We start from the raw sequence: 115,343 nt of genomic DNA on the forward strand, positions 1-115,343 counted from the left end.
AAGTCGGCGGGGTCGATGACGCCCTTGGCCTTGACCCAGGCGATCATGGTGTTGCGGATCTCGTCGGGACCGCGGTCGGGACCATCGGCGTTCGGCCTTCAGGAGGCCAGCGAGTCGATGCCCGAGAGGATCGCGTCGCGCAGCAGCTTGACCTCGTTGCCGAAGGCGATCAGCTCGAAGCCCTCGGCGGCGTAGGCGCGGGCCAGCTCCGGCGCGTAGGCGAAGATCCCGGCCTGCTTGCCGTGGGCTCGGGCGGCGCGAAGGACGGCGGCGCGAGCCTCGTCCATCGCGGGTCCGGTCATCACCCCGGGCTGCCCGAGCGCACAGGCCAGGTCGCCCATCCCGAGGAAGAGCGCGTCGACGCCGGGAGTGGCCGCGATCGCGTCGGCGTTCTCGACCGCCAGCGCGGACTCGATCTGCACCACGCAGGAGGTCCGCGCGTTGGCCTTCGCGAGGTAGCCCGCGACGTCGGCGAAGTAGCCCGACGCCCGCACCGGGTTGATGCCGCGCTGCCCCTCCGGCGGGAAGCGGCAGGCCGCAGCGGCCGCGGCGGCCGCCTCCGGGGTGTCCACCTTGGGGACCATGACCCCGGCGGCGCCCACGTCGAGCGCGTGCTCGATCAGATGGTGGTTCAGGTAGGGGACGCGCACGATCGGCGCGCAGGACGACCCGGTGAGCGCCTGGAGCATGTGCAGCGCGTCCTGCTTGGACATCGCCGACGCCTCCATGTCCAGCACCACCCACTGCAGGGGGAGGGTGCCGCACAGCTCGGCGAGCAGGCTGCTGCCGCTCAGCAGGAAGAGGCCGAGTGCCGGACCGGAGGACCCGTCGACCGCCTCGGCGAGGCTGGGGACCGGGCTCAGCAGGGGGTGGGACACGGTGCGATCCCTTTCGTCGGGTCGGTGGAGGCGAGGTGCCGGATCCGCTGCCACAGAGCGGTCGGCGGGGTGAGCAGGTCGGGGGCGTCCGTCCGGCGGACCGCCCGGCCGGGCAGCCGCGGCGCCCGCTCGTCGTCCACGCGCGGGCCGGCCAGCAGGTGCTGTTCGAGGGCGCCGACCGCCGCGCCGACCGAGGCGCCGGAGCGCCCCAGCGCGTCGACCCGGAAGGCGACGAACAGCCCGCCGTTGCCCGGACCCTGCGGCGCGGCCGCGTGCCCGGCGCCGGCCACCGCGCCCGCCAGCGTCTCGACCAGGGCGGCCAGCGCGTGGCCCTTGTGCCCGGCGACACCGCCCAGCGGCGCCAGTGCGGCGCGCGGCGGCTCGGTGTAGAGCAGCCGGGGGTCGGTGACGGACGCACCGTCGGTGCCGATCAGCAGGCCGGGCGGCACCTCGGTGCCCGCCAGCAGCGCCGCGCGGACGACGCCCTCGGCGGCCGCGCTGGTGCTCATGTCCACCACCAGCGGCGCGCCCGGCGGTGCGGGACAGGCCAGCAGCAGCGGGTTGGTCGCCCAGCGGCCGTCGGTGCCGCCGGCCGGCGCGACCTTGCGGCCCGCGCCGCAGAAGTTGACGAAGCCGAGCAGCACCAGCCCCTGGTCGGCGACCTCGCGGCCCAGCGGGGCCAGTCGGCCCAGGTGCCCGGAGTTGCGCAGCCCCACCACCACCGGTCCGCCGTGGGCGGCCCGGGCCAGCTCGGCGGTCAGCAGCCGGCGTACCAGGACGCCCGGTGCCCGGCCGCCGTCCACCAGCACCGCGCGCTCACCGGTGCGGTGCACCCGGGGGCGGGCGGTGGGGACGAGCTCGCCCGTCGCCACCGCGGCGACGTACTCGGGGACGCGCAACAGGCCGTGCGAGGGCTGGCCGTCGGTCTCGGCCGCGACCAGTTCGGCGGCGGCCTGTTCGGCGACGGGCGGCGGGAAGCCGGCCCCGGCCAGCGCGGCCGTGCACGCCGCCCGTGCGTCCGCGGCGCTGACCGGTGTCACGGGCCGCGGGTCCGTCGGCGTGCTGTCCGTCGCGGCAGGGGTGCCTTCGGTGACGCCCGGTGTGGTGCCGGCCGCCGCACCGGCCGGGGCGGGCGTCGTGAGGGTGCCCGGCGGCAGGTCGGCGGCCTCGGCCGCGGCGATCGCGTCGACCACCTGCGCCGCCGTCAGCGCGCCGGTCTCCACCTGCCGGACGCCGGGCACGGCGGCGACCTCCTCGTCCAGGTGGCTCCAGGACAGCCGCCCGTCCGCCTCCTGCACCTTGGTGTCGGCCAGGATCCGCTCGGCCAGCTGCTCGGGCCGCGCGCGCAGCCCGTAGAAGACCCACTCCAGGCGGGGATCGGCGAGCAGGTCGGCGAACTGGTCCAGGGTCCGGCCGGGCAGCATGACGCCGCTCAGCACCACGACCCGCGCGCCCCACTCCAGGTAGGAGTCCAGGCAGGCGCGCAGGTTGCGCCCGAGCACGGCGTAGAGCCGTTCGTCGGCCTGCCAGGGGTAGACGTCGGCGACGGCGTCGGTGTCGATCAGCGCGGCCGGGACCCGGTAGCGGCGCACCAGGCGCCGACCGGTCTCGGTCTTGCCCGCCCCCGGCGCGCCGGTGATCACCACCACCCGCACCCGGGCGGGCTCGGTCGTCACCGCCGTCACCGCCGTCACCGTCGTCACCTCGGAATCCACCTCCACCTCCAGCTCCGTGCCGACGCCGCCCGCGCTACCCCCCGGCGCGCTCATGTGCGCGGGGAGAGGTAGGCGACGGTCGTCACGGTGCGGCCGGTGACGACGCACGGCGCCGGCCGCGGAGCCCGGCGGAACCCCAGTACTTCGCCGAGCCGCCACTGCGACACCGCGTCCACCGCCTCCTCGCTCGCCTCCAACGGCGCCACGGCGACGGCGCGTTCGGTCAGGATCTGCCGCACGCTCGCGCTGTCGGCGGTCCGGCACTGGCGCTGGGCGAAGCCCCAGGCGCGCCGCAGGTATCCGTTGCCGACCTCGGCCAGCGCGCCCGGCAGCACATCGGCCAGCGCGGTCAGTTCGGCCGGCAGCAGCACGGCCTCCTCCCGGGTGTCCGCGCGCACCACCACGGCCCGGGTGCGGTCACCGGCGTCGCGGCGGGCCTGGAGGTAGACCCGCAGCGGCACGCCCTGGCGCCGCCAGCGCTTGTGCAGCCGGCCGACGGCCCGGCGGTCCGGCTCGGTCCGCAGCTCGCAGCGCACCCCGCGGGCGGTCAGCCGTGCGGCCAACTCCCGTGCGTCGGCGAGCTCCTGGGTATCGTCGCCGGCGAGGGTGAGGGCGATCTGGACCGGAGCCAGGTCGGGGTGGAGCAGCAGCTCGCCCTCGCTGTCCATGCCGAGCATCAGGTGGGTGAGCACCAGCCTGCGGGTGAGCGCGCCGGTCACGTGGTGAGTGAAGACCTGCTCGGCGCCCTCGCGGAAACCGACCCCGTAGAGCCGGGAGAACCGCTGGGCCTGGTCGTACAGGCAGCCCACCTGGAGGGTCGCGCCGTGCGGCAGTGCGACGTCGCCGCCGATGGTCCGGTCGGAGACCTGGGTGTTGTTGGTCCACGGCGGGCGGGTCGACCACAGCACCGGGACGTGCAGCCGATCGCCGACCTTCCGGGCCATCACCGTCGCCTGCTCGAAGCCTTCGAGGGCGTCGGCCCGGTCGGCGTAGCAGGCCTGGAACTCGTAGATGTCCTGGGCCTCGATCGCCCGGAACACGCTGCGCCCGGCGCGCGCGGGCCGGAAGTACCGGGCCTTGCGGTAGGCCCGGATCGGCAGGTCGCGGCGGCTGCGGACCATCTTCGCCCAGTGCGAGTAGACCGCGCCCTCGCCGGTGGGCGTCAGCACCATCCGCTTGCGTCCGGCCGCCCAGTCCTCGTCGCTGCCGGCGTAGAGCAGTGAGCCCTTCAGCGGCATGATCTCCCGGGTCGGCTCCAGCACCGAGTCGGGCACCAGCATCGGGTAGTCGAATTCCTCGAAGCCGGCCTGTTCGCAGGCGCCGGCGACGACGTCGTTGAAGCGGCGGATGATCCGCATGCCGTAGGGCAGGGTGACGGTCGCGCCGGGCAGCTCGATCGGCCCCTGGTCCAGCACGTCGGCGTCGCGCAGCCAGGTGGCGAAACGGCCGAGGTCGAAGCCCTCGCGGTGCGGTTCGGCGGCGTCCGTCAGCGCCACCACCTTGGCGCCGCCGCGCGCGGGCTCCCAGGGGAGGGTCGGCGGGACGGGCGCGGGCGGCGCGGGCAGCGCGGCGTCGTCCCAGGGCAGTACCCCGGTGGGGTCAAGCTCGGGCATGGGGACCCCCGGTGGTGGCGGCCGCGCCGAGCTCGGAGACGCAGAGCCGGAACTTGCCCGTGGAGGACTCCGGCATCCGGTCCAGCGACTCGAAGTCGATCTCGAACGGGAAGCCGGTGTGGTGGTGGATGCGCTCGGTCAGCGTCTCGGTGGTCTGCCGGCTGAGCCCCTGCGGGGTGTAGACCTTCACCGCGAGCCGGTGCGGCTCGCTCTGCACGACCTGGAACCAGTGCACCTCGGGGAAGCGCATGAACAGGTACGAGAAGAGGTACGCGTCCACGTGGTCGCCGCTCGGGGTGACGATCAGGTCCTGGAGGCGCCCGGCGACCGAGGTCATCGCGGGGTAGGGCAGGCTGGTGGCGGCGCTCGCCGGCAGCGGCGCCGCGAGGTCGCTGGTCTCGTAACGGATCAGCGGCATCGAGCTGTTGTTCAAGGTGGTGAGCACCATGCGGCCGGTCCGGCCGTCCGCGCAGGGCTCGTCGTTCTCGTCCAGGAACTCCACGAAGACGTTCTCGGCCTGGATCAGCATCGCCCCGCCGCCGGGCTGCTCGTGCGAGACGATGTTGGTCTCGCGCATGCCGTACTTGTCGTACACCTCGCACTCCAGCACCCGGGCGATGGTCTCGCGCAGTGCGGGCGGCAGCGGCTCGGAGGTGCCCTGGACGGCGCGCAGGCCCGGGATCCGCAGCGAGCGCCGTTCGGCCTCCTTGGCGATCAGGTGCATCGCGTTGGAGTAGGTGCTGACCAGCGCGGGCTGGAAGCGCACCAGTTCGTCGGTGACCGAGGTGACCAGCTGCGGGGAGAGGCGGAAGGTGTTGAACTCCCGGCGGTTGGAGAGCAGGTTCTCGGCCCGGTCGACCAGCTGCTTGAACGACCAGTAGATCTCCGAGCCCCACAGCAGTACGAAGGGGTCCCCCAGCTTCCAGCCGCTGCACCACTCGTAGGTGCGCAGCTGGTGGGCGCGCATCCACATCCGGAAGTCGGCGTCCTGCTGGAACTGCGCGCGCCGGCCGGTCGAGCCGGAGGAGTAGTTGGTCTGCAGGGTGGCGCGGTCGGCCTCCGAGGAGACCAGCTGCTCCTGCTCCCTGATCAGCACGTCGCGCGTGAGCAGCGGCAGCTTGCGCAGGTCCGCCGCCGTCTCCAGGTCCCGGATGCCGCGCTCGTCCATCACCCGGCGGTAGTACGGGACGGTGCGGTAGGCGTGCCGGACGGTGGCGCGGAGCTTGTCGAACTGCAGCTCCGCGATCTCGGCGGGCGTCCGCTCCTGGTTGGCGCGCAGCCACTGGAGGCGCTCCTTGACGCCTGCTCTGCCGCGCAGTCGCTGCTCCTGCCAGTACAGGGAGCCGGCGAGTCGTCGGGGGAGGTGCATGGCCCGCAACCTTTCAGTACTGGTGGAACCGCAGATAGCGGTCCAGGGGGAGGTCGGCGTTCAGGCAGTGCGCCGAGTCCGGGTGCAGCGCCCGCCACCGGTCCAGGCGGCCGGTGAGCTCCTCGATCCGGCCGCCGAACCAGGCGGCCAGGACGGCGGAGTGGCTGAAGGAGGTCCGGGCGTCCTCGATGTCGGTGTTGTCGTCCCAGTCGTAGAAGACGACGTCCCGGCCCCGGTCCAGGGCCGCGCGCAGCTCGTCCAGCACCGCGTCCGGCACCAGCCGGTCGAGCAGGTGCAGGTACGTGGGCAGGTAGACCGCGTACCGGGCGGTGACCAGGTCGATCTCGGTGCCCGCGTAGCTGAGCGTGGAGGCCGGGTAGTCGAACCCGGCGGCGCGCTGGTCCTCGGTGGGGCGCTTGACGGCCGGGCGGGTCAGCAGGGTGAGGTCGGTGGCGCCGTCGACCAGCTTGAGCGACTGCCAGACGCTCTCGACCGAGCAGGAGACGACGTCCAGGCCGGGGACCGGGATGCGCCAGTGCGGGTCGAAGTGGAACGGGTTCATCGTGACGAAGCGGCGCATGCCGTCCGGCGCCGCGAGGGCGGTGTCGACCAGCAGTGCGTCCCGGTCGGTCAGCGCGAGCCCCTCGGCCCGGCTGACCGCCCGGGTGGTGCCGGTCATCGCGGCGTCAGGACGGCGTCGAGCGCACCGGGGGCCGGGGCCAGCTCGAACCAGCCGTCGCCGGTGCGGGTCAGGGTGCCGTAGCGGGCGGGCTCGCGCTCGATGTCGGCGCGCACCGCCCGGTGGGCCGCGGTGGAGTCGGAGGAGTCGGTGGCGACCAGGCGGAGGTGCCCCTCGCGGCCGTAGACGTCCAGGCCGGGCAGCCGGTGCTCCAGGCGCCACTGCGGCCGGGGCGCGCGGTAGGCGTTGCGGCGTTCCCAGTCGACCAGCCGCAGACCGGCGGCGGCGGCCGCCTCGCGCAGCGGCTCGGGCAGGTCGGCGAAGGGCACCACGACGGCGGCGGCGCCCAGGCCCGCGTACACCGCGAGGTCGTCCGCGCGGGGCAGGTCGGTGAGGTAGACCACCGGGGTGCCGGCCGGGGCCGACCCCGGGGCGGCGGCCGCCAGGCGCCGGGCGAGGTCCCAGTCGGTGCTGTCGACCTGGGCCAGCGGGGTCCCGGCGTTGCCGCCGCCGGGCACCGCCAGGCAGGCCACCGAGCGCTCGGGCTCGCCGGCGACCGCGTCCTGGAGCGGCTGCAGCCAGTCGGCGTGCGTCTCGAAGGACCAGCGGTAGCCCAGGTCCTCCTTCTCCAGCATCAGGGTGCTCATGTTGTGGATGTCCAGCGGGGCTTCCAGAGCGGCGAGTTCGACCTCGAAGCCGGCCTCGCGCAGGAACGCCTCGCGGCGCGGGTTGTTGCTGAGCAACTGCACCGAGGGGACGCCGAGATGACGCAGGATCGCCACCACGGGCTCGTAGCTGCGGGCGTCCACGGGGGCGTCCAGGCGCGCGTACACGGCGTCGGTGTCGAGGTTCTCCTGCTGGCGCATCGCGTAGATCGCGAAGTGCGCGGCGATGCCCAGGCCGCGGGCGTCCTGGTCGACGCCGTAGAGCAGCAGGCCGCGCCCGCTGCGGGCGAAGCTGTCCATGGCCTGCTCCAGCTGGTAGCCGCAGTCGCACTGGGCCGAGCGCAGCACGTGGCCGAAGATGCAGGCGGACTCGATGCGCAGCGGCATCGGTTCGTCGCTGTGCAGCTCGCCGGTGTAGGCCGCCACCCAACGGTTGCCGTCGCCGAAGTCGAAGTGCCACAGGACGAACGGGGTTTCGCCGCCGTCCCAGCGCAGGGGCAGGTGGGCCGGGCCGTCGGGGACGGGCAGGGGGAGGGTGCTCACTTGGACAGCACCTCCATGACCGCCTCTTCCTCGCGCACGATGGTCATGCGGGTGTGCGAGTCGATCGGGTGGTGCGGGACGCCGAACGCGAGGAACTCCAGCTCCTCGTCGTTGACCGGTCCCTGGACGCCGTGCGGGTAGTCGGCCGGCACGTAGATCGAGTCCCCGGTGCGCAGCACGTAGTCCTTGCCGTCGATGTGCAGCGCGCCCAGGCCGTTCAGGACGTACAGCAGGTGGGCGCCCTCGTGGACGTGCAGCGGGAAGGCGGTGCCGGGCTGCATGATGATCCGGTCGACGCCGATCGGCAGTCCGGCGGCGGTGCGGCCGCTGGCACCGGGCACGCCGGTGATGTCCTCCAGGCGCAGCCCGGAGTCGTCGAACATGGTGCGGCGCACGCCCTCCAGGACGTTCTCGATGTGCTCTTCGGGACGGAACAGCTGACTCACGGCGGGACTCCTCGGGTTGCGGGACAGGGGCTGAACAGGCACGTGGGACCGGTCGGTCTCAGGTGAGTTCACTGAGAATCGGGCGGCTCTGCGTGCGGCGGGGCATCGCGATGACGTCCGCGCCCAGGTCGGACCAGCGCGGGCGCAGGCCCTGCTCGACGGCGGTCAGCTGCTCGAAGAGCAGTCGGCGCAGCAGGGTGATGCCCCGGTCGGCGCCGCCGAGCCGCTCGCGGGTGCGGTCGGCGATCGCGCCCTGGGTGACCCAGGCCATCACGTCCTGCCCGTCGATGGTGTCGAGGTTGAACGAGCCGTCGGCGTGCTTGATCTCGGCCTCGGAGAGGTGGTAGCGGGTGCCGGTGGCAGTGTCGTCGTCCGAGCCGCGCCCGGCACCCGGCCGCCCCGGGAAGCGGATCTCGGCGCCGGGGGCCGGCGCCGCCGCGCCCCGGCCGCGCACCTCGTACCAGATGTGCCAGGTGCGGACGTCGTCCAGCGGGACCCGGAACTGCAGCGAGCGGAAGTTGCGGTTGCTGACGTACATCGCGGCGGGGAAGAGCACCAGCTGTCCGACCGCCCAGTCCTCCTCGGCCCGGTCCTGCTCGGTCAGCAGGCGGCGCTTGACGATGCCCAGGTCGTCGGTGTCGAAGCCGAGTTCCTCGTGGTGGGCGACCTCGTACAGGTCCTCGTTGCCGGACTGCCGGTTCTGGTGGTTGGCGAAGTGGCCGTGCAGCCACTCCAGGTGGACGGGGTCCAGGCCGTTCTCGACGATCTGCAGCCAGTTGCAGTCGATCACGGCGGTGCGGATGGAGACGTCGACGTCGGTCTCCACCATGAGGTCGAACCTGGGCAGCTCGGGCGGCGTCCCCGGGGCCAGGTAGGCGAACACCAGGCCGCCCAGCTCGCGCACGGGGTAGGCGGGCTGGGTGACCCGGTCCTTGAAGCCCAGCGACGGGTCCTCGTTCGGCTGGTCGAGGCAGGCGCCCTGGCCGCTGAAGAGCCAGCCGTGGTACGGGCAGCGCAGGCCGCGCTCCTCGACCATGCCGAACGCCAGCGAGGTGCCGCGGTGCGGGCAGCGCTCGTCGAGCATCGACCAGCTGCCGTCCGTCCGGCGGAAGAGCGCGAAGCGCCGGCCGAGCAGTTCGACCGGGCGGACCTGGCCGGGCTCCCACCCGACCGAGACGGCCACCGGCATCCAGTAGTGGCTCAGCAGGTCGCCCATCGGCGTGCCCGGGCCTACCTCGGTGAGCCGGCGGTTTTCGTCGATGCTGAGCGTCATGCGAGCCCTTTCGGGAGTGGTGTGGATTCCGGTGGACGTCACGGAAGAGGAAAGACCGCTAAGGCCTAGTCATATTCTGAGTTTATGGTTGTCATATTTCCTTGTCAAGAATCATTCGCGGCGCCCGGAAGGCAGTGGAACGGCGGGCTGCGGGCCGCCGGACTCCGGGGCGTCCGGGCCGGCCGCCAGCCCCGCCCGGGCCGCGTCCAGCAGGCCGCGCCGCTCCAGCTCCCGCAGCACCGGGCCGCTGAGGTCCCCGCGCAGGTGGCCGGAGACCACCTCGCGCAGCGCGCCGCCCTCCTCGGCGTGCCTGGCCCTGATCTCGTCCGGGACCAGTACGCCGAGGTGCTCGGCCTCCCGCCGCACCAGCGTGTCCAGCAGCGCGGCCGAGGCCACCTCCGGCTGCTGCTCGGCCAGTCGGGCCAGCGCGGCGGCGGCCGGGACGCCCAGCGCCTGCTCCATCGCCCGCTCGCCGCGCTGCTGGCGGACCGTGCGCAGCAACTTCTCCCAGTAGTACGTGGGCTCGAAGTCGAATTCGCAGACCGGCGGTTGGACGCCCTCGGCGACCAGGTCGCGGATCCGGGCCAGCAGTGCGAGCGCGTCGTCCCGCTTGGCGTCCGGCCGGGTGCTGCGCACGTGGTCCCGCAGGGCGTCGAGTTCGGCCTGCGGCAAGCCCGCCTTGCGGCCGTCCACGTACACCTGGCCCCACGAGCGGTCGGGGTAGAAGGTGCGCTTGGCCGCCGCCAGCAGGGTGTCGTGCGTGGCCGCTCCGATCGCCCCCGCCCGCAGGGCGCCGGCCAGGCCCGCCCGCAGGTTGACCATCGCTTCCGACAGCGGACGGTAGCCGTCCTCGCCCGGCGCGTGGACGATGGTCACCTCGTCGTCGTCGGTGAGCCGGCCGTCCCGGAAGTCCTCGAAGACGCTGCCGACGCCGTCCATGCCGAAGGCGTGCAGCTCGGCGGCGCGCAGCGCACCCATGCTGGACGCGCCCACCACCCGGACCCCTCGGCTCATCGCGAAGAGGATCTCCTTGTGCCACACCGCCGGGACCTGCTCGAACAGCCCGTCGACGATGCCGATCACGGTGGGCGGTTCGCGGTCCAGGACCAGCTCGGTCACGTCCCCGCAGCTGACCGGCGGCAGGTAGTGGGCGTCCAGCACCTCACGGGCCCGCTCGACGGGCAGGCTCGGGCCGAGGAAGACGTAGACGCTCATGCGGATTCCTTCCGAGCGCGGGCCAGGCGCGCGGTGGCGCGCGGACCGGGGGTGTAGCCGATGAACAGGGAGTAGTGCTCCAGGCCCGGCACGACGACCTTGACGGTGGGGATGCCGACCTCCGGCTTGCTGAGGTCGACCGCGACCACCTGCTCCACGCCGACCTTGCGCAGCCGTTCGAGCACCGCGTCCAGGTCCTCGTTGAGGGTCGGGTTGTCGATCCCGGTGGTCGGGTCGAACGGCCGGGTACCGGGGCGGGCGAAGAACACCTCGCGGGTGCGGGCCAGCGTCTTGGCGCTGTTCTGCGCGTTGTACATGGTGCGGAAGTTCTCGTCCCGGCTGGCCGCGATGACGGTGACCCGGCTCTGCGCGACCTCGGTCAGCGCACGGGAGAGCGCCACGGTGGGGGAGGTGTGGGCGCCGTAGCCCCAGCAGGCGCCGAAGGAGCGCCAGGCCACCCGGTCGGCCCGCTCCACCGCGCAGGCCTGGAAGGCCGGGATGCCGGTGTCGCAGGTGACGTCCCAGACGGCGACCTCCAGGCCGCCCTCGGCGAAGGCGTCCAGCAGGCCCCGGCAGCCGGGGTCGTCGATGGTGGCCGGATCAAGCTTGGCGGCCTCGACGTCGGAGCGTTCGCGCAGGCTCTGCCACCACATGGTCAGCGCGTCGCGCTCGGCCAGCTCGCAGATGCCGTGGATGGTGGCCTCGACCAGGTTGTTGCCCGAGGCCAGGCCGTTGGAGCTGACCCGGAAGGTGGTCGAGGCGTAGTCCAGGCCGACCTTGTTCAGCATGACGCTCTCGTGCGGCAGCCAGATCGGCTCGCCGCCCATCAGCTCGTGGCCCTCGGTCCACAGCAGCGGCAGGTCGGTGCGCAGCGTCGAGCGGGCGGGCGTCTCGCGCGAACCCGTGCCGGTGGTGTCCAGGCCGCCGCGCAGCGGCAGTTGGTGGATGTCCAGGACGGGCAGCCGGCGGCGCAGGTTCTGGTACGAGTCATGGCGCAGCGGTCCGTCGAAGAACTCGGCGTGCCAGCACTCGATCGACTCCATCAGGGCCGAGACGGCGGCCGCGGCGTGGTCCACGCCCTTGCCCTGGGAGACCGACAGCGAACGGGAGTTGGGGCGGATGGCGTTGTAGACCGGGATGCCGAGCCAGTCCAGGCCGGTCATGTTGGCCAGCCGGGTGATGCCGAACTGCCCCATCCGGGAGCCGAAGTCGGCCAGCGTCTCGGCCGGCGGCCGGGCGCGGTGGGTGCCGTCCCGGTGTTCCTTGGGATGGCGTTGCTTCAGTTCTTCCATGGCGTCGGCGCCACCCTTCATATCGTGTCCGGTACTTGGAAGATCGCGTAGTCGCCGTCGACGACCAGGGCGGCGGCGAAGCGGCGCAGGCCCGGGCCGGCGGCGGTGGGGATCCGGACCTCCAGCGCCTCGGCGCCGGGCGCCAGCGCGCGGGGGAGCAGGGGGTGCTCGGGGTGGCCGCCGATCGGCTGGCGACTGGCGGCAAACCAACTGCGCTGCGCCAGAGGGGCGTTGAACTCCACCCGGAGCGCGGTCGGGCCGACCAGCAGCCGGCTGGGCGGGGCGAAGCCGTGCGGGAGGCTGTAGGCCGGGCCGCAGCGCTCGCAGATGTACAGCTCGCGTGGCCGGGACGGGGCCCAGTGCGGCACCAGTTCGATCCCCAGCAGCTCCCGGCCGCAGTGGTGCCGCAGTCCGGTGGCGCGCTCGGGGCGGTAGCCGAAGGCGCCGGTGAGGTAGTCGTGCACGTCGGGGCCGCGGCGGCTGAGGATCGTGGCGAGGAAGGCGCACAGCGCGCGGTCACCGGCGTCGGCCCGCTCGACCGGGTTACCGGCGGCCTCCGCCCTTGCCCGCAGGTCGAGTTGGCCGGCGAGTCGGCGTCCGGTCATCGCCGGGTAGTCGCCGCCGGCGACGGCGGCCCGGACCATGACGGCCTGGAGCACGTGCCGGGCGGCCCGGTCCAGGCTCTGCTCAGTCATGCTGTCCGTCCTGTCCTGGAGCGCCGGTGAAGACCCGGACGCGTGAGAAGGCACCGGCCGCGGCGTGGCAGAGCGTCACGCCCTCCCCGGTCGGCTCCGGCAGGTGCTGGCTGCCCGTTCCGGCCGGAACCGGCGCCGGGGACCGGCCCGCGCCCCCGCCCCGGCCCACCGTGGTGCACCACCCGGACAGCTGCCCGGGGTCCCAGCGGACCAGCCCGTCGGCGTGGTGGTGACGGGCGTCGAGCGGGACGTCCGCCGGGCCGGCGGGGGTGTCACTGAGCAGGCCGTGCACCGCGCAGCGGCGCACCGTGCGCCGGTAGGCGGGGTGCAGCACGGCGGCGTACTCGGTCTCGGTGGCCGGGCCGCCGCACGCGGGGCAATGGCCGTCGGGCCGCGAGCCGGTGGGCCGGCAGAGCTGCTGCCAGGCGTCCTCCGGCGCGGCGGCCAGGAGCCGCAGCAGCGCGGTGTCCAGTTCGGTCGCGTTCACGGGGGCCCGCATCGAGGCCACGGCCGCCTCGGCGAACCGACCGCTCAGCAGCGCCGAGTCGGTCGCGGCGGCGAACTCGGCCGCGAACAGCAGGTCGACGGTGGACTGCCACGGGCGGGCCGCGGCGCGTGCGGGGGCGGTGGCGGCGCGCGCAGGGGCGGTGGCCGGCCGGTTGGTGGCCGTGGTCGGGCGCGCCGGGGCGGCGGCCGCGGCCGGGGCCCGGTCGGGCCGCTCGGCGGCGTCGGCCGGCGGCAGTACGAGGTCCGGGTCGCCCAGGCAGACGTACGAGGCCGGCCCCTGTGCGGACAGCCGGTTCACGCGCAGCGCGACCTCGCCCAGCGAGGCCCCTTCCTGCAGCAACTGGGCCACGGCCACGCCCAGTTGCGGGGTTCCGTGGTTGATCCGCGTGGAGGCGACGACGCCCGCCACATGCGCACCGCGCAGCAGTCGCTGGGAGAGCTGGAACCGCGCACCGAGCAGACCGTCGTGCGGCTGGTAGGCGGAGCAGGAGAGCAGGACGAGCAGCCGGGCGCGTACGGCCTGCGCGCCGTGGAAGGCCCGGAAGCCGCTCTTGTGGTCCAGCCGGCACGGCCCGCCGCCCTGGCAGGGCAGGAATCGCTCCCCGGCCTGCGCGGGTGCGGGCTTGAGCCGGTCGACCTGGAGGCAGAGCACGTGCTCGCCGACCCGGAAGTCGGCGCCGTTCCCGTGGCTGTGCAGCACCACGGCCTCGGCGCCGGAACGGAGTTGTTCGATGAACTCACCGGACTGCGCGGAGCCGTAGACGCCCGGCCGATCGGCGGGCGGGGTGCGGCGGAAGTCGGTGTAGTAGAGCGACCGGTGGCGGTGACGGGGGGTGGGGGCGTGCAGGGCCGCCGCCCGGACCACCAGTTCGGCGGCCTCGGTCCGGTCGGCGGGCAGCGGCAGCACGCCGACCGGGAGGTTGAGCTCGCGGCCGCGCCCCATCAGCGCGTTGACCTCGTGGAAGCCGAGCTCCTCCTCCGCCGGCAGCACGAAGGCCGAGTCGCCCCGTTCCGCCGCCAGGTCGAGGGCCCGCAGCGCCTGATCCGTGTCCGCCACGGCGAGGAAGGGCCGCTTGAGTGCTTCGGCGTAGCGGCGGGCGAGCTCCCCGGTGCCACCCTGCCCGATGACCAGTCCGCCCGTGCGCCCGGGAGTGGCACGGACCTTCAGCGCATTCATGACTGAGTTGATATCACGTGCAGTCAAGCTTGTCACTATTCGAGTCATAAGATAGCTTCGCCAGGCCGCGCACCCGCGCTGGCCCCTGTCCGGCGTGTACAAGGAGTAGCGAATGACGCACGACGAAAATCTGCCAACCGGGTCCGTGGAAGGCGCCGAAGCGGCCCCGGAGGAGTCCCCCCTGGCCGCCGGGGAGCGCGACGAGCAGGAGTATTTCGAGAACCTCGCCGCCGTCAAGGACAGCATCCTCGAAGGTGTCATCACCCACTGGTGACAACTCGTTCGTCCACGTAGGAGGAGGAATTTTGACAATTCACCAGCCGCTGGACGCCCAGCAGCGGGATCTGTTCCGCGACCAGGGATTCCTCGGTCCGCTCACCCTGATGACCCCGGAAGAGATGGCCGGGCTGCGCGCCGAACTCGACGCGGTGCTGGAGACCCCGGGCCGGGCCCCCGCGCCCGACGCCGAGCAGTCGCGCGGCCGGCTCGCCGACCTGATGGCCCGCCGGCGGGGCGGCTCCCCGGTCCCGTACGTCGAGTCGCGCCACCTGGACGCCCCGGCCGTGCACCGCCTGTGCACCCACCCCGCGCTGTTGGCGGTGGCGCGCTCGCTGTACGGCGAGGACCTGCTGCTGTGGCGGTCAACCTTCATCGTCAAGGCCTCCGAGGGCCCGGCGTTCGGGTGGCACCAGGACTGGGGCGGGGTCTTCGCGCCGGGGGAGGCCTATGGCCTGGAGCCGCCGCTGGCCTTCACGTTCTGGATCGCGATCAGCGAGGTGCCGGAGGAGAGCGGATGCCTGCGGTTCGTGCCGGGGCCCGGAACGGTGCTGCCGGCCGCGCCCTCGGGCGCCGGGCGGCGGGCCACCCTGCTGGTGGGCGACGACGTGGTGGACACCGACAGCGCCGTGGCGGTCCCGCTGCGGCCGGGGCAGTGCGTGGTCTTCACCGACCGGGCGCTGCACGCCTCCGGACCCAATGTGTCGGGGGCGGAGCGGGTCGGCCTGGCCGTCCGCTTCACGGTGCCCGCGGTGCGGGTGCGCCCGCACTTCCCCGGGCACGCCGTGGTCCTCGCCTCCGGTCGGGACACCGCCGGCCTGAACGTCCTGGCGGCCCCGCCGGAGGCTGCCCCGGAAAACTTGCCGGAGAGAAGTTGACTCGATGCATTGACTCGAACTGACATCGAAGTCTAGAGTTCTAGTCATGGGGGCCGACCGGCTCCCCCTGATGAAAGAGGGAAAGAGATGAACATCTCCCGCGAGATCGCCGAGCTGCTCACCAACGACGAGCTCGACATCGTTCTGGGTGCGGCCATGATGGCCGAGACCATCTGACTTTCATAGTCAGGCCGGGCTGTCGGCGGGAATTCCCGCCGGCAGCCCGGCCAACAATCGGTTCCTGAATTCTCCAGCATTAAGGATTCTGATGGCATCCGGAACTGGCCAGTCCGCGCCGGTCCTCCAGGTCGCCGGGGTGTCGCGCTCCTTCCGCTCCCGGCAGGGCACCGTCCAGGCGCTCAAGGGTGTGGACCTGACGGTCGGACCGGGTGAACTCGTGGGTCTGCTGGGCCTGAACGGCGCGGGCAAGAGCACCCTGCTGAAGATCATCTCGACACTGCTGCTGCCCACCGGCGGCACCGTCCGGGTCTGCGGCCACGACGTGGCCCGCCGCCCCCGGGAGGTCCAGCGCAGGCTCTCCCTGGTGCTCGGCGGCGAGCGCGGCCTCTACCTGCGCCTGTCGGCCCGTGACAACCTGCGCTTCTTCGCGACCCTCACCGGACTGAAGGGCCCCGACCTCGCGCGCCGCTGCGAGCAGGCGGTGGAGTTCGTCGGCCTCGGCCCCGCCGCGGACCGCCCGGTCGAGACGTACTCCAAGGGCATGCGCCAGCGCCTGCACCTGGCGATCGGCATGGTCACCCGCCCCGAACTGCTGCTGCTCGACGAGCCGACGGTCGGGCTGGACCCGGCGGAGGCGGAGAACATCCGCACGGCGGTCTCCGCGATGCGCGACCAGGGCACCACCATCCTGCTCACCAGTCACTACCTCAACGACATCGAGCAACTGGCCGAGCGCGTCGTCGTCCTGCACGACGGACGAGTGCTGCACGACCTGCCGCTGCCCCGCCTGCTGGAGCGCGCCAAGACCGCCGCCGTGGTCACCCTCACCGGCCGCGGCACCGCGCCACCGCAACCGCCGGTCGCGCTGGACGGCCTCGCCTCCGTCGGCACGCTCCAACAGCACGCCAGCAGCTGGTCGTTGGAGCTGCACGTGCGCGCCTGGACCCCCGAGTCGCTGCGCCACCTCGCCGACCTCTGGCCGGACCAGCAGCTCACCGACGTCCGGGTCGCGCCCTCCGGCCTGCAGCAGGTCTTCATGGAACTCGCCGACGATGTGAAGAGTCCCGCGTGAACCACCTCGCGCCCGCGCCCTGGTGGCGGGTGGCCGCAGCCGCCTTCCGCCTCCAGTTCCGCGGCATCTCCTGGCTCAGCGTGCTGGTCGGCGCCGCCATCCAGCCCGCCACCTACGTGACCATCACCCTGGCCGCCAACCACCGGGGCGGGCTGGACCCCGACGCGGTGGTGCTCGGCAGCGCCGTGCTCTCCGCCTGGACGGCCACCCTGTGGCACGCCGGCATGGTGCTGCGCCGCGAGCTGTGGGCCGGCACGCTGCCCGCCATCTGCTCGCGACCGGGCGGTCTCGGCCCGATCCTGACCGGCAAGTCGGTCGCCTCGGCCACCCTCTCGGTCGCCGTCATCACGGTCTCGGTGAGCCTCTCCGCCGCGCTGAGCGGGCACCCGCTGACCGTCGCCCGGCCCGTGGAGTTCACCGCCGCGCTGGCACTCGGCTTCGCGGCCACCCTGCCGCTGGGCCTGCTGGTCGCCTGCCTCTTCCTGCTGACCCGGGCCGCCCTGCGGGTGGCGGAGGCGCTGGTCTACCCGGTCTTCATCGTCGGCGGCCTGCTCATCCCGCTCGCCGCGCTGCCGGGTTGGGCCCGACCGGTGTCCGGCGGGCTGAGCCTGCACTGGCTGAGCGTCCTGCTCGCTGACGCGGCGGCCGGCCGGCCGTCCGGACTGCTGCCCTGGTGCGCGCTGCCGGTCACCGGACTGCTCTACGCCCTCGCGGCCCGAATCGCCTTCGGCCGCGTCCTGCACCGTGCCCGCAAGGAGGGCAGCCTTGAGATCTTCTGACCTCCTCCCCGCGCTGGCCAGAACGGGACGCCTCGGCGTCCGCGAGTACCTGGTCGACTACCCGTCCCGGATCCTGCTCGGCGCGGTGCTGCCGCGCGCCCTGCTGCAGGTCGTCTTCCTCACCATGCTGGGACGCGCCGTCGGCGGCGCCGACGGCGCGCTCGCCGCGGGTCTGGGCGCCTCCGCCTTCAACATCGTGTCGCCGACCGTGATCAAGGCGCCCGACGTGCTGATCAACGAGCGGCTCCAGGGCACCCTGTACCGGCTGCGGATGACCGAACTCCCGCTGTCGGCCCTGGTCGCCGCCCGCTGGGTGGTCTACGCGGCCGAGGGGCTGGTCGCCGCCCTGCTCGCGGTGCCCGTCGTCGCGTTGGTCACCGGACGCACCGAGCCGCTGACCGACCTGCCCGCCACCCTGCCGCTCTACCTGCTGATGGCGCTCACCGCCAGCGGCTTCGGCCTCGCCCTCGCCGTGGTGGCGGTGGGTCGTCGTGCCGACGTCTTCCTGACCAACTTCGGCTCCTACCTGGTGCTGGCCTTCAGCGGCGTGCTCGCCGCCCTGCCCGCCGGCGGCCCGCGGGCCCTGGCGGGCGCGGTGCTGCCGATCAGCCACGGCATCGCCGCGCTGCGCGCCGTCCAGGACAACGCCGACACCGGCCAGGTGCTGCGGCTCGCGGCGGCCGAGGCCCTGGTCGGGATCGGCTGGGCGCTGGCGGCCGTGCTGGGCCTGCGGGTCCAGGCCTACCGACTGCGCCGCTCCGGCAACGACTTCCTGATCTGAGAGGCCCCCGATGACCGTGCCGCTCAGCCCGGACTCCTTCGCGCCGCTGGACGCGCAGCAGACCCTGCACCTGTTCGACGCGCTCACCTGGTTCCCCGCCGACCGGGCCGACGTGTGGCAGCGGGTGGCCGACCACGTCGGCGCCCACGCGACCCATGCGCCCTGGCCGGCGCCGCAGGACTGCCGCACGGTGGCCGCCCGGGTGCTGGCCGGTGCCGCCCCGGACGCCACCGCGCTCTACCGCGCGAAGTACGAGGTGATGACCGCGCTCTACCCGGACGACTGGTTCACCTTCATGAACCTCGGGTACTGCGACGACGCACCCGTGCCCGACCAGCCGTCCGGATACGGCGACCCGGTGTGGCGGTTCGCCGCCAGGAACTACGAGTTGACGGCGGATCAGGTCGACCTCACGGGTGCCGACGTGCTCGACGTGGGCTCGGGCCGGGGCGGCGGCACGGCGTACATCGCCCGGACGCGCCGGCCGCGTTCGATCCTCGGCGTGGACCACGCACGGACCGGCACCGCGTTCGCCCGGCGTGTGCACCGGGTGCCGGGCCTGGCCTTCGGGGATGCCGACGCCGAGCGCCTGCCGTTCCCGGACCGGAGCTTCGACGCCGTCCTCACCGTCGAGACGGTGCACTGCCTGGCGGACGCCGACCGCTTCCTCCGCGAGGCGGCCCGGGTCCTGCGTCCCGGCGGGCACCTGCTGCTCGCGGACGAGTGGCCGGCTGTGGACCTGCCGCTGTCACGGGTGGCGGCGGCGGGTCTGCGGGTGGTCGCCCACCTCGACATCACCGAGGGTGTCGTCCGCGCCCTGGACCGGCTGCCCGACCGCGCCGACGAGCTGATGTCGCGGCTGCCGGAGGGGCCGGAGCGGGAGGTCTACCGCCGCTTCTTCCATCAGCGGCTCTGCCGCGACTCGGGCCGGAACCTGCGCAGCGGACGCTTCGGCTACCTACGGCTGCACGCCGTCAAGGAGGGCTGACCGCCGCCCGCGGCTGTCCGGGGCCGGGTGAAGGGCGGCCCGGGGGAGAAGGTCGCTCCGGGTCGTCCCCGGTCGCCCGGAACCTGCCTTGACAGGTGATGTCAACTGCTAGTCTTCATGCAGAGTCAAGGAGGTGTGGCCATGGTGGATCTTCAGGGCCTCGGATCCCGCATCCGGCAACTGCGCCGGGCGGCCGGGATGTCGCAGGCGGATCTGGCGGGGGGCGATCTGTCGTCCAGTTACATCTCCCTGCTCGAAGCCGGCAAGCGCAATCCGTCCAGCGCGGTGCTGGAACAGCTGGCCGAACGGCTGTCCTGCGACCCGGCGAACCTGCTGAGTTTCGTCGAGCGCGCCCAGACCGGCGACCTTGAGCTGGAACTGCACTACGCGGAGATGACGCTCCGCACCGGCGACGCCGTCGGCGCGCTGCGGGCGTACACGGAGCTGCAGGCCAAGGCCGCCGCGTCGGGCGAGCAGGAGATCGCGGAGGCCGCCGAACTGGGCGTGGCCACGGCGCTGGAGCACAGCGGCCGGCTCGAGGAGGCCGTGGTGCGCTACGAGGCGCTGCGGACCTCGGCCCGGCAGGCGAACAGCCGCGGCTCCCAGCTCGCCGTGGTCGTGGCGCTCTGCCGCTGCTACCGCGAACTGGGCGACCTCTCGTACGCCATCGACCTGGCCGAAACCACGCTGGCCCAGGTGCAGGAGCTCAACCTGGCGCCCACCGTGGTCGGCATGGAACTGGTCTCCACCCTGGTCGGGCTGCACTGCGAGCGCGGGGACCTGCACCGCGCGGCCTACCTCGCCTCCGTCGGCATCGAGCAGGCCAAGGAGGTGAGCGACCCGAGGGCGCTCGGCGCCGTCTACTGGAACGCCAGCGTGGCCGCGCACAGCAACGGCCGCTCCGGTGACGCGCTGATGCTGATCCGACGGGCGCTGGCGATCTACTCGGAGGGCGACAACCACCGGGCGCTGGCCCGGCTGCGCAACACCTACGCGGCGGTGCTGCTGCAGACCGACGAACCGGACGTGGACACGGTGAAGGGGCTGCTGCAGCAGAGTGCCGACGTACTGGCCAGCCAGGGCAGCAGCGTCGACATCGCCTACTGCGAGACGGCGATGGCCCGCGCCGAACTGCTCTCGGGCCACCCGGGGGCTGCCGTCGGCCACGCCCGCCGGGCGCTGGACCTGCTCGGCCCCAAGCACCGGCTGGAGACGGCCCGGACACTGCTGGTGCTGGCCGCCGCCCACCTGGAGCAGGGCGACGAGGAGGCGGCCCGGCTCGCCTACGAGCGCGGCGCGCTGACCTTGGAGGCTTCCGGGGCGGGGCGCCAGGCGGCTTTCGCCTGGGCGGAGCTGGCCGAGGTGTTGGAGCGCTCGGGCCAGGAGGAGCGCGCGGTGTGGGCGTACCGGCAGGGCATGCGCTGCATGGGCCGGCGCGGGACTCTGGTCGGCGAGGTCGCGAAGTCGGCGCCCGGCCTCTCCTGAACCCGGCCGGCGTGGAGTCGGACGCGATGGGCGGCCCCGGTTGACGGGGCCGCCCATCGGCGCGTCTGGGCCCGACTCGCGGGGGTGCGTCAAGGTGCTGGGGCGGCTGCCCGTCAACAACAGAGCGGGATGTCCGCCGGCGAGATGCCCGCGGCCACGGTGCGCTGGGCGTGCCCGTTGTCGAGCGAAGCGGTTCTGTTCTGCACGGGGGACAGGGTCAGCACGGCGGCGACGAGCAGAAAGGCGGACGTGGTTATGAGCTTGGGAAGCATAAAAGGCCCCGATCGCGGATCTAAGAATGTCTTGACAGGAACTTCACTCCGAATAATGACAACGGTGACTCCGCTTGTCAATGATCTCCAATCCGGGCGATTTGCCCAGGGTGTCCGGTGTATCCCGATTCCTTCGCCGAGGTGGAGTTCGCAGCGGGGTGCGGAAGAGCTGTTAAGGTGCCAGTATTGGACAGTCAATAATCGAGTCATGAGTGATGTGATGAATGATTGCGCACACGGCTGAGCCGGCTCAGCTGTTCGTCGAGTCCCTCACCGGCGCCGGGTACCGGCGGCATCACCCGCGCAGCCTGGGCGCCGACGACGGGCCGCTGTCCGGAGACCTGCGCCGGGAGGGCGGTTCCGTCGCGCTCCAGTGGGGCGTCCACACGGGCCGGCTGGGCGCGCTGCCCGAGGCCGTGCCGCTGACCGCCCGGCGGACGCTCAGCGCGGCCTGGGTCGGCCCGCGCCTGCCCCAGGACGTCCTGGGCGACGTGTTCGAGGCGCTGTGGGCCTGCGGCCTGGACCGGGACGCCGTGGTCTGCCGGCTGGCCGACCGGGGCCGGGAGGGCGACCCGGTCCGGGCTGCGCTGGCCCGCCTCGGCATCCCGCAGGCCGGCGAGGACCCGGACGCCGGGGCGCCGCCCGACACGTCCCACCGGAGGCACGGGACACCCGGCGTCCTGCTGTCGCTGGACTGCGAACTCGGCCCGGCCTGCTCGCCGGCCTGCACGCCCGACTGCCTCTGCGGCCGCTACCTCCACCTGGGCGACGGCCGGTTCACCCGGCCGGCGCGGTCGACCGGCCTGCCGGTGTTCGAGTTCCTGGCCGCCGAGGACGCGGTGTCCTGCGGCGCCGCCGGGCTGGCCGACCCCTTCGACCTGCCGCCCCTGCGCGGCCTGCTGGAGGCGGTCGGCGCCCGGCTGCCCGAACTCCTCACCCTGCCCGCGCCCGGGCAGGCCCTGCGCCTGGTCGTCGACCACACCCGCGCGGTGGCGCTGCTGCTGGCCGCGGGCTTCGGCCCCGGCCCGCGCGGCCCGGCCCGCGCGACCCGGCGGCTGCTGCGCCGGATGGCCGGCACCATGGCGCTGGCCGGCGCTCCCGTCGCCGGGCTGGCCGACCTGGTGGCGCTGGCGGGCGGTGCCCACGGCTTCCCCGCCGTCTCGGTGGCCGCCCGCTACCTGGTGGAGCGTGAGACCGCCGCCTTCGACCGCGTGGTGGCGGCCGGCCACCGGCGCTTCCTGTGCTGCCTGGCTCGGCGCCCGACCCCCGACGAGCTGGCGGTCGAGCTGGCCCGGCTGCGTTCGGAGCGCGGCGTTCCGCTCGCACTCACCCTCAACTGGTGCCGACAGCACGGGATTTCCGTCCCGCTGTCGCTCATCGCCGCAGCCGACGCGCGGGATGTGTGAGCCCCGGCGGAATCCATGGGCGGGGGTATTTCCCGGAGTGCCGGGCGATGTGTGGTCGAACAACGGAGAAGCCCGCGGGCTTTGGATCCCGGCCGCCGCAAAAGAAATCCGGCCGGGAGCGGGCGGGTCGACGTCGGGCCGCGGCGCCTTCGGCCCCGGGTCCGTCCGTGGGCGATCTGGACGATTTGGACGACCTGGATGATCTGGACGGGCCCGGGACCGGGACCGGGAGGGTTGCGGCGGGCCGCCGGTCAGGTGCGGGTGGCGGTGACGAGGTGGTAGTCGAGGAGGCCGTGGCGCCAGGCGGGGAGGAAGTTGCGGGTCCAGTGGTCGGTGGGGACGTTGTCGGTGAGGTAGCGGTCGAGGCCGGGCCAGACGTCGGGGCCGATGGATTCGGTGGTGACGGGGGTGAAGCCGGCGTCGGTGAGGTCGGTGGTGAAGTCGTCGAGGGGGTGGGCGACGTCGAGGCCGTCGGCGAAGCTGGCGAGCAGGATCTTGAGGCGTTCGGCGACCTCGGGGCCGGGGGCGGCGAAGAAGGTGGTGACGACGAGGCGGCCGCCGGGGCGCAGGACGCGGGCGGCTTCGCGGGCGAAGCCGGTGAGTTCGCGGAAGTGCTGGGCGGCTTCGACGGAGTAGAGGCCGTCCAGGGAGGCGTCGGCGAAGGGGAGCCGGTCGGCGGAGCCGAGGGTGTAGGCGAGGCGGTCGGGATAGGTGGCCAGGGCGCGGGCGTTGACGGCGCGGGCGCGTTCGATCTGGTCGGGGTGGATGTCGACGCCGGTGACGGTGGCGAAGCGGAACTCCCGTAGCGCGAGGGCCGCGCCGAGGCCGCGGCCGCAGCCGACCTCGGCCAGGAGCAGTTGCTCGCGCGGCTCCGGGAAGGCGTTCAGCACCCGGCGGTAGAGCTGCTCCTGGCTGTGCACCCGGTCGTCGGGGCTGGGGGCGGTCAGGTCGATGCCGTGCCAGTCACCGAAGTTGATGAATCCGCCCGCGAAGGAGGGGGCGGTGCTGAGGTCGTCGGCACCGTACGTCCGGCGTACCGTCGGGGGGATGTGGTTGTGGTCCATGGGCGGTCGGGTCTCCTGCTCGGTTCGTGCCCGGCGGTCGGGCGCGCCGAGGTACGTACCCAAACCGGTGGTGGTCCGAACACGGTACGTGACGAAGCGGTTTCGGGGTTGACGGGGCGTGGAAACCCGGTGTCCGGCGGGGGCCGTGTTCGCTAGAGTCCGCCGAAGTCCGCCACAGTCCGACACCGTCCGCTCGCCGGCCGACCGGACCCGCCCCAGGGCGCGAGCACGAGGAGCACGACCCCCATGAGCACCGAGGACCGGCCCGTACCGTCGTTGACCGGCGGCGAACGGGAGATGCTGCGCGGCTTCCTGGACTTCCACCGGGCGACCCTCGCCATGAAGTGCGAGGGCCTGAGCGACGAGCAGCTGCGGCAGTGCTCCAGCCCGCCGTCCACGCTGAGCCTGCTCGGGCTGGTGCGGCACATGGCCGAGGTGGAGCGCACCTGGTTCCGCAAGGTGATCGACGGGGAGTCGATTCCGCTGGTGTGGTCCGAGGAGAACGACTACCAGGTGGCCTACGACGCCACCGGGGCCACCCGCGCCGAGGCCTTCGACGCCTGGCGGGCCGAGGTCGAGCACTCCCGCCGGATCGAGCTGGCGGCCCCCTCGCTGGACGTCACCGGCTACCAGCCGCGCTGGGAGGCCGAGGTGTCGCTGCGGCTGGTGATGCTGCACCTGATCCACGAGTACGCCCGGCACAACGGGCATGCGGACTTCCTGCGCGAGGCCATCGACGGCACGGTCGGGGTCTGACGCCCCGGCCGCTCCTACCAGCCGAGCAGGTGGGTGCGGGCGGCGAGCGCGTCGAGGACGGACTTGGCGGTGGTCTCCGGCGTGAGGGCGGAGGTGTCGAGCTCGTACGGGGTGGTGGCGGCCGTAGTGGTGAGGACCACGTGGTGGAGGGCCGCGCCGGTGGTGCGGCTCTCGCGGCGGAAGGTGTCCAGGGTGGCCGGTGCGCCGGGGCACTCGACGACGACCTGGTAGCCGCCGGTCGCGTAGGCGAAGGCGGCCTGGGCGGCGGCCGCGAGGACGGTGACGTCCTGCCGGTCGGCCCCGGGCCCGTGCGCCGGCAGCCGGCCGTTGCGGATGACCTGGAGGAAGTCGTCCGTCCGCAGATGGACGCTCGGGTGCAGCTCCCGGACGAGCAGCTCCGCGACCGGGCTGCCGCCCGCTTCTGCGCCGGCGGCCCCGGCGGCCCCGGCGGCGTCGACGAGGACGAGGACGCCCCCGGCACCCCGGCCGCCCCCGAGCTCCGGCCCACCTACGGTCGTACGGTTCACAGCTGCTGATCCCTTCACGGGCCGGGGACGGGACGCCGCTCGAAGCGACGCTGTGGACGGGCAGCCGGGGCGAGGCGGTGGGAGCACGCAGGAGCCGGTCGGCCCGGATGCGGACAGCCGACCGCCTCGTCCCTACGACTGATGCGTTTCGGGGATCAACCTAGTCCAAACGGGTGCCCCGAGTCGTCCCCCTCCCGGTCCGCGGGCAGGTGGCCGGGCCCGTTCAGTGCTCCTCGGCGCGCAGCACGATCGGGTTGGTGAGGGCTGCCATCGGGCCCCAGGGCAGCTCCTCGCCCATCGTGTTGCCCTTGCCGGGCGTCCCGTCGGCCCTCGGGTGGCGCACCTCGGCGCGGACGTAGCCGGCGAGCGAGGCGGTGGTGCGCCAGACCACCGTGCCGGAGCCGCCGGCGGGCAGCGACTCCTGGTGCATCTGGCCCTCGTCGGTGATCAGCCGGACGGTGCCGCCGGGCACGCCGGAGACGGCCAGCCGGACGTCCACCGGGGCGTCGGCCGGGACGGTCAGCTCCTCGCCGATGCCCGCCTGGCGGCCGCCGCCGGTCGCGGTGAGGTCGAGCCCGACGGCGGCGGACTCGGCCAGCCAGCTGCGCCCGGCGCGCAGCCCGTCGAGGACCGCGTCGCGGGTGAGGTCCTCGGCGAGGACGACGTTGTGCGGGAGGCCGATCACCTGGGGAGCGCTGTGGGCGTCGCTGTTGCCCATGGCGGGCCGCCAGGAGCGGCCGCCGGCTCCGTTCCCGCCGCCCCGGAGGGCCACCGCGAGCTGGGAGTCCCAGGTGTCGACGGCCGACTCGTCGTCGTACGTCCAGGGCCCGTTCCACACCTCGACGGCGTCGGCCTGCTCGTAGCCGAACTTCCACTGGCAGGCGACGTACGGGCAGTACGGGTGCGCGGGCACCACCAGGCCGCCGGAGCGGTGGACCTGGCGGACGAAGCGGGGGAACTCCTCGTCGCGGGAGCGGTAGCGCCAGTCGACGAACCGGCCGGCCTCCAGGCCCAGGGCCAGCCAGTGGCCGTTGCGGGTGGTGATCTCCTCGCCGGGGAGGATCAGCAGGTCGGGGCCGGCCAGCGGGCCCCAGACGGCGTGAGAGGAGCTGGTGTTGTGGTCGGTGGAGACGATGAAGTCCAGGCCGGCCGCGCGGGCCCCGGCGGCCACCTCCTCGGGCCGGCGGCGCCCGTCGGAGTGCACGGTGTGCAGGTGGCAGTCGCCCCGGTACCAGGCCCGGCCGCGGCCGCGGGCCCGCTCCGGCGGGTAGGCCGGGGTGAACTCCGGGCCCGGCTCGCCGAACCGGAGGGTGACCTGCACGTGGTAGTCCAGGCCCTGCGGGGCGACCTGGTACGGGCCCAGGGCGATGTGCCAGGTGCCCGGGTTGATCGGGCCGGGGAGGTAGCCGGGGGTGGCGGTGCCGCGGGCGAGGGCGAACTCGGTGCGGAAGCCGCCGGACCAGCCGCGGAAGCCGTCGCCGCCGAGGTCGGTGCCGCGCTCGTCGAAGATGCCGATGTCGCAGGAGTTGCCGGGGGTGCCGGCCGGGACCGGGGGCTTGTCGTAGCCGTAGGAGACGGCGATCTCGCGGACGCCGTCGGGGACTTCGAGCGGGAGGTAGACGAAGTCGGGGCAGCCGGCGGGGAGGTGGCCGGTGAGGGTGAGGGTGCGGTCGGGGCGGTCCGTCGTGTCCGTGTCCCGGCTCGGGGCGGCGGAGGCGGTGCCGGCGGTGGCGGCCAGGCCGAGGGCGGCGGCGGCTCCGGTGGCGAGGCCGGTGCGGAGCAGGTCGCGGCGGGCGGGGCGGGTCGGCTCTGCGGGGTCGGTCGGTGTTGCGGGGTTCGAGGGGGATGCGGGGTGCGAGGGCTGTGCCGGGGGTGTGGGGTCGGCGGGCATCGGGGCCTCCGGGCTGGGATGGGCGGGTCCGTCGGTTCGCCTACCCCGGGGGGTGAACCCGGGGTGAGGCGGGGCCCACCGGGGTGGGGCGGGTCGGTGAAAGGGGCCCGGGGGCGGGACGGGGCGAGTTGCGGGGAGTGGCGATTGGTCCGTTCATGGTCATGTGATCGGCGGTATGAGCCGATATGGGACGGTATGACGGATGGCGATGGCGGCGGGTGGCGACGGGTCGGTCGGGAGGCTGGTGTGGCACTGAGTCGGCGGGCGTTGCTGACGGCGGCGGCGGGGGGCGCGCTGGCGGGGTGCGGGAGGGGGCGGGCCCCGGAGGGGGGCGGGGCGGCCGCACCGACGGTCACCGGGCCGGCTGCGGCCACGGGCATGGCGTCGGCTACGGCTACGGCGCCCGGGACGGCGTCCGCCGCGCCCACGGCGCCCCGGGAGCCCGGCCGGGCCGAGCTGGTGCAGCGCTACGCGACCCTGGCGCCGACCGGGTGGGGACTGGACCTCCCCGGGGTGGTCACCGGGCTGCCGGACGGCCGGCAGGCCACGGCGCTCACCTTCGACGCCTGCGGGGGCCCCGGCGGGAGCCGCTACGACGCCGAGCTGATCGACTTCCTGCGCGCCCACGACGTCCCCGCCACGCTGTTCCTGAACGCCCGCTGGATCGATGCCAATCCGCACGTCTTCGAGCAGCTCGCCGCCGACCCGCTGTTCGAGATCGGCAACCACGGCACCGTCCACCGCCCGCTCTCGGTGACCGGCCGCTCGGCGGAGGGGATCGCCGGCACCGGCGGGGTCGGCGAGGTGTACGACGAGGTGGCGGGCAACGCCCACAAGCTGACCGAGCTGCTCGGGCGCCCGCCGCGGTTCTTCCGCTCCGGCACCGCGTACTACGACGACGTCGCCGTCCGGGTGGTCGCCGACCTGGGCGAACGGATCGCCGGGTTCACCGTGAACGCGGACGGCGGGGCGACCCTCCCGGCCGCCGAGGTGCGGCAGGAGGTGGCGTCGGCGCCGCCGGGGGCGATCGTCATCGGGCACATGAACCAGCCGGGCCGCGGCACCGCCCGCGGGGTGGCAGCCGCGCTGCCGGGGCTGCTGGCGGCGGGGCGGCGGTTCGTCCGGCTGTCCGACGTGCTGTGAGCCCGGGACGGCCGCCGTCGGCTACGCCAGGCGCAGGCCGCCCGGGTGCCGCTCCTCGATGATGCCGACCAGCCAGTCGAAGACCGTCGGGCCCTCGCCCGCCCGGGCGGCGGCCAGCCTGGCCGCGACGTTCTCGCGGTTGGTGGGGTGCACCCGCGGGAGCCGCAGCTCCAGCTGGCGGGCCGTCTCCTGGTAGCCGAGGCTGCGGCGGGAGGCCTCGTGGTCGCGCCACTCGATGACGTAGTCGCCGTCGTCGGGCGTGCCGAAGCCGCCGCTCAGGCAGTCGGCGAAGGCGTCCAGGTTGCGGCCGAAGTAGCCGTCGGCGCCGATCTTGCGACCGACCTCGTCCCAGAAGTCCTCCAGGGTGCCGATCTTCCCGCCGTCGATCACATAGGTCACCGTCACGGGGACGAGGATATGCCCGGGCGGCGAACCGCCGGGTGACGGCCGGTTTACGGCTGGACGGCGATCGCGGTGGCGAGCAGCCCGTCGCGCACCGCCCAGCGGCCGTCGAAGCCGTCCAGCCGGCGACCGCCGACCACCGGGCCGGGCACCAGCAGCCGGGCGGTGAAGGTGCCGTCGGGGGAGAGGCCGAGCTCGGCCTCGTGGAAGTCCAGCCACAGCCGGGTGAGCGGGAACCAGGCCTTGTAGACCGACTCCTTGGCGCTGAACAGGATGCGGTCCCACGGCGTGTCCGGGTGGTCGGCGGCGAGCTTCGCCAGCCGCTGCTGCTCGACGGGCAGGGCGACGGACTCCAGGACGCGCTCGGGGAGCGGCAGCGCGGGCTCGGCGTCGATGCCGACCGAGGCCAGGGTGCCGACCCGGGTCACGGCGGCGGCGCGGAAGCCGTCGCAGTGGGTGAGGCTGCCGATCACGCCGTCCGGCCAGCTCGGCGCCCCGCGCAGGCCCGGGACGAGCGGGCGGTACGGGACGCCGAGGCGGGCCAGCGCGGTGCGGGCGCAGTGGCGGACGGTGGTGAACTCGCGGCGGCGCTTGTCCACGGCGCGGGCGACGACGGCCTCCTCGGCGGGCTCCAGCCGCGCCTCGGGCGGGTCGTCGTAGGCCACCTCGGTCACCACGACGTCCGGCAGCAGGTCCCCGATCACGCGTTCCCCCCTGGGTCGACAGCGCGGGCCGACGCCGCGCGGATCGAGCCTAGCCGGGACGGGCGACCCCGGTCCGTGATCTTCGGCAAATGGGGACCGGGCGGCCCGGCTCACTTGAACGCGGCGGCCGCCTGGTGCGGGGCCCGGGCGATCGTGTCCGGGTGGCAGGGCGCGGGGGCGTGTTCAAGTGAGTCGGGGCGGAGCCTGTCCGGGGGCGGGTCGGTGGCTGCCGCCCGTCACTGCCCGAGCAGGTGGGCGAAGTCCAGGCCGAGGCTGCCGAGTACGGGGAGCGCGCCGAGGTCGGTCACGCCGCCGACCGGGATGCTGTAGCCCTGGTTCACCTCTCGGTTCGCCGGGCTTGCCGCCGCGGTGGCCGCGGTGGCGGCGAGGGCCGGGGTCAGGACGGCGCCGAGGAGCAGGGCGGCGAGTGCGGTGCGCATGGGGCGGGCCTCCGGGGCGGGCGGGGGTGACGGCCTGTCAACACCCCGCGTGGCGCTGCGGTCACGCATCTTCGCCCCTTCGGCCGCATTGGTAAAGATCCTTGCCTTGTGTTGATGGCAACAGCGGGGAGGTCTGGACCACGCCGAGGAGGAACGCATACGTTCCTTTCACCGGGTGGGCATCGAGCGGTCGCCGAACTGCGGTGCGGCGCTGTCGAGTTGCTCATGTCATGCCCATGACCAATGCCCGGGACCGTCGAACCGGAGGGACCGAACCATGCGCGTCATCGGCAAGAACCTCAGGATCCTCGCGGGCGCCCCGCTCGCGGCCGCCGCCCTCATCGCCCTCTCGGCGGGCTCCGCCGGCGCCGCGATACCGGTCAACAAGCCGATGACCGGCAAGGCCACCTACTACACCGACGCGGGCTACGGCGCCTGCGGCACCCCGATCGACGCCTCCAGCCAGCTGCTGGTCGCCGTCTCGCACACCTGGTGGACCACCGCCAACCCCAACAACGACCCGGTGTGCAAGGGCATTTCGGTCAAGGTGACCTATCAGGGCAAGACCATCACCGTCCCGGTGAAGGACCAGTGTCCGTCCTGCGACTCCACCCACATCGACCTCAGCCGGCCCGCCTTCGCCACGCTGGCCCCGCTCGACAAGGGCGTGATCAACGACCTCACCTGGCAGTTCGTCAAGGCCGGGGCGAACGGCAAGACCGTCGCGCTGTCCGAGCCCGTCACCGGCTCGACCCTCGGCTGAGCACGCCGCCGACGGCCGCCGGACCGGACCGCCCCCGTGGGCCCGGCGGCCGTCAACTCCCCTCTGCGGGCGCGTCCGTGGCGCCGAGCTGCGGGGCCATGGCGAGCAGCAGCTGGACCGCCGGGGAGGCCGTCCGAGGGTTGTGCGCCAGGCCCAGTGTGACCGTCGGCACCGGGCGCGCCATGCGGCGCAGGCTGACGCCGGGTATCCGGAACACCCGCGCCCGGCCCTCCGGGATGGGCGCGATACCGTGGCCCGCCGCCACCGCCAGCAGCAGTTGCTCGTCGTCCGGCTCCTCGCGGACGATCCGGGGCGGCCGGTCGGGCCAGAGCTGCCCGGTGATCGACGCGTGCATCCCGGGGCCGTTCCCGCGCGGCCACAGCACCACCGGTTCGTCCCGGATGCTGCCCCGGTCGAGCCGGCCGCGGCCCCGGGCGAGTGGATGGCCGCTCGGCACCGCGAGCAGCAGCTCCTCCTCCGCGATGACCCGGCAGGCCAGCTCGGGGAGGTCCAGCGGCGGGCGGACGAAGGCCGCGTCCAGCCGCCCGGCGAGCAGTTCCTCCACGTTGTGGGCCGTCCAGCCGGTCTGCAGGGCGACCTCCACCCGGGGGTAGCGGCCGCGGAACTCGCCCATCAGGGTGTCCGAGACGCCGCCGCGCGCCGAGCGGGTGTACGCCACCCGCAGGCTGCCCTGCCGCCCCCGGGCCACCGCCGTGATCCGCCGGTCCGCCTCGGCCACCTGGCGCAGCAGCTGCCGGGCCTCCTCGGCGACCGCGCCGCCGATCGGGGTCAAGGTGCAGCCCCTGCTGGTGCGTTCCACCAGCTGCACGCCGAGCTGCCGCTCCAGCGCCTTGATCTGCTGGCTCAGCGCGGGCTGCGCCACCCGCAGTCGGCGGGCGGCCCGGGTGAAGTTCAACTCCTCGGCCAGGACGGAGAAGTAGCGCATGCGACGGAGGTCCATCGGCCGATGATAGGCCCGCCCCGCAGGGCCGGCTCCCAGCCTTCGGGCCGTCCACCGGCGGTGATAAGAGCGCCTTATCGCCGGGGGATGCAACCGGTCTTGGACGCCTCCCGGCGTGCCCCGCTTACCTGGAATCCGGCCGCCGCGGCCAGATCGGTCGGCGCGCCGGGAGGAGGGGATCACGGTGGACGGGAACGTGGGCGTGGGCGTGGGCGGGAACGCGGACGTAGGCGGGGGCGGGAACGCGGACGTGGTGGTGATCGGCAGCGGGATCATCGGGCTCAGCACGGCCCTGCGCCTCCAGGAGCAGGGACTGCGGGTCGTGGTGGTGACGGCGGACGGCCTGCTGTCGACGGTCTCGGCCGTGGCGGCCGCCGTCTGGTACCCGGTGGGCGTGGCGGCAGGCGAGCGGGTGGCGGCCTGGTCCGCGGCCACCTACGCCGAACTCGCCCGGCAGGCCCGGGCCGGCGCCCCCGGCGTCGTCCTGCGCGACACCTGGATGCCCGCGCACCGGCGGCAGGAGGACGGCACCCCCTGGTGGGGCGCCGGCGTCCCCGACCTGCGCCGACTGGAGCCGGCCGACCTCGCCCCGGCGTACGCGGACGGCTGGCGGTTCACCGCCCCGACGGTCGAGATGCCGCGCTACCTGCCCTGGCTGCTCGGCCGCTTCCTCGACGGCGGCGGCGAGGTCGTCCACCGGCGGCTCGACACCCTCCACCAGGCCCGCGCCTGGGCGCCCGTGGTCGTCAACGCCTCCGGCCTGGGCGCCCGCGGTCTATGCGGGGACGACGCGGTGCGACCGGTGCGCGGACAGCTCGTCCTGGTGCCCAACCCCGGCCTGCGGGCCTCGCTGCGGATCCAGGACGACCCGGCCGGGTACACCTACGTCCATCCGCGCAGCCGCGACGTCGTCCTCGGCGGAACCTTCGAGGAGGGCAGCTGGGACCTCGGCGGCGACCGGGCGACGGCCGAGGCGATCCTCGCCCGGTGCGCGGCGCACGTCCCCGAACTGCGCGGCGCCGAGATCACCGGCTGCCCGGTCGGCCTGCGGCCGGACCGCCGCGGCGGGGTGCGGCTGGAGGCCGAGGAGACGGCGGACGGGCTGCGGATCGTGCACAACTACGGGCACGGCGGGGCGGGCGTGACGCTGAGCTGGGGGTGCGCGGACGCGGTGGCGCGGCTGGTGGGGGCCGGTCGGGGGAACTGAGGAATCACCCTGCGGGGGTGGTCGGCCATGACTGGACTCCCGGACCGTCGTGCGGTCGTTCCGTACCGAAATCCATTCCCGCGGAGGAGTCTTGGCCTCGATCACCCTCGACGCCGAGCGCCGCGTCCGCGCCGACGCCGGCGAAGCTCCCGGACCGAACCAAAGAGGGGGTTCCCCCCTGACTCACCCGTCCGCGCCTGGACCCAGTACCCGGCGAAGGCGGCTTGAGAAGTCCTCCACGGGTCCCTCCGGTACCGACGGCCACTTCTCCATAGCCGCGACGATCTCCATCAGCCGGGCCTCGAAGGCCGCCGCGTCGACCGCACCGGCTCCATACGCCTGCCATAGCTCAACGAGCTGGTCCTCCCGCTCGCCGAAGTCGATGATCTTGTCGGCCAGTGTGAAGCCGTCCGGGGAAGGCTTCCCGACCTCGAGTACCCAGCGGTTCGCGGCCGCGTCCGCTGTGATGCCGCGACCCGCCAGTTCGACGACGCTGAACGGCACCCTGGGGTGAGCTGCCACCGCGAGGAACACGCCCAGCGACACCGAGTTCCGCACGACCTTCTCCATCGCGCCAAGCCCTCCCTCCAGCGGCAGGCCACACGTCCACCACAGTGATCACGGCCAGTCGGCAGCTTACAGAGAGACCCGATCAAGGATCCGAGACGAGCCACTAGCGTGTGGGGTCTCGGCGGACGCGGTGGCGCCGCTGCGCCGGCGGTGCTGAGAGGGGAGTTCGGACGATGCCGATGCTGTACGTGGTGGTGTGTGCGGCCGGAGTGGCCGGCGGGGTGGGGGAGTTGGTGTCCGCCGCGCAGGGGCGGGGGTGGGAGGTGGGGGTGGTGGCGACTCCGCTCGCCATGGGGTTCATCGACGTCGGGGCGGTCGAGGAGCAGACGGGGTTCCCGATCCGGTCGGCCTGGCGGAAGCCGGGGGAGCCCCGGCCGTTGCCGGATCCGGAGGCGATCGTCGTCGCCCCCGCGACGTTCAACACGATCAACAAGTGGAGCGCGGGGATCTCGGACACGCTGGCGCTGGGGATCCTGTGCGAGTCGTACGGGTGGGGGATCCCGGTCGCGGTGCAGCCGTGCCTGAGTGCGGCGCAGGCGGCGCATCCGGCGTACGAGGAGAGTCTGGCGAGGCTGCGGCGGATGGGGGTGCGGGTCGCGGAGTTCGTGCCGGGGGCGTACAGCTGGACCCGGGTGCTGGAGCTGCTGGGGGACTGACAGGGTGGCTGGGCGGGCGCCCGGATCCTGGCAGTGTGCGGGTGTTCCGCCGTGATCGGCCCGGAGTAGCGTCCGGGCAGGTCGGCGACGGTGTGGGAGGTTCCGGTGGCAGCGGTCAACGGTGGGGTGTCGTTCTGGTACGCGGCGGGCGGGGTGCCGGAGCCGGGGCCCGCGCTGCCGGGGGACGCCGATGTCGATGTGTGCGTGGTCGGCGGCGGGTACACCGGGCTGTGGACGGCCTACTACCTGAAGAAGGCCGAACCCTCCCTGCGGATCGCCCTGTTGGAGCGTCGCTTCTGCGGCTACGGCGCCTCGGGGCGCAACGGCGGGTGGCTGTACAACGGCTTCGCCGGGCGCGGTGCCTTCGCGAGGAAGTACGGGCGCGCGGGCGCGGTGGCGATGCAGCGGGTGATGGACGCGGCGGTCGGGGAGGTCGTCGAGGTGGCGGCCGTCGAGCGGATCGAGGCGGACGTCGTCCGCGGCGGGGTACTGGAAGTGGCTCGGAGCGGGCCGCAGTTGGCGCGGTTGAGGGAGTACGTCGAGGCCGAGCGCGGCTACGGCGAGGGCCGGGTGGAGGAGCTCTCCGCGAAGGAGACGGCGGAGCGGATCGATGTCGCGGACGTCCGGGGCGGGGCCTGGTCCCCGTACGGTGCGCGGATCCAGCCGGCGAAGCTCGTCAGGGGGCTGGCACGGGTGGTGCGGGGCCTGGGCGTCGAGGTGTACGAGGGGACGCCGGTCACGGCGGTGCTGCCCGGCACGGGGAGCCGTCGCCCGCGCGCAGTGACTCCGTACGGGACGGTCACCGCCGGTCGAGTCCTGCGCGCCACCGAGGGGTTCACCGCCGGGCTGCGCGGCGAGCGGCGGACCTGGCTGCCGATGAACTCGGCGATGGTCGCCACCGAACCGCTGCCCGCCGAGTTCTGGGCGGAGGTCAACTGGCAGGGCCGGGAGGTGCTCGGGGACTTCGCGCACGCCTACATGTACGCCCAGCGGACCGCCGACGACCGGATCGCGCTGGGCGGGCGGGGCGTGCCGTACCGCTTCGGGTCGCGGACGGATCCGGACGGGAGCACCCAGGTGGAGACGGTGCGCCAGCTCCGCCGGATCCTGGACCGGTTCTTCCCGGCCGCCGCGCAGGCCCGGATCGACCACGCCTGGGCGGGCGTGCTGGGCGTTCCCCGGGACTGGTGCGCGACGGTGGACCTGGACCGGGCGAGCGGGCTCGGCTGGGCGGGCGGGTACGTCGGCAGCGGGGTGACCACGGCCAACGTGGCCGGCCGCACCCTGTGCGACCTGGTGCTCGGGCGGGACACCGAGCTGACCGGGCTGCCCTGGGTGGGGCACACGGTGCGGCGCTGGGAGCCGGAGCCGCTGCGCTGGCTGGGGGTGCGGGCGATGTACGCCGCGTACCACGCCGCCGACCGCCAGGAGGCGGCCGGGCGGGCCACCACCTCGCCGATCGCCCGGGTGGCGGACCGGGTGTCCGGGCGAATCTGACGGGCCGTTCGGCCGAGGGGTGCGGCTGGGCTGCCGGGCGGTCCGCCGTGCACCGCACACCGTGGGGGCGTGCTGAGGAGAACCCTGTCGGCCCTGTGCCTCGCCCTGCTGCTCTGTGCGCCCGCGAGCCGCGCGTACGCCACGTCCGCGACGTTCGCCGTGTCCGCCTCGCCCGCCTCGCCTGTCTGGTCCGCCTCGTCCGCTGCGTCCGCCGGACCGGCTGCTTCGCCGGGCGGGGAGGTGGCCGCCGTGGACCAGGCGTCCCGCCGCGTCCTGGTCCTGCGGGGGGTCGAGGAGCTGATGGCCTACCAGGGCGTCGAGCGTCCGCCGGTCGTGTGGTCCTGGGCGGCCGATCGGGCGCCCGACCTCGGCGACCTCGACCCCGCGCTGAGCTGGAGCGACCCGGACGAGGTGAAGAGCCGGACCCTGGAGGGCCGCCGCTACCTGCTGACCACCGCCTCCGGTGGGCTCGCCGCCGTCGTCGACACCGCCACCGGTGCCAGCCGCTGGGCGGCGGACCTCGGCGGGGACGTCAACCCGCACAGCATCGAGCTGCTCCCGGACGGCAACGTCGCGGTCGCCGCGAGCGCCGGCGGGTGGGTGCGGCTGTACGCCGCCTCGCAGGGCTCCCGGGCCACCGCCCATGCGACCTTCCCTCTCCCCGGCGCCCACGGGGTGCACTGGGACGGGCGGACCGGCCTGCTCTGGGTGCTCGGTGACGGCGAGCTGACCGGGCTGCGGGTCGGCGGGACCCCGGACGCGCCGACCCTGGCCGCCGTCCGCAGCGCCCCACTGCCCGACCGGGGTGGTCATGACCTCGCGCCCGTCCTGGGCGCGCCCGGCCGGTTCTGGGTGAGCACTCTGAACGGCCTCTGGCAGTACGACCCGGCCGCCGACGGGTTCACCCCCGTCCATCTGGCCGATCCCGGCGATCCGGCCGCGGGTCCGGCCGCCGAGCGGGATGTCAAGAGCATCGGCGACGACCCCGCCGGCACCGGTCGGCTGCTCACGGCGGCCCCCGATCACAGCGGCCCGTGCGACTGGTGCACCTCGGCGATCCGGCTGCACCGCCCGGAGCGGACGTGGAACTTGACCGGCGCGCGGCTGTACAAGGCGCGCTGGTGGAGCTCCTATTAGCAGATTCATGACGGACGGTAGTCGATCTTGCTCGGCGCGTCGGTGATATCACCCGTTCTGCTTACCGCATTCGGCTGACAGGGCATATTGTGTACCCCGGCAAACTACTCCGATGGAAGTCAGTTTCCCGTCGCGGTCCGAAAACCATCTGCGGACCCGCGTCGACTGGGATAGCGTCGAAGGCGTCGGGGGGCCGACACCGATCAGGTGTATTCGAACGTCAGTTACCGGGCCGTCATGGCTCGAATTGGTCCTGGAGAAAAGCATGAGGAATTCCCCGGAGGAAATCCGGTCGGACGTCATCGACGATCTGCAGCTCGCGGTCGACTCGCTGGCCGCTTTCCCGGCCAGGAATGCGGCCGGAACGGCGGACGTCACCGAACGGCTCGCGGCGGTCGCCGAACTCTGCCGGTCGGTCGACGTGGTGCTCGACAGCCTCGTCGTCCAGGCGGCCGCCGAGGCCGCCGAGGAGGGCTGGACCGCGGCCCGGATGGCCGCCGAACAGTCCGGCTACTACGCCAGGTTGCAGCGGGCGCTGCTGCCCACCGCTGCCGCGGCCGGGCTGACGCAGCAGTGAGCGCGCCGTACCCGGGCGTGCACGTGCTGTCCTGCCCCACCCGGTGGAGCGACGTCGACGAGAACGGGCACATCAACAACGCCCGGCTGGTCGGCTACATCCAGGAGGGGATTTACGACCTGTTCTGCCACCACGCGACCGCCGTGCGGGAATCCCTGTTCCCGTCCGGATTCATTATCGCGCGGCACGAGATCGATTACCTGGAGCAGTTGCACCACCGCCCCGAGCCATTGTCGGTGCGGCTGACGGTGGAGCGGCTCGGGCGGAGTTCCGCCCATGTCGAGGTGAATGTCTGCCGCGACCCGCTCACCTTTATGCGGGCGCGTACCGTGGTGGTCGCCCGGGATCGGGAATCCGGGCGCTCGCGCAAACTGAGCCAGAGCGAGCGACGCTTTCTGGCGGCGTTTATGCCGGTCTCGGCGCCCGGCGCGGCGCCGGACACGGTGCGTGGCGAGGGCCCGGCCGCCGCTGCTGCCGCCAAGGTGACGGCGCCGGCCCAGCGGGTACCGGCCCGGTCCGGTGGCAGGGTGGGCCTGCCGCGCGGTCCGCGCAGACGGTGCCGTACCTCGGCGGGCTGACCGCCCGGCCGACCCGTGGGTTCCCGTGCCGGTGACGGCGCGGGCCGGCGGCGTGATCGACAACGGCGTCGATCCGTCGGTCCGGCTCGGCTCCCGGCCCGGCTCCCGGCCCGGTTCAAGGCCCCGTTTCCGGTTGCGACCCTTCCGCAGCACCCGACGGCACCCGACTGCGCCCGCCGGCACCCGACGACGGTGTCAGGGTTCCGTTCGGGAGTCCGGCCGCCGTCCGTACCGTCGGGTCCGCCCGGTCCGGACCGCAGTACGCTGAGCAGCACGGGAACCGGTACGTCCCCCGGCGGTCACGGGCTGCGATGAGGCAGCCCCTCCGGACCATCGGCCGCCGGCCCGGCCCGGTCCCGCCGACCGGAAGGAGGACGCGATGACCATCTCCTGGGAGGACTTCCTCGCGCGCGTCGTGGAGCGCGGCGAGTACCGGAGCGAGGCGGAGGCGGACCACGCCGTCCGGGTCGTGCTCGGCCTGCTGGGCGAGCACCTGGTGGGCGCGGAGCGCAACGAGCTCGCGGACGCGCTGCCCGGCACGTACGCCTCGCTGCTCCGGGACGCCCGCCCTGCCGCCGAGCCGCTGACCGCCGAGCGCTTCGTGGAGGCCGTGGTGGGCTGGATCGGCGGGGCGACCACGGCGACGGTGCCGTGGGACATCGGGGCAGTGCTCAGTACGGTGGCCGACCTCGTCCCGGGGGAATTGATCGACCGGGTGATCGAGCAGCTCCCGGACGGCTACGACCTGCTCTTCGGTCACCCGCTGCCCGCCTGAGCGCGTCTGACCGGGGGGAATCGCCGGACACTCCCTGGCGGCCCGTGGTGGCCCGGAACAGCTCAGCGCCCGGGCCGGTCAGCTCGACCGGCCCGGCGCCCGGGCGCAGGTAGGCGGCGGCGCCCCGGGGCAGGTCGAGGCCGGGGTGTCCGGGGGCGTGCAGTCGGGCCCGGCGCGCGGTGCAGAGCAGGATCTGGGGTGTGGTCAGCTCGACGCGGACGGGAGCGGCCGACGGATGCAGCCGGGATAGCCGGAACTCCTCGGCCGGGGAAGGGAATTCGGCTTCGACGGCGTTCAACGGGCGGGCGCCGAGGAGGACGGGCCCGGCGGCACGGAAGTCGGTGACGGCCAGCAGGCCGGCCGTGTCGACGTGCTTGCCGGTGAGCCCGCAGCGCAGCACGTTGTCCGAGTTGGCCATCAGCTCGACGCCCACGCCCCGGAGATAGGCGTGCGGCACCCCGGCGGCCAGGTACAGCGCCTGTCCGGCGCCGAGCCGGACGTGGTTGAGCAGCAGCGCGGCGAGCAGCCCCCGGTCCCCGGGGTGCTCGTCGGCGAGGCGGGCGTACGCGGTGAACGCCTCGGCGTACGGGGCGTCGGCGGTCGCGGTCGCGGTCGCAGTCACGATCTCGGTGCGGCCCAGGGCCGCTGTGACCTCCGCGAGTTCGGGCTCACCGGCGGCCAGGGCCCGGCGCAGCAGCGCGGGCAGCGCCTCGGCGGCGGGCCGCTCGCGCAGAGCGGCCGCCCAGGGGGCGAGCACGCCGAGGGCGTCCAGCAGCCGGGCGGTGGCGGCCGGTGGGCGGAAGCCGCAGAGGGCCTCGAAGTCGCCCAGCGCGCAGAGTAGTTCGGGCTTGTGGGAGCGGTCCTTGTAGACCCGCTCCGGGGCGTCCGCCGGGACGCCCCGGAGCTGTTCGGCGGCGTACCCGGCCTCGGCCTGGGCACGGCTCGGGTGGACTTGCAGGGAGAGCGCCCGGTCGGCGGCCAACACCTTGAACAGGAAGGGCAGTTCCGGGCCGAACCGGCGTACGGTGTCCGGCCCGAGCAGGCCGTCCGGGTCGGCGGTGATCAGGGCGTCGAGCGGTCGGCCGCCCGCCCGGGAGGGCGCCGAGGGGTGGGCGCCCATCCACAGTTCGGCCTGCGGGGTGCCGTCGGGCGCGGTGCCGGTGAGGGCGGGGAGGGCGGTGGGGGAGCCCCAGGGGTAGTGGCGGACCGGGTTGTCGAGCAGGGCGTACGGGGGCATGCCCGGGGTCTCCCGAGGGGTGGTCAGCGGCAGAGTGCCGCCGCGCCGATCAGCCCGGCATCGGTGCCGAGTTCGGCGCGGCGCACGTCCAGTCCGCGGATGTAGGACAGGGCGGCGTAGCGGTCCAGGTGGCGGGCGAGCGGGGCGAAGAGCACCTCCCCGGCGGTGGCGACGCCGCCGCCGACCACCACCCGGTGGAGGTCGACCAGGGCGGCGGTGGCCGCGATCCCGGCGGCCAGTGCCTGGGCGGCCCGGTCGAAGGAGGCCAGCGCGAGCGGGTCGCCCGCGGCGGCGGAGGCGGCCACGGCGCGGGCCGTGGTGTCCGCGCCGGGCGGCCGCCAGCCGTCGGCGAGGGCCCGGCGGGCGATCGCGGTGCCGCTGGCCAGGCCTTCCAGGCAGCCGCGGGAGCCGCACGGGCAGGGCTCGCCGTCGAGGTCGACGGTGATGTGGCCGAGGTGCCCGGCGTTGCCACTGGGCCCGGGCCGGACGGCGCCGTCCAGCACCAGTCCGGCGCCGACGCCGGTGGACACCACCAGGCAGAGCGCGTTGTCGGCGCCCCGGGCGGCGCCCTGCCAGTGCTCGGCGGCGGCCATGGCGACGCCGTCCCCGGCGAGGTGGACGGGCAGCGCGCGGGCGGCCACCGCCGGGTGCGCGGCGACCTCGGCGACCAGCGGGAAGCCGCGCCAGCCCGGGATGTTGACCGGGCTGACGGTGCCGTCGACGAGGTCGACCGGTCCGGCGCTGCCGATGCCGACGGCCGTCACGGCGGCCCAGTCGGGCGGGCCGGCGAGCTGGTCCAGCACCTTGTGCACCACGGCGAGCACGGCCGGGCCCGGTTCCCGGGCGGGGGTGGGCAGCTGGAGCCGGTGCCGCAGCCGTCCGGCGCCGTCGACCAGGGCCCCGGCGATCTTGGTGCCGCCGATGTCGAGGGCGGCGAACAGCGGGGCGGGCGGCATGGCGGGCTCCAGGGGGTCGGCGGCGGCGCCCCGGCCGGGCGGGGCCGGGGCGCTCCCACCGTAGCGGGACGGTCGGCCAGCGGGACGGTCGGTGCGCGGGCCGGTCGGTCAGCGGGCCGCGCTGAGCCGCAGCGTGACCAGTTCGAACGGCCGCAGCGCCAGCCGCACCGCGCCGTCCTCGACCGCGACCTCGCCCCGGGTGCCGTCCCAGGGCCGTTCCAGCAGGTCGCAGGGGACGGCGCCGGCCAGCGGGAAGGAGGTGGTGAGCCGGCCCCGGGCGCGGCCGCCGCCGGCCTCGTAGACCCGGACGACCAGGTCGCCGCTGCGGTCGTCGGCGAGCTTGACGGCGCTGACCACCAAGGCGTCGTGGTCCACCTCGACCAGCGGCGCGACCCGCTCCGCGCTGCCGGTGACCCGCCGCTCGGGCAGGCCGATCCGGTAGCCCTCGCGGACGGCGTCGCCGATCGCCGCGCCGGGCACCAGCGCGTGCCGGAAGCGGTGCAGGCCCTGGTCGGTCCTCGGGTCGGGGAAGCGCGGGGCGCGCAGCAGCGAGAAGCGGACCGTGGTGGTGGTGCCGCCGTCCTCCGGGCGCACGGTGCGGGTGACGTCGTGGCCGTAGGTGGAGGCGGTCACCAGGGCCACGCCCCAGCCCGGCTCGTCCAGGTGGACGAAGCGGTGGTTGCAGGCCTCGAACTTGGCGGCGTCCCAGCTGGTGTTGGTGTGGGTGGGCCGGTAGAGGTGGCCGAACTGGGTCTCGGCGGCGTAGCGCTCGGTGTGGACGTCCAGCGGGAAGGCCGCTTTGAGGAACTTCTCGGTCTCGTGCCAGTCGACCTCGGTGTCGAGGTCGAGCCGCTGCTCGCCCGCGCGCAGGGTGAGGGTCTGGACGGCGGTCGAGGAGCCGAAGGAGCGCTCGATCCGGACGCTCGCCCGGTCGCCGGAGGCCGTGGCGGTGAGGGAGTCGACGGAGGTCAGGTCGGTGACGGTGTTGCGGTAGAACCGGTCCACGTCCCAGGCGTCCCACATGTTGGGGAAGTCGGGGTGCAGCTGGAGCAGGTTGGCCCGGCTGCCGGGGGCGACGGTCTCCCGACCGGTGGCGAGCTCGACCACCGAGGTGATCAGTCCGTCGGCGTCGACCACCACCTCCAGCAGGCCGTTGCCCAGGATGAAGCCGCCCCCGGGCCGCCCGACCGCCGTGCAGGGCGCCCCGCCGGTGACGGCGACGGCGGCGCCGCCCGCCGGGACCGCCGAACGGGCGTGCGGAGCCGCGTTGAACACCAGCTCGCGCCCGCCTCCGGCGGCTCCGGCCAGCGCCTGCTGGGCGGCTCCGATCAGCCCCTCCAGCTCCTGCGCCACCGCCGCGTAGGTGGCCTCGGCCTCGCGGTGCACCCAGGCGATCGATGAGCCGGGCAGGATGTCGTGGAACTGGTGCAGCAGCACGGTCTTCCAGATCCGGTCCAGCTGCTCGTACGGGTACTCGTACGACTCCTCGGCACCGGTGCGCAACGCGGCCGTGGCGCACCAGAGTTCGGCCTCGCGCAGCAGGTTCTCGCTGCGCCGGTTGCCCTGCTTGGTCTTCGCCTGGCTGGTCAGGGTGGCCCGGTGCAGCTCCAGGTAGAGCTCGCCGACCCAGACCGGCGGGTCGGGGTACTCGGCCTCGGCCTTGGCGAAGAACTCGGCGGGGTTCTCCCAGCGGACGGTGGCCGAGCCCTCCAAGTCCCGCAGCCGGGCGGCCTTGGCGACCATCTCGCGGGTCGTCCCGCCGCCGCCGTCGCCCCAGCCGGTCGGGGCGATCGAGTGCCGGGCCACCCCCTTGTCCTTGAAGTTGCGGGCCGCGTGGGCGATTTCGCTGCCCTTCATGGAGCAGTTGTAGGTGTCCACGGGCGGGAAGTGGGTGAAGATGCGGGTCCCGTCGATGCCCTCCCAGAGGAAGGTGTGATGCGGGAACCGGTTCACCTGGCTCCAGGAGATCTTCTGGGTCAGCAGCCACTTGGAGCCGGCGTTGCGGATGATCTGCGGCAGGCCGCCGGTGAAGCCGAAGGTGTCCGGCAGCCAGGCCTCGCGGTTCTCGACCCCGAACTCCTCCAGGAAGAACCGCTTGCCGTGGACGAACTGACGGGCCATCGCCTCCGAGCTCGGCATGTTGGTGTCGGACTCCACCCACATGCCGCCGGCCGGCACGAACCGGCCCTCGGCGACCGCCTTGCGCACCCGGGCGTACACCTCCGGGCGGTGCTCCTTGATCCAGGCGTACTGCTGTGCCTGGGACATGGTGTAGCGGAACTCCGGCTCGTCCTCGAGCAGGGCGGTCATGTTGGCGGTGGTGCGGGCCACCTTGCGCACCGTCTCGCGCAGCGGCCACAGCCAGGCGGAGTCGATGTGGGCGTGGCCGATCGCGCTGATCCGGTGCGCGGACGCCGCGGCGGGTGCGGCCAGCACCGCGGTCAGCTCCGAACGGGCCGCGGCGGCCGTGCCGTTGACGTCCTGGAGGTCGATCGCGTCCAGGGCGCGCTCGACCGCGCGCAGCACCTCCCAGCGCCGGGCGCCGTCCACCGGCAGCTCGGCCATCAGCTCGCCGAGCACCTCCAGGTCCAGCGAGAGCTGCCAGACGGTGTCGTCGAAGACCGCGAGGTCCATCCGGGCGAGCTTGTACTGCGGCCGGTCGCCGGCCGTCTCCTTGTCGCCCAACTCGGTCGGTAGGAAGGGGTGGTAGTCCAGGATGACCGGGTTGGCGGCGGCCTCGACGTGCAGCAGCACCTGCTCCCCGCCGGCCGCCGGGGCGGCGATCCGCACCCACTGGTTGCGCGGGTTGAGGCCCTTCACCGGGCTGCCGTCCGGGCGGTAGACCAGGCCCTCGCACTGGAAGCCGGGCATGTTGGCGTCGAAGCCGAGGTCGATCAGCGCCTCGACCGTCCGCCCGGCCCAGGCCTGCGGCACCGTACCGGACACCGTCAGCCAGCTGGTGCCCCAGGGCGCGCCCCAGGCGTCGCCGACGGCGATCGGGGTGCGCGGCGCGGCCAGCCCCTCGGCGACCGGGACGGGCTCGCCGGGGGCGGTCCAGATGCCGACCTCCAACGGGACGGACTCGGGGTACACGGCCGGGAGGATGCGCTCCTCCAGGACGCGCTTGAGGCGGGACTCGACGAGGGTGCGGTCATCGTGCATGTCGGCAGGCTCCGTTGCGTGCATCGAGGGCAGGGGGTCGGCGGGGGACGGCTGGGCCCTAGGGAGAACGTACGTCGGCGGGGTGGACCACCTCGGTGATGCCGCGCGCGGCCAGGTGCGCGGCGTCCCCGGCGCGTTCGGCGAGCACGGTGGTCGGGCGGGCGCCGGCTTCGGCGAGGCGCATGAAGGCCTCGTACACCGGGCCGCCGGGGCCGCAGTCCGCGCGGCGGGGGGAGGTGGCCTCGTCGCCGGTGGCGACCACCACGGCGGTGCTCCGCGGCTTGGGCGGCTGCCAGTGGCGGCGGGCCTCGGCGGCGGCCTCGGCCAGCCGGGCGCCGGCCGGTTTGACGGCCCGTTCGGTGGTCAACAGGCCGAGGCTGTACTCGAGTTCGGGGAAGTCGGCGAGCGAGCGGTCCACGTCGTGGGAGCACCACCAGGTGACGCCCCAGACGTCCGGGCAGTCCAGGACGGCCTCGACGGTGGCGCCGGTGAACCGGGCCGCGTCCCCGGCGGTGATGTGCGGGGCGGGCGCGCCGACCTCCTGGAGCCAGACCGGGCGGGCCGGGTCGTCGGCCCAGGCCTTGGAGAGCTCGACCAGGTAGGCGGCGTGCTGGGCGGTGGCGGTGGAGTGGGCGCCGTAGCGCTGGGCGGTGCCGTTGAACACCCAGGAGTGCACGGCGGTGGCGGCGCCGAGGCGGGCCGAGTGCCAGGGGGTGAACGGGTGTTCGTCCAGGTACCAGGCCGCGTCGTAGGAGGCGTGCAGGTGCAGCCGCCCGGGCGCGCCGTCCTCGCAGGCGGCGAGCATCCGGCGCAGCCAGGCCTCCGCCTCGGCGGGGGTGCACCGGTCGGGATCGGGGTGCGGGGCGCCGGAGAACTGGTTGATCTCGTTGCCGAGCGTCATCCCGAGGAAGTTCGGCCGCTCGCGCAGCGCCCCGGCGAGGGTGCGCAGGTAGGCGGCCTGGCCGTCCAGGACCTCGGGGTCGGTGAACAGGTTGCGGCGGTGCCAGGTCCGCGTCCAGGAGGGCAGGAAGTCGAAGGAGGACAGATGGCCCTGGAGGCCGTCCACCGCGACGTCCAGGCCGCGTTCGCCCGCCGCGTCCACCAGCGCGGTCAGCTGTTCGACGGCGCGCGGGCGGATCAGGGTGCGGTTGGGCTGGAACAGCGGCCAGAGCGGGAAGACCCGGACGTGGTCCAGGCCGAGGGCGGCGACGGAGTCGAAGTCGGCGCGCACGGCGTCGAGGTCGAAGTCCAGCCAGTGGTGGAACCAGCCCTTGCTGGGCGTGTAGTTGACGCCGAAGCGCGGCGCCTGCGGGGTGGTGGTCACGGGGGCTACCTCAACTGGGAAGGGGCGTACGGACGGTGTGCTCGCCCTCGGGCTCAGCCCTTGACGGCTCCCTCCTCGACGCCCTTGAAGAAGAAGCGCTGGCAGACGGCGAACACCACGACGATCGGCAGGAAGGCGATCATGGTGCCGGCCGCGATCAGCCGGGGATTGGCGGAGAAGGTGCCGTTGAGGTACTGGAGTCCGACGGTCAGGGTGTACTTCTGCGGGTCGTTGAGCACGATCAGCGGCCAGAGGAAGTCGTCCCAGGCGCCGATGAAGGTGAAGATGACGATCACGCTGAGCATGCCGCGCACGTTCGGCAGGCCGATGTGCCACAGCCGCTGCCAGACGTCGGCGCCGTCCACCAGCGCCGCCTGGTCGAGTTCGGGCGGTACGGCGGCGAAGGCGGTGCGCATCAGCAGCACGTTCAGCATGGCGATCGCCCCGGGCAGGGCCACGCCGGCCAGGCTGTCGGCCAGGCCCAGGCCGCGCACCAGGACGTACTGGGAGACGATGGTGACCTCGCCGGGCAGCACCAGGGTGGCCAGGAAGAGGCCCAGGACCAGCCGGGCGCCGCGGAAGCGCAGCCGGGCGAGGGCGTAGCCGGCCAGGGTGCAGCCGACCACGTTGCCGGTGATGCAGACGGCGGCGACGATCACCGAGTTGAGGGCGTACGTCCACACCGGGATGGTGTCGGCGACCGTGCCGAAGTTGCCCAGGGTGGGCTGGTCCGGCAGGAAGCTCGGGGTGCGGGTGTAGACGTCCTCGTCGGGGCCCTTGAGGGAGGTGGACAGCTGCCACAGGAAGGGGCCGATGACCAGCAGCAGGACGAGCACCAGGAGCAGGTAGCGGGCGGCGGTCTGCCCGCGGGTGGGGGTGTTGAAGCCGCGGGCGGGCCTGGGGCGGGGGGTGGCCCCTGGGGTGAGGGTGGTCTTGGGGCGGAGGGTGGGCACGGGTCAGGCCGCCTTCCGGTTCAGCCGCAGCAGGAACAGCATCGGGGCGAGGGTGACGACGAACAGCAGCAGGCTGAGCGCGGAGGCGTAGCCCAGGTGGCCGTTGAAGCCCCGGCTGTACATCTGGATCAGCATCACCACCGACATGTCGCGGCCGCCGGGGCCGCCCAGTCCGTTGGAGAGTACGTACAGCTCGGAGAAGACGCGCAGCGAACTCACCGAGATCAGCGCGGAGATGAGCACCATGGTCGGGCGCACCCCCGGCAGGGTGATGTGCCAGAAGCGGCGCAGCGGACTCGCGCCGTCCACGGCCGCCGCCTCGTGCAGCTCGTGCGGGACGTTGGCGAGGGCGGACAGGTAGATGACCATGTAGTAGCCGAGGCCCTTCCAGACGGTCAGGGCGATCGCGCTGAACAGCAGCAGCCAGCGGTCGGTGAGGAAGGGGACCGGGGAGTGGGCCAGGCCGCCCTCCTGGAGCAGGCCGTTGACCAGGCCCCGGTCGTCCAGTACCCAGCCCCAGATCAGCGCCACCACGACGGCGGAGGCGATCACCGGGGTGTAGAAGGCGGTCCGGAAGAAGGTGATGCCGGGGATCCGGCGCTGGACCAGCAGGGCGAGCAGCAGCGGCAGGACGGTCAGCAGGGGGAGGCAGACCAGCATGAACACGATGCTGTTGAGCAGGGCGTCGGCGAGCTGGGCGTCGTCCAGCAGGCGGCCGTAGTTCTCCAGGCCGGTGAACCGGCCGCCGCCGAGGGGCTTGGCGTTGGTGAAGGAGAGGATCACCGTGTTGACGGCCGGCCAGAGGTTGAAGACGGCCAGCCAGACTATCGCGGGGCCGGCGAGCAGCCAGGGCGTGAACCAGCGCCGGTGGGTCATGCGGATGCCTTCCTGGGGTGGTACCGGTCATTCCCGGGGCGGCGGGTGTGGGGGAGGACCCGCCGGTTCGCCGGTACGGGACGCCGAGATGCCGTGGGGGTCGCGGGCTCCGTGCGCGGCGGGGGTCAGCCCTTGAGGAGCTTGTCGCACTGCTCGACGGCGGTGTCCAGGGCCTGCTTGGAGCTGCTCTGGCCGCTGATGGCGAGGGCGAACTGCTGCTTGACGATGGTGCCCATCGCGTCGTCCACCTCGACCGGCTGGATCAGCTCGGCCTTGGCGAGCGAGGTGAAGGCGATCACCTTGGCGTCACCCGCGTTGGTGCCGTCGCTCCGGCTGAAGAAAGGGTCGTTCGCGGAGGCCTTGGTGGACGGAAAGATGCTGGTCAGGTGGGCGAAGGCGGCCTGGTTCGCAGGGCTGGTGACCCAGCGGGCCAGAGCGACCGCGGCGGCCGGGTTCTTGGTGTTCTTCGGGATGGACAGGCCCTGGACGTACAGCGGCGGGGTGCCCATCGCGGGGGAGGCGACGACCTTCGGGGCGAGGGTGGGGTTGTCGGTGGCGAGGCTGGTGATGAAGTTGCCGCCGCCGGTGGTCCAGGCCGCGGTGCCGGCGCTGAACAGCTTGGAGTTGCCGGCGTAGGTGTCGGTGAGCACCCCGTTCGGCATCAGGCCCTCCTTGAAGGCGTCGCGGTACTTGTCGAGCAGTGCGGCGGCCTCGGGGGTGTTGAAGGTGAAGGACTTGCCGTCGTCGGCCATGATCTTGACGCCGATGTTGTAGAGGTCGCCGAGGCCGGGCTTGCGGCTCATCAGGTAGGCCTGGCCACCGGACTTCTCCTTCATCACCCGGGCCTGGGCGATCAGCTCGTCCAGGGTGGTCGGGGGCTTCTTCGGATCCAGTCCGTTCTTCGTCAGGAGCTCTGAACTCCAGTAGTTCACATCGGTGTTGAGGTACCACGGATAGCCGAAGGTGCCCTGGTAGCCGTGGTAGCGGTAGGCGCCCACGCCGCCGGCCACGTACTCGTCGGCGAGTTTGGGGTCGGCCTTGGCCACGTCCAGCAGGACGTCCTTCTTGGCGAGCGGGAAGGCGAAGTCCGGCGGGAGGTTGACCACGTCGGGCAGGGTGTCGGAGGCGGCCTGGCTGAGCACTTTGTCGGAGTAGCCCTCGCCGGGCTGGTCCAGCCAGTCGACCTCGACGCCGGGGTACTTCTTCTTGAAGCCGTCGATCACGCCCTGCATGTAGTCGGTGAACTTCGGCTTGAGCGCCCAGGTCTGGATCGAGACCTTGCCCTTGACCTCGCCGGTGGCGGCCGCACTCGCCACGTTGTCGCTGGTCTTGGTGTCGCCGGAGCCGAGTCCGCAGCCGGTGAGGGCCGCCGCGGTGAGGGCCGTCGTCGTCAGTGCCGCCCAGATTCTTCGCATGAGAGGTCTCCCGGTGGTCCTGGGTTCTGGGGTGGGTGGTGGAGGTCAGAACCTGCTGGATGTCGGAACATGCTGGATGTCAGCTCCTGCCGGATGTCAGATCCAGCAATAACTAAACCGGTCTAGCTCTGGCAGGGACTATGCTCCCGCCTAAACTTGACTGTCAAGAGAGGAGTCGGATCCTGTGGGCAGACCGACGATCGCCGACATCGCGCGCCAGGCCGGCGTCTCCAAGGGCGCGGTCTCCTTCGCGCTCAACGGCCGCCCCGGTGTCAGCGAGGCGACCAGGGACCGAATCCTGCGGGTCGCCGAGGAGATGAACTGGCGCCCGCACAGCGCGGCCCGCGCCCTCGGCGGCGCCCGCGCCGACGCCGTCGGCCTGGTGATCGCCCGCCCCGCCCGCACCATCGGCGTCGAGCCGTTCTTCAGCCAGCTGCTCTCCGGCCTCCAGGCCGTACTCTCGGCCAGCTCGGTCGCGCTGCACCTGATGGTCGTCGAGGACACCGCCGCCGAGATCGAGGTCTACCGGCGCTGGGCCTCCGAGCACCGGGTGGACGGCTTCATCGTGGTGGACCTCCAGGTCAAGGACCCGCGGCTGCCCGTGCTGGACGAACTCGGGCTGCCCGCCGTCGTCCTCGGCGGGCCCGGCAAGGGCGGCAACCAGCTGCGGATCTGGGCCGACGACCGGGAGGCGATGCTCTCCATCGTCGACTACCTGGCCGCCATCGGGCACCGCCGGATCGCCCATCTCGCCGGGCTCCCGCACTTCCAGCACACCCAGCGCCGGATCCGCGCGCTGCGCGACGCCTCGCGCCGGCTCGGGCTGGAGGAGGCGGTGTCGGTGCCCACCGACTTCAGCGACGCCGAGGGCGCGGCGGCCACCCGCACGCTGCTCTCCCGGGCCGCCCGGCCCACCGCGATCGTCTACGACAGCGACGTGATGGCCGTCGCCGGGCTCGGCGTGGCCGGGGAGATGGGGGTGTCGGTGCCCGGGGAGCTGTCGATCGTCTCCTTCGACGACTCGGTGCTCGCCCGGATCGTCCATCCGCCGCTGACCGCGCTCAGCCGGGACACCTTCGCGCTCGGCGAGCAGGTCGCGCGCAGCCTGCTGGAGGCGCTGGACGACTCCGGGCCCGGGCGGGACCTCCGGATGCCCACGCCCCGGCTGACCGTACGGGAGTCCACCTCGCCGCCGGGGAGCGGGTTTTAGCCCTGCGGGGTGGTTGTTGTCCGATTCGTTGACAGTCGTTCTGAACCGGTTTAGCCTCGCTGCGCCGAGAAGGTCCGCTCCTGCTGCCCGCTCCTGCGGCCTCCGGCTTTCCTCGGTTCAGCACCGGCACGCCCGCATGCGGCCGGCCCCCGTCCCATGACGGCGGGCCCGCCCCCACTTCCTCCGCCCGATCGGAGCCCCCGCATGTCACGACGCCTCCCCCTGCTGCTCAGCGCCGTCCTGGCGACGGCCGCACTGACCGCCACCCCCTCCGCCTGGGCCACCCCCGTGGCCGCGCCGCCGCCCGCGACCGCTCCGGCCGTCGCCGGTCCGGGCAGCCAGCCGTACGCCTCCTACTGGTACCCGAGCACGATCCTCAACTGGGACCCGGCCGTCGACCCGGACGCCCGCTTCAACCGCTCCCGGGTCCCGCTCCAGCCGCGCACCAGCGACCCATCCCTGGCCGCCAACCCCAACGCCCATGCGGGCGAGGGGAAGATCGCCTCGCTGGTCTCCTTCGGTCCCACCTCCAACAACCCCTCCCAGGGCTCCGCCGACCCCAACTACTACGCCTTCGGCTACTGGCAGTACGTCGACAAGCTGGTGTTCTGGGGCGGCTCGGCCGGCGAGGGCCTGATCCTCGCGCCCAACCCGACCGTGATCGACGCCGCCCACCGCAACGGCGTGAAGGTCTACGGCACCGTGTTCTTCCCGCCCGCCGCGTACGGTGGCCGGCTCCAGTGGGTGCGCGACTTCGTCCAGAAGTCCGGCAGCCGCTACCCCGTCGCCGACAAGCTCGCCCAGGCCGCCCGCTACTACGGCTTCGACGGCTGGTTCATCAACCAGGAGACCGGTGGCGGGGATGCGGGCCTCGCCACCGACCTGCGCAACCTGATGCAGTACACCAAGGCGCAGAGCGACACCGAGTTCATGTGGTACGACGCGATGACCACTTCCGGCGCAGTCGACTGGCAGAACGCCCTCACCTCCGCCAACTCGCCGTTTCTGCAAGACGGTTCGAGAAGAATCTCGGACTCGATGTTCCTCAACTTCGGCTGGACGCCGGACGGGCTGGACTCCTCCCGTACGCTGGCCCGGCAACTCGGCCGCAGCGAATACGAGTTGTACTCCGGCATCGACACCGAGGCGAACGGCTACAACACCTCGGTGGACTGGAACACCCTCTTCCCGTCCGGACAGCCGCACACCACCTCGCTCGGCCTCTACCGCCCCGAGTGGACCTGGAAGTCCGCCACCGACCGGGCAGACTTCTACGCCAAGGACGCCCGCTACTGGGTCGGCGCCAACAACGACCCGTCCAACGTCGACCTCTCCTCCGGGTGGCCCGGCCTGGCGGGCTACGTGGCCGAGTCCTCGCCGATCACCGCCAAGCCCTTCGTCACCAACTTCGACACCGGCCAGGGCGACTTCTACAACGCGGCCGGAACCCGGGTCGCCACCGGCGGCTGGAACAACCTCTCGCTCCAGGACGTCCCGCCGACCTACCGCTGGGTGGTCGATTCCAGCGGCAGCAAGCTCCGCCCGTCCGTCGACTTCACCGACGCCTACCAGGGCGGCTCATCGCTGCGGCTGACCGGCACCCTGGACGCCGGCAACACCGTGCGGCTCTACCAGACCAGCCTGCCGGTCGCCGCGGACACCAAGCTCGACCTGGTGGTCAAGACCCCCGCCGCCGGCCCGACCAAGCTCAAGGCCGCGGTTTCCTTCACCGACACCCCGGGCAGCTTCACCACCGTGGACGTCGGGGACAACGCCGGTACCGGCTGGGAGCGGCACACCCTCGACCTCTCCCCGTACGCGGGCCGCACCATCGCCCAGCTCGCCCTCCAGGTCGACGGCACCGACCCGGCCTACGACCTGCGGGTCGGCCAAATCGCGATCTACGACGGCGCGGTGCAGACCCCGGCCGCGCCGAGCGGGCTGACCGTCCTGGGCGCGAGCGACGTCACCCCGGGCGCCGGCCAGTCGCTGCGGCTCTCCTGGACGGCGGCTCCCGGCGGCAACGTCCACCACTACGAGGTGTACCGGCGCAACGCGGACGGCAGCCGGACCTTCCTGGGTGCCACGCCCAACGACGCGTACTTCGTCGGGCGGCTCGACCGGGCGGGCACCGAGGCTGCCACCACGCTGGACGTGGAAGCCGTCTCCACCACCTACGGGCACTCGGCCGTCGCCTCCACCACGGTCGGCTGGAACGGCACCCCGCCGACGGGGTCGGTGAACCTGGCGCTGAACCGCCCCGCCACCGCCTCCGGCCGGTGCAACGCCGACGAGGGCCCGGCCAAGGCCGTCAACGGCAGCGTCAGCGGCGGGACCAGTGACAAGTGGTGCACGCTGACGGCCGCCAAGTGGCTGGAGGTGGACCTCGGTTCGGCGAAGAAGCTGTCGAAGTTCGTGGTCAAGCACGCGTCGGCGGGCGGGGAGAGCGCCTCGTACAACACCCGGGACTTCTCGATCCAGGTCCGCTCGAAGACCGCCGACCCCTGGACCACGGTCGCCACCGCGACCGGCAACACCACGGGCGTCACCACCCACCCGGTGGACACCACCGCCCGCTACGTCCGGCTGGTCATCACCAAGCCCACCCAGAACAACGATCCGGCCGCCCGCGTCTACGAGTTCGAGGCCTGGGGCCAGTAGGCCTCCGTACCGAAAGGACCAACCCCCGTGCCGGTCACCACCATCACCGCGGTCGAGAGCACCGACCTGTTCACCGGGCCCGAGGACGCCCCGCGTCAGCTGCTGCGGGTCACGGTCGAGGGCCCGGCCGCCCGGATCACCGTCACCGGTCCGGGCGTCCGCGGCGAGGCGACCGGCACGGGGCCGGTCGAAGTCCCCCTGGAGGTCACCGGAGCGGCCGTCGGTGCCCGACTTCCCGTCACTGCCAGGGCAGCCGGGAGCGAGGCGGCCGGCATCGTGGAGGTCGCCGAACCCGGCTGGACGGTGTTCCTGGTCTCCCACTTCCACTACGACCCGGTCTGGTGGAACACCCAGGCCGCGTACACCTCGCCCTGGGAACTGCTCGCCGCCGACGCCACCACCCGCCCGCTCTGGGAGCGCAACGGCTTCGCCCTCGTGGACGCCCACCTGGACCTCGCCCTGCGGGACCCGGTGTACAAGTTCGTGCTCGCCGAAGTCGACTACCTGAAACCGTACTTCGACCAGCACCCGGAGCGCCGCGAGGTGCTCCGGACGTTGCTGGAGCGCGGGCAGGTCGAACTCGTCGGCGGCACCTACAACGAGCCCAACACCAACCTCACCGGCGCCGAGACCACCATCCGCAACATCGTCCACGGCATCGGCTACCAGCGCGACATCCTCGGCGGCGACCCGCAGACCGCCTGGCAGCTCGACGTGTTCGGGCACGACCCGCAGTTCCCCGGCCATCTCGCCGCGGCCGGCCTGACCGGCAGCGCCTGGGCCCGCGGCCCGTTCCACCAGTGGGGCCCGATCCAGAAGAACTTCCGCCAGGGCAAGGACGACGCCCGGGTGATGCAGTTCCCCAGCGAGTTCGAGTGGATCGCGCCCGGCGGGGAGGGGGTGCTCACCCACTACATGCCGCACCACTACTCGGCCGGCTGGTGGATGGACTCCTCGCCCGACCTCGCCACCGCCGAGCAGGCCGTCTACGAGCTGTACCGCAAGCTCAAGCCGGTGGGTGCGACCAAGAACCTGCTGTTGCCGGTGGGGACGGACTACACCCCGCCGAACAAGTGGGTCACCGCGATCCACCGCTCCTGGGCCGACAGGTACCTGTGGCCGCGCTTCGTCTGCGCCACCCCGCGCGACTTCCTGGACGCCGTCCGGGCCGAACTCGCCGCCACCGGGCGCCGGCCCAGCCCGCAGACCCGTGACATGAACCCGGTGTACACCGGCAAGGACGTCTCGTACATCGACACCAAGCAGGCCCAACGGGCGGGCGAGGTAGCGGTGGTGGACGCGGAGAAGCTCGCCGCGCTGGCAGTGGTGAACGGGCTCGGGAGCTACCCGGCCGCCGCGCTCGACAAGGCGTGGCGCCAACTCGCCTACGGGGCGCACCACGACGCGATCACGGGGAGCGAGTCCGACCAGGTGTACCTGGACCTGCTGGGCGGCTGGCGGGAGGCGTACGACCTGGCGTCGGCCGTCCGGGACACCTCCCTGGACGCGTTGACGGCGCGGATCTCGACGGTCGGCGTCGGCTCGGCTCTCGTGGTGACCAACACGCTCTCCTTCGACCGGACGGAGCTGGTGTCGGTCGAACTCCCCGGCGGCGTCGGCTCGGTGCGGGTCCTGGACGAGGCGGGCGCGGCGGTGCCGTGCGCGGTCGACCGGGGAGTGCTGCGGTTCCTGGCCGCCGATGTGCCCGCGCTGGGCTGGCGCACCTGGCGGCTGGTGCCCGGAGAGCCCTCGGCCCCGCCCTCGGTCCCGGCCTGGGCCGAGGCCGAGGGCGCGGTGATCGCCAACGCGCGGTACCGGGTGACGGCCGACCCGGCCCGCGGCGGCGGCCTCAGCTCGGTGTACGACCGGCGGCACGCGCGGGAGTTGATCCAGGACGGCCGCCTCGGCAACGAACTGCGGGTGTACGAGGAGTACCCGCAGCACCCCGACTTCGGCGAGGGCCCCTGGCACCTGGTGCCCAGCGGACCGGTGGTCGGTTCCGGGGCTTCCGCCGCTTCCGTCCGCCGCGAGACCGGGCCGCTCGGCGAGCGGCTGGTGATCGGCGGGACGGTCGACGGCCTGCGCTACGAACAGACCGTGACGCTCTGGCACGGTCTGGACCGGGTCGACTGCCGGACCAGGGTGGTCGACTACTCCGGCGCCGACCGGCTGCTGCGGCTGCGCTTCCCGGTGGACGTCCCCGGCGGGTTCCCGGTCAGCGAGGTCGCGGGGGCGGTCGTCGGGCGCGGCTTCGCGATGCCGGACGTCGACTCGGCGGAGGCGCCGTGGACGCTGGACAACCCGGCCAATACCTGGTTCGGCCTGGGCGCCACCGCGCGGGTGGAGCTCACCGACCCGGCGGGGGCGGCGACCGGTTCGCGCGCGCTCGGCGTGGCCGAGGTGGTCGTGCCGACCCTGGACGAGGCCGCCGACGCCCGCCCGCTGGTGGTCGCCCTCGCCCGGGTCGGGGTCACCGCCACCACCTCCGGAGCGGACTGGGCGCGGTACGGCTGGCTGGACGTGGACTCCAACCTGCCGGACTTCCGGATCGTCGTCGGCGGCCCGGACGTCAACCAGGCGGCACGGGAGTTGATCGATCGGGCGGGCGAGGAGTACGCGGCCGTGCTCAAGGCGCACGGCGCGGTGTGGGTGCCGGCACTGACACCGCTCGCCGAGGTGTGGCGGCCGGACGCCGACCTGCGGGACCTGCGCGCGCTGCCCGCGCTGGTGGTGTCCGACCTGCCGGCGCTGGTGGCCGACCTCGCGGACGCCCGGATCGGTGCCGTCTGCCCGGTGCCGGTTTCGGAGGAACTCGCCGACCACACCGTGGCGTTGCTCAGCTTCGGCCTGCCCGGCTTCGCGGTGGACACCACCGGCGCGCTGCACCTGTCGTTGATGCGCTCCTGCACCGGCTGGCCGTCCGGCGTCTGGATCGATCCGCCGCGGCGCACCCTGCCGGACGGCTCCTCCTTCCAACTCCAGCACTGGACCCATGAGTTCGGCTATGCGCTGGTGAGCGGCGACGGCGACTGGCGGGCGCAGACGCTGCCCGCGCAGGGCCAGGAGTTCAACCACCCGCTGTACGCGCGGATCGTGGCCGCGCCGCAGGACGGGCCGCTGCCGGCCACCCTGTCCTGGCTGCGGGTCGAACCGCAGCGCGAGGTGCTGCTCGGCACGCTCAAACCGGCCGGGAACCCGATCGCCCACGGCTCGGCGGCTCCGGTGGGGTGCGACCTCACCGTCCGGCTGGTCGAGTCGACCGGCCTCGGGCGGACGGCTGAGCTGGGCGGTGCGCTCGGTCTGACCGACCTTCGGGCCGCTGACCTGCTGGAACGTCCGTACGGCCCGGCCGACCTGGACCTCCCCGGCTCCTGGATCGCCAGCCTGCTCGCCGCCCCCGGCGCCGCCGCCCGGCCCGAGGGCCCGGCGCTCGGCCCGGTCGCCGAACCCGCCCAACCCGTGCACGCCCGCTACTGGCTGCACAACCGGGGCCCGGCCCCGCTCGGCTATCTGCCGGTGTCGGTCGGGGCCTCGCCCGGGCTGCTGCGGACGGCGGGGGAGGCGGTGACGTTCTCGGCCGCCCTCTCCTCCCAGCTGCGGGACGCGGCCGTCGAGGGCACGGCGGTCGTGCTGCCCCCGGAGGGCTGGGCGAGCAGCCTCGGCAGCCGCCCGTACCGGCTGGCGGCGGGCGGACACCTGCGCTTCCCGGTCACCCTCACCCCGCCGGCGGACGTCGAACCCGGGCTGCACTTCGCCGCCGTGCGGATCGAGCACGACGGGCAGGAGGTCGAGGACGTGGTGACCATCGCCGTCGGCGACCTCCCCGGGCTGCTGCCCGTCCCCGGGGACGCCCCCGAGGACTGGACGGCCGCCCAGGGCACCAAGGCGGCGACCGGGCGGGCCACCGGACTGTCCGTCGAGGTCTCCGCCGAGGTCCTGCGGGTCGCCCCCGGCGGGCGGGCCGCCCTCGGCCTCACCCTGACCAACCGGACCCGGGGCGAGATCCGGGGCGAGCTGCAGGTGGTCTCACCCTGGGGGGTGTGGGAGGCGATCGCCGACCCGGTGCGCGGCTTCACCGTCCCGGCGGGCTCCTCCGTGTCCGTCGAGTTCGCCGTCGCCGCCCCCGAGTCCGCCGACCCCGGCGCGTACTGGGCCCTCGCCAAGGTCATGTGGTTCGGCCGCTGCCAGTACGCCCCGACCGTCGCGCTGGTGGTGGAGGCATGACCCTCGGCCTGCTCGACGGACATCCCCTCCCGTGCACCGCCCTCGACGCGCGGCTCGCCGCCCTGCGGCGCGGCCCGCGCTCCACCGCCCTGCCGCTGCCGGGCAGTCCGGAGGACCGGCAGCTCACCCGGTGGGTGGCGCAGGTGCTGTTGACCGAGGCCCTCTGCGAGGCGGTCGCCACCGAACGCGGCCTCCCCGTCGCCGCTGCCGGCCCGGCCCGCCTCGACCAACAGGCCGCCGTCGAACTCGGCTCCATCACGGCGGCCGCCTACGAGGGCAGCGCAGCCGTCCGCGCCGTCTACGCGGCCGTGACCGCCGACGTCGAGGCGTCCGCCGACGACCTCGCCCACTACCGCGCCGTGACCGCCCGCCCGCCGGCCACCCGCTGGCACCTCGCCCGCCCCGACGGCGGCTTCGAGGCCGACCCCGACACCCTCCCGACGGCCCTCGCCGAAGCGCTTCGCGCATCCCCGCCGGGCGAGTGGGTCACCGTCGGCCCGTGGACGGCGATGCTCCTCGCCACCCTGGCCGTACCGCAGAACCCCGACCCCGCCCCGGCCCTCCGGGATGCCGCACGAAGGGCGGAGTTCGTCCGCTGGCTGGACCACGAGCGAGCCCGACGCCTCACCCTGGTGGAGGGGCTGGAACACCCCGGCGACCCGGCCCAGCCCGACAACCACCACCGCCACTGACCAGCCCGGTCGCTGCCCCACCGGGCAGGCCGGGTGCGGGGCGGGGCGCTCGCGGGCGCATGACCATGGGTCATATTCCGCCAGCACACGATCGATGAGGAGTCCCGGAGCTGCGGCGGTGCCGACGGGGGTCCGTCCGCGTGGCTGATCGATAGGCCGGAAAGTCGCTATCCGAACCGGTGATCAGCCCATAGGAATAGCTCAACGGCCTGACGGGCCACCCCCGACCGAAGGAGCCACCACCCATGATTCGCCTCCGCACCACCTGTATGGCCATCGCGGGCACCGCTGCCATGATCGCCCTGACCGCGGCACCCGCCCAGGCGGCTCCGGGCGATGTCACCACCGTGTGCGGAAGCACCGCCACCCCGGCGGGATTCGTCGATGTGAACTGGGGCTACAGCAGCAGTTGCGGTACGCAGAGCTTCAGCCCGAACATCAAGCAGATAAAGCAGCTCACCGGCCTGCCCGTCGGCACCGTGGTCCAGGCCTGCGGCACCACCTACCCGCCCGCCGGCTGGGTCCAGACCAGCTCGTACTACACCAGCAGCTGCGTCGCCTGGTCGAACCCGAGCTTCAACAACAACGCCTGGCAGCTGCAGCGCGTCTCCTGATCCGGTAGCTTCCGGGGCCTCCGGGAACTTCCGGGGCCTCCGGTGACCCCGGAGGCCCCGCAGGGCGGTCGAACGGCAAGGGAGCAGCGCCATGGGGGAACTCACGTACGACGAGGTCAAGGCCGCCGCCGAGCGGATCGCCGGGCGGGTCCGCCCTGTCGCCCTGACGGCGGTGGACCCGCCGTCCGGGCGGCCCGGTGAACTGTGGCTGGCGTTGGAGTTCATGCAGCACACCGGGTCGTTCAAGGCCCGCGGTGCGCAGAACTTCCTCCAGGCACATCGCGAGGCCGGCACTCTTCCCGACACCGGGGTGACCATCGCCTCCGGCGGCAACGCCGGGCTTGCGTGCGCCTGGGCGGCCCGGCAACAGGGCGTCCCGGCAACGGTGTTCGTGCCGACCACGGCTCCGGCGGTGAAGGTGTCCAAGCTCCGCGGCTACGGCGCCGACGTGCGGCTGGTCGGCTCGGAGTACGCGGAGGCCCAGGCGGCCTGCGCGGAGTTCGCGGCGGCCGGCGGTGCGCTCGCGGCGCACGCGTACGACCATCCGCTGATCGCGGCCGGGGCGGGCACGCTGCTGGAGGAGATCCGCGACCGGATCCCGGGCCTGGACACCGTGGTGGTCGCGGTGGGCGGCGGCGGGCTGTTCGCGGGCGTCGCCACCGCCGCCCGGGAGCACGGCATCCGCACGGTCGCGGTGGAGCCGGAGAACTGCCGCGCGCTGAACGCGGCCCTGGCAGCGGGCCGCCCGGTCGACGTGCCGGTGGACTCGATCGCCGCGGACTCGCTCGGCGCCCGGCGGGTCTCGGCCGCGGCCGTCCGGGCGGCCCGACCGGGCGGCGTCCGCTCCGTGCTGGTGCCGGACACCGAGATCGTCCGGGCCCGCCGAGTCCTCTGGGACGACCACCGGGTGGTCGTCGAGCACGGCGCGGCCACCGCCCTGGCGGCGCTGAACGGCCGGGCCGGCGGCTACCGGCCCGAGCCCGGCGAGAAGGTCTGCGTGGTGCTGTGCGGGGCCAACACCGATCCGTCCGACCTGGTGGTCACGACCCCGGGCGTCGGGCCCGCCGCCGAGGGGCGCTGAGGGGCGCCGAGGTAGGTGAGGACGGCGAGAACGCGCCGGTCCCCGCTGTCCTCGGGCGGGAGGTCGAGCTTCAGGAAGATGTTGCCGACGTGCTTGTGCACGGCCCGCTCGGTGACCACGAGGCGATCGGCGATCTCGGAGTTCCCGTACCCCTGGGCCATCATCGCGAGCACCTCGCGTTCGCGCTCGGTCAGCCGTGACAGCGGGTTGCCGCGCGTCGCGAGCAGCTGCCGGACCACCTCGGGGTCCAGCGCCGTGCCGCCGGCCGCCACCCGGTGCAGCGCGTCGAGGAAGTCGTCGACCCGCGCGACCCGGTCCTTGAGCAGGTAGCCGACGCCGGTGCCGTCGGCGAGCAGCTCGCGGGCGTAGGTGTCCTCGACGTACTGGGACAGGACGAGGATCGGCAGCCCGGGGACGGCTTCCCGGGCGCGCAGCGCGGCCCTGATGCCCTCGTCGGTGAAGGTCGGTGGGAGGCGGACGTCCACCACGGCCACGTCCGGCCGGTGGGTGACGGCGGCCGTCACGAAGGACTCGGCGTCCTCGGTCGGGGGGAGCACCTCGTTCCCCAGGGCCTCCAGCATCGCGGTGAGGCCCTGGGCGAGCAGGGCGTTGTCCTCGGCGATCAGGATCCGCACGGGCACTCCACGGTGATCACGGTCGGCCCGCCGGGCGGGCTCTGGACCCGCAGCACGCCGTCGACCGCCTCGACGCGCTGGCGCATGCCGCGCAGCCCGGTGCCGCCGCCCTCGGCCGCCCCGCCGCGGCCGTCGTCGGAGATCTCCGCGCGGAGCGTGCCGCCGGCCCTGGCCAGGGTGACCGACACGGCGCCGGCGTGGGCGTGCTTGGCGGCGTTGGTGAGTGCCTCGGTGATGGCGAAGTAGACGGCGACCTCGGTCCGGGCCGGTACGTCGCCCAGTTCGCCTGGTTCGCCCGGTTCGCCGGGGGAGCCGAGCCGGTGGATTTCCACCGTGGCGGGCACCGGGCAGCGGGCGACGACCGCGGAGACCGCGCCGGCGAGGCCCCGGTCGGCGAGGATCGGCGGGTAGACGGAGCGCAGCACGTCGCGCAGCTCGGCCATCGCCTCCTCGGCGCCCTCCCGCGCCCGGGTCAGCAGCGGGCCGACCGCCGTCGGGTCGGCGCGCAACGTCCGTTCGGCGAGCCCGAGTTGCATGGCGATGGAGACCAGCCGGGCCTGGGTGCCGTCGTGCAGGTCCCGCTCGATCCGGCGCAGCTCGTCGCCGTGCGCGTCGAGCGCCCCGGTCCGCGTCCGGTCCAGCGTCGACACGCGTTCGGCGAGGACCGCGGCGGCCGAGGGGGCGAGCAGCCACCGGCTCGTGGTGGCCGCCGCCCTGGCGAGCAGGGGCGGGCCGTACCGGGCGAGCAGCACGGCCAGCAGGAGCTGGGGCACGCCCGCGTAGACCGCCGAACCCCAGCTGTCGATCGGGATGTTCAGGATCAGCCTGATCGGATCGTCCGGGGGGAACAGCCACCACAGGCCGCCGAGCACGAGCGCGGCCGCCGGGAACAGGAACAGTGCCACCCCGAGGAGCCCGAGCACGGGGCCGCCGACCGCCATGGCGGCGGCCCACCGCAGGTCGCGGCCGGTCGCCCGGTCCGACAGCACCGCAGCCAGGCGCCTGTGCGCGTGCGGTCCGGCCGGTGCCGTGGGCGTCGCCGCCCAGCGGCCCAGCCGGTCCCGTTCGCGGTCGGCCAGCCGGCGCAACAGCCGGAGTTCGTGCGGCAGGACCAGCAGCCCCGGCCCGACCAGGCAGAGCACGGCGGAGTACGCGAGCACGGGCACCAGCACGACCAGAGCCAGCCCGCGGACGAGGACGGCGGCGCAGTACCCGGCGGCGCGGGCCGAAAGCGCTGCGCCGGCGCGTGCCCTTGCTCGGGTCATCGATGGGTCGGTCACGGCGGCCAGTCTTCCCCTCCGCGGCCTCCCGGCGCAGTGGAGCCTGCTACACCATCGGCCGGCGAGCCTGCGCGATCGCCCCGGCCACCCCGCGGTTCGTAGCGTCACGGCCATGAAACCGACAAGCGGTTCGGGCGGCTCGCGCTCCGACCTCCCCCTCTTCCTGACGATCAGCTTCGCCGGCGCGTGGATCACCATGATCCCGCTCTGGCTCGACGGCCTCCGCCGGACGGACGCCGCGCAGGGGACCCCGCGGCTCGCGGCACTGTGCATGATCCTGATGATGCTGGTGCCGGCGCTGACCGCCTTCGGCCTCACCGTGGGCGGTCGGGGGCCGCGTCGGGCCGCGCGGGTCCTCGGACTCGCCAGGTCGACCCCGTGGCGGCACGAGGTCCGCTCCGTCGCCGTCGCGCTCACGATCCCGCTCGGCCTCACCGCCGCCGGCCTGGCCCTGGCCACGGCGGCCGGCTGGTACACCCCCGCCCACCTGCCCGGGCCCGCCACGATCGCGCCGCTCGCGCTCAGTGCGCTGCTGTCCGTCCCGCTGTACTTCGGCGAGGAACTCGGCTGGCAGGGCTATCTGTTGCCCCGGCTGCTCCGCTACGGCCGGACCCGCGGCCTGCTGATCGGCGGTGCGATCTGGGGGGCCTGGCACGTCCCGATGACGGCCCTCGGCGGGAGCTACCCCGGCCATTCGGTCCTGCTGGGCATACCCGTCGCCGTGGTGACCGCGATGCTGCTCGGCACGGTGATCGCCACCGTCCGGTTGTCCACCGGGTCGGTGTGGGCGGCCGTCGCGGCGCACCTGTCGCTCAACGAGTTCACGCTGCCGCTGACCCGCGAGGTCTCGGACCGCATCGTCGACCCGCTGCTCGCCGGCCCGCTGAGCGTCTCGACCTGGCCGGTGGCCGCCCTCGCCGTGCTGGGCGGCCGGCTGGCGTACCGGCGGGGTACGGGGCCGCGGGACCGATCCTCGACGCCTGAGGCCCTGCCGCGATCGCCCTGACGGTCCATCACCCCGACCTCCGGGGTCCGTGTGGTTCGATAGCGCAGCGTGGGCCGGCCGGGGTGGCCGAAAGTTTGGCGTGAACCTGACACGGCAGTTCGCGTGATCTTCACCCCTCGCACACCTACGGCTGATTGGGTGGTGCTCACGGCCTGCCCGGGTATCAAAGGTCCGGGCAGCATCAAGGAAAGGCACTGCTCATGCGACGCATCGCAATCGCGGTCACCGGACTGCTGGCGGCCGGCGCGGCCACGGCGATCCTCACGGCCGGTACCGCCCAGGCGCTCACCACGGACGCGACGCAGCTCGGCTCGGTCCACCTGACCAAGACCGACGCCGCCGGCAACACCACCTCGGCGGACCTGTCCTGTTCCGCCGCGCAGGACGGTTCCGGCTTAACCGTTATCACCGGCACGGGCACCGTCACCGACCCGACCGCCGCTTGCAATGAACTGGCCCCCGTCAACGGCGACTTCACCAAGCTGCTGGTGCACCCGACCTGGCTTCCCACGGCCCAGCACGCGCCGGTCACCGCCGCCGCGCAGGGCAGTTGGGGCGCCACCGCCGTCAACTGGTCGCACACCTACACCAACGGCAGCGCGCTGACCAAGTACACCGGCGACGTCTTCGGGTTCTGATCCCGGATGTGACTCCTGCTCCACCCGTGTGACAGAGCGCCCCTCCCCCGTTTCGCGGGGGAGGGGCGCTCCCGGTGGAGTTCCAACCACCGTTCTCCATCCGACGGTTGGGACGGGAGGGGCTTACCGGCGGAACACCGCGGGCGTCGGCCCGTTCGGCCGGACGGTGATGCTGAACGCTGCGCCCTCCGGGCGGGAGCGGAACTCCAACGGGCCGAGCGGGAGCAGGAGCTCCAGCAGTGCGGTGGTCTCCCGGACGGCGAACCGGGTGCCCAGGCAGGCGCGGGCGCCGAGGCCGAAGGGCAGGTAGGCGCCGAGCTGGGCGGGGCGGGTGGCGCCGGGCGCGAACCGGGCGGGGTCGAAGCGCTCCGGCTCGGGCCACAGGGCCGGGTCGCGGTGGGTGAGGTACGGGCAGACCAGCACGTCCGTCCCGGCGGCGATGCGGTGGCCGTCGATCACGTCGTCCTCGACGGCGTGCCGGGGGAGCAGCCAGGCGGAGGGGTAGAGCCGGAGGGTCTCGCTGACCAGGGCCTGCGGGTCGGCGTGGCGGGCCCCGGGGTTGCGGTCGAGCAGCAGGAACAGCCACGTGAGGGTGGTGGCGGTGGTCTCGTGGCCGGCCACCAGCAGGGTGACCAGCTCGTCGCGGATCAACCGGTCGGTGTACTCGGGGTGTTCGGCGGCGGCGTCGAGCAGTACCCGCAGCACGCCCGGGTCGGGGAGGTCGGCGGCGGTGCGGGCCGCGTCGATCGCGGCCTGGGCGACGGCGTCGATCCGGGCGAGGTCCTGGGCGACGGCGTCCCGGGCGTCGGCGGCGTTGCTCGGCAGGGTCGGCATCGCGGCCACCACCCTTTCCACCGCACGCAGTTCGGCGTCCGTCCGGTCATCCAGCTCCAAGCCGGTGAGTGCCCGCCAGACGGTGTCCAGGGCGAAGCCGCGCATCTCCTCGCCCACGTCGAAGCTCTCCCCGCTGCGCCGGTAGCCCTCCCAGCGCTCGGCGGTGCGTCGCGCCGCGGCCGCGATCCGCTGCTCATGGCGGCGCATGCCGGTGCCGGTGAACTGGGACTGCAGCAGCCGCCGTTGGCGCTTCCAGGGCTCGCCGGTGGTGGACAGCACGCCGTCGCCGACCAGCATCCGGGCCCGGTGCGACCGCTTGACGTACCGGTCGGGGTGCCGCCCCAGCACGTGCTGCACCGCACCCGGGTCGGTCACCAGCACGGTCGGCGTCGGTCCGAGCCGGAAGGCGGCGATCCCGCCGACGCCGCGCTGCGCCCGGGCGAGCAGCTCGACCAGCTCGGCCTCCTCGGCCCGCCACTGTTCGACGGCCTCGGGGGCCAGTTCGGGCACGGGCACGGTGTCCGTGGTCACCAGGGTTCTCCTCGACTCGGCCGATGAACGGCTGACGGCTGACGGCTGACGGCGGGGCGGCCCACCCGCCCGGGCGCCCGACTCTACGTCAGCCGCGTCGCCGTGCGGTCACACCGGGTCACTCGCCGGACCCGGACCCGGACCCGGACCCGGACCCGGACCCGGACCCGGCGCAGCCGCGCACGCGGCTGCGCCGCGGTCCGTCCCCCTCGACGGATCGCGGCGCAGCGTTCAGGGGGTGTCAGCCAGGTCGACCCGGGCGGGTCACACCTGCTCCCAGAGGGCGGGAACGATCGGCGGCTCCCAGCCGACCTGGGCGGTGTGGCCCTGGATGCAGCGGTAGCTGACGCCGTTGTAGGTCACGACGTCGCCCGCCTGGTAGGTGGTGCCGGGGGTCCAGGCGTTGCCGGGGTTGGGGGTTCCGCTGCCCACGACCAGGGTGAAGCTGGTGGTGTGGGTCGCCGAGCCGGTTCCGGTGACGGTGATGCCGTAGGTGCCGGCCGCGGTGTTCGCCGCGGTGGCGACGGTCATCGTGGCGGAGGCGCCGGACTGCACGGAGGAGGGGCTGAAGGAGACGGTGACGCCGGCCGGGGCGCCGGTGGCGGTCAGGTTGACCGTCTGGGCGGAGCCGGAGGTGGTGGCGGTGGCGACGGTGGCCGTGGCGGAGGCGCCGGGCTTGACGGTGGCGGTGGCCGGGTTCACCGAGAGGGAGAAGTCGTTGGCGGGGGTGGTGCCGCCGACGGAGGTCTTCCAGATGGTGTAGGCCACGCCGTTGGCGTTGCGCTTGAGCACGGTGGCGTCGACGTTGGAGGTGGTGTCGCAGGACTGGTGGTAGCAGGAGTCGTAGGACTGCCCGGCCGAGCCGCCCCACTTGGCGGCCTGCGCGGAGGTCTTGACGGCGCTGGCGCCGGCCGCGTAGCCGGAGGTCGGGACGCCGGCCTGCTGGAAGGAGTAGTCGTCGGAGCGGCCCACGCCCTCGACGTTCTCCTCGGGCTGGAGGTTGAGCGAGTCCCAGTAGGCCTTCATCGGCGCGGAGGCCGCGGCGGTGAGGTTGTTGATGAAGTAGCCGGCGTTGGGCGAGCCGACCATGTCGAAGTTGTAGTAGGCCTTGAGCGCGGAGCGCTGGGCGGAGCTCAGCTGGCCGACGTAGTACTGGGAGCCTTGGAGGCCCTGCTCCTCGCCGGTCCACCAGGCGAACCGGACGTGCCGGGTGAGGGTGGGGTTCTGCTGGGCGAGCGCGAGGGCGTTCTCCAGCAGGACGGCGGAGCCGGAGCCGTTGTCGTTGATGCCGGGCCCGGCCGAGACGCTGTCCAGGTGGGCGCCGAGCATGGTGACCTGGTCGGACGGGCCGCCGGGCCAGTCGGCGATCAGGTTGTTGGACTGGTAGCTGCAGGAGGTGCAGGTCTGCTCGCTGACCTGGAAGCCGGCGGCCTGGAGCTTGCCCTTGAGGTAGGCCACGGACTGGCTGTGGCCGGCGCTGCCCGCCCGGCGGTTGCCGCCGTTCTGGTCGGCGATGGTGTTCAGCTGGGCCAGGTCGGCCTGGATCTTGGCCACGTCGATGTCCGGCGCGGGTCCGCCGGGTGTGCCGCCGCCGACGGTCAGGGTGTACTGGGCGGTGTGGGTGGCCGGGCCGGCGGTTCCGGTGACGGTGATCACGTAGCTGCCGGCGGGGGCGCCGGAGGAGGCGGACAGGGTCAGCGTCGAGGACGAGCCGGTCTGCACGGAGGAGGGGCTGAGCGTCGCGGTGACCCCGGTCGGGGCGCCGGTCGCGGTCAGGCTGACGGTCTGCGCGGTGCCGGAGGTGAGGGCGGTGGAGACCGTCGCGGTGGTCGACGAGCCGGGCTGGACCGAGCCGGAGGCCGGGCCGAGGGCGAGCGAGAAGTCGTTGTTGCCGGACGGCGTGCAGCTCGGGTCACCGCTCTGCGCGGGCACGCTGACGGCGTCCCAGGCGGCCTTGGTGCGGTTGTAGAAGGTGCAGCTCGGGTCGAGGTTCTTGGCCGCGGTCAGGGTGGTGGTGCGGTAGCGCTTGTAGGTCATGCCGCTGGTCTTGAGCAGCATGCCGCCGTACCAGACCTGGCCGGCCTGCTTGACACCGATGCCGGTGACGCCGGAGTTGTTGCAGGTCGGGCTGGTGGGCTTGCCGCCGCCCGGGTTGGAGCCGTTGGACAGCAGGTAGAACCAGTGGTTCAGCGGTCCGGCGGCCGCGTGCACCTCGGTGTTCGGGATCGAGGAGGAGTAGCAGTTCGGGTCGTTGTTGACCAGCGAGGGCTGGTAGAGGTTGCGGATCGGGCCCTGGCCGACCAGGTTGATCGCGCGGCCGACCTGGTAGTCCGGGTAGTCGTACGGCGCGGGCTCGTTGTTGTACTCCTTGGTGAGCGCGCCGAAGATGTCGCCGGTGCCCTCGCCGAGGCCGTTCTCGTTGTTGGCGCCGCCGGGGGTGTACTGGTCGATGCCGTGGCCGAACTCGTGGCCGACGACGTCCTGCGCGCCGATCCACTCGCCGGCCTGGTTGTGGCCGATGGAGACGGAGCTGCCGTCCCAGTAGGCGTTGACGTCGTTGAGGCCCATCTTGATCGGCCAGCTGCCGCCGTTGCCGTCGTGTCCGTTGCGGCCGAGCCAGTCGCGGAGCATGTCCCATTCCTTCTGGGCCGCCCACATGGCGTCGCCGCAGCCGGTCTCCCGGCTGGAGGGGTCGCCGTTGCCCCAGGAGTCGGAGGACTTGCTGAACACCTGGCCGGTGTCGTTGTCGGAGCAGGACAGCCCGGGCCGGCTGGGGTCGCGCAGGGAGTAGGAGCCGCCGGAGCCGGTGGTGCTGATGGTCAGCGGGCCGGGGCCGTTCCACTTGCTGTTGACGGTGCCGGCCTCGACGTCGTCGTAGCTGTCGGCCACCTCGCCGGTGGTGGCGTCGACGAAGACGTGCAGGTGGCTCGGCGCGCTCTCGGTGCGGCCCTTGAGCACGGTCTCCCAGGAGAGCCGGCCGGCACCGTCCTTGACCCGGACGACCAGGCGGCGGGACTCCACGGTGTCCACGGTGGGCAGCTTGGTGCGCGCGGTCCGCTCCGCGTCCTGCGCGCTGACCTGCGGGGTGGTCGAGCCGCCGACCGGGCCGGTGGCGGCCGACTGGAGGCCGCGGACCTTGCCCTGTCCGTCGGCGAGCACCACGGCGTCGCCGCCGACCACCGGCAGGCCGCGGTAACTGCGTTCGTAGGAGACGGAGTAGAGGCCGTTCAGCCAGGGGGTGACGGTCTTCCGTTCGTAGCTCTCGCCCGGGCCCTTGGCCAGGGCGTCGGTGCCGGCCGCGGCGGCCGCGTCGGCGGCGCCGATGGCGGCGGCCAGAGCGCTGGGTGGCGCGGGGGAGGGTATGGGCGCGGCGGTGGCCGCCCCGGCGGTGGCGCCGACCAGGCCGGCCAGCACGGTCAGTGCGGTCGCGGTGGTGAGCAACCGTCCTGGGGAAACTCTGCGTTGCATCGAGGCTCCTCGCGAGTGGGGGTCCTCGACCGCGGACGGAAAGGCTGGTGGAGCGCCGCGGGCCGTGTCTGGGGGGACGGCCGTGCGGGCCGTCCGCGCTCGGGTGCCCGAACACTCACATGGCGTCATGCCCGGGTCAATGGCTGGTGCAGGCTCTGCATAGGGTTGGCAAATTCCGTCAAGGTGCGGGTGCCGTTTCGCGTCAAGCTGGGCTTTCTCGTCAGTGGTTGAGACCACGTCATGTACGGGAGGGGAGCCCATCGAGTACCGTCCTCCTCGTCGGACCCGTCCCAGGGCCCCGCGCCGGGGCCCGCACCGGGGGAGGCAGCCGTGCACCGGAACCGTTCGGCCCCGGCCTCGCCGCCGGACGGCCAGCAGCCCGGCGCCTGGCGGGAGTTCGGTGCCCGGCTGCGGCACTGGCGGCGCCGGGCCGGGCTCACCCAGGCGCAACTCGGGGCGGGTATCGGCTACGACCACACCGCGGTCAGCAAGATCGAGCACGGCTCCCGCCGGGTCGCCCCGAGGGTCGCCGAGCGGATCGACGAGTTCCTGGACGCCGGCGGGGAGTTGGTGGCGGCCTGTCTGCGCGCCGAGACCGCCGGGCTGCCGCTGCTCGCCCCCTTCGGCCCCGGCCTGCTCCGGCCGCCGCTGCCCGGCGACGGGGGGCCGGAGCAGGCCGGGGCCGGCGAACCGGCCCTCCTCGCGCCGGCCCGGCTGCCGGACTACGGGCTGCTCTGCCCGCTGCACGACGGCGAGGGCTGCCGGGTGCCAGAGCCGGGCGAACTCGCCGCCCTGTACGCCGAGTTCTGCACCGCTGACCCGGCCACGGCGCCGCCGCTGGACGCCGTCACGGCGCACGCCCTGGCCGGACTGCTCGCCGCCCAGCTGCGGGCGGGCGAGACCGGTTCCCTCCCCGGGCTGGTCGCCGCCGTCGAGCGGACCCTGCGCGCGGTGCTGGCCCGGCTCGCCCTCGCACCGGCCGCCCAGCGCCGCCCACTGGCCCGGCTGGCCGCCGAACACGCCCACGCGGCGGGGGCGCTGCGGATGCAGGACGGCCGCAACGCCACCGCGATGGCCTGTTTCGACCGGGCGCTCACCTGGGCCGAGCTGGCCGGGGACCGGGCCACCCAGGTGGGGACGCTCAGCGACCTCAGCATCCTGGCCCGTCTCGACGGCGACCCGGTCGCCGCGCTCGGCTACGCCCGGGAGATCGACCGGGTCGCCCCCGGGCGGCCCTGGGCCGGAGCGATGGACCGGATCAGCCGGGCCCGGGCGCGGGCGCTGACCGGGGACGTGCGCGGCACCGTCCGGGACATCGCGCTGGCCCGGGCGCACCTGGAGCACATCGACACCCGGGACGAGGCGGACGTGCCGTGGCTGTCGATCGCCTCGATGCGGCTGCGGGTGGAGTCCGCCGCGGCCGCCGCACTGCGCGACCTCGCCGCCGCGGTGGACGACCCCCGGCTGGCCCGGCGGGCGCTGGCCGCCACCGAGACCGCGCTCGGCCTGCTCGGCCCGACCCGACTGCCCGCCAGTCGGCTGCTGTTCACCGTCCGGGCGGCCGACTGCCACGCCTGCGCGCACGATCCCCGGGCGGCCGTCGAACTGCTCGGGCCCGCGCTGGAGGCGGTGCCGGTGTCCGCGCTGCCCGCGCTGGTCGGGCACGAGCTGCGCGGCCTGCGCGAGCGCCTGGCGCGGTACGCGCCGCGGGCCGCCGGGCGGTTGGTGGAGTCGGCCGGGCCCTGAGGCCGCGGCGGCCGGTGCGGGTGCGCGTGCGGGCGTGGGTGCCGGTGCGCGTGCGGGCGTGGGTGCGGGCGTGGGGCGCGGGTCGCGCTGAGGGGTGCGTACGGCGGACCGTCCGGGCATCGTGCGCACCGCACTCCGTCGCCGCCCGTCCCGCCGTGGAAATGCGCCCCGTTCACGCCGCTCATTCGTCAACTTCGTGCGCGGATCTTCCGCCGATCGGGTTATTCATGGCGTTAGCACGTCGAATGACTGACCCCGCCTTCGCCTCCCGCTAGAGTCTCTGACGTTTCCGTTGGTCCGCGAAGAACAAGGGGGAGCGTGCTGTCAGCCATCGCACGTCGGCTCGCCCATCCGCTGCTGCTCCTGGGAGTGCTGTGCACGGCCATCGCGACACTGCGCTTCCACTGGGCGCCCGACAAGGTCTCCCCGCTCGTGCTGATCGCCGTCATCTGCTACCTGGCGGCGCTGGAGCGGGTGATCCCGTACCGGGCCGACTGGCACCCGAGCGGCCGTGAACTGCGTTGGTACGGCGTGTACTTCGCGCTGAGCATGATCGGCGGCGGACTGGCCCAGGGGCTGGTGGCCGCCCTGGTGGAGGTGCTCGGCCCGGCCCGCCCGGCGCTGCCCTTCGCGCTGGAGATCCCGCTCGCCCTGCTGATCGGCTCGCTCGGGGACTACCTGGTGCACCGCTTCTCGCACCGCAACCGGTGGCTGTGGCGACTGCACGGCGTGCACCACGTTCCGGACAAGGTGAACGTCGCCAACAACGGCGTCAACCATTTCCTGGACGTGCTGTTCGCCCAGTCCGTGGTCCAACTTCTGTTGGCGGTGATCGGATTCTCGGCGGATTCGGTGTTCGTGGTCGGAATATTCGTGATGGCGCAGGGGTATTTCGTCCACGCCAACATCGAGGTCCGGATCGGCTGGCTCGGCCACGTCCTGGCCGGCCCGGAACTCCACCGCCTCCACCACAGCACCGACCTCGCCGAAGCCGGCCACTACGCCTCCGACCTGTCGCTGTGGGACCACGTGTTCGGGAGCTTCACCTGGCGGCCCGGACGGATCCCGGAAGCCGTCGGCCTCACCGACCCGGCCGCGTTCCCGACCACCGGAGAGCTCGGCGCCACCCTGCTGCACCCGTGGCGCCGGATGAAGACCACCGAGCAGTCCGCCTGAGACCCCGGCCCGCCGTCCGGCCCGACGAGTCCCCGTCAGGCCGACCTCCACTCGTGCCGCCCGTGCCCGCCCGCACCCGCGCCGTCCCCGCCACCACCCCCGGATTGGACCATGACCACCTCGCCCTTCGCCGTGCCCTGCGAACGGATCGCGATCACCGGCATCGGCTGCCGCCTGCCGGGACACGCCAACGACCACCGGACCTACTGGCGCAACCTGATCGAGGGCCGGGACTGTCTCACCGACACCCCCGCCGACCGGTACGACACCGGAACCCTGGGCAGCCGGGACCGCGCCAAGCCGGGGCGGCTGATCGGCGGCCGGGGCGGCTACATCGACGGCTTCGACACCTTCGATCCGGCCTTCTTCGGGATCAGCCCGCGCGAGGCCGCCCACATGGACCCGCAGCAGCGCAAGCTCCTGGAGGTGAGCTGGGAGGCGTTGGAGGACGGCGGGCTGCGCCCCGGCGAGCTGGCCGGGCGGGACGTCGGCGTCTACATGGGCGCCTTCACCCTGGACTGGAAGATCCTCCAGTTCGCCGACCTGGACTTCGCCACCATCGCCGCGCACACCGCCACCGGCACCATGATGACGATGGTGTCGAACCGGATCTCGCACTGCTTCGACTTCCGCGGCCCCAGCATCTCGATCGACACCGCCTGCAGCTCCTCCCTGGTCGCGGTCCACCTCGCCTGCCAGAGCCTGCTCCGCGGTGAGAGCGAACTCGCCCTGGCCGGCGGTGCGTTGCTGCACATGGCGCCGCAGTACACGATCGCCGAGACCAAGGGCGGCTTCCTCTCCGCCGACGGCCGCTCGCGCGCCTTCGACGCCTCCGCCGACGGCTACGTGCGCGCCGAGGGGGTCGGCGTGGTGGTGCTCAAGCGGCTCTCCGACGCGCTGCGCGACGGGGACCAGGTGCACGCCGTGATCCTCGGCAGCGGCGTCAACCAGGACGGCCGCACCAACGGCATCACCGTCCCCAGCGCGGACGCCCAGGCCGCGCTGATCGAGCGGGTCTGCGCCGAGGCCGGGGTGGCGCCCGGCAGCCTCCAGTACGTCGAGGCGCACGGCACCTCCACCCCGGTCGGCGACCCGATCGAGGCGGCCGCGCTCGGCCGGGTGCTCGGCATCGGCCGCCGGGCCGGGGAACGCTGCTACGTCGGCTCGGTGAAGACCAACATCGGGCACACCGAGGCCGCCGCCGGGGTCGCCGGGCTGATCAAGACGGCACTCGCCCTGCGGCACCGGCGGATCCCGCCGCACCTCAACCTGGAGCGGCCCAACCCCGCCATCGACCTGGCCGAGCTGCCCTTCGACATCCCGACCGCCCCCGTCGACTGGCCCGAGCACCGGGGGCCGGCCCGCGCGGGCGTCAACTCCTTCGGCTTCGGCGGCACCAACGCCCACGTCCTGCTGGAGGAACCGCCGCCGCCCGCACCCGTCGCCGCCGCGCCGCGACCGGCCGTCACGGTGCTGCCGCTGAGCACCCGGGACGCCGCCGGACTGCCCGAACTCGCCTCCGCCGTACGGCAGGAGCTCGCCGACGGGGTGTGCCCCGAGGACCTCGGCCACACCCTGGCGCACCGCCGCGAGCACCTGCCCGAGCGGCTCGCCGTGGTCCACACCGGGCCGGCCGACCTGGCCGCGGCGCTGGCCGCGTACGAGCGCGGCGAAGCCCACCCCGGGGTCGTCCAGGGTCGCGCCCGGGAGCGCCGACAGCGGCGCCTGGCCTGGGTGTTCACCGGGATGGGGCCGCAGTGGTGGGGGATGGGCCGGGGCCTCTACCAGGCCGAGCCGGTCTACCGTGAGGCCGTCCGGGCCGTGGATGCGGAGATCCGCGCCCAGGCCGGCTGGTCCCTGCTGACGGAGCTCGACCGCGACGAGGCCGACTCCCGGATGGCCGGGACGTGGCTCGCCCAGCCCGCCAACTTCGCGGTCCAGTTGGGGCTTTCGGCGCTCTGGCGCAGTCACGGCGTGCACCCCGACGCGGTGGTGGGCCACAGCACCGGCGAGGTCGCCGCCTTCCACGAGGCCGGGGTCTACGACCTGGCCGACGCCGTCCGGGTGGTGCTCGCCCGCAGCTCGCTCCAGCAGCGGCTGGCCGGGACGGGATCGATGCTCGCCGTCGGCCTGCCCGAGGCCGAGGCGGAGCGGCGGATCCGCCCGTACCGCGACCGGGTCTCGCTCGGCGCCGTCAACAGCCCCTCCGCCGTGACCCTCGCCGGGGACACCGAGGCGCTGCGCGAACTGGCCGCCGGGCTCGAACGGCAGGGCGTCTTCGCCCGCCTCCTGGACGTCGAAGTCCCCTACCACAGCGTGCGGATGGACCCGATCCGGGAGGAGCTGACCGCCGCCCTGGCCGGGATCAAACCGCAGCGGGCCCGGCTGCCGCTCCACCTGACCGCCCGCGAGGGGCCGGCCCGGGGGCCCGAACTGGACGCCGACTACTGGTGGCAGAACGTCCGCCACCCGGTGCGCTTCCGGGCCGCCGTCGAGCGGATGGCCGAGGACGGGTACCGGCTGTTCCTGGAGCTCGGCCCGCACCCGGTGCTCGGGCACGCGATCCGCGAGTGCGCCGAGCAGGCGCACACCCTGCCGTCGATCCGCCGGCAGCAGGACGAACCCGAGCGCATCGCCCGGACCCTGGCCGAACTCCACACCCTCGGCGTCGAGTTGGACTGGCGCACACTGCACCCGGCCGGGCGCCAGGTGCCGCTGCCGACCTACCCGTGGCGGCGCGAACGGCACTGGGTCGAGCCGAAGCCGGTCGAGCAGGTCCGGCTCGGGCAGGTCGACCACCCGCTGCTCGGCCGCCGCACCGCCGCCGCCCAGCCCACCTGGACCACCGCCCTCGACCCCGAGCGGCTGCCCTACCTGGACGACCACCGGATCGAGGGCCGGGTGGTCTTCCCGGCCGCCGGGTACCTGGAGATGGCCGCCCAGGCCGTCCGCGCGCTGACCGGCGGCACCCAGGTCGTGCTGGCCGAGATCGAACTGCACCGGGCGCTGTTCCTCTCCGCCACCGAACCCGTGCCCGTCCAGCTCGGCTACGCCCCCGAGGACGCCCGCTTCACCATCGCCGCCACCCCGGCCGGCGGCGAGCCCGCCGTGCACGCGAGCGGCCGGGTCCGCACCGGCCAGCGCCGCTCGTACGGGCCCGCGGCCGACCTCGAGGCGCTGCGCGGCCGCGGACAGCGCCTCGACGGCCCCGACTGCTACCGGCGCCTGGCCGAGCGCGGCTACGACTACGGGCCCGCCTTCCGGGCCGTCGCCGAGGTCTGGGCCGGGCCGGGCGAGGCGCTCGCCCGGATCCGCCCCACCGAGGGGCTCGGTCCCGGCGCCGCCGACCACCACCTGCACCCGGTGCTGCTCGACGCCTGCTTCCAGACCCTGCTCACCACCCGGCTGCACGCCCCCGAGGACGGCAGCGTCCGGCTGCCGGTCGCGGTCGAGGAGGTCCGGCTCGACGCGATCGGCGACCGGCCGCTGTGGGTGCACGCCACCGTCACCCGGGACACCGGCGAGGAACTCGTCGGCGACCTCGCCCTGTACGCCGAGGACGGCACCCCGCTCGGCCGGATCACCGGCTTCAGGGCCGCCGACGTCGCCCGGGCCGCCGCCTCGGTCGGCCTGGCCACCATCGACGGCTGGCTCACCGAACTCGCCTGGCAGGACGCCCCGGCCCTGCCCCAGGACGCCCCCGTCGGCGACCTGCTGCTGTTCGCCGACGCCGGCGGCCTGGCCGAACGGCTGGCCGCCCTGGCGGCGCGGCGCGGCGCCCGCAGCCACCTCGTCCGGCCCGGCAGCTCGTACGCGACCGGGGACGGGGAGAGCACCGTACGGCCCGACTCCGTCGAGGACCTCCAGCGGCTCCTCGCCGAGCTGGACCCGGCGCACCGGACCGTCGTCCACCTCTGGAACCTCGACCTGCCCGAGCTGAACGACCTCGGCCCCGACGGCCCCGGGCAGCTCGACCGGCTCGCCACCCACGGCGCCTACTCGCTGATCACCCTCGCCCGGGCGCTGCCCGCCGCCCGCCCCGACGGCCGGCTGCACATCGTCACCCGCGGCACCCAGGCCACCGGCCCCCAGGACCGGGTCGAACCGCTCGGCGCCCCCGCCTGGGGCATCGGACGGGTGCTCTGGCAGCAGGAACTCGTCGCCCAGCGCGGCAGCCTGATCGACCTGGACCCGGCCCTCCCGGCCGCCGACCAGGCCGAGGCGCTGCTCGCCGAGGTCGCCGCGGGACTCCCCGCCGGACTCCCCGCCGAGCTCCCGGCCGACGCCGAGCAGGAGCTCGCCCTGCGGTCCGGCCGCCGGCTCACCAGCCGGCTGCGCCCCGCCGAGGGCCTCACCCGGCCGCTGCCGCCGGTGCTGCGCCCCGACGGCTGCTACCTGGTCACCGGCGCGTTCGGCGCGCTCGGCCGGCTGCTCTGCCGCACCCTGGTGCGCCGCGGCGCCCGGCGGCTGGTCCTGGTCGGCCGCACCGCCGTGCCACCGCGCGCCGACTGGCACACCGTCGCCCCCGCGACGCCCGCCGGGGAGCGGATCGCCTTCCTGCGTGAACTGGAGGCGCTCGGCGCCGAACCCCTGCTCGCCGCGGTGGACGTCACCGACGGCCCCGCCCTCGCGGCCTGGCTCGCCGACCACCGACAGCGGCAACTCCCTCCCGTGCGCGGCGTGTTCCACCTCGCCGGGCAGGTCAGGGACACCCTGCTGGCGCAGATGGACCGCCCCGCCTTCGACGCCGGGTACGCCCCCAAGGTGGCCGGCGCCCTCCAGCTGCACCGGCTGCTCGCCGACGAACCGCTCGACCACTTCGTGCTGTTCGCCTCCGTCGCCTCGCTGCTCACCACCGCCGGGCAGACCAACTACGCAGCCGGCAACGCCTTCCTGGACGCCCTCGCCCACCACCGCCGGGCCGACGGCCGGCCCGCGCTCAGCCTGGACTGGGGCCCCTGGGCCACCGGCATGATCGAGGAACTCGGCCTGGTCGCCCACTACCGCGACGCCCGCGGCATGAGCTCGCTGCCCCCGGAGGCCGGCACCGCCGTGCTGGAACGCGTCCTCGGGCAGGACCGCGCCCAGCTGCTGGTCGCCACCGTCGTCGACTGGCCGACCTTCCTCGCCTGGTACCCCGTCCCGCCGCCGCTGGTCGCCGACCTGGCGGCGAGCGCCGCCGAACAGGCCCCGGCCGAGACCGGCGGCTTCCTGGACGGCTACCGCGCGGCCGACCCGCGCACCCGCGGGCAGCTGGTCACCGAGCGGTTCACCGCGGCCGCCGCCGCCGTGCTGCGCACCGCCGCCGAGCGGATCACCCCCGATACCAGGCTCGGCGCCCACGGCCTGGACTCGCTGCTCGCGATGGAGCTGCGCGCCCGGGTGCACGCCGAACTCGGCGTCGCCCTCCCGGTGGTGGCACTGCTCAGCAACGGCAGCGTCGCCGACCTGGTCGAGCTGCTCACCGCCGGCCTGGCCGAACAGCTCGCCGCCGAGGGCGGCCCGGCGCGGGCCGAGGTCGAACTGCACACCGACGAGGCCCGCTACCCGCTCACCCACAACCAGCAGGCGCTGTGGTTCCTGCGCCAGCTGCACCCGGACGGTTTCGCGTACAACATCGGCGGCGCGGTCGAGGTGCGCGCCGAGCTCGACCCGGAGCTGATCTTCACCGCCTTCGCCTTCCTGGTCGCCCGGCACCCCGGACTGCGCGCCGCCTTCACCGCCGAGGAGGGCCGCCCCGTCCAGCGGATCCGCTCCGAGGCGGTCGCCGACACCGGGCTGTTCGACGTCGAGGGCCGCCCCTGGGAGGAGATCCACGCGCTGATCGTCCGCGAGTACCGGCGGCCCTACGACCTGGCCGAGGACCCGCTGGTGCGACTGCGGCTGTTCCGGCGCGGGCCGGACCGCTGGGTGCTGATGAAGGCCGTCCACCACATCGTCTCGGACGCGATCTCCACCTTCACCTTCATCGAGGAGCTGTTCGAGGTCTACCAGGCGCTGTGCCTGGGCCGCACCCCCGAACTGCCGCCGGTGGCCGCCCGCTACCTGGACTTCCTCAACCACCAGAACCGCTTCCTGGCCGGGCCGCAGGCGCAGCGGATGCTCGACTACTGGCGCGGCCACCTGCCCGCCGGGGTGCCGGTGCTGGCCCTGCCCACCGACAAGCCGCGCCCGGCGGTGCAGACCCACAACGGGGCCTCCGAGTTCTTCCGGCTCGACGAGGAACTGACCGCCCGTGTGCACGAGTTGGCCCGGGCACACGGTGCCACCCCGTTCATGGTGCTGCTCGGCGCCTACTACCTGCTGCTGCACCGGTGGTCCGGCCAGTCGGAGATCGTGGTCGGCAGCCCCGTCACCGGCCGCACCCGGGAGGAGTTCGCCTCCGTCTACGGCTACTTCGTCAACCCGCTGCCGCTGCACGTGAGCCTGGCCGGGGAGCCGACCGTCACCGAACTGCTGGCCCGGGTGCGGGACAGCGTGCTCGGCGGGCTGGACAACCAGGAGTACCCGTTCCCGCTGCTGGTCGAGCAGCTGGGCCTCCAACACGACCCGAGCCGCTCCGCGGTGTTCCAGGCGATGTTCATCCTGCTCACCCACAAGGTCGCCGTGGAGCGCTTCGGCTACCGCCTGGAGTACATCGAACTCCCTGAGGAAGAGGGGCAGTTCGATCTGACCCTGTCCGCCTACGAGGACCGTGCGGACAACTGCTTCCACTGCGTCCTCAAGTACAACTCCGACCTCTTCGAGCCCGGTACGGTACGCCGCCTCGCCGCCCACTACCGCAACCTGCTGGACGCCATGACCCGGGCCGCCGAGGGCGAGCCGGTCGGTCGGCTGCGGATGCTGGACGGGGCCGAACGCCGACTCGTCCTGGAGGAGTTCAGCGGCGCCGGGCGGCGGATCGACCACGACGTGCCGCTGCCCGAGCTGATCGCCAAGGCCGCCGCCGAGCACCCGGAGGCGGTCGCGGTGGTCGTCCCCGGCCGGGACGCCGTCCGGCGGCTGAGCTACGGCGAACTGGACCGGCGCTCCCAGCGCGCCGCCGCCCGGCTGCGCGAACTCGGCGTTGCCGAGGGATCGGTGGTCGCGGTCTGCCTGGAGAAGTCGCCCGAGCTGATCACCACCCTGCTGGCGGTCTGGCGGGCCGGCGCCGCCTACCTGCCGCTCGACCCCGGGCACCCGGCCGACCGGCTCGCCCACCAGCTGGCCGACGCCGGCGCGGCGCTGGTCGTGCTGGACGAGCAGTACCCGGCCGCGGCCGAACTGCCCGCCCGGCCGGTCACCCTGGCCGAGCTGGACCGCTCCGCCGGCGCCGCCGGACCGCTGCCCGCCGCCGACCCCGACCGGCCCGCCTACCTGATCCACACCTCCGGCTCCACCGGACGGCCCAAGGGTGTCCTGGTCCACCACCGGAACCTGGCCGCGGCGACGGCCGGCTGGCGGGCCGAGTATCGCCTGGACACCGAGGCCCGGGTGCACCTGCAGATGGCCGGCACCGCCTTCGACGTCTTCTCCGGCGACCTCGCCCGGGCCCTCGGCACCGGCGGCACCCTCGTCCTGGTCGACCGCGAACTGCTCTTCGACACCGCCCGGTTGTACCGGGTGATGCGCGAAGAAGCCGTGGACTGCGGCGAGTTCGTGCCCGCCGTGGCCCGCGCCCTGCTGGCGCACTGTGAACGCGACGGCCTGCGGCTGGACTTCCTGCGGCTGCTGGTGGTCGGCTCCGACTCCTGGAAGGCCGCCGAGCACCGCCGGCTGCGCGCGCTGTGCGGCCCGGACACCCGGCTGGTCAACTCCTACGGCCTGACCGAGGCCACCGTGGACAGCAGCTACTACGAGGGCGACACCGACGGCCTGGAGGCCGGCCGGATGGTCCCGATCGGGCGGCCCTTCCCGAACAGCGCGCTGTACGTCCTCGACCGCTACGGCGAGCCCGTCCCCGCCGGGGTTCCCGGCGAACTGTGGATCGGCGGCGCGGGCGTCGCGGCCGGCTACCCGAACGACCCGGCCCAGACCGGACAGCGCTTCCGGGTCGTGGACTTGGGCAGCGGCCCTCAGCGGCTCTACCGCACCGGAGACCTCGGCCGCTGGGACACCGCCGGCACCGCGCACCTGCTCGGCCGGATCGACAACCAGGTCAAGGTGCGCGGCCACCGGATCGAACCGGGCGAGATCGAGGCCCACCTCACCGCCCGGCCCGAGGTCGCCGAAGCGTGCGTGACGGTCCGCCAGGACAGCGCGGGCGAAGCGGTGCTGGCCGCCTACCTGGTGCCCGCCGAGGGCGTCGAACCGGACCGCCGCGAACTGCGCCGCCACCTCGCCGAACACCTGCCCACCGTGATGATCCCCTCCTACCTCACCGAACTGCCCGCCCTGCCGCTCACCCCGAACGGCAAGGTCGACCTCGCCGCCCTGCCCGAGCCCGCCGCCGACACCGGCGGCGCGCCCCACGAACCTCCCGCCACCCTGTACGAACAGCGGGTCGCCGCACACTGGCAGAACCTGCTCGGTGTGGCCGAAGTCGGCCTCCAGCACGACTTCTTCGTGCTCGGCGGCAGCTCCATCCGGCTGATCGAACTGATCCACCACCTGCAGACCGAGTTCAACATCGGCATCCCGGTCGGCCTGCTGTTCAAGGTCACCACCCTGCACGGCATGGCCCGCACCGTCGAGCAGATCATCACCGGGGAGGTGGCCGGCGGTCAACCCCACCTGTGGTTCAACGCCGAGGCGCCCGAAGGCCGTACGGTCTTCTGCTTCCCGCCCGCCGGCGGCCACGGCCTGGTCTACCGGCAGCTCGCCGCCGCCCTGCCCGGACACCGGATCGCCGCCTTCAACTACCTGACCGGTGACGACAAGACCGAGCGCTACGCCGATCTGGTGGAGGAGTTGCACCCGGCCGGACCGTACCGGCTGCTCGGCTACTCGCTCGGCGGCAATCTCGCCTTCGAGGTGGCCAAGGAGCTGGAACGTCGCGGCCGCACCGTCGACTCGGTGCTGCTGGTGGACGCCTACCGGGTGCTGGACGCCTTCGACCTGGGCGAGGAGCACGTGGCCGTCTTCGAACGGGAGCTCCGGGACCACCTGCACCGGCACACCGGCTCGCGGATCGTCGCCCAGGAGACCCTGCAACAGGCCAGGGACTACCTGGAGTTCTGCAGCAGAACGCCCAACACCGGAGCCGTCCGGGCCCGGCTGGACGTCGTCTGCGAACGCGACCGCCTCGCCGTCCACCTCGGCGGCGAGTCCGGCTCCTGGCACGGCGCCTCCAGTACCGGCACCGCCGTGCACGCCGGCCACGGCAGCCACGCCGAGATGCTGGACGGCGAGTTCGCCGCCCGCAACGGCGAACTGGCCGCAGCCGTCCTGGCCGGGGACTGCCCCGCCGAAGACGCCTCGGCCGAAGACGCGTCGGCCGAGTACCCGTCGGCCGAGTACGCGGCGGCCGGAGGAACCGCAGATGACGTCCGCTGACCGCGGGCCGGACTGGCCCCGCCGGGGGCGGGCCGACGCCGGCCCGCCCCGGGTGATCGTGATCGGGGCCGGCCTGGCCGGCCTCGCCACCGGCTGCTACGCCCAGATGAGCGGGCTGGAGACCCGGATCTTCGAGAAGCACGTGCTGCCCGGTGGTTGCTGCACCGCGTGGTCCCGGCAGGGCTACCTGTTCGACTACTGCATCGACTGGCTGATCGGCACCGCCGAGGGCACCGGCGCCCACCAGGTCTGGCGCGAACTCGGCGCCCTGGACGGCAAGTCGGTGACCCACTTCGACACCTTCAACCGGGTCGTGGACGAGCACGGCCGGGCCGTCACCTTCCACACCGACCCGGACCGGCTGGAGGCCCACCTGCTGGCCCTCGCGCCCGGCGACGCCGCGCCGATCCGCGCCTTCTGCCGCGACCTGCGCCGCTTCGCCGCCCTCGACCTGCCCTGGGAGCTCACCCCGCCGCCGCTGCGGACCGCCGCCGAGCGGCTGCGCACCCTGCGCGCCGTGCTGCCCGCCTTCCGGCTGTTCTGGCGCACCGCGGCCACCCCGATGAGCCGCTTCGCCGAGCGGTTCCAGGACCCGCTGCTGCGCCGGGCCTTCCCCACCATGTTCCTCCAGGAGCCGACCGGCTTCCCGCTGCTGCCCTACCTGTACACCCTGGCGGCCGCTCACACCGGCAACGCGGGTTTCCCGCAGGGCGGTTCACTGGGACTGGCCCGCTCGGTGGAGGAGCGCTACACCGGGCTCGGCGGGACGATCGGCTACCGCTGCCGGGTCGACCGGGTCCTGATCGAGGACGACCGCGCCATCGGCGTCGAACTGCGCGACGGCACCCGGTACTTCGCCGACCACGTGGTGGCCGCCTGCGACGGCCCGACCGTGCTCGACCGGCTGCTGCGCGGACGCTACTCCAGCCCCGCCACCGACCGGCTGTACGGCGAACTGCTGGACCGGCCCGGCAACCTCTACCCGGCGGTGGTGTCCGCCTTCGTCGGCGTCGACGGTCCGCTGCCGGCGGGCGAACCGCACAGCACCACCTATCTGTTGACGCCCCGGGACGCCGCCCGGCTGCCCGGCTCGCTCCAGCACAGCCTGGTGGTGCAGCTGCGCTCGAACTACGCGGAGGGCTTCGCGCCGCCCGGCAAGTCGGTGCTGCACTGCACCTACTTCAGCGACTACCGCTCCTGGAAGGAGCTGCGGATCCGCGACCGGCGGGCCTACCGGGCGCGCAAGCAGGAAGTCGCCGCGTTCGTCCGGGAGTTCCTGGACCGCGTCCACCCCGGGCTCGGCGCCCGGATCGAACTGGTCGACGTCGCCTCACCGGTGACCACCGAGCGGTTCACCGGCAACACCTACGGCAGCATCCTCGCCTGGCAGGCCTTCTCCGAGGCCGAGGACACCGCCAACCGCCTGGTCAGCCGGGACCGGATGCGGCTGCCCGGCCTCAGCGGCTTCTCGATGGCCGGGCAGTGGGCCTCGCTCGGCGGCCTGATCCGGGCCGCCACCAGCGGCCGGTACGCCGCCCAGTACCTCTGCCGGGAACTCGGCCGGCCCTTCCGGGCCTGGCCCAGCGACGGGCGGGAACCCTGGCACCCGGGCAAGTGGGGCCGACTGCCGCAACTCGACCGGGCCACCGTCGGAGCAACGGACCCGGGAGCGGCCGGATGAGCGGCAGGCAGAGCATGGTCATCATCGGCGGCGGCCTCGGCGGCCTGTCCACCGGCTGCTACGGGCAGATGAACGGCTACCGGACCCAGGTCCTGGAGATGCACGAACTGCCCGGCGGCTGCTGCACCGCCTGGGACCGCGGCGAGTTCACCTTCGACTGCTGCGTCAGCTGGCTGCTGGGCAGCGGGCCGGGCAACGAGATGCACCGGATCTGGCTCGAACTCGGCGCCCTCCAGGGCAAGCGGATGCGCAACTTCGACGTGTTCAACGTGGTGCGCACCCGGGACGGCCGGGCGGTCCGCTTCTACTCCGACCCGGACCGGCTGGAGGCCCATCTGCTGGACCTCGCCCCCGAGGACGCCCGGCAGATCCGGCAGTTCTGCGCGGGCCTGCGCAAGTTCCGCCTGGCGCTGGCCCGTTACCCCTTCCTCAAGCCGGTCGGACTGATGGGCCGACGGGAGCGCTGGCGGATGCTCGCCTCCTTCCTGCCGTACTTCAACGTGATCCGGCGCTCCATCTCGGTGCTGATGAGCGACTACTCGGCGCGCTTCCGCAGCCCGCTGCTGCGCGAGGCGTTCAACTTCGTGCTGTACGAGAAGCACCCCAACTTCCCGGTGCTGCCCACGTACTTCCAACTCGCCTCGCACGCCGGGCAGTCCGCCGGGGTGCCGGAGGGCGGTTCGCTCGGCCTGGCCCGCTCGGTCGAGCAGCGCTACCGGCGGCTCGGCGGCGAGATCACGTACAACGCCAAGGTGACCGAGATCCTGGTCGAACGGGACACCGCCGTCGGGGTGCGGCTGAGCGACGGGCGCGAGGTCCGGGCGGACATCGTGGTGGCCGCCTGCGACGGCCGCACCACGATGCTGGACCTGCTCAAGGGCCGCTACCTCAACGACACCTACCGGCGGCTGTACACCGAGACGCTCACCGAGCCGGGCATGGTCTTCCCCGGGTACCTCACCGTCTTCCTCGGCCTGCGCACGCCCTTCCCGGCGGGCGACCCGTGCACCACCTACCTGCTGGAGGAGGAGTTCGCGGCCCGGCTCACCGGCATCCGGCACCCCAGCATCAACATCCAGTTCCGCAGCCGCCACTACCCCGAGCTGTCGCCCGCCGGGACCACCGTCGTCTACGCCAGCTACTTCTGCGACATCGCCCCTTGGCGGGCCCTGAGCACCGGCCCCGAGCAGGCCCCCCGGCTGCGGCGCGGCGAGGAGCTGCACACCCTGCCGGTCGGCCGGGGGCGGGAGTACCAGCGGGAGAAGCGCCGGGTGCGCGACGCCGTCATCGAGTTCCTGGACGGCCACCACCCCGGGCTACGGGACGCGGTGGCCGTCAAGGACGTCTCCACCCCGCTGACCCAGGTCCGCTACACCGGCAACTACGACGGCACCGTGCTCGGCTGGCAGCCCTTCGTGGAGGGCGGGGAGACCCTGGAGGAGGAGATCAAGCGCAACGGCCCGGGACTGCCGGGCCTGGCCAACTTCTACCTCTCCGGCGTCTGGGCGACCACCGGCGGTCTGATCCGCGCGGCCGCCGCCGGCCGGCACGTCGTGCAGTTCATCTGCCGCGACGACGCCCGCCCGTTCACCGCCGAGGTGGACGACCACGCACCCCCGCCCACCCTGATCACCGACCCGGTCGGGCCCGACGACCGGCACCTTGGAGTCGCCTCGTGAGCCAGTCCGTGAGTCTCCCCGTCAGCCCCCCGGCCAGTGCCCCCGTCGGTCTTCCCGCGCGGACCGGTCCGGTGCGGATCGAGAAGTGGATCGTCCGCGCCCATGCGGACGGGGTGCCGGACGTGGAGCGGATGTACGAGAAGGTCGTGGAGGAGGTGGACGTCCGGCTCGGCGAGGACGAGATGCTGCTGCGCACGCGCTGGGTCTCGGTGGACCCGTACCTCCAGGGCATCGCGCTGGACACCCCGGTCGGGGACCACATGGGCGCCGACTCGATCATGGAGGTGGTGCAGGCCGGTCCCGCCGCGCGGTTCGCGGTCGGGGACCTGGTGCAGGGCTTCGGCGGCTGGCGCAGCCACCTGATCGGCAACGGCGCTTCCTGGCTCTGGCAGACCGGCACCTTCCCGATGGTCTTCCCGGCCTTCCGCCGGCTGGACCGCGCGGACTACGACGAGCAGCTGCCGATCACCACCGCGCTCGGCCTGCTGGGCGGCCCAGGGATGACCGCCTGGGGGACGGTGGAGAAGTTCCTGGACGTGCGCCCCGGGCTGACGGTGCTGGTCAGCGGGGCCAGCGGCGCCGTCGGCTCGGTGGTCGGCCAGCTGGCCCGGCACCGCGGCGCCCGGGTCATCGGCACCACGGCGACCCCGGCCAAGGCCGACCGGCTGCGGGAGCTGGGCTTCGACGCGGTGCTGGAGTACCGCGACGGCGACGACCCGGAGCGGCTGGCGAAGGAGCTGGCCCAGCTCGCCCCGGACGGCATCGACCGCTATTTCGACAGCCTGGGCGGCACCCTCACCGACACGGTCTTCGGGATGCTCTCGGTGGACAGCCGGGTGGCGGTCTGCTGGCAGTGGGGCAGCCAGGTCGGCGGGGCCTGGGCGGGCCCCCGGCTGCTGCCGATGATCATGTTCCCGCGCACCGTGATCCGCGGCATCTTCGCGCTGGAGTGGTTCACCGAGGAGAACTGGGCCGCGCTGCGGCGGGACCTGGGTGCCCTGGTGCGCAGCGGGGAACTGCGCTACCAGCAGACCGTCCACCGGGGGTTCGACAGCATCCCGGCCGCCTACCGCAGCCTCTACCTCGACCGCTCGGCGAACCGGGGGAAGGTGCTGGTCGAGCTTTGAGCAGAACGGGCCGGGAGCATGTCGCCCGCTCCCGGCCCGGCTTCACAGGCCCCCGGGCTGTCCGGTCCCTGCGGATCTCGAAGTCCCGTGCATACCCTGAGTCGGGGCGGAGCAGGCTTGCTGTGCGTGGGCGAACGCCGACCCTGCGTCGGCGGACGGCACGACGAACAGCAGGCTTCCGGTACCGGGCCTCCGGGCCCGCGGGCCGTCCCGCGGGTGGCCGCTACCCGGTGATCCCGGCCGCGCGCAGGCGGCGCTCGACCTCCTCCCAGGTCGGGGTGACCGGGGCGGTCCGGCGGCCGCCCATGCCCTTGTCCTTGAAGCCGCTGGAGGTGGAGACGCAGACCACCGGGCCGTCCTCCGGGGCGTCGGCGCCGAGACTGCGCAGGCCGGCCAGGCCGGCCGCCGCGGACAGTTCGGCCCACAGCCCGGCGCGGGCCAGTTCGCGCTGGGCGTCGGCGAGTTGACGGTCGTCCACGGTCAGCGCGGCGCCGCCGCTCCCGCGCACCGCCAGCACGCCCCGGTAGCCGCTCACCGGGGAGGCGATCGAGTACGCGTCGCTCGGGCCGACCGTCACGTGCGCGGCGGGGACGCCCTCGGCGATCGCCCGGTGCAGTGGGCCGGAGGCCGCCGACTCGCAGGCGAAGATCCGCGGCACCCGGTCGGCGAGGCCCAGCCGGCGCAGCTCGGCGAAGCCCTTCCAGACGCCGAAGAGCAGCTCGCCGTACCCGGTGGGGACGAACACCGCGCTCGGCACGCCGACGTCCTGGAAGATCTCGTACGCGACGGTCTTGTAGCCCTCGGGGCCGAAGGCGTGGCCGGTGTGGGTGGCCGTCAGGTTGCTGACCGGGTGCAGGCCGAAGCGCTCGACCACCCGGCGCAGCAGCGGCCATCGGGCCTCCCACGGGACGGGCAGCACCACGGCGCCGTAGGCGTTGAGGAAGGCGTCCACGGCGGGCGGGGTGTCCGGGCCGGTGAACACCACGCAGGGCAGTCCGGCGCGGGCGGCGTACGCGGCCGCCGAGGCGCCGTGGTTGCCCGAGGAGGCGACCGCGATGCCGGGCGCGCCGACGCCGACGGCGGCGCTGGTGGTGCAGCGGTTGAGCCGGTCCTTGTGGCTCCAGGTCGGGTTGCGGGACTCGTCCTTGACGTACACGCCAGGACCGAGCTCGACCAGCGGGGTGGCGCCCTCGCCGAGGCCGGGGGCGAGCAGCGGGGGCAGCAGCGGCGCCCACCGCTCCAGGCCGCCGCGGGCCTTCACGGGGGCGAACAGGGCGTCGGGATCGGCCTTGTCGTAGGCGTAGTCCACCTCGACGGGGTAGGAGACGTCCTCCGTGCTGGTGCGCGGGCAGCCCGAGGTCAGCGGGGGCCAGAGGGGGTAGTCGATGGTGGGGTCGCCGAGCGAGCGCTGGCCGGTGGCGAGGGAGTCGGGTGCGGGGGAGTCGGAGGTTGCCATGTAAGTAGCCTAGGCGGCTTTCGGGTGCTACCGGGCGGGTTTTTGAATCTTGGTGCGACCTGCCCGGAGCCGAATGACGGCTGCCGGTGCCCCCTCACGCGACGGGGGCACCGGCAGGTTGCCCGGGTGGCTCAGCGGTGGCCGGTGAACTGCACCACCTGCTGGTAGGTCGGGCGGTTCTGCCAGGTGGTCTTGTCGTCCGTCACCCCGCCCAGCGGGCGCTGGATGATGGTGTCGGCGCACCACTGGTCGCCCGCCGTGCAGTCGGCGTCGCCCGGGTAGACCTGGGCGGTGGTCTGGGCGGCGGCCTGCGTCAGGGTGGTCAGCAGCACGGTGCGGCAGGCCGAGAGGTCGCCCCCGCCGCAGAAGGGCCGGGCCAGCGGGCCGGCGACCGGGTCGCCGAGGACGGCCCGCAGGTCCTTGTCCAGGTAGCTCCACCAGCCGTACTGGAAGGCCGAACCCTTGTGCGGGATCGCCTCGTTGGCGCTCACCGGGCCGCCGCCGGCGGCGCCGGTCTGGCCGCCGGAGGGCGACTCGTTGATCTGCAGCGCGCCGGTCAGCGCGGTGAACAGCTGGTCGCCGAGCCCGGGCCGCATGACGCCGTCGGCGACCAGCGGCCACCAGGCGTCCATCACCCGGATCGCGGTCGCGTCCGCGTAGGCGTGGCTGCCCGGCGAGGTCTCCTTGCGCCGGGCGCCGTCGGCGAGCCAGGCCTCCAGCTGCTGGAGGGCGATGGCGGCGGCCGGGTCGGTGACGGGCGCGCTGCGCAGCACCCGGATCAGGTCGGGCAGCACGTCCTCGGCCCGCAGGTCGGCCAGGGCGGCGCCCTCCATGGCCTCGGTGAGGGAGACCCGGCTCGCCTTGCCGCCGCCCTGGAGCAGCGCCTTGACCCGGTCGTCCAGCAGGTTGGCGCGGTGCACCGAGCCGTTGCCGAAGCCGGCCGCGGTGTAACCGCTCGCCTGCTTGTTGTTCCAGGAGACGTAGTAGTCCTGGTTCACGGACTGCGGGTGCTCGGCCGGCGGGGTGTACCGGGCGGTGTTGGTGGCGGGGTCGAAGTCGGCCCACTCGTAGGCGGGTCGGGCGAGCACGGGCAGTCCGGCGTCGACACCGGGGGCGCGCACCGGGTTGCTGCCGGAGTTGTAGTACGCGATGTCGCGGGAGTCGGCGTAGAACCAGTTGAAGGTGTAGTTGATGTCCTGCGCAGCCTGCTGGAAGCTCGGCGCGTCGTGCACCGCGCCGGGGTCGTTCAACTCCTGGAAGCCGATGATGGAATCGGCCTCGTGCCGGTAGGTGGAGCGCAGCGAGGTGAAGGCGACGGGCGCGCCGCCGACCGTGCCGCGGGCCGTCACCAGCCCGTAGTTCGAGCGGTACATCACCAGGGTGTAGGAGCCGGCCGGGGTGGAGTCGGCGGTGGTCGGGTTCCAGGCGTCCTTGCGGTCCAGCCGGTCGAAGGGCAGGCACTGCCCGTGCCAGAGGTAGGAGTCGGCGGCGGTGGTGACCGGGGAGCCGTCGGTGGTGCAGAGCGGGACGGCGTAGGTGTCGGTGATGTCCTGCCCGGCCGAGGTCGCGCTCCAGGCGTAGTCCTGGCCGCGGCCGAGCTGCACGTAGAAGCTGAGGCCCGCGAAGGCCGCGCCGCGGGCGCTGATCCCGGGTCCCTGGATCTCCTCCAGCATCAGCAACTGGGGTGCGAAGTAGCCGGTTTGGGGGCCGAACACGGCGACCGGGTGGCCGGTGTCGCTGTGCGCGCCGGAGACCAGCAGGGCATTGGACATGCCGTGCTTGGCGGTGAGCAGGTTGCCGGGCAGTACGCCGTTCGCCTTGGTGGTGGCGGAGTTCGCCGAGCCGGTGGCGTCGTAGACCATCCGCTCGGGCACCACCGAGCCCGGGTCCGGCAGCGCCTGGCCCTGCGGGTCGTCCGGCACCGTCGCGTACGGGAAGCTCTGCCCGTCGTGCAGGGTGCGGACGGCCTCCGGGTCGTCGGACTCGCGCAGCGACTTCCACACCGCGTCCCCGGCGTCCTTCCCGTACCGGGCCTCGGCGGCCGACTTGACCTGGGCGGAGGCGAGTTCACCCCCGCCGCCCGCGCCGAACAGCGCGCCGACCACGGAGGCCAGGGCGACCAGGTCGGTCAGCTTGAAGGGCTCGATCGAACCGGCGTTGGTGATCGGGTCGATGCGGCCGGTCAGGTCGTACTCGCCGGGGAAGGTGCGGCCGTTGTAGGCCTGGGACGCGTACTGGTTGATGCCGTCCAGGTACGCGTTGGCGTCCGCCAGCGCCTGGGCGGCCCGGCCGCCGCGGGCCGCGAGGGCGTCGATCTGCTGCTGCAACTCGGCCTCGGTGTACGGCGCGGCCTGCCAGAAGCTCTGCTCCAGCTGCCGGTTGGCGGCCGCGCCGCCCGCGAAGCCGGACAGCTCGCCGCGGCCGACGTGCCGGAACAGGTCCATCACCCACAGCCGGTCCTGCGCGGCCGCGTAGCCCGCGCCGAACTCGGTGCCGTACCGGGTGGTGCCGCTGATGTGCGGGACGCCGGTCGCCTTGTCGCGCACGATCGTGACGTCCGGGCGCGGGCTGACGGTACTGGCCACCTGGTCGGCGGGGACGCCGAAGGAGGCGTCGTTGAAGAAGCTCCGCAACCCGGCCTCGGTCAACCCCGGGTAGCCGGAGGCGAGGGCCGAGTACGGGCCGAGCTGGTCGTCGGTGTGCGCGGGGCGGCTGCCGAACGCCCGGTTGAGCAGGATCTCGGCGAGGGTGGCGTTGCCGTTCTCGCCGGGCGGGAGGATGTCGGTGCAGCGGCCGCCGCAGTAGTCGGGGGCAGCGGCGGTCGGGGCCCGGGTCGGTGTCGGTGTCGGTGTCGGGGAGGCGGTGGCGGGGGCGGTCAGGGCGGCGGTGACGAACAGGGCCGACGCGAGTGCGACGGCCGCGGACCGGAGGGGGCGGGGGCGTGTGCGTGGGGGCATGGCGAGCTCCTCCGTCGAAGCCACGGGGAGTCGACGGTAGGGGCGCTACTGGCCGGTTGGCTAGTGCCGTGCATGCCATTTCGCCCCGGGCCTCGACCCGTCGGCCGTACCGGAAGGCCTGCGGGGCGGCTGCTCGATCAACAATTCAATGTCGCCGATCAGTTCGAGACTGATAGCGTCCTCGACGTGGCAAAGCTGAACCAGATCATCGCCGTTGAAAAGGGCGTCAAGTCCAAGTCCTTCCAGGAGCTGACCCAGGCCCACCAGGACCTGCAGAAGCCCGCGCTGCTGGCCGGGATCTCCCGGACCTACCAGCCCAAGGACGAGGAGGGCGAGCAGCTGCCGCCGGAGTCGACCCGGGTGCAGCTGAAGGCCGAGGACATCCTGCGGTCCACCGCGACCACCCTCACCCGGCTGTTCGACGTGACGGCCACCAAGGACTGGGCCAACATCGGAGCCCGCGCGGACGTGGTGGTGGACGGTCAGGTGCTCCTCGCCCAGGTGCCGGTGCCGTACCTGCTCTTCCTGGAGAAGCAGCTCACCGACCTGTTCACCTTCGTGAAGAAGCTCCCGGTGCTGGACGCCTCCGAGTCCTGGAACCTGGACCCGTCCACCGACTCCTGGAAGACGGAGCCGGTGCGCACCATCCGGACCAAGAAGGTGCCGCGCAACCACGTCAAGGCCGAGGCCACCGAGAAGCACCCGGCCCAGGTCGAGGTCTACTACGAGGACATCCCGGTCGGCTACTGGACCACGGTCAAGTTCTCCGGCGCGCTGCCGGCCCGCCGGGTGAACGAGCTCGCCGAACGGGTGGAGAAGCTCCAGCAGGCGGTCAAGTTCGCCCGCGAGGAGGCCAACGCCGTCGAGGTCACCGACCAGCGGGTCGGTGACGCCGTCTTCGGCTACCTGTTCCGGTAGCCTCATGATCGCCCGCCCGGGGAGCCGGGCGGGTGCGCCGAGCGCGCCGACTCCGCTCCGGGAAGCCGGGCGGGTGCGCTGCACGGTGCGAAAAGCTGACACTGATGTTGAAGCTGACCAGGGGTCACAGTGGAGGTTCGAATCCTCCCCCCGGCACCACCGGCCGGGGTAGCCCAAGCCAGGAAGAGGCAGGCCCCGTGAATCTCAGACTCTCGCTCCAGTCTCAGCATTCGCCGCCGAACGCCGGATCGACCGGGTGCGGACGAATATCGACGAATGCAGGTTCAAGTCCTGTCTGTGCCGCTTCGTGGCACGGTAGTTCAAAGGTAGAACGCGTCGATTTCAACCTGATCCGCAACCCTTAAACGTGCCGGTGTGCGCAATTGGGCGGCAAACAGGGGCCCGGGAGCTGGCTACGCTCCCGGGTCCTCTCGCCTTTGCGGCGCCCCCGGGGGCGGCTCAGCGTTCCGAGGCGGCGAGTGCGAGGGCCAGGCTGTGGACCTCGGCGGCCTTCCGGGTGTCGTCGCCCGAGACCGCGTCGACACCGGCGGGCGCGGCCTGGCCGTCCGTGGTGACCGCCACGAAGGTGGTGCGCGGGCTGGCTTGGGCCGCCGTTGCGAGGGACTGCCCGAAGGCGGGGCCGACGGCGACGACGAGGTCACAGTGCTGGGCGGACAGTCCGGCCAGGTAGGGCAGCGCCTGCTCGCCGGTGGTGGCCGGGGCGAAGAGCTGCTGGACGTTCAGCGGCCGCTGCCGGGCAGCGTCCTGGAGTGCCGCCCAGATCGCTCCGGTGTCGGTGCGGCCGCCGGCCTCGGTGGTGTCGCCGGTCAGGCACGCCGTGCGGCGGCCGGCGATGTTGGAGGGGGGGACGGGGACGGGCCGGGCGTCGCCGCTGTCGTCCATGCCGAGGAGGAACAGCAGCACGGCCGCGCCGACCACGGCCAGGGCGGAGGCCAGGCCGAGGGTCCAGCGCAGGCGCAGGCTGCTGGGGAGACGGGTGGCGGGCATGGCGGATCGCTCCTGGTGGCTGACGGTGCGTGACGACAACGATGTGACCGTCACGGTGGCGCCAAGTCTTGCTCAGCGGTTTCGCTCATTAGGTAAAGAAAATTAAAAATATCTAAAGATCATATCGTTGCAATCCATGACAGAATTCCGCCAAATGGCCAAGGGGTGGTCAAGCCTCCTCTGTACCGGGACGGTCGGTGCCGGATAGGAAGGACCCAGGCCGGACTCAGGGGAGAGTTGGCCGTTTCGTCTGCCTTCATGGGGGATTGGCCATGCGCCGCGTGCTTGCCTTCATCACGTCCTTGGTGATCCTGCTCTCGGTAGGAACCCAGGAGGCGAGCGCGTTCACCGCCGCCAACGCCCCGACCCCGACGGCCACCCCGAGCACGCCGCAGCAGCAGAGCGGCGACCCGAGCAGAGCCGGTCACAGCGTCCCGTCCGATTGGACCAGGAAGGGCAGCGGCGCCCCCGCGGACTCCGCGCACCAGCCCGGCCCGGGTGAACTGCCCGAGACCAGACCGGTGCCGGTCGACGCCACCACCCGCCCCTCGGGCGACGGGCAGCCGCGGAACCCGGTGCAGGGCCAACCCGTCACCCCGCCACCGACCTTGGAGCACCACCCCGGTGAGGGTGGGCCCGGCAGCACGCAGCCCAAGGTCGACGCCAAGGCCGCCGGGCAGCCGGCCGCCAAGTCGGCGGCGCCCGCCGCTCCGGCCGCCGACGGCGTACCCGGCCCGCCCGCCGAGGGCACCGAGGATGCGGGCGCCCGGACCGACTCCACCTCGGTCTTCCGGAACCCGGACGGCACCAAGACCCTGCGCGTCTACCCCCGCCCCGTGCACTACCAGAAGCCCGACGGCAGCTGGGAGTCCATCAACACCAATCTCTCACTGGACCGCTCCGGCCGCTGGGCCGAAGCGGCCAACAGCCAGCGGACCAGTTTCGCCGCCAAGTCCGATGACCCCGCCCTCGTGAGCTGGTCCCTGGACGCCGGGCACGTGGTCTCCTACGGCCTGGCGGACACGGCGCCGGTGCGCGGCGTCGTCCAGGGCGACTCCCTGACCTACCCGCTGGCCCGCCCCGCGAGCGACGTCGTCTACAACGGCCTTGCCCAGGGCATCAAGGAAACCCTGGTCCTGCACGACGCGAGCGCCCCGACCACCTGGGTCTTCCCGCTGCACGTCACCGGGCTCACTCCGGCGATCGGCCCGGTCGGCGAGGTCCAGTTCAAGGACGCCAACGGCGCGGTACGGCTGACGATCCCGCGCGGCTCCATGATGGACTCGAAGATCGACCCGGCGTCCGGTGACGGCGTGGGCAGCGACGGTGTCACCTACCGCCTGATCGGCCAGAACGGCGTTCCCGCCCTGCAGATGGACCTGGACGCGGCCTGGCTGCACGACGCCAAGCGTGTCTTCCCGGTCACCGTGGACCCCTCGACCACGTCCATCGGCGTCGGCCAGTCGACCTTCGTCCGCTCCGACCAGACGGCGAACTTCTCCACCGACCCGCTGCTGCGGATCGGCACCTCCGACGGCGGCGCCTCGAAGGTGAACAGCTACCTCTACTTCCCCGGCGTGCGCGACGCGCTGAAGAACGACTACCTGCACGCCGTCACCCTCAACCTGAACAACACCCACTCCTACGAGTGCTCGCCGCACCCGGTGTACGTCAACCAGATCACCAGCGGCTGGGACCCGGCGACGATCAACACCTACCCCGGAGTGTCGTTCGGCCAGCAGGTCGGCAGCGCCAGCTTCTCCGCAGGCGACACCTGCGGGGGCGCGGCGTGGAAGCCCATCGAGCTCGGGCGCAGCCACAACGACCCGGGCGTCCAGCTGGTCGAGAGCTGGGCGCGCGGCGGCGACAACTACGGCCTCGCGGTGACGGCCAGCCCCACGAGCTCGAACGACTGGAAGAAGTTCTCCAGCGCGAACAGCGCCTACCCGCCCTACCTGTCGATCGTCTACAGCGACTGGGCCGCAACCTACGCGCCGGCCGGCAGCTACATGCCGCCGACCTACAACACCCCCGGCTACCAGCAGGTCACCCTGACCAACACGGCGGCCAACTGGTGGAACTCCAACAGCATGCAGGTCAAGGCCCGCCTGTTCGACGCGAACTGGAACGAGCAGTGGTTCAACGCACCGCTCACCGGCGTCTCCGGGCTCGTCAAGACCTATGACTCGGTGACCGTCAACGGGGTGATCCCGCCGCTGCCGCTCGGACGCTCCTACTACCTCTGCTGGGATGGGTACGTCGGCGGGACGACCTCCCTGCACGACGCGTACTCGATACCCTTCGGCACCTGCACCACCGTCACCGGGGCGAACACCGTGCCCCAGCTCGACGCACTGGCGCCGCCCAACAACACCGTGGTCGGCAACCTCACCCCGCAGCTCTACGCCACCGGGCACGACCCGGACAACTACCCCGGTACGGGGCTGGGCTACTACTTCAAGGTCTACACCAACCCGGCCTCGGGTGACCCGCAGCTGGTAGCGGAGTCGGGCTGGCAGCCCAGCACCTCGTGGGCCGTGCCGCCCGGCAAACTCGCCTGGAACACCGGCTACCTGTGGAACGCCAAGGTCGGCGACGGCATCGGCGATAGCCCGCTGTCGTCCATGCTGGCCTTCTCCACCCAGGTCCAGCAGCCGGTGATCACCTCCCACCTGGGCGGTGCCGTCGGCGACGGCACCGGCCGCCCCTTCGACGCCAAGGTCGGCAACTACACCACTGCGGCCACCGACGCGGACGTCAAGAGCATCGGGCCGGCCCTGACGGTCAGCCGCTCCTACAACTCCCTGGACCCGCGCACGTCGACGCTGTTCGGCAGCGGCTGGACGTCCAACTTCGACATGCGGGTCCAGCCCGACAACGACGGCACCGACTCCGTGGTCCTCACCACCGCCAGCGGCCGGGCCGCCCGATTCGGGGCCGACCCGAACAAGGGCTCCCTGTACACCCCGCCGTCCGGCGAGTTCCAGTCCCTCACCAAGGTCACTGCGGGCTTCGACCTGATGGCCAAGGACGGCACCCGCTACGAGTTCCACGCCGCCTCCGGCACCGGCTACGCGCTGTCCCTGGTGCGTGACGGGCTCGGGCGCACCCAGGAACTCAGCTACGCCAACGGTGTCCTGACCACGGTCAAGGACACCACCTCCGGCCGGCTGCTGCACTTCGAGTGGACAGCCGGCAACCGGCACGTCGCGAAGGTCTACACCGACCCGGCCGCCGGAACGGACTGGAACACCGCCCAGACCTGGACCTACACCTACAACACCAACAACGCCGACCAGCTGGACCAGGTCTGCGCCCCGGCCACCGGCGGGAACACCGACCGCTCCTGCACCGGCTACACCTACACCCCCGGCTCGCACCTGCGCTCCGCCGTCCTGGACTCGGCCCCCGTCTCGTACTGGCGCCTCGGCGAGGCGTCCGGCAGTACCGCGGCCAGCGAGGTCGCCGAGAACCAGGGCAACGACAACGCGACCTACTCCGCCAAGGGCGTGACCCTGGGAACCCCCGGACCGGCGGCGGCCGCGACGGCGGCGACGTTCGACGGCAGCAGCGGCTACGTGACGCTGCCGCAGACCGAGCTGTCGACCTCGTCCTACACGTCGGTGGGACTCTGGTTCAAGACCACCGGCTCGGGCGTGCTGTTCAGCTACCAGGCGGAGAACTTCCCCGGCAGCGGCACAACGGGAGGCGACTACACCCCGGCGCTCTACGTCGGCCAGTCGGGCAAGCTGCGCGGCAAGTTCTGGGCCGGCTCCTCCAACCCCATGCAGTCCGCCAAGGCGGTCAACGACGGCCAGTGGCACTTCGCGGTGCTCTCGGCGGCGGGTACCACCCAGACCCTGTACCTCGACGGCCAGGCCCAGGACACCCTGGCCGGCCCCGTCCTCGCCCCCGGGCAGCGCGCCGGCGCCATCGGCGGCGGCTTCACCAGCGCCTGGTGGCAGGACAGCCCGTTCACCGACTTCACCGGCCGGGCCAGCTACTTCACCGGCAGCATCAGCGACGTCGCCTTCTACAACCGGACCCTCGGAGCTCCAGCCGTCCAGACCCTGTGGCAGGCCGGCAACCAGCCCTCGACCCAGCTGTCCGGTTTGAAGCTCCCTTCCGGCAAATCCCGCCTGGCAGTCTCCTACGACAGCGTCAAGGACCGGGCCTCTCAGGTCACCGACGAGAACGGCGGTGTCTGGAAGCTCAAGGCCCCGACCGTCACCGGCTCCTCCCAGCAGTACCGCGGCGCCGTCATGGGCTCCCGGCCCAACGACTACTGGAGGCTGTCCGACGGCGCCGGCGTCCAGGCCGCCAACCAGGTCTACACACCGCGGCCCACACCCAACAACGGCACCTACGCCAACGTCGACCTCGGCGCGCCCGGCCCGATGAACGGCTCGGCCGGCTCCGCGACCTTCGACGGCAGCACCTCCTGGGCCGAACTGCCCGCCGCCTACGCCCCGCAGAACGGCCCCGGCGCGCTCGCCCTCTGGTTCCGCACCGACCGCGCCGGCGTCCTCCTCTCCTACCAGTCCTTCCCGGTCAACGGCACCCCCAACGGCACCACCGACCGCTGGAACCCGGCCCTGTACGTCGACAGCAACGGCAAGCTGCGCGGCCAGCTGTGGATGGGCGACGCCGCCCCCACCCTGACCAGCCCCACCCCCGTCAACGACAACAAGTGGCACTTCGCGGTGATCTCCGCCGACAGCCAGTCCAGCCAGACCCTCTACCTCGACGGCGCCGCCGTCGGCGCCCCGCTCAGCGGCACCATCACTCCCAACGGCACCGGCCACGTCTTCCTCGGCGCGGGCAACGTCACCGGCGCCTGGCCGCAGGCCCCCGCCGACCGGGCCGGCCACTTCAAGGGCCAGCTCGCCGACGTCGCCGCCTACCCGCACGGACTGAGCACCGCCGCCGTCTCCTCGCTCTACCAACTCGCCGCAACCGGCGGCGCCACCCAGTACGACGCCGCCGTGGTGGACGGCAAGCCCACCGGCTACTGGCGCCTCGGCGACACCACCGGCAACCAGGCCACCGAGCTGATCTCCTCCGCAGCGCTCGCCCAGAACCGCGGCAGCTACCACAACACGACCTGCTGCCAGCCCGGCCCCTGGGCCTCCGGCACCTCCACCGCCACCGGCTTCAACGGCACCAACGCCTACGTCCAGCTGCCCCCCAACACCGCGCCCAAGCACTGGGGCTCCGCCACCGTGGAGCTCTGGTTCAAGACCACCGCCCCCGGCGTGATCTACAGCCACCAGTCCTTCCCGATCGACGGCAAACCCAACGGCTCCACCGACGCCTGGAACCCGGCGTTGTACGTCGGCTCCGACAAGAAGCTCTACGGCGCACTGTGGACCGGCTCGGCCACCAACGCCCTGGTCTCCACCACCACTGTCACCGACGGGAACTGGCACCACGTCGCCCTGGCCGGCGACGGTAACGGACAGACCCTCTACCTGGACGGCGCCCCCAGCGCCACCAGCACCACGGCCCTCCCGATCACGTACAACGGCTCGGCGTACTCCTACCTCGGCGCAGGGTGGACCGGAGGCTGGCCCAACTCGCCCTCCGATCAGGTCGGCTACTTCAACGGCGCCATCGCCGACTTCTCCTTCTACCGGTACCGGCTGGCAAAGGAGACCGTCTCCGGCCACTACAACCGGGCGACCAACACCGCCGTGGTCGGCGGCGTGAACGCCGCGAGCGCCTACCGCACCAAGGTGATCCAGGACAGCGCCATCGGCTACTGGCGCCTCAACGACCCGTCCGGATCCTGGTACGCCGCCAGCCAGCTCGGCGACGCCCGCCCCGACGTCAACACCGGCAACCTGACCGACGTCCTGCTCAACGGCAACGGGCCCTCCAGCGACCCCAACCAGCGCTCCGCTGTCTTCAACGGCACCACCTCACAGATCCAGCTCCCGTCCGACGCCGCGCCCACCCGCGGGGCGGCCAGCGTCGAACTCTGGTTCAAGACCACCACCGGCGGCCCCCTGTACAGCTACCAGGACTTCCCGGTCGGCGGCCCGCTCGGGAACAGCTGGAACCCCGCGCTGTACGTCGGCTCCGACGGCCGAATCCACGGCCAGTTCTGGATGGGCCAAGGCGCCGCCATGACCTCCGACCGGACCGTCAACGACGGCGCGTGGCACCAAGCCGTCCTCGCCGCAGACGACAACGGCCAGACCATCTACATCGACGGCCGCGCCAGCGCCACCGACACGACCGCACGCAAGATCAGCTTCAACGGGACGCCATACGTCTACATCGGCGCCGGCACCACCACCGGCTGGAACTGGCCGGGCGGCGGCGCCGACCACTTCAAGGGCAACATCGCCGAAGCCTCCTACTACAGTGCCCGCCTCGACGCCGACACCGTCACCGCCCACTACAAGGCCATGGGCGACGGCGGCACCGCCGCTCCCGTCACCACCGCCACCGTCACCGACCCGGGCGGCAACAACCTCACCTACCAGTACGACACCCGCTCCTCCCGACTGCTCTCCCGCAGCGACGGCTACGGCAACACCACCCGCTACAGCTACGACACCGCCGGGTACCTCTACGCCGTCACCGACGCCAACGGGCACACCATCACCACCGGCCACGACGCCCGCGGCAACAGCGTCTCCCGCACCACCTGCCGCGGCGCCGGAAGCTGCCAGACCAGCTACGCCACCTACTTCCTCGACCCCGCCAACCCCTTCAACCCCGCCAACGACAAGATCCTCACCTCCAGCGACGCCCGCTCAACCGGCCCCGCCGACACCACCTACACCACCCGCTTCACCTACGACGCCACCGGCCAGCTGACCTCCACCACCGCCCCGGCCACGCCCGACTTCCCCAAGGGCCGAGTCAGCTACACCCTGCGCACCGACGCCACCACCCCGGCCGACGGCGGCGGAACCGCACCGGCCGGACTCGTCCGCGCCCAGACAGGCCTGCTCGACGCGGCCGCATACCCCGACCCGGCCAAGGCCCCCGCCGACCAGCAGACCACCTACACCTACCGCGCCAACGGCGACCTCGTCACCGTCGCCTCACCGCTGCGCCCCGCCGTCAGCTACGGCTACGACAACCTCGGACGCACCACCAGCCAGTCCCTCGCCTGCGACGACTGCCCCGGCGGCAGCACCGCCGCGCCCCGCATCCTGAAGACCGACTACACCTGGGACGGCCAGGGCCACCAGGTCACCCGCACCGACCCGTACACCACCGACGCCGTCACCGGCACCAAGCACACCCGGCAGACCACCACCACGTACGACGTCGACAGCAACGTGGTCGGCCAGAGCGTCGCCGACACCACCGGCGGCGACCCGACCCGCACCACCACCTGGACATACGAGCCCGACACCAGCCGGATCAAGCAGGTCAAGGACCCCGGCGGGCACGCCACCTCCTACACCTACGACCGCTACGGCAACGTCGCCACCAAGACCGACGCCGCCGGCACCACCTACAACTACAGCCACTCGCCGACTGGGCAACTGCAGCAGACCGCCGTCACCAACTACACCGGCAGCAGCGCCACCCCGACCACGCCGCGCTGGCAGGTCGTTGAATCGCGCAGTTACGACCCGGCGGGCCGCCCGGCCACCGTGACGGACGCGATGGGGCGCACCACCCACACCTACTACAACGACGACAACACCGTCGCCGAGATCGACCTCGACGGCTACCACAACGCCGACGGCACGCTGCGCAACGTGGTGCTCCAGCAGAACACCTACGACAACGCGGCCCACCTCGTCCAGCAGGTCACCGGCGGCGGCAAGACCACCACCGTGACCGCCTACGACGCGGCCGGTCGGGTCACCAGCACCGGCGTCGACCCCGGCGGCGTCAACCGCACCACCAGCTACGCCTACGACGTGGCCGGCCGGCCGACCAGCGTGGTCAGCGCCGGCGGCGCTGACTCGGCGGTCTCCACCCAGACGGACTACGTCTACGACGCCACCGGCAACGTGCTCAAGCAGACCGCCCGCAACCAGCCCGCCGACACCGTGGTGGTAAACAGCTACAACAGCCGCGGCCTGCTCACCAGCACCGTCAGCCCGAACGGCAACGCCGCCGGCGCCGACCCCGCCGCCTACACCAGCACTGTCGGCTACGACGAGGCCGGCCGGCCCACCGTCAGCACCGGCCCGCTGGTCAGCGCCGAGACCTACGATCCGGCCACCCGTGGCAGCAGGCCGCAGCAGGTCCGGCCGATCGGCCGGACCGGCTACGACACCTTCGGACAGGTCACTTCCACCGTCGACGCGCTTGGCAACACCGTCACCAACACCTACGACCTGGACGGCCACCGGGTCGCCGTGGCCGGCGCTCCGTACACCGACCCGCAGTCCGGTAGCACGATCACCCCGGCCTCCACGGTCGAGTACGACGTGCTCGGGCGGCCCGTGACCAGCGTCGTCGACCCGACCGGCCTGAAGCTGACCAGCACCATGCGGTACGACCAGTTCGGCAACGTGGTGCAGGCGACCCTTCCGCCGAGCGGCGGCGTCGCCACCCCGACCGTCACCAAGGCCTACGACCTCGACGGCGAACTACTCGCCACCACCGGCCCGACCGGCGCGGTCAGCCAGGCCACCTACGACGACCTCGGACGGCGCATCACCAGCACCCAGCTGGAGCGCTACCCAGCCCCGGCCGCCTACACCGCCACCTTCACCTACGACGACGCCGGCAACCAGCTGACCTCCACGACGCCCGGCGGCGCCGTGAGCAAGGCCACCTACAACGCCGTCGGCCAGCTGCTCAACGCCACCGACCCGACCGGGGTCACCGTCCGCTCGGAGTACGACGCGCTCGGCCGGAGCAGCCGGGTGACCAGGGCCGACGGCACCGCGATCACCACCGGCTACGACCGGATCGGGCGGGTGCTGAGCACCTCCGACCTGGACACCTCCGGCGCGGTCACCGGCACCCGGTACGCCACGTACGACCCGGCGGGGAACGTCCTCACCGCCACCGACAAGGTGGCGAACGCCGCCGACGTCGCCTCCCACGCCCGGCAGTTCGGCTACAACCCGGCCGGGCTGCTGGTCCAGCAGACCGAACCGGTGGCCGCCGGGCAGGCGATCACCACGACGGTCGGCTACGACGCCGGCGGGCGCAAGACCCGATGGACCAACGGCAAGAACGTCCCCGTCTACTACACCTACAACTCCCTCGGCCTCCCCGAGTCGACCGTCGAACCGGCGACCGCGGCCCACCCCACGGCCGCCGAGGGCCTGTTCACCACCAGCTACGACGCGGCCGGCCGGGCCGTGACCCTGGTCGAGCCGGGCGGGGTGGTGCGCCGTCGCAGCTACGACGGCGCGGGCAACCTGACCCAGGAGACCGCCACCGGCGCCGAGGCGGCGACCCCGAACCGCACCCTCGGCTACGACGCCGCCGGGCGCCTGACCTCCGTCGGCACGCCGGGGAACACCCCCGACACGTACACCTACAACGACCGCGGCCAGCTCCTCACCTCGGCCGGCCCCGGCGGCACCGGCAGCTACACCTACAACGCCGACAGCCGGATGGCCGCCCGCACCGACGCGGCCGGCACCACCGCCTTCGGCTACAACACGGCCGGGCAACTCACCAGCGCCGCCGACCCGTTGACCGGCGCCGTGGTCGGCTTTGACTACGACACCGCCGGACGCCTCACCGCCGAGCGCTACGGCGTCGGCGGCGGAACCCGCAGCTACGGCTACGACAACCTCGGACGGCTGCGCGACGACACCGTCAAGAACCCGAGCGGGGCGACCGTCGCCTCGATCGGCTACGGCTACGACCTCAACAACCGACTGGCCACGAAGACGACCACCGGCACCGCCGGGGCCGCCACCAACCAGTACGGCTACGACCTCGCCGGGCGGCTCACCTTCTGGAGCAGCGGTCCGAGTGCAACTGCGTACACCTGGGACGCGGCCGGCAACCGGACCTCGGCCGGGGGCATCACCTCGGTGTTCGACGAACGCAACGAGCTCGTGAACGACGGCACCACGACGTACAGCTACTCCGCGCGTGGGACCCTGACCAGCAGTGTGGCCCAGGGCTCCCAGCCCAAGGACTTCCAGTTCGACGGGTTCGACCGGATGGTCAAGGAAGGGCCGTCCACCTACAGCTACGACTCGCTCGACCGCGTCGCCCAGGCTGGGAACACCACCTTCACCTACGACGGCGGCTCCAACAACATCGTCACCGACGGCACCGCCAGCTACACCCGCACCCCCAGCGGCGGCCTCCTCGGCACCGCGAGCACGGGCGCGACCCCCAACCCACGCCTGGTGATCAGCGACCAGCACACCGACGTGGTCGCCACCATCGACCCCAGCGGCAAGAACGTCGCCGGCTCCACGGCCTACGACCCCTTCGGCAAGCCCACCGCCGGCGCGGGTGCCGCCAACTCCCTCGGCTACCAGGGCGGCTGGACCGACCCCGCATCCGGCGACGTCAACATGGCCGCCCGCTGGTACCGCCCCGGCAGCGGCACCTTCGCCTCCCGCGACTCCTGGCAGCTCGGCACCACCCCGTCCGTCCAGGGCAACCGGTTCACCTACGGCAACGGGGACCCGGGCAATTCGACGGACCCGTCGGGGCACTTTACCTGCAAGAAGATTCCTCCTGTGATCTGGCTACCTCGCCTTTGGTGCGAAGAAGCCAGGTGGGTATTCGATGACGAGAACGAGGTTCATGTCCAAACGTTTCTGGGACCCCAGATCAACTGCGACAAGTACTGGTGGACGACCGACTGTGGTGGTCTCGGCTACCGGCCGACACCTCCGGTGGTGGTCCAGCAGGAGTCAACGAGCGCGATCGGGAGGCTCATCGACTGGGGAGGCTCTGGCGGTGGTGGAGGTCGCAGTCACCCGGGCCCGAGCCACAAGCGACCCGCCCCCCGCCATCACCCTGGTCCGACCCTCCCCAGGCCCAAGCCGCCGACGGACATCCGTCCGATCAATGACAACGACCGCCCGCACGCCGACACCGAGCTGATCGACTTCTTCACCGACACCATCGTTGCTGTCGGCGCCGCCACCGTCGCCAATGTGGTCGCCGGAGGCGCATCCGCTGTCGCCGGCGCCGCTTCCCTCGTGGGCTCCGGCATCGCGGCCGGTGCCGGCGCCCTGATCGACATCCTCACCGAGCCGGAGCCCAAGCCGATTCCCGGCCCGCGCCCCGGCGACCCGGGGGGAGAACACGAGCCTCGAGGCCAGGGCTGCCAGCGCGCTGGCGCGGGCTGGGTCGACTACGGCCAGGTGGACGTCGGCAACGGCGGGCGTGCCACCGGCGTCACGGCCTGCCTGGACACCGCCTACCTGAAGTCGCACAAGGGCACCAGTACGGAGGTGAAGAACGGCATCAAGCCCGCTGGCTACGACTGGGCCCGCAAGCAGGTGGGCTATTGGGGCGGGAATCCCAGCGACGTGAACGCTTGCCACGTGCTAGGAGCCCAGCTGTCCGGATCCGGTACCAACCCGGCCAACCTGGTCACTTGCGGCAGCGACGCCAACTCCTACGTCGGGAAGAAGAAGTCGGGCGGCAGAGACCCGGGCCCCATGGACAGCATGCTGACCTTCGAGAACAAGGTGAAGAATCAGGTCGACAGTGGGAACACTGTGCTCTACCAGGTAACCCCGTACTACGAGGGCAACCGAAACGTGCCATACAAGATCGAGATGTCCTACATTGCTTGGGACAAGGACGGCCATCTAATCGGTGCGGACCACGACGAGACGTCGAACCTGATCTACACCGCAAGAAGCGGCTGGAAGAATCTCGGCAGGTCGATCCACAGCGGCACCGGGCAGGACGCCGGGCAGTACGGTGACTGATCGAACCGCGCCACCCCACAGAGGAGACACCGCCATGGTCCATCCGGCTATCACCCGCCTCTCGGCCCTTCTCGGGGAGCCGAGCACGCTGGGCGACACCGTCGACTGGGACGAGCTGGCACAGACCACGGGCCTGCGCCTGCCTGCCGACTACCGTGACTTCGTCACGCTCTACGGCGGCGGCGAGCTGGACGGGTACCTCGGGGTCAGCACCCCGCCGGTGGCCGACTCCCCGTACGGCGACCTCGTCGACGGACTGGACTTCGACCCGAGGGAGGAGCCGGCGGCCCCTACTGGTGTTGCCCCAGAGGACCTGGAGGAGAGGAGGCTTCTCCCCTTCGCGAGGAGCTCCAATGGCGACGTGGTTTTCTGGCTCTGCGACGCCCGGGACCCGGACAGCTGGGACGTCGTCGTCTTCAAGCGCCAGCCACTCTACGGGGAGGAACGCTGGGTCCGCTTCGAGGCGGGCTTCGGCGACTTCCTCCTCGGCACCCTCGGCGGCACGCTGCCGAACCCGTTCAGCGACAGAGGCTTCGCCGAGCCCCCGCACGCCTATCGCAACTGGCGGCAGCCGTTGTGACTCGCACGGTTGTTCATGTAGGGCTGCCGGCGGCCTAACCTCCTGAGTCGGCCGTCGAGTTCCTGCCCACGCATGCTGTTGTTTCCCTGGCTCTAGCGGAGGCGGGGTGCCACCGCGGCTTTCTGATGTTGTTGTCAAGAGGCCTTGGTGACCGGCGGTGCGACCTGGCAGCACCGCTGGTCAGCTTGCCGTTCAGCCTCTCGGCCTCCGGAAATCGAACGCCGTCGATCAACCGGGTGTGGGACGATCCCGGCATGCTGCTGATTGCTGACGGAGTCACCCCGGTCCCGCGGATGCTGCTGGTTGATGACCTTGAGACGGATAGCGGCGGCTTCTGTGAGCTGGACAGCCCGCTCTTCCTGGCGATCGGCGACCGGATCAGCTTCGACGGCCGAAGCCTGTCCGTGACACGAGCAAACGGCGAGACCTTCTTGCCCAGCGGTGAGTGGGGAATCCGCTGCCGCCGAGGTCCCCGAATCTGAGTGCTCGACCCTGTCACCCACATGGGGATTCCCGAGACGGTGGGTCGGCCTTCACGTGATCCTGAACTCGGCTGAAAGGTCGAGGACTTCACACGAAGGCCGTGGTGACGAGTGTGGTGGAACAGGCAAGCCGGCGTGATCCGTTCGCGGAACTGTCACGCTTCCGGGCGGACTTCTACGACTGCCTGCGCGGTCGAGGGGGCGCGCTGTTCGAGCTGGCCGACGCGCTGCTGTGCACTGAGGGCCCGGTGAAGGCTCTGGTGGACCTGGCGCTCACGCCCGAGCATCGGCGTGGGCACGGCGCCCTGTACGGTGCTGAACAAGGGCCGCCTGGATATCGACCGGCTGCGGACCGAGCTGGCCAGCCTGCCGCTGCCGCGGGCTGCCCACGGCTGCCTGGCCCTGATCCGCCGCCAGCGGGAGGCCGGCCTCCAGCACTCCCTGCTCGGTGGCGTGGTCGAGGTCCAGGACGGCGAAGACCCGGTCGACGCGCTGCGCCGCGAGGGTCCGTGACGGCCGGTCCTACTGCTTCGGGGGTGACTGGTCGAAGCGGCGTCTGTAGTGCGCCGATCCGGCGGTCGGCGGGGTCGGCTAGGGTCGCTCGCGGTAGTGGGTGATCTTCCGTTGTGTGGCGGCGGGGCAAGGAGTTGTGGTGGCTGTGGTGCACGGGGTGGGGCGGGAGCTGCCGGCCGCAGGGGAGGCGTGCTGGGAGCGGGCGTACCTGGACCTGGAGGCCTCGGGGGAGGATCCGCTGCGGGTGGTCGAGGGGATGCACCTGCTGGGGGAGGCTTGCTACGAGTCCTGGGAAGGGCCGGTGGCGGTGCTGCTGGACGGGGCGAGCGGGGAGGTGTTCCTGGCGCGGCCGGATGACGACGGGGTGCTGCACCGGGACTTGCTGGCCAGCAGTGCGGAGTGCCTGGTGGCGCTGGCGCGGGTGATCGAGGGGCTGGGTGCCGGGCTTGGGTTCGGGCCGGCGGCTGTGGCCGAGGTCGTGGAGACCGGGCGGCAGCGGCTGCGGGAGGCCGATCCGGAGCTGTACCGGCGGACGGATGGTCGGCCCGCGCACTGGGAGGCGGCGCTGACGGTGCGGTCCCTGGCGTGGGGCGCCGGGCCGGGAGTCGATGGGGAGTTGGCGTACGCCGTCACGCCCGCGCTGGTCGAGGACCTGGCGACGGCGGAGGGGGAGGGTGTCGTCCGCCGGTTCGGGGACGGCGAGTTGCCCGCGAGCGTGACGCACGGGCCGACCCGGCGGCTGCTGGTCGAGGTCGGGCTGCCGGTGTCCGAGGACTGCGTGCTCTCCGTCGACGCGGAGGAGCCGCTGGAGGGCTACGAGCCGGAGGACGAGGAGGAGCCCGGAGACCGGGCGTACCAGCGCGGGTTCCCGGTGCTCGGCGGGTGGATGTACGAGTTCGACGTGCTGCTGGACGGCGCGACCGGGCGGGTGGAGCTCAACGACGTGTGGGGCGACGGCGAGACGGCCGCGTACCTGCACCGGGACGTCTCCGCGCTGCTGTACACGCTCTGGACCTTCCACCGGCTGCGCGCCGCCCGGGAGGAGGCGCACCAGGAGGCGGATTCGGCGCTGTGGTCGGTGTTCGACCCGTGCGAGCTCTTCGACGGGGCGGCCGAGGAGGCGCTGCGGGAGATCGACCCGGAGGCGTTCGCCGACGAGGAGCACTTCTGGCCGCTGCGGATCGACGACGGGCACATGGGCAGCCTGCTGGAGTAGCGGACGTGGTCGGCCAGGGGGAGCGCTCGCCGACGGGTGAGGGGTGGCTGACGGCCGGTCCGCCTCCGGTCGCGCGACGCGACGGGAGGCGGACCGGCCCTCGGCCGCTCGGTCAGGCCTGCTCCGCCAGGCGGGCGGCGAGGGCCCCGGTGTCCGGGAGGAACCAGATGTGGCGGCCCCTGTTGGACTCGTGGACGAGCGAGCGCAGGGCTGAACTGGCCTCCAGGTGGCGGGAGATGTCGCCGAGGACGACCAGCCGGAGGTGGTAGTTGACGAACTTCTGCATGACCTCGCCGGCGAATCCGGTGCTCAGGACGAAGAAGCTGTCGTCCAGCCGGTCGGCGGGCACGGCGACGGCCTCCGCGCCGAGGTAGGTGGCGCCGATGAGATCGAGTGCGTCCTGTACGGTGGCGATCGCGGGCCCGGCCGCGTCGCACACGAGCACCTTCACCCCGCTCAGTTCCTGCACGTCGTCTGCCATGGCGCTCTCCTGTTGGTCGGGCGGGGTCGACCGGATGCGGTCCTCCGGGTCGGGGTTCCAATCTAGGGTGGACGGACGGCCGTTCGGAAACGATTTACCGCCGGGAGCGGTTGCGGGCCGGCGGTGCCGTGATGCGGACCCGGGTGGTGGCGGGCGCCTGCTCCAGGTCGTTCAACTGGGCGAGCATGGTGGCGCGCAGCTCGTCGTCGTCCTCGAAGTGGTGGTCGTGGAAGAGGGTGTAGCCCGTCCACATCAGGTTGGCGCACACCCGGGCCGGCACCCGGCCGGTCCGGGCGCCCATGCCGACCAGGGCCACCGACCGGATGCTCCCCGGGGCGAGCCGGTTCTGCCGGTGGACGGCCTGGAAGGCGGCGGCGCAGGCGAGGGCGACGTTCAGCGTCTCGCTCACGTTCTGCGAGGAGGTCTGCATGGTGGGCGCCGAGATCAGGAACCTCGGGTTGACCGCGCCGGAGGGCACGCAGACCGCGCTGCCCACCGGCAGGGCGCCCGCGTACGTGTCGCGGATCTTCCGCTGGACCTTCAGTTGGATGCCCGCACCCAGGTACCGCTTGACGGCGGCGTCCGTCCCGCCGTCCATCCGGCCCTTGGAGTTGGTCGGGCTGACCCAGGCGTCGACCTGCTCGTCGAGGATCGAGCCCTGCCGTATCTCGATGCCGGGGGTGTCGGCGAAGGCGGCCCGCCAGGACTCGACCACCGACGCGTTGAGGTCCGTCAGCACCACCCTGAGCGGGGACTGCGCGCGGTCCGTCGTCATGTTGCGACTCCTGTCGTAGGGCGGGGGGATCTCGTTGTCGGTCCCGACGTTAGCGGGCACCTCCGACAGATCCGTCGACCCGTCCGTCCGCCTCCGGTGGGGCGGCCGGGACTGTCGGTGCCGGCTGTTAGGAATGTGCTGTCCGCCGGGGAGCTGACGGGCAGTCAGTCGACCCTCTTCCGCGATCCGACCAGCCGGAGTACCACCGTGAACGCTGCCGACACCTCCGCCGCCCAGCCCGACGCGAACGACCCGAACGACCCGCTGGCCCTCGCGGAACTCTTCCGGGGCGGCGGCGAGCCGTGGCTCCCGCTGCTCAAGCCGGTCATCGAGGCGCAGCCCGCAGCGGCCTCGTTCATCGGGCCGGGGCGCAGTGCGGAGGTGGTGCCGGTCCGCGAGCTGACCTTCCAGGCGCTCAAGCCGCACGCCCCGCACAAGTGGAAGGTGGTGGTCTTCGGCCAGAACCCGTACCCGCGGTCGGAGAGCGCCACCGGCATCGCGATGTTCGACAATGCCTTCCACGACTGGAAGGACAGCCAGTTCGGCCGGGTGATCAGCATCCGCTGCATCATCAAGGCCGCGGCGATGTGGAAGTACGGCATACCCAAGAAGACGCCGATCGCGGACATCCGCGCCCTGTTGAAGAAGGAGGAGACGGTCCAGCCGCCGGAGTGGTTCCAGGCGATGCTGACCCAGGGCGTGCTGCTGCTGAACGCGGCGCTGACCGCCAGTGCCGACGGCGCGCTGGGTCCGGACCAGCACACCGGGTTCTGGCGGCCGGTGGCCGAGCGGATCGTCGAGGAGATCCTGCGGGCCAAGCAGCAGGCGGGGGAGGAGGACCGGGGCGTCGTCTTCGCCTGGTGGGGAGCGCACGCCCGCGGCCTGAAGAGCGTGGTGCGGCGGCTGGAGAAGAAGTACCCGGAGGTCGAGGTCCGGCACATCGACCATGCCAACCCGGCGGCCCAGGGCGACATCTTCTGCGACAACGAGCACTTCGCCGCGGTGAACGCCGCGCTGGCCTCGCTCGGCGCGGACGGGATCGACTGGCTGCCGAGCAAGGGCTGGGACGCCGGGGCGGCGGGTGGCGAGGGCGCGGACGGCGGCGTCGCCGAGCGGATGGGCGCGTTCATCGCCTCCACCATGGAGCTGCACCAGCTGTACCTGGACCGGCTGGCCGGCGTGAAGGACGAGGGCCTCGAACTCCCGGCCATCAGCGGGGTGTTCGACACGCCGCTGATGGACTTCCGGGACGCCGTGGCCCCGGTGGCCGAGCTGCTGCGCGGCCTGGACCGGCACGTCACGCTCTCGCAGGAGTTCGGCGAGCGGCGGGCGGTTGAGCGGGCGGCCGAGCGGGCGGGTCAGGGGGTGGGCGAGGGGGCGGCCGGCGGGCTGTCCGCGGACGCGATCGCCGCGCTGTACCTCTACACCTGCGAGTCCGCGTTCTACCGGGAGATCAACGCGGTGCTGCGCTCCCCGGACCGCTCCCGGCTGGTGCCGTACCTGCCGTACCTGCGGCTGCTGTTCGCGGCGGTCTCGCAGCTGCCGGTACGGACCGAGCCGCTCTGGCGCGGGGTGGCGCTGGACCTGCGCAAGCAGTACCCGCTCGGGCGGACGGTGACGTGGTGGGGCGTGTCCTCCTGCACCTCCGAGCCGGGGGTGGCGAAGGCCTTCCTCGGCAGCCGGGGCAAGCGGACCCTGTTCGAGGTGCGGCCGCTTCGCGCCACGGGGATCCAGCGCTTCTCGGCGTTCACGGGGGAGGAGGAGTACATCCTGCTGCCCGGCACCCAGCTGGAGGTCACGGACGTACGGGCCGAGCGCGGCGGCCTGTGCACGGTGACGCTGACGGAGGTCGCGGAGGGGCCGCTGGTGTCCTGAGCCGCCAGCGGGGGCTGACTCAGTTAGAAATCTTACTGAGTCAGGTTAAGCTGACCCCTCCGGACAGCAGCCGAGTCGAGTGCGGAGGAAGCGATGACGTCGGAAACCCTGGGTCTCGACGGCGAACTGGTGCGTGAGCGGGCCTACGTCGCCGCCTGCCGGGCGGCGACGGCCCGGCAGGTCGAGGACGCCGCCCACCAGGTCGTCGCCGGGGAGGACGTCTCGGGCGACGGGGCCGGCGCCGAAGCGCTGGGCCGGTACCTGCGGACCCGCGCCAAGCGGATGCGCGAGCTGCCGGAGAGCCCCGCCTTCTTCGGCCGCCTCGACTTCGACGACACGCCCGGGGCCGGCGACCACCGGGGGCAGCGCTACTACGTCGGCCGACAGCGGATCTCCGAGGATCCGACCGTGCCGCCGCTGGTGATCGACTGGCGGGCGCCGGTCTCCCAGGCGTTCTACCGGGCGAGCGCCCATGACCCGCTCGGGCTCGCCCGGCGTCGGCGTTTCGGCTGGGCGCCGTCGAGCCCGGGCCTGCCGCAGGACCTGACCGGACTGGAGGACGAACACCTCGGCGGCGCCGACGGGCAGCCGGCGGACGGCCCCGGCGGCATCCTCGCCGCCGAGATCGAGCGCCCGCGCACCGGGCCGATGCGCGACATCGTCGCCACCATCCAGCCCGAGCAGGACGAACTCGTGCGCGGCGAACCGGCCGGGTCCGTCTGCGTCCAGGGCGCTCCCGGCAGCGGCAAGACAGCCGTCGGCCTGCACCGCGCCGCGTACCTGCTCTACAGCTTCCCCCAGCGGCTCCGGCGCAGCGGCCTCCTGGTCATCGGCCCCAACCGGACCTTCCTGCGGTACATCGCCGAAGTCCTCCCCGCGCTCGGCGAGCTCGACGTCTCCCAGTGCACCGTGCAGGACCTGGTCGCCACCCGCCCGGTCACCGCGGTGGACGGGGAGCGGGCCGCCGCGCTCAAGCACGACGCCCGGATGGCGGTGGTGCTGCGCCGCGCGCTGTACGGCCGGATCCGGGTCGTCGGTGCCGAACCGCTGGCCGTCCCGGAGGGCTCCTACCGTTGGCGGGTGCCCGGCGAACGGCTCGACCGGCTGGTCGCCGAAGTCCGCGACCAGGCGCCGCCGTACGCGATCGGACGGGAGAACGTCCGAGCCCGGGTGGTGGCCCTGCTCCAGGCGCAGGCCGAGCGCCGGACCGACGTCAAGAACGCCACCTGGCAGCAGAAGGTCGGCCGCAGCCGGCCGGTCGCGGCCTTCCTGGAGGCGGCCTGGCCCGCCCCGCGCCCGGAGGCCGTACTGGCCGGGCTGCTCGGCGACCCGGCCGTCCTGGCCGAGGCGGCCGACGGCGTGCTCGACGCGGAGGAGCAGGCCGCGCTCCGGTGGCCCCGGCCGCCGCGCTCCGAGAAGAGCGCCAAGTGGTCCGAGCACGACCTGCTGCTCCTGGACGAGCTGGCCGGGCTGATCGAGCGGCCGGCGAGCTTCGGCCACGTGGTGGTCGACGAGGCCCAGGACCTCTCCCCGATGCAGTGCCGGGCGATCGCCCGGCGCAGCGCCTTCGGTTCGCTCACCGTCCTGGGCGACCTCGCCCAGGCCACCGCGCCCTGGTCGGCCCGCGGTTGGGCCGACCAGCTGGCCCACCTGGGCAAGCCGCAGGCGGCGCTGGTGCCGTTGACCACCGGCTACCGGGTGCCGGCCGCCGTCATGGCCCTGGCCAATCGGCTGCTGCCCGCCCTGGACGTGGACGTGCCGGCGGCGGTCTCGCTGCGCCGGGACGGCGAGGTGACCGTCCGGCCGGTGCCCGACCTCGACGCGGCGCTGGTCGCCGCGGTGCGCGCCGCGCTGGACCGGGACGGCTCGATCGCGGTGATCGGCGCCGACGGGGCGGTGGAGCGGGCCGCCGCCGCACTCCGTACAGCCGGGGTCCCGAGCGCCCCGGTCGAGGCGGAGGCCGCCGGGGCGGCCCGGGTCACGCTGCTGCCGGCCTCCCTGGCCAAGGGCCTGGAGTACGACCATGTGATCGTGCTGGAACCGGCGGCGATCGTCGAGGCCGAGCCGCGCGGGCTGCACCGGCTGTACGTGGTGCTGACCCGGGCGGTGTCCCGGCTGGACGTGCTCCACGCCCGGCCGCTCCCGGCCCCGCTGGCCGGGGGCTGAAGCGGGGTGCCGGGCCCGGGCGTTCGGGTCGTGGACCGACCGCCCCGGCGGCTGGGGCCCTCACCCGCTCCGCGCCCGGCCCTCGCCGGATTAGCCAATGCGAGTTCCCCGCGAGTTGCGCCCCCGATTCCCGGGTGCGGTGGGCGGGTTGTCGAATCGGCCCATTCGGCAGGGGGGTTGCCGCCGTACGCTGGCCGGTTATCGCCAACTATTGAGCGTGCTCACTCAGCTGAGGTACAGTCATCAGCGGTTGATCGGCACACTATTCATCATCCTCGATGGCAGAACCGACCAGGCGGCACAACCGGCCTCCGCAGAGCGGCGATCCAGTGACGGGTCGAATGAGTTCTGACATCTTTTCCAGAAAGGCCGCTTCGGAGCCATGGACTTTCCGGACGACCTCGGGCCAAAAGCCGGACTTCCTGGATGGCGCCCGTGAACGGCCAGATACTCCCCGACAAATGGTTCGTTTCCCGAGAATTGCGTCCGGAGGCGCCGGTCAGGCTCGTCTGCTTCCCCTATGCGGGCGGCGGCACGGCCGTCTACACCCGCTGGCCGGCCGCGCTCGGCCCCGAGGTCGAGGTCGCCGCGCTGGCCCTGCCGGGCCGGGAGCGCCGCCTCGGTGAGCCCGCGGCCGTCGAGGTGGAGCGGATCGCCGAGGCCGTCGCGGCCGCCGCCGACCGGCCGTACGCGCTGTTCGGCCACTCGATGGGCGCACTGCTGGCGTTCGAGGTGGTCCGGTGGCTGCGCCGGGCCGGAGCCGAACTGCCCCTCCACCTCTTCGTGTCGGGCTGCCCGCGGCCCGACCACCCGCGGGGCGACGACGTCTTCGACGGCCTGTCCGCCCTCCCCGACGGCGCGATGCTGGAGCGGCTGGTCCGCGGCGGCGGCCTGCCCGCCTTCGTGCTGGACGAGCCGGATCTGCTGGAACTCGTCCTGCCGGTCTGCCGGGCCGACTTCGGCTGGCTGGACGCGTACGACTGCGGCGCCGAGCCGCCGGTGCCGGTGCCGATCACCGCCTTCGTCGGCTCCGAGGACGCCTCGGCCCGCCCCGAGGACGCGGCCGGCTGGGCCGCGCACACCACCGGACCGTTCGCCCAGCACGTCGTGCCGGGCGGCCACTTCTTCCTCGACGACAACCTGGACGCCATCGGCCGGGCCGTTCGTGCCGGGATCGGGAGCCCCTTGTCCTGAGGCCGCGGGCCCCGGCAGGGGTCCACGAGGCGGGCGGGCGCCGGTCCCCACGGTTGGAACGACGGAGTCAGGAACTGTGATGGCGGATGGAACCACCGGGTCGGCCGTGCCCGGCGCGGGCGGGGAGCGGATCGCCCGGGCGGCCCACGGCCAGGAACTGGTCTGGCGGACCGGCCGCCGCTCCGGGGGCCTGCTGCTCCAACACGTGGCCGACACCTTCCGGTTGGGCGCCGCGATCGACGAGGGGCAGGTCCGCTCGGCGCTGGCCGTACTGACCGCCCGGCACACCGCGCTGCGCACCTCGCTGCGGGTGCTGGACGGCGGGCTGCGCCAGGTGGTGCACCCGGGGATCGAGCTGCCGGTGGAGTTCGCCGACCTCGGCGGGGCGGACGACGGCAAGCGTGCCGAGCGGCTGGCCGAACTCGCCGACCAGGCGGCGGCGCTGCCCTTCGACCCGGCCCGGGCACCGCTCTGGCGGGCGGTCGCCGTCCGGCTCGGCGAGGCGGACTGGGCGGTGGTGCTGGTCGCCCACCAACTGGTGTGCGACCCGGCCTCGTTGTTCCTGCTGAACGCCGAACTCGCCGAGCTGTGCGCCGCCGAGGAACAGGGCCGGGCCCCGGAACTGGTCGAGCCGGCGCCGGACTTCGCGGACCACGCGGACCGGCAGCACGGGTCGGCGGCCGCTGGACTCCGCACGCGGGCCGCCGAGTTCTGGCGGGCCCGGCTGGCCGGACGGCCGTCCGGGCACGGCCTCCCGCTGGACCGCCCGCGCCCGGCCGTGCGGGCGGGCACGGGCGCCGAGGTCCGGTCCGCGTTCCCGGCCGGCCTGGCGGCCGCGCTGCGGGCGGGCATCGAGCTGCGGGCGGGCGCCGAGCGGCTCGCCGAGTCGCGGTTACCGGTGCTGCTGGCCGGCTACGCGGCGCTGCTGCACGACCGTTCCGGCCGGACCGACCACCTGATCGGGGTGCCCGTCTCGGGCCGGCGCCGGCCCGAGACCTTGGCGCTGGTCGGGGCCCTGGCCGGTCGGCTGGTGCTGCGGCTGGACACCTCCGGCGACCCGTCCTTCGCCGCCCTCGTGGACCGCGTCCAGGCCGTCGCGTCGGCGGCCTGGGAGCACCAGGACCAGCCGTTGCCGGTACCCCTGGACCCGGAGCACCCGGTGGAGCCCGTCCACCAGCTCGCCTTCAACCTGGCGCAGGGCCGCGAACCCGGCGCCCCGGGCAGCTGTGCCGAGGACGAGCTGCTGCTCGAAGTCGCCGACCACGCGGCCCGGTTGGTGTACGACACCGAGCTGTTCGCGCCCGCCACCGCGCGCGCACTGCTCGACGACTACCTGGCGCTGCTCACCGCCGGCCTCGCCGATCCGGCCGCGCCGCTGTCCCGCCTGCTGTCCGCGCCGCCCGGGGCCGCCGCCGGCCGGCCGCCCGCAGCGGCCCGGGACGGCCGGGCCGAGAGTTTCCCCGCCGGCAGCCGCGGACCGTCCGAGCCGGAGGGTCCGCGTGAGGGCCGGTCCGCCCCATCGGTTCTACTGAGGAGCACGCAATGACGGTGACCGGTCGGATCGACGGCATCCCGAGCGAGGTGTGGCACGAGGAGGTGCTGGCACCGCAGTTCGCCTACGAGGCCGAGCACCTGCTGCGGCACTACGTGGCGATCGAGAAGGTGCTGCTGCTGGAGTACCGGCGGATGGAGCTGGTCGACGACGCCGGCACCGCCGCGATCGCCGCCCGGCTGGACGGGGTGGACTCGGGCAGCGTCCGCGCGAACCCGCGCGAGAACATGTCGGACATCTCCTTCGCCCTGGAGCGGCACGTCGCGGCCGGCCCGGTCGCGCCGTTCGCGGCCTGGCACGTCGACCGCAGCCGCAACGACCTCCAGGTGTGCGCCCAACTGCTGTCCGCCCGCGAGCAGGTCCGGGCGCTGGCCGCCGACCTGCTGGCCTTCGACGCGGCGGTCCGCGCGCTCGCGGCGGGCGCGGTCGAGGTGCCGATGCCCGGTTACACCCACGCCCAGGCCGCCCAGGTGATCAGCCCCGGCTTCTACCTGGCCGCCCTGTCCAGCGAGACGCTGACCGCGGTGCGCCGGCTGCTGGCCGCCTACGACGAGACGGACGCCTGCCCGCTGGGCGCCGGCAGCATGGCCGGGCAGGAACTCGACTGGGACCGCTCCCGGATGGCCGGGCTGCTCGGCTTCGCCCGCCCGCAGCCGCACGCCCTGGTGGCCGTCGCCTCGCGCGGCTGGGCGCTGGCGATCGCGGCCGAGGCGGCGAACTTCGCCGTCGCGCTGAGCCGCTTCACCACCGACCTGATGGCCTGGGGCGGCAGTGCCCACGGCTTCCTGGACCTCCCGGACGAGCTCTCCGGGATCTCCGCCGCGATGCCGCAGAAGAAGAACTTCCCCGTGCTGGAGCGGATCCGCGGCCGCTGCGCGCTGGTGGCGGGCAGCGCGGCCGAACTCGCGGCGGCGCAGCGCAACACCCCGTACACCAACACCGTCGAGGTCTCCAAGGAGGCCGGTGCCCACCTGCGGGTGCAGACCGAGGCGCTGCGCTCGACGCTGCGGCTGGCGCACGCCGTCGTCACCGGGCTGGTGTTCCGCACCGACCGGATGCGGGCGGCCTGCGAGGGCGAGTTCCTCGGCGGCTTCACCCTGGCCAACCGGTTGACCCTGGACGAGGGCGTGCCGTGGCGGACGGCGCAGGTCATCGCGGGCCGCTACATCAAGGCCGCGCTGGACAAGGGCCTGGCCCCGGCCGACGGGGACGCGGAACTGCTCGCGGCGGTCGCCGAGGAGGCCGGGCACCGGCTGGCCGGGCCGCGGGCGCTGCTGGCGGCCTCGTCGAGCGTCGAGGCGGGCCTGCGCGCCAAGACCTCGGTCGGCTCGACCCACCCCGACCAGGTCCGGGCCGTGCTCGCCGAACTCGGCGCCGAGCAGGAGCGGTTGACCGAGTGCTGGGCGGAGCGCGACCGGGCCGTACGGGCGGCCGGCGACCAGGTCGCGGCGCTCCTCGCGCCGGCGGCGGACGCCCCGGCGGAACGGTGACCCCGCTGCCCACCGCGCGCCCGGCCCCGACGGCGGCCCTGCCCGGCGGCACCGTCCCGTCCGGTAGCGGCGCTGAGCAGGAGCGGCCGTCCTCGGCCTCCCTCCGCCCCGGCGTCGACCTGCGGACCGGCACGGCCCGCGCCTTCGGCACCTTCGGAGAGCTGCTCCAGGGCGCCCTGCCGGGCGGCCCGGAGTTCCTGGTGACGCTGCCGGTCGACCGCTGGGCGCGGGCCCGCTTCCGGCTCGACCCGGGCGGCCCGCTGCGGGTGTTCCCCTCGCACAAGACCAAGACCCGGCGGGTGGCCGAGGCGATGCTCGCCGCCTGCGGGCGCCCGGCCGGCGGGGTGCTGCTGCTGGACGGCGACCTGCCGGTCGGCAAGGGGATGGCCAGCTCCTCGGCCGACCTGGTGGCCACCGTACGGGCGGTCGGCGCCGCGGTGGGCCTGGACACCTCGCCCGCCGAGGTGGAGCGCTGGCTGCGCCCGATCGAGCCGACCGACGGGGTGATGCACCCCGGGGTGGTGGCCTTCGACCACCGCGAGGTGCGGCTGCGCGAGCGCCTGGGCGGGCTCCCGGCGGCGACCGTGGTCGGGGTGGACGAGGGCGGGCTGCTGGACACCGTGGCGTTCAACCGGGTGCCGAAGGTGTTCTCCCCGGCGCAGCGCGCCGAGTACGCGGAGCTGCTGGCGGAACTCGGCGCGGCCGTGCGGGCCGGGGACCTCGCCCGGGTGGGGACGGTGACGACCCGCAGCGCGGTGCTGAACCAGCGACTGGCGCCCAAGCGCAACCTCGACGCGGTGCTGGCGATCGCCGAGCGGGTCGGCGCCGCCGGGGTGGTGTGCGCGCACAGCGGCACCCTGCTGGGCGTCCTGCTGGACGAGAACGACGCCGACCACGGGCCCCGGCTCGCCGCCGCCCTGGCGGCCTGCTCGACCCTGCCCGGCACCACCACCACGGTCCGGGCGCTCACCCCTCAGGACATGGAGCTTTCTGATGCGGCATGAATCGATCGTCGACGCCATCGGCCACACGCCACTGGTCCGGCTGCGGGTGCCCGCGCCGGAGGGGGTCGAGGTGTACGCCAAGCTGGAGCTGGCGAACGCCTTCGCGATGAAGGACCGGGTGGCCCGGCAGGTCGTCACCGAGGCCCGTCGCTCGGGGGTGCTGAAGCCCGGGGCGCCGATCGTGGAGAGCTCCTCGGGGACGATGGCGCTGGGCCTGGCGCTGGTCGGCACCCACCTCGGGCACCCGGTGCACATCGTCACCGATCCGCGGATCGACCCGATCACGCTGGCCAAGCTGCGCACCCTGGGCTG

General features: G+C 73.3%; 80 protein-coding genes and 1 pseudogene (1 of these 81 running past the window's edge). 45 read left to right on the forward strand and 36 right to left on the reverse strand.

The features are described 5' to 3' along the window. Positions 1-98: 98 nt before the first annotated feature. The 12 genes from ABTY61_RS02675 to ABTY61_RS02730 all read right to left on the reverse strand — a co-directional run bounded on the left by ABTY61_RS02675 (position 99) and on the right by ABTY61_RS02730 (position 14,067). A complete protein-coding gene (locus tag ABTY61_RS02675; protein ID WP_350503081.1) occupies positions 99-878 on the reverse strand; it encodes an HpcH/HpaI aldolase family protein in 780 nt (259 codons plus the stop codon). Then, entirely contained in the window at positions 860-2,599 is a 1,740-nt protein-coding gene (locus tag ABTY61_RS02680; protein ID WP_350503082.1) for an Ldh family oxidoreductase, read from the reverse strand. Before ABTY61_RS02680 ends, ABTY61_RS02675 begins: the two co-directional genes overlap by 19 nt. A 44-nt stretch (positions 2,600-2,643) precedes the next feature. After that, positions 2,644-4,206, reverse strand: a complete 1,563-nt coding sequence (locus ABTY61_RS02685) for a hypothetical protein (RefSeq protein WP_350503083.1) — start codon at positions 4,204-4,206, stop codon at positions 2,644-2,646. Beyond that, positions 4,193-5,575: a phenylacetate--CoA ligase family protein gene (locus tag ABTY61_RS02690; protein ID WP_350503084.1), complete on the reverse strand. Its 1,383-nt coding sequence runs from the start codon at positions 5,573-5,575 to the stop codon at positions 4,193-4,195. Before ABTY61_RS02690 ends, ABTY61_RS02685 begins: the two co-directional genes overlap by 14 nt. Before the next feature lie 13 nt (positions 5,576-5,588). After that, positions 5,589-6,254 (reverse strand): DUF6939 family protein, encoded by a 666-nt coding sequence (locus tag ABTY61_RS02695; protein WP_350503085.1) that lies wholly within the window; start codon positions 6,252-6,254, stop codon positions 5,589-5,591. Then, positions 6,251-7,462, reverse strand: a complete 1,212-nt coding sequence (locus ABTY61_RS02700) for a GTP cyclohydrolase II (RefSeq protein WP_350503086.1) — start codon at positions 7,460-7,462, stop codon at positions 6,251-6,253. Before ABTY61_RS02700 ends, ABTY61_RS02695 begins: the two co-directional genes overlap by 4 nt. After that, entirely contained in the window at positions 7,459-7,908 is a 450-nt protein-coding gene (locus tag ABTY61_RS02705) for a cupin domain-containing protein (RefSeq protein ID WP_350503087.1), read from the reverse strand. Before ABTY61_RS02705 ends, ABTY61_RS02700 begins: the two co-directional genes overlap by 4 nt. A gap of 58 nt (positions 7,909-7,966) precedes the next feature. Next, positions 7,967-9,181, reverse strand: coding sequence for a Rieske 2Fe-2S domain-containing protein (locus tag ABTY61_RS02710; protein WP_350503088.1), 1,215 nt, complete (start codon positions 9,179-9,181; stop codon positions 7,967-7,969). A gap of 111 nt (positions 9,182-9,292) precedes the next feature. Further along, entirely contained in the window at positions 9,293-10,396 is a 1,104-nt protein-coding gene (locus ABTY61_RS02715) for a TfuA-like protein (RefSeq protein ID WP_350503089.1), read from the reverse strand. Continuing rightward, complete coding sequence (locus ABTY61_RS02720) at positions 10,393-11,688, reverse strand: YcaO-like family protein (RefSeq protein WP_350503090.1); 1,296 nt, start codon at positions 11,686-11,688, stop codon at positions 10,393-10,395. Before ABTY61_RS02720 ends, ABTY61_RS02715 begins: the two co-directional genes overlap by 4 nt. Before the next feature lie 17 nt (positions 11,689-11,705). Then, the gene (locus tag ABTY61_RS02725) at positions 11,706-12,383 is read right to left on the reverse strand and encodes a hypothetical protein (protein WP_350503091.1); all 678 of its coding nucleotides are present in this window, start codon (positions 12,381-12,383) and stop codon (positions 11,706-11,708) included. Further along, a complete protein-coding gene (locus ABTY61_RS02730) occupies positions 12,376-14,067 on the reverse strand; it encodes a hypothetical protein (protein ID WP_350503092.1) in 1,692 nt (563 codons plus the stop codon). Before ABTY61_RS02730 ends, ABTY61_RS02725 begins: the two co-directional genes overlap by 8 nt. Positions 14,068-14,179: 112 nt before the next feature. Here ABTY61_RS02730 and ABTY61_RS02735 point away from each other — a divergent pair, with 112 nt between their 5' ends. The 8 genes from ABTY61_RS02735 to ABTY61_RS02770 all read left to right on the forward strand — a co-directional run bounded on the left by ABTY61_RS02735 (position 14,180) and on the right by ABTY61_RS02770 (position 22,184). After that, entirely contained in the window at positions 14,180-14,341 is a 162-nt protein-coding gene (locus tag ABTY61_RS02735; protein WP_350503093.1) for a hypothetical protein, read from the forward strand. Between the two features lie 31 nt (positions 14,342-14,372). Next, positions 14,373-15,221 (forward strand): phytanoyl-CoA dioxygenase family protein, encoded by an 849-nt coding sequence (locus tag ABTY61_RS02740; RefSeq protein ID WP_350503094.1) that lies wholly within the window; start codon positions 14,373-14,375, stop codon positions 15,219-15,221. Between the two features lie 268 nt (positions 15,222-15,489). Continuing rightward, positions 15,490-16,473, forward strand: a complete 984-nt coding sequence (locus tag ABTY61_RS02745) for an ABC transporter ATP-binding protein (RefSeq protein ID WP_350503095.1) — start codon at positions 15,490-15,492, stop codon at positions 16,471-16,473. Beyond that, the gene (locus ABTY61_RS02750; RefSeq protein ID WP_350503096.1) at positions 16,470-17,252 is read left to right on the forward strand and encodes an ABC transporter permease; all 783 of its coding nucleotides are present in this window, start codon (positions 16,470-16,472) and stop codon (positions 17,250-17,252) included. The genes ABTY61_RS02745 and ABTY61_RS02750 overlap by 4 nt, the downstream gene beginning before the upstream one ends. Beyond that, positions 17,239-18,033, forward strand: a complete 795-nt coding sequence (locus tag ABTY61_RS02755; RefSeq protein ID WP_350503097.1) for an ABC transporter permease — start codon at positions 17,239-17,241, stop codon at positions 18,031-18,033. The genes ABTY61_RS02750 and ABTY61_RS02755 overlap by 14 nt, the downstream gene beginning before the upstream one ends. A gap of 10 nt (positions 18,034-18,043) precedes the next feature. Then, positions 18,044-19,021, forward strand: a complete 978-nt coding sequence (locus tag ABTY61_RS02760; RefSeq protein ID WP_350503098.1) for a class I SAM-dependent methyltransferase — start codon at positions 18,044-18,046, stop codon at positions 19,019-19,021. A gap of 141 nt (positions 19,022-19,162) precedes the next feature. Beyond that, positions 19,163-20,506 carry a helix-turn-helix domain-containing protein gene (locus ABTY61_RS02765; RefSeq protein WP_350503099.1) on the forward strand — a complete coding sequence of 448 codons (1,344 nt, stop codon included), beginning with the start codon at positions 19,163-19,165 and terminating at the stop codon, positions 20,504-20,506. Positions 20,507-21,002: 496 nt separating this feature from the next. After that, positions 21,003-22,184: an alanine--tRNA ligase-related protein gene (locus ABTY61_RS02770; RefSeq protein WP_350503100.1), complete on the forward strand. Its 1,182-nt coding sequence runs from the start codon at positions 21,003-21,005 to the stop codon at positions 22,182-22,184. Positions 22,185-22,435: 251 nt separating this feature from the next. Here ABTY61_RS02770 and ABTY61_RS02775 read toward each other — a convergent pair whose 3' ends face one another. Continuing rightward, entirely contained in the window at positions 22,436-23,248 is an 813-nt protein-coding gene (locus ABTY61_RS02775; protein WP_350503101.1) for a class I SAM-dependent methyltransferase, read from the reverse strand. Between the two features lie 246 nt (positions 23,249-23,494). On the opposite strand from ABTY61_RS02775, the gene ABTY61_RS02780 reads away from it, so the two are divergent. Further along, on the forward strand, positions 23,495-24,004 hold the full coding sequence (locus ABTY61_RS02780; RefSeq protein WP_350503102.1) for a DinB family protein: 510 nt from the start codon (positions 23,495-23,497) through the stop codon (positions 24,002-24,004). 14 nt (positions 24,005-24,018) lie between these two features. On the opposite strand, the gene ABTY61_RS02785 is transcribed toward ABTY61_RS02780, so the two are convergent. Next, positions 24,019-24,531, reverse strand: a complete 513-nt coding sequence (locus tag ABTY61_RS02785; RefSeq protein ID WP_350503103.1) for a hypothetical protein — start codon at positions 24,529-24,531, stop codon at positions 24,019-24,021. Between the two features lie 223 nt (positions 24,532-24,754). After that, positions 24,755-26,422, reverse strand: a complete 1,668-nt coding sequence (locus ABTY61_RS02790; protein ID WP_350503104.1) for a CehA/McbA family metallohydrolase — start codon at positions 26,420-26,422, stop codon at positions 24,755-24,757. A 378-nt stretch (positions 26,423-26,800) separates the two neighbouring features. On the opposite strand from ABTY61_RS02790, the gene ABTY61_RS02795 reads away from it, so the two are divergent. Then, the gene (locus ABTY61_RS02795) at positions 26,801-27,565 is read left to right on the forward strand and encodes a polysaccharide deacetylase family protein (protein WP_350503105.1); all 765 of its coding nucleotides are present in this window, start codon (positions 26,801-26,803) and stop codon (positions 27,563-27,565) included. 21 nt (positions 27,566-27,586) lie between these two features. Here ABTY61_RS02795 and ABTY61_RS02800 read toward each other — a convergent pair whose 3' ends face one another. From ABTY61_RS02800 to ABTY61_RS02810, 3 genes are all read right to left on the reverse strand, one after another. Next, positions 27,587-27,970, reverse strand: coding sequence for a barstar family protein (locus tag ABTY61_RS02800; protein WP_350503106.1), 384 nt, complete (start codon positions 27,968-27,970; stop codon positions 27,587-27,589). Between the two features lie 47 nt (positions 27,971-28,017). Then, on the reverse strand, positions 28,018-28,671 hold the full coding sequence (locus ABTY61_RS02805; RefSeq protein ID WP_350503107.1) for a 4'-phosphopantetheinyl transferase family protein: 654 nt from the start codon (positions 28,669-28,671) through the stop codon (positions 28,018-28,020). 236 nt (positions 28,672-28,907) lie between these two features. Beyond that, on the reverse strand, positions 28,908-29,111 hold the full coding sequence (locus tag ABTY61_RS02810; RefSeq protein ID WP_350503108.1) for a hypothetical protein: 204 nt from the start codon (positions 29,109-29,111) through the stop codon (positions 28,908-28,910). A 277-nt stretch (positions 29,112-29,388) separates the two neighbouring features. Here ABTY61_RS02810 and ABTY61_RS02815 point away from each other — a divergent pair, with 277 nt between their 5' ends. Then, positions 29,389-29,874 carry a cysteine/serine endopeptidase inhibitor gene (locus ABTY61_RS02815; RefSeq protein ID WP_350503109.1) on the forward strand — a complete coding sequence of 162 codons (486 nt, stop codon included), beginning with the start codon at positions 29,389-29,391 and terminating at the stop codon, positions 29,872-29,874. A 52-nt stretch (positions 29,875-29,926) separates the two neighbouring features. Here the strand turns inward: ABTY61_RS02815 and ABTY61_RS02820 are convergent, their stop codons facing one another. Further along, positions 29,927-30,835, reverse strand: coding sequence for a LysR family transcriptional regulator (locus tag ABTY61_RS02820; protein WP_350503110.1), 909 nt, complete (start codon positions 30,833-30,835; stop codon positions 29,927-29,929). A 184-nt stretch (positions 30,836-31,019) separates the two neighbouring features. Between ABTY61_RS02820 and ABTY61_RS02825 the strand changes: the two genes are divergently transcribed. After that, positions 31,020-32,042, forward strand: coding sequence for an FAD-dependent oxidoreductase (locus ABTY61_RS02825; protein WP_350503111.1), 1,023 nt, complete (start codon positions 31,020-31,022; stop codon positions 32,040-32,042). 183 nt (positions 32,043-32,225) lie between these two features. Here ABTY61_RS02825 and ABTY61_RS02830 read toward each other — a convergent pair whose 3' ends face one another. Next, on the reverse strand, positions 32,226-32,612 hold the full coding sequence (locus tag ABTY61_RS02830; RefSeq protein ID WP_350503112.1) for a hypothetical protein: 387 nt from the start codon (positions 32,610-32,612) through the stop codon (positions 32,226-32,228). A 173-nt stretch (positions 32,613-32,785) separates the two neighbouring features. Here ABTY61_RS02830 and ABTY61_RS02835 point away from each other — a divergent pair, with 173 nt between their 5' ends. The 6 genes from ABTY61_RS02835 (at position 32,786) to ABTY61_RS02860 (ending at position 37,832) form a co-directional block, all read left to right on the forward strand. Further along, a complete protein-coding gene (locus tag ABTY61_RS02835; protein WP_350503113.1) occupies positions 32,786-33,268 on the forward strand; it encodes a flavoprotein in 483 nt (160 codons plus the stop codon). Between the two features lie 105 nt (positions 33,269-33,373). Further along, entirely contained in the window at positions 33,374-34,765 is a 1,392-nt protein-coding gene (locus ABTY61_RS02840) for an NAD(P)/FAD-dependent oxidoreductase (protein WP_350503114.1), read from the forward strand. A gap of 69 nt (positions 34,766-34,834) precedes the next feature. Continuing rightward, on the forward strand, positions 34,835-35,902 hold the full coding sequence (locus ABTY61_RS02845) for a DUF6528 family protein (RefSeq protein ID WP_350503115.1): 1,068 nt from the start codon (positions 34,835-34,837) through the stop codon (positions 35,900-35,902). A 265-nt stretch (positions 35,903-36,167) separates the two neighbouring features. Then, a complete protein-coding gene (locus ABTY61_RS02850) occupies positions 36,168-36,479 on the forward strand; it encodes a hypothetical protein (RefSeq protein WP_350503116.1) in 312 nt (103 codons plus the stop codon). 17 nt (positions 36,480-36,496) lie between these two features. Beyond that, a complete protein-coding gene (locus ABTY61_RS02855) occupies positions 36,497-37,057 on the forward strand; it encodes an acyl-CoA thioesterase (protein ID WP_350503117.1) in 561 nt (186 codons plus the stop codon). Positions 37,058-37,436: 379 nt separating this feature from the next. After that, complete coding sequence (locus ABTY61_RS02860) at positions 37,437-37,832, forward strand: DUF2267 domain-containing protein (protein WP_350503118.1); 396 nt, start codon at positions 37,437-37,439, stop codon at positions 37,830-37,832. Here the strand turns inward: ABTY61_RS02860 and manA are convergent. From manA to ABTY61_RS02895, 7 genes are all read right to left on the reverse strand, one after another. Next, a complete protein-coding gene (gene manA / locus ABTY61_RS02865) occupies positions 37,729-39,069 on the reverse strand; it encodes a mannose-6-phosphate isomerase, class I (protein WP_350503119.1) in 1,341 nt (446 codons plus the stop codon). The genes ABTY61_RS02860 and manA overlap by 104 nt on opposite strands. Positions 39,070-39,092: 23 nt before the next feature. Continuing rightward, complete coding sequence (locus tag ABTY61_RS02870) at positions 39,093-40,025, reverse strand: ROK family protein (protein ID WP_350503120.1); 933 nt, start codon at positions 40,023-40,025, stop codon at positions 39,093-39,095. A 108-nt stretch (positions 40,026-40,133) separates the two neighbouring features. Continuing rightward, positions 40,134-43,187, reverse strand: coding sequence for an alpha-mannosidase (locus ABTY61_RS02875; protein WP_350503121.1), 3,054 nt, complete (start codon positions 43,185-43,187; stop codon positions 40,134-40,136). Between the two features lie 58 nt (positions 43,188-43,245). Further along, positions 43,246-44,511, reverse strand: a complete 1,266-nt coding sequence (locus ABTY61_RS02880) for a glycoside hydrolase 5 family protein (protein WP_350503122.1) — start codon at positions 44,509-44,511, stop codon at positions 43,246-43,248. 53 nt (positions 44,512-44,564) lie between these two features. Next, entirely contained in the window at positions 44,565-45,464 is a 900-nt protein-coding gene (locus ABTY61_RS02885; RefSeq protein ID WP_350503123.1) for a carbohydrate ABC transporter permease, read from the reverse strand. Positions 45,465-45,467: 3 nt separating this feature from the next. Next, positions 45,468-46,340 (reverse strand): carbohydrate ABC transporter permease, encoded by an 873-nt coding sequence (locus tag ABTY61_RS02890; protein ID WP_350503124.1) that lies wholly within the window; start codon positions 46,338-46,340, stop codon positions 45,468-45,470. A gap of 125 nt (positions 46,341-46,465) precedes the next feature. Then, positions 46,466-47,755 (reverse strand): ABC transporter substrate-binding protein, encoded by a 1,290-nt coding sequence (locus ABTY61_RS02895; protein WP_350503125.1) that lies wholly within the window; start codon positions 47,753-47,755, stop codon positions 46,466-46,468. Between the two features lie 184 nt (positions 47,756-47,939). Between ABTY61_RS02895 and ABTY61_RS02900 the strand changes: the two genes are divergently transcribed. From ABTY61_RS02900 to ABTY61_RS02925, 6 genes are all read left to right on the forward strand, one after another. Then, entirely contained in the window at positions 47,940-48,965 is a 1,026-nt protein-coding gene (locus ABTY61_RS02900; protein WP_350503126.1) for a LacI family DNA-binding transcriptional regulator, read from the forward strand. 204 nt (positions 48,966-49,169) lie between these two features. Beyond that, the gene (locus tag ABTY61_RS02905) at positions 49,170-51,626 is read left to right on the forward strand and encodes an endo-beta-N-acetylglucosaminidase (RefSeq protein WP_350503127.1); all 2,457 of its coding nucleotides are present in this window, start codon (positions 49,170-49,172) and stop codon (positions 51,624-51,626) included. A gap of 27 nt (positions 51,627-51,653) precedes the next feature. Then, the gene (locus tag ABTY61_RS02910; protein WP_350503128.1) at positions 51,654-55,850 is read left to right on the forward strand and encodes a glycoside hydrolase family 38 N-terminal domain-containing protein; all 4,197 of its coding nucleotides are present in this window, start codon (positions 51,654-51,656) and stop codon (positions 55,848-55,850) included. Next, entirely contained in the window at positions 55,847-56,542 is a 696-nt protein-coding gene (locus tag ABTY61_RS02915; protein ID WP_350503129.1) for a DUF7158 domain-containing protein, read from the forward strand. Before ABTY61_RS02910 ends, ABTY61_RS02915 begins: the two co-directional genes overlap by 4 nt. Positions 56,543-56,787: 245 nt before the next feature. After that, positions 56,788-57,156, forward strand: coding sequence for a hypothetical protein (locus ABTY61_RS02920; protein ID WP_350503130.1), 369 nt, complete (start codon positions 56,788-56,790; stop codon positions 57,154-57,156). Between the two features lie 91 nt (positions 57,157-57,247). After that, entirely contained in the window at positions 57,248-58,237 is a 990-nt protein-coding gene (locus ABTY61_RS02925) for a serine/threonine dehydratase (protein ID WP_350503131.1), read from the forward strand. Here the strand turns inward: ABTY61_RS02925 and ABTY61_RS02930 are convergent. After that, positions 58,123-58,872 (reverse strand): LuxR C-terminal-related transcriptional regulator, encoded by a 750-nt coding sequence (locus ABTY61_RS02930; RefSeq protein ID WP_502895199.1) that lies wholly within the window; start codon positions 58,870-58,872, stop codon positions 58,123-58,125. The genes ABTY61_RS02925 and ABTY61_RS02930 overlap by 115 nt on opposite strands. After that, positions 58,860-60,152 carry a sensor histidine kinase gene (locus ABTY61_RS02935; RefSeq protein ID WP_350503132.1) on the reverse strand — a complete coding sequence of 431 codons (1,293 nt, stop codon included), beginning with the start codon at positions 60,150-60,152 and terminating at the stop codon, positions 58,860-58,862. Before ABTY61_RS02935 ends, ABTY61_RS02930 begins: the two co-directional genes overlap by 13 nt. Before the next feature lie 112 nt (positions 60,153-60,264). Between ABTY61_RS02935 and ABTY61_RS02940 the strand changes: the two genes are divergently transcribed. Together ABTY61_RS02940 and ABTY61_RS02945 are read left to right on the forward strand one after the other, a co-directional pair. Further along, the gene (locus ABTY61_RS02940) at positions 60,265-61,158 is read left to right on the forward strand and encodes a CPBP family intramembrane glutamic endopeptidase (protein WP_350503133.1); all 894 of its coding nucleotides are present in this window, start codon (positions 60,265-60,267) and stop codon (positions 61,156-61,158) included. Between the two features lie 200 nt (positions 61,159-61,358). Next, positions 61,359-61,796: an SSI family serine proteinase inhibitor gene (locus ABTY61_RS02945; RefSeq protein ID WP_350503134.1), complete on the forward strand. Its 438-nt coding sequence runs from the start codon at positions 61,359-61,361 to the stop codon at positions 61,794-61,796. Between the two features lie 123 nt (positions 61,797-61,919). Here the strand turns inward: ABTY61_RS02945 and ABTY61_RS02950 are convergent, their stop codons facing one another. Then, entirely contained in the window at positions 61,920-63,161 is a 1,242-nt protein-coding gene (locus ABTY61_RS02950) for a cytochrome P450 (protein ID WP_350503135.1), read from the reverse strand. A 264-nt stretch (positions 63,162-63,425) separates the two neighbouring features. Then, complete coding sequence (locus tag ABTY61_RS02955; protein ID WP_350503136.1) at positions 63,426-66,629, reverse strand: M28 family peptidase; 3,204 nt, start codon at positions 66,627-66,629, stop codon at positions 63,426-63,428. Positions 66,630-66,959: 330 nt separating this feature from the next. Here ABTY61_RS02955 and ABTY61_RS02960 point away from each other — a divergent pair, with 330 nt between their 5' ends. From ABTY61_RS02960 to ABTY61_RS02985, 6 genes are all read left to right on the forward strand, one after another. Continuing rightward, positions 66,960-68,375, forward strand: coding sequence for a helix-turn-helix domain-containing protein (locus tag ABTY61_RS02960; RefSeq protein WP_350503137.1), 1,416 nt, complete (start codon positions 66,960-66,962; stop codon positions 68,373-68,375). Positions 68,376-68,693: 318 nt separating this feature from the next. After that, positions 68,694-69,551, forward strand: coding sequence for a sterol desaturase family protein (locus ABTY61_RS02965; protein WP_350503138.1), 858 nt, complete (start codon positions 68,694-68,696; stop codon positions 69,549-69,551). 111 nt (positions 69,552-69,662) lie between these two features. Beyond that, positions 69,663-79,025: a non-ribosomal peptide synthetase/type I polyketide synthase gene (locus ABTY61_RS02970; protein WP_350503139.1), complete on the forward strand. Its 9,363-nt coding sequence runs from the start codon at positions 69,663-69,665 to the stop codon at positions 79,023-79,025. Next, positions 79,012-80,706, forward strand: a complete 1,695-nt coding sequence (locus tag ABTY61_RS02975) for a phytoene desaturase family protein (protein ID WP_350503140.1) — start codon at positions 79,012-79,014, stop codon at positions 80,704-80,706. Before ABTY61_RS02970 ends, ABTY61_RS02975 begins: the two co-directional genes overlap by 14 nt. Positions 80,707-80,720: 14 nt before the next feature. Beyond that, the gene (locus tag ABTY61_RS02980) at positions 80,721-82,385 is read left to right on the forward strand and encodes a phytoene desaturase family protein (RefSeq protein ID WP_350503400.1); all 1,665 of its coding nucleotides are present in this window, start codon (positions 80,721-80,723) and stop codon (positions 82,383-82,385) included. 71 nt (positions 82,386-82,456) lie between these two features. Continuing rightward, positions 82,457-83,512, forward strand: a complete 1,056-nt coding sequence (locus ABTY61_RS02985; protein WP_350503141.1) for a zinc-binding dehydrogenase — start codon at positions 82,457-82,459, stop codon at positions 83,510-83,512. Positions 83,513-83,735: 223 nt separating this feature from the next. Here ABTY61_RS02985 and ABTY61_RS02990 read toward each other — a convergent pair whose 3' ends face one another. Together ABTY61_RS02990 and ABTY61_RS02995 are read right to left on the reverse strand one after the other, a co-directional pair. Then, complete coding sequence (locus ABTY61_RS02990; protein WP_350503142.1) at positions 83,736-84,968, reverse strand: threonine synthase; 1,233 nt, start codon at positions 84,966-84,968, stop codon at positions 83,736-83,738. A gap of 131 nt (positions 84,969-85,099) precedes the next feature. Beyond that, complete coding sequence (locus ABTY61_RS02995; RefSeq protein ID WP_350503143.1) at positions 85,100-87,925, reverse strand: penicillin acylase family protein; 2,826 nt, start codon at positions 87,923-87,925, stop codon at positions 85,100-85,102. Positions 87,926-88,111: 186 nt separating this feature from the next. On the opposite strand from ABTY61_RS02995, the gene ABTY61_RS03000 reads away from it, so the two are divergent. Beyond that, a complete protein-coding gene (locus ABTY61_RS03000) occupies positions 88,112-88,843 on the forward strand; it encodes a DUF7873 family protein (protein WP_350503144.1) in 732 nt (243 codons plus the stop codon). A gap of 459 nt (positions 88,844-89,302) precedes the next feature. On the opposite strand, the gene ABTY61_RS03005 is transcribed toward ABTY61_RS03000, so the two are convergent. Continuing rightward, positions 89,303-89,851, reverse strand: coding sequence for a hypothetical protein (locus ABTY61_RS03005; protein WP_350503145.1), 549 nt, complete (start codon positions 89,849-89,851; stop codon positions 89,303-89,305). Positions 89,852-90,123: 272 nt separating this feature from the next. On the opposite strand from ABTY61_RS03005, the gene ABTY61_RS03010 reads away from it, so the two are divergent. From ABTY61_RS03010 to ABTY61_RS03030, 5 genes and pseudogenes are all read left to right on the forward strand, one after another. After that, complete coding sequence (locus ABTY61_RS03010; RefSeq protein ID WP_350503146.1) at positions 90,124-101,703, forward strand: LamG-like jellyroll fold domain-containing protein; 11,580 nt, start codon at positions 90,124-90,126, stop codon at positions 101,701-101,703. Between the two features lie 34 nt (positions 101,704-101,737). Continuing rightward, complete coding sequence (locus tag ABTY61_RS03015; protein ID WP_350503147.1) at positions 101,738-102,283, forward strand: SMI1/KNR4 family protein; 546 nt, start codon at positions 101,738-101,740, stop codon at positions 102,281-102,283. Between the two features lie 185 nt (positions 102,284-102,468). After that, positions 102,469-102,765, forward strand: coding sequence for a hypothetical protein (locus ABTY61_RS03020; protein ID WP_350503148.1), 297 nt, complete (start codon positions 102,469-102,471; stop codon positions 102,763-102,765). 116 nt (positions 102,766-102,881) lie between these two features. Then, positions 102,882-103,170: pseudogene (locus tag ABTY61_RS03025) on the forward strand (transposase); the annotation flags it as partial. Between the two features lie 247 nt (positions 103,171-103,417). After that, positions 103,418-104,494: an SUKH-4 family immunity protein gene (locus ABTY61_RS03030; protein ID WP_350503149.1), complete on the forward strand. Its 1,077-nt coding sequence runs from the start codon at positions 103,418-103,420 to the stop codon at positions 104,492-104,494. Between the two features lie 112 nt (positions 104,495-104,606). On the opposite strand, the gene ABTY61_RS03035 is transcribed toward ABTY61_RS03030, so the two are convergent. Further along, positions 104,607-104,975 (reverse strand): DUF4180 domain-containing protein, encoded by a 369-nt coding sequence (locus ABTY61_RS03035; RefSeq protein WP_350503150.1) that lies wholly within the window; start codon positions 104,973-104,975, stop codon positions 104,607-104,609. 94 nt (positions 104,976-105,069) lie between these two features. Further along, positions 105,070-105,750, reverse strand: a complete 681-nt coding sequence (locus ABTY61_RS03040) for a macro domain-containing protein (RefSeq protein ID WP_350503151.1) — start codon at positions 105,748-105,750, stop codon at positions 105,070-105,072. A 207-nt stretch (positions 105,751-105,957) separates the two neighbouring features. Here ABTY61_RS03040 and ABTY61_RS03045 point away from each other — a divergent pair, with 207 nt between their 5' ends. From ABTY61_RS03045 to ABTY61_RS03075, 7 genes are all read left to right on the forward strand, one after another. Continuing rightward, a complete protein-coding gene (locus ABTY61_RS03045) occupies positions 105,958-107,625 on the forward strand; it encodes an ADP-ribosyltransferase domain-containing protein (RefSeq protein ID WP_350503152.1) in 1,668 nt (555 codons plus the stop codon). 93 nt (positions 107,626-107,718) lie between these two features. Continuing rightward, complete coding sequence (locus tag ABTY61_RS03050; protein ID WP_350503153.1) at positions 107,719-109,791, forward strand: HelD family protein; 2,073 nt, start codon at positions 107,719-107,721, stop codon at positions 109,789-109,791. A gap of 435 nt (positions 109,792-110,226) precedes the next feature. Further along, the gene (locus ABTY61_RS03055) at positions 110,227-110,985 is read left to right on the forward strand and encodes a thioesterase II family protein (RefSeq protein ID WP_350503154.1); all 759 of its coding nucleotides are present in this window, start codon (positions 110,227-110,229) and stop codon (positions 110,983-110,985) included. A 79-nt stretch (positions 110,986-111,064) separates the two neighbouring features. Next, complete coding sequence (locus tag ABTY61_RS03060) at positions 111,065-112,531, forward strand: condensation domain-containing protein (RefSeq protein WP_350503155.1); 1,467 nt, start codon at positions 111,065-111,067, stop codon at positions 112,529-112,531. After that, the gene (locus tag ABTY61_RS03065) at positions 112,528-114,027 is read left to right on the forward strand and encodes a lyase family protein (RefSeq protein WP_350503156.1); all 1,500 of its coding nucleotides are present in this window, start codon (positions 112,528-112,530) and stop codon (positions 114,025-114,027) included. The genes ABTY61_RS03060 and ABTY61_RS03065 overlap by 4 nt, the downstream gene beginning before the upstream one ends. Next, positions 114,024-115,031, forward strand: coding sequence for a GHMP family kinase ATP-binding protein (locus tag ABTY61_RS03070; protein ID WP_350503157.1), 1,008 nt, complete (start codon positions 114,024-114,026; stop codon positions 115,029-115,031). The genes ABTY61_RS03065 and ABTY61_RS03070 overlap by 4 nt, the downstream gene beginning before the upstream one ends. Next, positions 115,021-115,343: the 5' portion of a pyridoxal-phosphate dependent enzyme gene (locus ABTY61_RS03075; protein ID WP_350503158.1), read on the forward strand. 1,933 nt of this gene lie beyond the right edge of the window; only the first 323 of its 2,256 coding nucleotides appear in the window; its start codon is at positions 115,021-115,023; its stop codon lies beyond the right edge, outside the window. Before ABTY61_RS03070 ends, ABTY61_RS03075 begins: the two co-directional genes overlap by 11 nt.

Source organism: Kitasatospora sp. NPDC096128, from assembly GCF_040303105.1.
Classification (GTDB): Bacteria; Actinomycetota; Actinomycetes; order Streptomycetales; family Streptomycetaceae; genus Kitasatospora.

What these genes read in the sequence shown, in the direction of transcription:
- ABTY61_RS02685 (WP_350503083.1), bottom strand. Translation starts at nt 4,206, where the DNA reads ATGCCCGAGCTTGACCCCACCGGGGTACTGCCCTGGGACGACGCCGCG.
- ABTY61_RS02690 (WP_350503084.1), bottom strand. Translation starts at nt 5,575, where the DNA reads ATGCACCTCCCCCGACGACTCGCCGGCTCCCTGTACTGGCAGGAGCAG.
- ABTY61_RS02695 (WP_350503085.1), bottom strand. Translation starts at nt 6,254, where the DNA reads ATGACCGGCACCACCCGGGCGGTCAGCCGGGCCGAGGGGCTCGCGCTG.
- ABTY61_RS02710 (WP_350503088.1), bottom strand. Translation starts at nt 9,181, where the DNA reads ATGACGCTCAGCATCGACGAAAACCGCCGGCTCACCGAGGTAGGCCCG.
- ABTY61_RS02715 (WP_350503089.1), bottom strand. Translation starts at nt 10,396, where the DNA reads ATGAGCGTCTACGTCTTCCTCGGCCCGAGCCTGCCCGTCGAGCGGGCC.
- ABTY61_RS02720 (WP_350503090.1), bottom strand. Translation starts at nt 11,688, where the DNA reads ATGGAAGAACTGAAGCAACGCCATCCCAAGGAACACCGGGACGGCACC.
- ABTY61_RS02725 (WP_350503091.1), bottom strand. Translation starts at nt 12,383, where the DNA reads ATGACTGAGCAGAGCCTGGACCGGGCCGCCCGGCACGTGCTCCAGGCC.
- ABTY61_RS02730 (WP_350503092.1), bottom strand. Translation starts at nt 14,067, where the DNA reads ATGAATGCGCTGAAGGTCCGTGCCACTCCCGGGCGCACGGGCGGACTG.
- ABTY61_RS02735 (WP_350503093.1), top strand. Translation starts at nt 14,180, where the DNA reads ATGACGCACGACGAAAATCTGCCAACCGGGTCCGTGGAAGGCGCCGAA.
- ABTY61_RS02745 (WP_350503095.1), top strand. Translation starts at nt 15,490, where the DNA reads ATGGCATCCGGAACTGGCCAGTCCGCGCCGGTCCTCCAGGTCGCCGGG.
- ABTY61_RS02760 (WP_350503098.1), top strand. Translation starts at nt 18,044, where the DNA reads ATGACCGTGCCGCTCAGCCCGGACTCCTTCGCGCCGCTGGACGCGCAG.
- ABTY61_RS02765 (WP_350503099.1), top strand. Translation starts at nt 19,163, where the DNA reads ATGGTGGATCTTCAGGGCCTCGGATCCCGCATCCGGCAACTGCGCCGG.
- ABTY61_RS02770 (WP_350503100.1), top strand. Translation starts at nt 21,003, where the DNA reads ATGATTGCGCACACGGCTGAGCCGGCTCAGCTGTTCGTCGAGTCCCTC.
- ABTY61_RS02775 (WP_350503101.1), bottom strand. Translation starts at nt 23,248, where the DNA reads ATGGACCACAACCACATCCCCCCGACGGTACGCCGGACGTACGGTGCC.
- ABTY61_RS02780 (WP_350503102.1), top strand. Translation starts at nt 23,495, where the DNA reads ATGAGCACCGAGGACCGGCCCGTACCGTCGTTGACCGGCGGCGAACGG.
- ABTY61_RS02790 (WP_350503104.1), bottom strand. Translation starts at nt 26,422, where the DNA reads ATGCCCGCCGACCCCACACCCCCGGCACAGCCCTCGCACCCCGCATCC.
- ABTY61_RS02795 (WP_350503105.1), top strand. Translation starts at nt 26,801, where the DNA reads ATGGCGTCGGCTACGGCTACGGCGCCCGGGACGGCGTCCGCCGCGCCC.
- ABTY61_RS02810 (WP_350503108.1), bottom strand. Translation starts at nt 29,111, where the DNA reads ATGCGCACCGCACTCGCCGCCCTGCTCCTCGGCGCCGTCCTGACCCCG.
- ABTY61_RS02815 (WP_350503109.1), top strand. Translation starts at nt 29,389, where the DNA reads ATGCGCGTCATCGGCAAGAACCTCAGGATCCTCGCGGGCGCCCCGCTC.
- ABTY61_RS02820 (WP_350503110.1), bottom strand. Translation starts at nt 30,835, where the DNA reads ATGGACCTCCGTCGCATGCGCTACTTCTCCGTCCTGGCCGAGGAGTTG.
- ABTY61_RS02830 (WP_350503112.1), bottom strand. Translation starts at nt 32,612, where the DNA reads ATGGAGAAGGTCGTGCGGAACTCGGTGTCGCTGGGCGTGTTCCTCGCG.
- ABTY61_RS02835 (WP_350503113.1), top strand. Translation starts at nt 32,786, where the DNA reads ATGCCGATGCTGTACGTGGTGGTGTGTGCGGCCGGAGTGGCCGGCGGG.
- ABTY61_RS02850 (WP_350503116.1), top strand. Translation starts at nt 36,168, where the DNA reads ATGAGGAATTCCCCGGAGGAAATCCGGTCGGACGTCATCGACGATCTG.
- ABTY61_RS02860 (WP_350503118.1), top strand. Translation starts at nt 37,437, where the DNA reads ATGACCATCTCCTGGGAGGACTTCCTCGCGCGCGTCGTGGAGCGCGGC.
- manA (WP_350503119.1), bottom strand. Translation starts at nt 39,069, where the DNA reads ATGCCCCCGTACGCCCTGCTCGACAACCCGGTCCGCCACTACCCCTGG.
- ABTY61_RS02870 (WP_350503120.1), bottom strand. Translation starts at nt 40,025, where the DNA reads ATGCCGCCCGCCCCGCTGTTCGCCGCCCTCGACATCGGCGGCACCAAG.
- ABTY61_RS02875 (WP_350503121.1), bottom strand. Translation starts at nt 43,187, where the DNA reads ATGCACGATGACCGCACCCTCGTCGAGTCCCGCCTCAAGCGCGTCCTG.
- ABTY61_RS02890 (WP_350503124.1), bottom strand. Translation starts at nt 46,340, where the DNA reads ATGACCCACCGGCGCTGGTTCACGCCCTGGCTGCTCGCCGGCCCCGCG.
- ABTY61_RS02895 (WP_350503125.1), bottom strand. Translation starts at nt 47,755, where the DNA reads ATGCGAAGAATCTGGGCGGCACTGACGACGACGGCCCTCACCGCGGCG.
- ABTY61_RS02905 (WP_350503127.1), top strand. Translation starts at nt 49,170, where the DNA reads ATGTCACGACGCCTCCCCCTGCTGCTCAGCGCCGTCCTGGCGACGGCC.
- ABTY61_RS02915 (WP_350503129.1), top strand. Translation starts at nt 55,847, where the DNA reads ATGACCCTCGGCCTGCTCGACGGACATCCCCTCCCGTGCACCGCCCTC.
- ABTY61_RS02920 (WP_350503130.1), top strand. Translation starts at nt 56,788, where the DNA reads ATGATTCGCCTCCGCACCACCTGTATGGCCATCGCGGGCACCGCTGCC.
- ABTY61_RS02925 (WP_350503131.1), top strand. Translation starts at nt 57,248, where the DNA reads ATGGGGGAACTCACGTACGACGAGGTCAAGGCCGCCGCCGAGCGGATC.
- ABTY61_RS02940 (WP_350503133.1), top strand. Translation starts at nt 60,265, where the DNA reads ATGAAACCGACAAGCGGTTCGGGCGGCTCGCGCTCCGACCTCCCCCTC.
- ABTY61_RS02945 (WP_350503134.1), top strand. Translation starts at nt 61,359, where the DNA reads ATGCGACGCATCGCAATCGCGGTCACCGGACTGCTGGCGGCCGGCGCG.
- ABTY61_RS02955 (WP_350503136.1), bottom strand. Translation starts at nt 66,629, where the DNA reads ATGCAACGCAGAGTTTCCCCAGGACGGTTGCTCACCACCGCGACCGCA.
- ABTY61_RS02970 (WP_350503139.1), top strand. Translation starts at nt 69,663, where the DNA reads ATGACCACCTCGCCCTTCGCCGTGCCCTGCGAACGGATCGCGATCACC.
- ABTY61_RS02975 (WP_350503140.1), top strand. Translation starts at nt 79,012, where the DNA reads ATGACGTCCGCTGACCGCGGGCCGGACTGGCCCCGCCGGGGGCGGGCC.
- ABTY61_RS02980 (WP_350503400.1), top strand. Translation starts at nt 80,721, where the DNA reads ATGGTCATCATCGGCGGCGGCCTCGGCGGCCTGTCCACCGGCTGCTAC.
- ABTY61_RS02990 (WP_350503142.1), bottom strand. Translation starts at nt 84,968, where the DNA reads ATGGCAACCTCCGACTCCCCCGCACCCGACTCCCTCGCCACCGGCCAG.
- ABTY61_RS02995 (WP_350503143.1), bottom strand. Translation starts at nt 87,925, where the DNA reads ATGCCCCCACGCACACGCCCCCGCCCCCTCCGGTCCGCGGCCGTCGCA.
- ABTY61_RS03005 (WP_350503145.1), bottom strand. Translation starts at nt 89,851, where the DNA reads ATGCCCGCCACCCGTCTCCCCAGCAGCCTGCGCCTGCGCTGGACCCTC.
- ABTY61_RS03010 (WP_350503146.1), top strand. Translation starts at nt 90,124, where the DNA reads ATGCGCCGCGTGCTTGCCTTCATCACGTCCTTGGTGATCCTGCTCTCG.
- ABTY61_RS03015 (WP_350503147.1), top strand. Translation starts at nt 101,738, where the DNA reads ATGGTCCATCCGGCTATCACCCGCCTCTCGGCCCTTCTCGGGGAGCCG.
- ABTY61_RS03035 (WP_350503150.1), bottom strand. Translation starts at nt 104,975, where the DNA reads ATGGCAGACGACGTGCAGGAACTGAGCGGGGTGAAGGTGCTCGTGTGC.
- ABTY61_RS03040 (WP_350503151.1), bottom strand. Translation starts at nt 105,750, where the DNA reads ATGACGACGGACCGCGCGCAGTCCCCGCTCAGGGTGGTGCTGACGGAC.
- ABTY61_RS03050 (WP_350503153.1), top strand. Translation starts at nt 107,719, where the DNA reads ATGACGTCGGAAACCCTGGGTCTCGACGGCGAACTGGTGCGTGAGCGG.
- ABTY61_RS03060 (WP_350503155.1), top strand. Translation starts at nt 111,065, where the DNA reads ATGGCGGATGGAACCACCGGGTCGGCCGTGCCCGGCGCGGGCGGGGAG.
- ABTY61_RS03065 (WP_350503156.1), top strand. Translation starts at nt 112,528, where the DNA reads ATGACGGTGACCGGTCGGATCGACGGCATCCCGAGCGAGGTGTGGCAC.